General features: G+C 44.8%; 119 protein-coding genes, 1 pseudogene and 1 riboswitch (2 of these 121 running past the window's edge). Of the genes and pseudogenes, 69 read left to right on the top strand and 51 right to left on the bottom strand.

Going from position 1 to position 115,343, the window contains the following annotated elements; translation table 11 throughout:
* The 3 genes in view from glmU to ubiA are tightly spaced (at most 27 nt apart) and all read left to right on the top strand, a layout consistent with a single transcriptional unit that may run on beyond the window.
* Window positions 1-299, top strand: partial view of a bifunctional UDP-N-acetylglucosamine diphosphorylase/glucosamine-1-phosphate N-acetyltransferase GlmU gene (gene glmU / locus BM293_RS06105; RefSeq protein WP_093447598.1) — the 3' end only. It extends 1,075 nt beyond the left edge of the window; the window shows 299 of its 1,374 coding nt (coding positions 1,076-1,374); its start codon lies off the left edge, out of view; the stop codon is at window positions 297-299.
* Window positions 300-326: 27 nt separating this feature from the next.
* Window positions 327-572 (top strand): hypothetical protein, encoded by a 246-nt coding sequence (locus BM293_RS06100; protein ID WP_093447596.1) that lies wholly within the window; start codon window positions 327-329, stop codon window positions 570-572.
* Window positions 565-1,431 (top strand): 4-hydroxybenzoate octaprenyltransferase, encoded by an 867-nt coding sequence (gene ubiA, locus BM293_RS06095; protein WP_255360084.1) that lies wholly within the window; start codon window positions 565-567, stop codon window positions 1,429-1,431. Before BM293_RS06100 ends, ubiA begins: the two co-directional genes overlap by 8 nt.
* Here the strand turns inward: ubiA and BM293_RS06090 are convergent.
* The 9 genes from BM293_RS06090 to thiC form a co-directional block, all read right to left on the bottom strand.
* Window positions 1,428-2,012 (bottom strand): YceI family protein, encoded by a 585-nt coding sequence (locus BM293_RS06090; protein ID WP_093447594.1) that lies wholly within the window; start codon window positions 2,010-2,012, stop codon window positions 1,428-1,430. The two genes, ubiA and BM293_RS06090, sit on opposite strands and share 4 nt — an antisense overlap.
* A 19-nt stretch (window positions 2,013-2,031) precedes the next feature.
* On the bottom strand, window positions 2,032-2,598 hold the full coding sequence (locus BM293_RS06085) for a cytochrome b (RefSeq protein WP_093447592.1): 567 nt from the start codon (window positions 2,596-2,598) through the stop codon (window positions 2,032-2,034).
* A 161-nt stretch (window positions 2,599-2,759) separates the two neighbouring features.
* The gene (gene tpx / locus BM293_RS06080) at window positions 2,760-3,263 is read right to left on the bottom strand and encodes a thiol peroxidase (protein ID WP_093447590.1); all 504 of its coding nucleotides are present in this window, start codon (window positions 3,261-3,263) and stop codon (window positions 2,760-2,762) included.
* 33 nt (window positions 3,264-3,296) lie between these two features.
* Window positions 3,297-3,536, bottom strand: coding sequence for a hypothetical protein (locus tag BM293_RS06075; RefSeq protein WP_093447588.1), 240 nt, complete (start codon window positions 3,534-3,536; stop codon window positions 3,297-3,299).
* Complete coding sequence (locus BM293_RS06070) at window positions 3,526-4,158, bottom strand: AAA family ATPase (RefSeq protein ID WP_093447586.1); 633 nt, start codon at window positions 4,156-4,158, stop codon at window positions 3,526-3,528. Before BM293_RS06070 ends, BM293_RS06075 begins: the two co-directional genes overlap by 11 nt.
* A gap of 83 nt (window positions 4,159-4,241) precedes the next feature.
* Window positions 4,242-5,036, bottom strand: a complete 795-nt coding sequence (locus tag BM293_RS06065) for a thiazole synthase (RefSeq protein WP_093447585.1) — start codon at window positions 5,034-5,036, stop codon at window positions 4,242-4,244.
* A 4-nt stretch (window positions 5,037-5,040) separates the two neighbouring features.
* Complete coding sequence (gene thiS / locus BM293_RS06060; RefSeq protein ID WP_093447583.1) at window positions 5,041-5,235, bottom strand: sulfur carrier protein ThiS; 195 nt, start codon at window positions 5,233-5,235, stop codon at window positions 5,041-5,043.
* A 203-nt stretch (window positions 5,236-5,438) separates the two neighbouring features.
* Window positions 5,439-6,491: an FAD-dependent oxidoreductase gene (locus tag BM293_RS06055; RefSeq protein ID WP_093447582.1), complete on the bottom strand. Its 1,053-nt coding sequence runs from the start codon at window positions 6,489-6,491 to the stop codon at window positions 5,439-5,441.
* Window positions 6,492-6,495: 4 nt separating this feature from the next.
* Window positions 6,496-8,373 (bottom strand): phosphomethylpyrimidine synthase ThiC, encoded by a 1,878-nt coding sequence (gene thiC / locus BM293_RS06050; protein ID WP_093447580.1) that lies wholly within the window; start codon window positions 8,371-8,373, stop codon window positions 6,496-6,498.
* Between the two features lie 234 nt (window positions 8,374-8,607).
* Window positions 8,608-8,709: riboswitch (TPP riboswitch) on the bottom strand.
* 145 nt (window positions 8,710-8,854) lie between these two features.
* On the opposite strand from thiC, the gene BM293_RS06045 reads away from it, so the two are divergent.
* From BM293_RS06045 to trmA, 8 genes are read left to right on the top strand one after another with little or no spacing between them, the layout of a single operon-like run.
* On the top strand, window positions 8,855-9,247 hold the full coding sequence (locus BM293_RS06045; RefSeq protein WP_093447578.1) for a DUF3365 domain-containing protein: 393 nt from the start codon (window positions 8,855-8,857) through the stop codon (window positions 9,245-9,247).
* 9 nt (window positions 9,248-9,256) lie between these two features.
* Window positions 9,257-11,509: an ATP-binding protein gene (locus tag BM293_RS06040; RefSeq protein ID WP_093447577.1), complete on the top strand. Its 2,253-nt coding sequence runs from the start codon at window positions 9,257-9,259 to the stop codon at window positions 11,507-11,509.
* On the top strand, window positions 11,506-15,636 hold the full coding sequence (locus BM293_RS06035) for a response regulator (protein ID WP_093447575.1): 4,131 nt from the start codon (window positions 11,506-11,508) through the stop codon (window positions 15,634-15,636). The genes BM293_RS06040 and BM293_RS06035 overlap by 4 nt, the downstream gene beginning before the upstream one ends.
* A 49-nt stretch (window positions 15,637-15,685) precedes the next feature.
* Window positions 15,686-16,105: a type 2 periplasmic-binding domain-containing protein gene (locus BM293_RS06030; protein ID WP_234968920.1), complete on the top strand. Its 420-nt coding sequence runs from the start codon at window positions 15,686-15,688 to the stop codon at window positions 16,103-16,105.
* Window positions 16,098-19,553, top strand: a complete 3,456-nt coding sequence (locus tag BM293_RS06025) for a response regulator (RefSeq protein WP_093447572.1) — start codon at window positions 16,098-16,100, stop codon at window positions 19,551-19,553. The genes BM293_RS06030 and BM293_RS06025 overlap by 8 nt, the downstream gene beginning before the upstream one ends.
* A gap of 3 nt (window positions 19,554-19,556) precedes the next feature.
* Window positions 19,557-20,636 (top strand): response regulator, encoded by a 1,080-nt coding sequence (locus tag BM293_RS06020; protein ID WP_093447571.1) that lies wholly within the window; start codon window positions 19,557-19,559, stop codon window positions 20,634-20,636.
* 18 nt (window positions 20,637-20,654) lie between these two features.
* Window positions 20,655-24,773 (top strand): response regulator, encoded by a 4,119-nt coding sequence (locus BM293_RS06015; RefSeq protein ID WP_093447569.1) that lies wholly within the window; start codon window positions 20,655-20,657, stop codon window positions 24,771-24,773.
* A gap of 40 nt (window positions 24,774-24,813) precedes the next feature.
* Entirely contained in the window at window positions 24,814-25,911 is a 1,098-nt protein-coding gene (gene trmA / locus BM293_RS06010; RefSeq protein ID WP_093447568.1) for a tRNA (uridine(54)-C5)-methyltransferase TrmA, read from the top strand.
* Here trmA and BM293_RS06005 read toward each other — a convergent pair.
* On the bottom strand, window positions 25,897-28,266 hold the full coding sequence (locus BM293_RS06005) for an EAL domain-containing protein (protein WP_093447566.1): 2,370 nt from the start codon (window positions 28,264-28,266) through the stop codon (window positions 25,897-25,899). The genes trmA and BM293_RS06005 overlap by 15 nt on opposite strands.
* Window positions 28,267-28,269: 3 nt before the next feature.
* Window positions 28,270-29,172, bottom strand: coding sequence for a sulfurtransferase (locus tag BM293_RS06000; protein ID WP_093447565.1), 903 nt, complete (start codon window positions 29,170-29,172; stop codon window positions 28,270-28,272).
* Window positions 29,173-29,320: 148 nt separating this feature from the next.
* Here BM293_RS06000 and BM293_RS05995 point away from each other — a divergent pair, with 148 nt between their 5' ends.
* The 4 genes from BM293_RS05995 to BM293_RS05980 all read left to right on the top strand — a co-directional run bounded on the left by BM293_RS05995 (window position 29,321) and on the right by BM293_RS05980 (window position 34,581).
* On the top strand, window positions 29,321-30,085 hold the full coding sequence (locus BM293_RS05995; protein ID WP_093447563.1) for a tRNA 2-thiocytidine biosynthesis TtcA family protein: 765 nt from the start codon (window positions 29,321-29,323) through the stop codon (window positions 30,083-30,085).
* A complete protein-coding gene (locus BM293_RS05990; protein ID WP_093447561.1) occupies window positions 30,078-30,986 on the top strand; it encodes a lysophospholipid acyltransferase family protein in 909 nt (302 codons plus the stop codon). The genes BM293_RS05995 and BM293_RS05990 overlap by 8 nt, the downstream gene beginning before the upstream one ends.
* Before the next feature lie 102 nt (window positions 30,987-31,088).
* Window positions 31,089-31,757, top strand: coding sequence for a hypothetical protein (locus tag BM293_RS05985; RefSeq protein WP_093447559.1), 669 nt, complete (start codon window positions 31,089-31,091; stop codon window positions 31,755-31,757).
* Between the two features lie 220 nt (window positions 31,758-31,977).
* Complete coding sequence (locus BM293_RS05980; RefSeq protein ID WP_234968919.1) at window positions 31,978-34,581, top strand: diguanylate cyclase; 2,604 nt, start codon at window positions 31,978-31,980, stop codon at window positions 34,579-34,581.
* Here the strand turns inward: BM293_RS05980 and polA are convergent.
* The 6 genes from polA to trmB all read right to left on the bottom strand — a co-directional run bounded on the left by polA (window position 34,578) and on the right by trmB (window position 40,699).
* The gene (gene polA / locus BM293_RS05975) at window positions 34,578-37,397 is read right to left on the bottom strand and encodes a DNA polymerase I (protein ID WP_093447555.1); all 2,820 of its coding nucleotides are present in this window, start codon (window positions 37,395-37,397) and stop codon (window positions 34,578-34,580) included. The genes BM293_RS05980 and polA overlap by 4 nt on opposite strands.
* A 42-nt stretch (window positions 37,398-37,439) precedes the next feature.
* Window positions 37,440-37,805: a type II toxin-antitoxin system VapC family toxin gene (locus tag BM293_RS05970; RefSeq protein ID WP_093447553.1), complete on the bottom strand. Its 366-nt coding sequence runs from the start codon at window positions 37,803-37,805 to the stop codon at window positions 37,440-37,442.
* Window positions 37,802-38,026, bottom strand: coding sequence for a hypothetical protein (locus BM293_RS05965; RefSeq protein ID WP_093447551.1), 225 nt, complete (start codon window positions 38,024-38,026; stop codon window positions 37,802-37,804). Before BM293_RS05965 ends, BM293_RS05970 begins: the two co-directional genes overlap by 4 nt.
* An 86-nt stretch (window positions 38,027-38,112) precedes the next feature.
* The gene (locus BM293_RS05960) at window positions 38,113-39,339 is read right to left on the bottom strand and encodes a sensor histidine kinase (RefSeq protein ID WP_234968918.1); all 1,227 of its coding nucleotides are present in this window, start codon (window positions 39,337-39,339) and stop codon (window positions 38,113-38,115) included.
* A 47-nt stretch (window positions 39,340-39,386) separates the two neighbouring features.
* Window positions 39,387-39,926, bottom strand: coding sequence for a heme NO-binding domain-containing protein (locus BM293_RS05955; protein ID WP_093447547.1), 540 nt, complete (start codon window positions 39,924-39,926; stop codon window positions 39,387-39,389).
* Between the two features lie 62 nt (window positions 39,927-39,988).
* Window positions 39,989-40,699, bottom strand: coding sequence for a tRNA (guanosine(46)-N7)-methyltransferase TrmB (gene trmB / locus BM293_RS05950; RefSeq protein ID WP_093447545.1), 711 nt, complete (start codon window positions 40,697-40,699; stop codon window positions 39,989-39,991).
* An 80-nt stretch (window positions 40,700-40,779) separates the two neighbouring features.
* Between trmB and mutY the strand changes: the two genes are divergently transcribed.
* Both mutY and BM293_RS05940 read left to right on the top strand, forming a co-directional pair.
* Window positions 40,780-41,922 (top strand): A/G-specific adenine glycosylase, encoded by a 1,143-nt coding sequence (mutY, locus tag BM293_RS05945; protein WP_093447543.1) that lies wholly within the window; start codon window positions 40,780-40,782, stop codon window positions 41,920-41,922.
* Window positions 41,923-41,937: 15 nt separating this feature from the next.
* Window positions 41,938-42,207: an oxidative damage protection protein gene (locus tag BM293_RS05940; RefSeq protein ID WP_006460141.1), complete on the top strand. Its 270-nt coding sequence runs from the start codon at window positions 41,938-41,940 to the stop codon at window positions 42,205-42,207.
* A 62-nt stretch (window positions 42,208-42,269) separates the two neighbouring features.
* On the opposite strand, the gene hemE is transcribed toward BM293_RS05940, so the two are convergent.
* From hemE to trxA, 5 genes are all read right to left on the bottom strand, one after another.
* Window positions 42,270-43,337: a uroporphyrinogen decarboxylase gene (hemE, locus tag BM293_RS05935; protein ID WP_093447541.1), complete on the bottom strand. Its 1,068-nt coding sequence runs from the start codon at window positions 43,335-43,337 to the stop codon at window positions 42,270-42,272.
* Window positions 43,338-43,394: 57 nt separating this feature from the next.
* On the bottom strand, window positions 43,395-44,213 hold the full coding sequence (locus BM293_RS05930; protein WP_093447539.1) for a thermonuclease family protein: 819 nt from the start codon (window positions 44,211-44,213) through the stop codon (window positions 43,395-43,397).
* Between the two features lie 127 nt (window positions 44,214-44,340).
* Window positions 44,341-44,592 carry a type B 50S ribosomal protein L31 gene (locus tag BM293_RS05925; protein ID WP_006460144.1) on the bottom strand — a complete coding sequence of 84 codons (252 nt, stop codon included), beginning with the start codon at window positions 44,590-44,592 and terminating at the stop codon, window positions 44,341-44,343.
* An 88-nt stretch (window positions 44,593-44,680) separates the two neighbouring features.
* Complete coding sequence (gene rho, locus BM293_RS05920; RefSeq protein ID WP_093447537.1) at window positions 44,681-45,937, bottom strand: transcription termination factor Rho; 1,257 nt, start codon at window positions 45,935-45,937, stop codon at window positions 44,681-44,683.
* 111 nt (window positions 45,938-46,048) lie between these two features.
* On the bottom strand, window positions 46,049-46,375 hold the full coding sequence (gene trxA / locus BM293_RS05915) for a thioredoxin TrxA (RefSeq protein ID WP_093447536.1): 327 nt from the start codon (window positions 46,373-46,375) through the stop codon (window positions 46,049-46,051).
* 300 nt (window positions 46,376-46,675) lie between these two features.
* Here trxA and uvrD point away from each other — a divergent pair, with 300 nt between their 5' ends.
* From uvrD to BM293_RS05895, 4 genes are all read left to right on the top strand, one after another.
* Window positions 46,676-48,859 carry a DNA helicase II gene (uvrD, locus tag BM293_RS05910; protein WP_093447534.1) on the top strand — a complete coding sequence of 728 codons (2,184 nt, stop codon included), beginning with the start codon at window positions 46,676-46,678 and terminating at the stop codon, window positions 48,857-48,859.
* An 80-nt stretch (window positions 48,860-48,939) separates the two neighbouring features.
* Entirely contained in the window at window positions 48,940-49,734 is a 795-nt protein-coding gene (locus tag BM293_RS05905) for an HAD-IIB family hydrolase (RefSeq protein ID WP_093447533.1), read from the top strand.
* On the top strand, window positions 49,731-50,942 hold the full coding sequence (locus BM293_RS05900) for a glycosyltransferase family protein (RefSeq protein ID WP_093447531.1): 1,212 nt from the start codon (window positions 49,731-49,733) through the stop codon (window positions 50,940-50,942). Before BM293_RS05905 ends, BM293_RS05900 begins: the two co-directional genes overlap by 4 nt.
* 15 nt (window positions 50,943-50,957) lie before the next feature.
* On the top strand, window positions 50,958-52,784 hold the full coding sequence (locus tag BM293_RS05895) for a sugar phosphorylase (protein ID WP_093447529.1): 1,827 nt from the start codon (window positions 50,958-50,960) through the stop codon (window positions 52,782-52,784).
* A 6-nt stretch (window positions 52,785-52,790) separates the two neighbouring features.
* Here the strand turns inward: BM293_RS05895 and BM293_RS05890 are convergent, their stop codons facing one another.
* Window positions 52,791-53,951, bottom strand: coding sequence for a glycerate kinase (locus BM293_RS05890; protein WP_093447528.1), 1,161 nt, complete (start codon window positions 53,949-53,951; stop codon window positions 52,791-52,793).
* A gap of 53 nt (window positions 53,952-54,004) precedes the next feature.
* Window positions 54,005-54,691 (bottom strand): ComF family protein, encoded by a 687-nt coding sequence (locus tag BM293_RS05885; protein WP_093447526.1) that lies wholly within the window; start codon window positions 54,689-54,691, stop codon window positions 54,005-54,007.
* Window positions 54,692-54,748: 57 nt separating this feature from the next.
* Between BM293_RS05885 and bioB the strand changes: the two genes are divergently transcribed.
* Window positions 54,749-55,756 (top strand): biotin synthase BioB, encoded by a 1,008-nt coding sequence (gene bioB, locus BM293_RS05880; RefSeq protein WP_093447525.1) that lies wholly within the window; start codon window positions 54,749-54,751, stop codon window positions 55,754-55,756.
* An 11-nt stretch (window positions 55,757-55,767) separates the two neighbouring features.
* A complete protein-coding gene (gene bioF / locus BM293_RS05875) occupies window positions 55,768-56,925 on the top strand; it encodes an 8-amino-7-oxononanoate synthase (RefSeq protein WP_093447523.1) in 1,158 nt (385 codons plus the stop codon).
* On the opposite strand, the gene BM293_RS05870 is transcribed toward bioF, so the two are convergent.
* Both BM293_RS05870 and BM293_RS05865 read right to left on the bottom strand, forming a co-directional pair.
* Window positions 56,912-57,406, bottom strand: a complete 495-nt coding sequence (locus BM293_RS05870; protein ID WP_093447522.1) for a DsrE family protein — start codon at window positions 57,404-57,406, stop codon at window positions 56,912-56,914. The genes bioF and BM293_RS05870 overlap by 14 nt on opposite strands.
* Window positions 57,407-57,509: 103 nt before the next feature.
* On the bottom strand, window positions 57,510-57,719 hold the full coding sequence (locus tag BM293_RS05865; RefSeq protein ID WP_006460156.1) for a cold-shock protein: 210 nt from the start codon (window positions 57,717-57,719) through the stop codon (window positions 57,510-57,512).
* Between the two features lie 203 nt (window positions 57,720-57,922).
* On the opposite strand from BM293_RS05865, the gene BM293_RS05860 reads away from it, so the two are divergent.
* From BM293_RS05860 to BM293_RS05760, 21 genes are all read left to right on the top strand, one after another.
* The gene (locus BM293_RS05860) at window positions 57,923-58,717 is read left to right on the top strand and encodes an alpha/beta fold hydrolase (protein WP_093447520.1); all 795 of its coding nucleotides are present in this window, start codon (window positions 57,923-57,925) and stop codon (window positions 58,715-58,717) included.
* Window positions 58,683-59,660: a malonyl-ACP O-methyltransferase BioC gene (gene bioC, locus BM293_RS05855; protein ID WP_234968917.1), complete on the top strand. Its 978-nt coding sequence runs from the start codon at window positions 58,683-58,685 to the stop codon at window positions 59,658-59,660. Before BM293_RS05860 ends, bioC begins: the two co-directional genes overlap by 35 nt.
* Before the next feature lie 50 nt (window positions 59,661-59,710).
* Window positions 59,711-60,082, top strand: coding sequence for a SirB2 family protein (locus BM293_RS05850; protein WP_093447516.1), 372 nt, complete (start codon window positions 59,711-59,713; stop codon window positions 60,080-60,082).
* 185 nt (window positions 60,083-60,267) lie between these two features.
* The gene (locus tag BM293_RS05845; RefSeq protein ID WP_093447515.1) at window positions 60,268-61,680 is read left to right on the top strand and encodes a form I ribulose bisphosphate carboxylase large subunit; all 1,413 of its coding nucleotides are present in this window, start codon (window positions 60,268-60,270) and stop codon (window positions 61,678-61,680) included.
* A 35-nt stretch (window positions 61,681-61,715) separates the two neighbouring features.
* A complete protein-coding gene (locus BM293_RS05840) occupies window positions 61,716-62,060 on the top strand; it encodes a ribulose bisphosphate carboxylase small subunit (protein WP_093447513.1) in 345 nt (114 codons plus the stop codon).
* A gap of 33 nt (window positions 62,061-62,093) precedes the next feature.
* Window positions 62,094-64,253, top strand: coding sequence for a CsoS2 family carboxysome shell protein (locus BM293_RS05835; RefSeq protein ID WP_093447511.1), 2,160 nt, complete (start codon window positions 62,094-62,096; stop codon window positions 64,251-64,253).
* Between the two features lie 3 nt (window positions 64,254-64,256).
* Window positions 64,257-65,009 carry a hypothetical protein gene (locus tag BM293_RS05830; protein ID WP_093447510.1) on the top strand — a complete coding sequence of 251 codons (753 nt, stop codon included), beginning with the start codon at window positions 64,257-64,259 and terminating at the stop codon, window positions 65,007-65,009.
* Window positions 65,010-65,029: 20 nt separating this feature from the next.
* The gene (locus BM293_RS05825; protein ID WP_093447508.1) at window positions 65,030-65,278 is read left to right on the top strand and encodes a carboxysome peptide A; all 249 of its coding nucleotides are present in this window, start codon (window positions 65,030-65,032) and stop codon (window positions 65,276-65,278) included.
* Window positions 65,278-65,538, top strand: a complete 261-nt coding sequence (locus BM293_RS05820; RefSeq protein WP_093447506.1) for a carboxysome peptide B — start codon at window positions 65,278-65,280, stop codon at window positions 65,536-65,538. The genes BM293_RS05825 and BM293_RS05820 overlap by 1 nt, the downstream gene beginning before the upstream one ends.
* Before the next feature lie 117 nt (window positions 65,539-65,655).
* On the top strand, window positions 65,656-65,955 hold the full coding sequence (locus BM293_RS05815; RefSeq protein ID WP_093447505.1) for a BMC domain-containing protein: 300 nt from the start codon (window positions 65,656-65,658) through the stop codon (window positions 65,953-65,955).
* Between the two features lie 72 nt (window positions 65,956-66,027).
* Window positions 66,028-66,336, top strand: coding sequence for a BMC domain-containing protein (locus BM293_RS05810; protein ID WP_093447503.1), 309 nt, complete (start codon window positions 66,028-66,030; stop codon window positions 66,334-66,336).
* A 48-nt stretch (window positions 66,337-66,384) separates the two neighbouring features.
* Complete coding sequence (locus tag BM293_RS05805; protein ID WP_093447502.1) at window positions 66,385-66,927, top strand: ferritin-like domain-containing protein; 543 nt, start codon at window positions 66,385-66,387, stop codon at window positions 66,925-66,927.
* Window positions 66,924-67,169, top strand: coding sequence for a hypothetical protein (locus BM293_RS05800; protein ID WP_093447500.1), 246 nt, complete (start codon window positions 66,924-66,926; stop codon window positions 67,167-67,169). Before BM293_RS05805 ends, BM293_RS05800 begins: the two co-directional genes overlap by 4 nt.
* A 218-nt stretch (window positions 67,170-67,387) precedes the next feature.
* The gene (locus BM293_RS05795) at window positions 67,388-68,707 is read left to right on the top strand and encodes a SulP family inorganic anion transporter (RefSeq protein ID WP_093447886.1); all 1,320 of its coding nucleotides are present in this window, start codon (window positions 67,388-67,390) and stop codon (window positions 68,705-68,707) included.
* A gap of 127 nt (window positions 68,708-68,834) precedes the next feature.
* The gene (locus BM293_RS05790; protein ID WP_093447498.1) at window positions 68,835-69,815 is read left to right on the top strand and encodes a sodium-dependent bicarbonate transport family permease; all 981 of its coding nucleotides are present in this window, start codon (window positions 68,835-68,837) and stop codon (window positions 69,813-69,815) included.
* A gap of 103 nt (window positions 69,816-69,918) precedes the next feature.
* A complete protein-coding gene (locus tag BM293_RS05785) occupies window positions 69,919-70,155 on the top strand; it encodes a P-II family nitrogen regulator (protein WP_234968915.1) in 237 nt (78 codons plus the stop codon).
* 23 nt (window positions 70,156-70,178) lie between these two features.
* Window positions 70,179-71,165, top strand: coding sequence for a LysR family transcriptional regulator (locus BM293_RS05780; RefSeq protein WP_093447495.1), 987 nt, complete (start codon window positions 70,179-70,181; stop codon window positions 71,163-71,165).
* 66 nt (window positions 71,166-71,231) lie between these two features.
* Window positions 71,232-71,780 carry an SgcJ/EcaC family oxidoreductase gene (locus BM293_RS05775; RefSeq protein WP_093447494.1) on the top strand — a complete coding sequence of 183 codons (549 nt, stop codon included), beginning with the start codon at window positions 71,232-71,234 and terminating at the stop codon, window positions 71,778-71,780.
* Between the two features lie 4 nt (window positions 71,781-71,784).
* Window positions 71,785-72,495, top strand: a complete 711-nt coding sequence (rdgB, locus tag BM293_RS05770; RefSeq protein ID WP_093447492.1) for an RdgB/HAM1 family non-canonical purine NTP pyrophosphatase — start codon at window positions 71,785-71,787, stop codon at window positions 72,493-72,495.
* Between the two features lie 18 nt (window positions 72,496-72,513).
* Window positions 72,514-73,140 (top strand): BMC domain-containing protein, encoded by a 627-nt coding sequence (locus BM293_RS05765; protein WP_093447491.1) that lies wholly within the window; start codon window positions 72,514-72,516, stop codon window positions 73,138-73,140.
* A 26-nt stretch (window positions 73,141-73,166) separates the two neighbouring features.
* A complete protein-coding gene (locus BM293_RS05760; RefSeq protein ID WP_093447489.1) occupies window positions 73,167-73,709 on the top strand; it encodes an SgcJ/EcaC family oxidoreductase in 543 nt (180 codons plus the stop codon).
* A gap of 76 nt (window positions 73,710-73,785) precedes the next feature.
* On the opposite strand, the gene BM293_RS05755 is transcribed toward BM293_RS05760, so the two are convergent.
* On the bottom strand, window positions 73,786-75,027 hold the full coding sequence (locus BM293_RS05755; RefSeq protein ID WP_093447488.1) for an ammonium transporter: 1,242 nt from the start codon (window positions 75,025-75,027) through the stop codon (window positions 73,786-73,788).
* Between the two features lie 34 nt (window positions 75,028-75,061).
* Entirely contained in the window at window positions 75,062-75,400 is a 339-nt protein-coding gene (locus BM293_RS05750; protein ID WP_093447486.1) for a P-II family nitrogen regulator, read from the bottom strand.
* Between the two features lie 384 nt (window positions 75,401-75,784).
* Between BM293_RS05750 and glnE the strand changes: the two genes are divergently transcribed.
* On the top strand, window positions 75,785-78,541 hold the full coding sequence (gene glnE, locus BM293_RS05745) for a bifunctional [glutamate--ammonia ligase]-adenylyl-L-tyrosine phosphorylase/[glutamate--ammonia-ligase] adenylyltransferase (protein WP_093447485.1): 2,757 nt from the start codon (window positions 75,785-75,787) through the stop codon (window positions 78,539-78,541).
* Window positions 78,542-78,562: 21 nt separating this feature from the next.
* Here glnE and BM293_RS05740 read toward each other — a convergent pair whose 3' ends face one another.
* The 5 genes from BM293_RS05740 to BM293_RS05720 form a co-directional block, all read right to left on the bottom strand.
* On the bottom strand, window positions 78,563-80,197 hold the full coding sequence (locus BM293_RS05740) for an alpha/beta fold hydrolase (RefSeq protein WP_093447483.1): 1,635 nt from the start codon (window positions 80,195-80,197) through the stop codon (window positions 78,563-78,565).
* A gap of 159 nt (window positions 80,198-80,356) precedes the next feature.
* Window positions 80,357-81,289 carry an Rpn family recombination-promoting nuclease/putative transposase gene (locus tag BM293_RS05735; protein WP_093447482.1) on the bottom strand — a complete coding sequence of 311 codons (933 nt, stop codon included), beginning with the start codon at window positions 81,287-81,289 and terminating at the stop codon, window positions 80,357-80,359.
* Window positions 81,290-81,519: 230 nt separating this feature from the next.
* Complete coding sequence (locus BM293_RS05730; RefSeq protein ID WP_093447480.1) at window positions 81,520-81,822, bottom strand: type II toxin-antitoxin system RelE/ParE family toxin; 303 nt, start codon at window positions 81,820-81,822, stop codon at window positions 81,520-81,522.
* Window positions 81,812-82,039: a type II toxin-antitoxin system ParD family antitoxin gene (locus BM293_RS05725; RefSeq protein ID WP_234968914.1), complete on the bottom strand. Its 228-nt coding sequence runs from the start codon at window positions 82,037-82,039 to the stop codon at window positions 81,812-81,814. Before BM293_RS05725 ends, BM293_RS05730 begins: the two co-directional genes overlap by 11 nt.
* A 62-nt stretch (window positions 82,040-82,101) precedes the next feature.
* Window positions 82,102-82,497, bottom strand: coding sequence for a transcriptional regulator (locus BM293_RS05720; RefSeq protein ID WP_093447477.1), 396 nt, complete (start codon window positions 82,495-82,497; stop codon window positions 82,102-82,104).
* A gap of 416 nt (window positions 82,498-82,913) precedes the next feature.
* On the opposite strand from BM293_RS05720, the gene BM293_RS05715 reads away from it, so the two are divergent.
* The 6 genes from BM293_RS05715 to BM293_RS05690 all read left to right on the top strand — a co-directional run bounded on the left by BM293_RS05715 (window position 82,914) and on the right by BM293_RS05690 (window position 86,047).
* Window positions 82,914-83,894: an MBOAT family O-acyltransferase gene (locus BM293_RS05715; RefSeq protein WP_159428464.1), complete on the top strand. Its 981-nt coding sequence runs from the start codon at window positions 82,914-82,916 to the stop codon at window positions 83,892-83,894.
* Window positions 83,881-84,780, top strand: coding sequence for a hypothetical protein (locus BM293_RS05710; RefSeq protein ID WP_093447474.1), 900 nt, complete (start codon window positions 83,881-83,883; stop codon window positions 84,778-84,780). The genes BM293_RS05715 and BM293_RS05710 overlap by 14 nt, the downstream gene beginning before the upstream one ends.
* Window positions 84,781-84,946: 166 nt before the next feature.
* On the top strand, window positions 84,947-85,156 hold the full coding sequence (locus tag BM293_RS05705; RefSeq protein WP_093447473.1) for a type II toxin-antitoxin system RelB family antitoxin: 210 nt from the start codon (window positions 84,947-84,949) through the stop codon (window positions 85,154-85,156).
* Window positions 85,146-85,421 carry a type II toxin-antitoxin system RelE family toxin gene (locus BM293_RS05700; protein ID WP_093447471.1) on the top strand — a complete coding sequence of 92 codons (276 nt, stop codon included), beginning with the start codon at window positions 85,146-85,148 and terminating at the stop codon, window positions 85,419-85,421. The genes BM293_RS05705 and BM293_RS05700 overlap by 11 nt, the downstream gene beginning before the upstream one ends.
* Window positions 85,422-85,545: 124 nt before the next feature.
* A complete protein-coding gene (locus tag BM293_RS05695; RefSeq protein WP_093447470.1) occupies window positions 85,546-85,815 on the top strand; it encodes a type II toxin-antitoxin system RelB/DinJ family antitoxin in 270 nt (89 codons plus the stop codon).
* Entirely contained in the window at window positions 85,799-86,047 is a 249-nt protein-coding gene (locus BM293_RS05690) for a type II toxin-antitoxin system YafQ family toxin (protein ID WP_234968913.1), read from the top strand. The genes BM293_RS05695 and BM293_RS05690 overlap by 17 nt, the downstream gene beginning before the upstream one ends.
* 170 nt (window positions 86,048-86,217) lie before the next feature.
* On the opposite strand, the gene BM293_RS05685 is transcribed toward BM293_RS05690, so the two are convergent.
* From BM293_RS05685 to BM293_RS05675, 3 genes are all read right to left on the bottom strand, one after another.
* Window positions 86,218-86,643: a type II toxin-antitoxin system VapC family toxin gene (locus BM293_RS05685; protein ID WP_093447468.1), complete on the bottom strand. Its 426-nt coding sequence runs from the start codon at window positions 86,641-86,643 to the stop codon at window positions 86,218-86,220.
* Window positions 86,640-86,894, bottom strand: coding sequence for a ribbon-helix-helix domain-containing protein (locus BM293_RS05680; protein WP_093447467.1), 255 nt, complete (start codon window positions 86,892-86,894; stop codon window positions 86,640-86,642). Before BM293_RS05680 ends, BM293_RS05685 begins: the two co-directional genes overlap by 4 nt.
* A gap of 117 nt (window positions 86,895-87,011) precedes the next feature.
* Window positions 87,012-87,392 (bottom strand): zinc ribbon-containing protein, encoded by a 381-nt coding sequence (locus tag BM293_RS05675; RefSeq protein ID WP_093447465.1) that lies wholly within the window; start codon window positions 87,390-87,392, stop codon window positions 87,012-87,014.
* 75 nt (window positions 87,393-87,467) lie between these two features.
* Between BM293_RS05675 and leuS the strand changes: the two genes are divergently transcribed.
* From leuS to holA, 3 genes are read left to right on the top strand one after another with little or no spacing between them, the layout of a single operon-like run.
* A complete protein-coding gene (gene leuS, locus BM293_RS05670) occupies window positions 87,468-89,960 on the top strand; it encodes a leucine--tRNA ligase (protein ID WP_369793718.1) in 2,493 nt (830 codons plus the stop codon).
* Between the two features lie 6 nt (window positions 89,961-89,966).
* Complete coding sequence (gene lptE, locus BM293_RS05665) at window positions 89,967-90,491, top strand: LPS-assembly lipoprotein LptE (RefSeq protein ID WP_093447462.1); 525 nt, start codon at window positions 89,967-89,969, stop codon at window positions 90,489-90,491.
* The gene (holA, locus tag BM293_RS05660; protein WP_093447461.1) at window positions 90,491-91,507 is read left to right on the top strand and encodes a DNA polymerase III subunit delta; all 1,017 of its coding nucleotides are present in this window, start codon (window positions 90,491-90,493) and stop codon (window positions 91,505-91,507) included. The genes lptE and holA overlap by 1 nt, the downstream gene beginning before the upstream one ends.
* Before the next feature lie 62 nt (window positions 91,508-91,569).
* Here holA and BM293_RS05655 read toward each other — a convergent pair whose 3' ends face one another.
* Window positions 91,570-91,749 (bottom strand): type II toxin-antitoxin system Phd/YefM family antitoxin, encoded by a 180-nt coding sequence (locus BM293_RS05655; RefSeq protein WP_159428463.1) that lies wholly within the window; start codon window positions 91,747-91,749, stop codon window positions 91,570-91,572.
* A 409-nt stretch (window positions 91,750-92,158) separates the two neighbouring features.
* Here BM293_RS05655 and BM293_RS10245 point away from each other — a divergent pair, with 409 nt between their 5' ends.
* The 4 genes and pseudogenes from BM293_RS10245 (at window position 92,159) to BM293_RS05635 (ending at window position 96,176) form a co-directional block, all read left to right on the top strand.
* Window positions 92,159-92,329 carry a hypothetical protein gene (locus tag BM293_RS10245; RefSeq protein ID WP_159428462.1) on the top strand — a complete coding sequence of 57 codons (171 nt, stop codon included), beginning with the start codon at window positions 92,159-92,161 and terminating at the stop codon, window positions 92,327-92,329.
* Window positions 92,330-92,359: 30 nt separating this feature from the next.
* A pseudogene (locus tag BM293_RS05645) lies at window positions 92,360-92,875 on the top strand (outer membrane protein); the annotation flags it as partial.
* 361 nt (window positions 92,876-93,236) lie between these two features.
* Complete coding sequence (locus BM293_RS05640) at window positions 93,237-94,802, top strand: ATP-binding protein (RefSeq protein ID WP_093447885.1); 1,566 nt, start codon at window positions 93,237-93,239, stop codon at window positions 94,800-94,802.
* Between the two features lie 120 nt (window positions 94,803-94,922).
* On the top strand, window positions 94,923-96,176 hold the full coding sequence (locus BM293_RS05635) for a glutamate-5-semialdehyde dehydrogenase (RefSeq protein ID WP_093447456.1): 1,254 nt from the start codon (window positions 94,923-94,925) through the stop codon (window positions 96,174-96,176).
* A gap of 3 nt (window positions 96,177-96,179) precedes the next feature.
* On the opposite strand, the gene BM293_RS05630 is transcribed toward BM293_RS05635, so the two are convergent.
* Together BM293_RS05630 and BM293_RS05625 are read right to left on the bottom strand one after the other, a co-directional pair.
* A complete protein-coding gene (locus BM293_RS05630) occupies window positions 96,180-96,809 on the bottom strand; it encodes a DNA-J related domain-containing protein (RefSeq protein WP_093447455.1) in 630 nt (209 codons plus the stop codon).
* Entirely contained in the window at window positions 96,799-97,254 is a 456-nt protein-coding gene (locus BM293_RS05625; protein ID WP_093447453.1) for a methylated-DNA--[protein]-cysteine S-methyltransferase, read from the bottom strand. The genes BM293_RS05630 and BM293_RS05625 overlap by 11 nt, the downstream gene beginning before the upstream one ends.
* Before the next feature lie 67 nt (window positions 97,255-97,321).
* Between BM293_RS05625 and BM293_RS05620 the strand changes: the two genes are divergently transcribed.
* The 5 genes from BM293_RS05620 to rpsT all read left to right on the top strand — a co-directional run bounded on the left by BM293_RS05620 (window position 97,322) and on the right by rpsT (window position 100,653).
* Window positions 97,322-98,680 (top strand): ethylbenzene dehydrogenase-related protein, encoded by a 1,359-nt coding sequence (locus tag BM293_RS05620; protein ID WP_200770599.1) that lies wholly within the window; start codon window positions 97,322-97,324, stop codon window positions 98,678-98,680.
* A 21-nt stretch (window positions 98,681-98,701) separates the two neighbouring features.
* A complete protein-coding gene (nadD, locus tag BM293_RS05615) occupies window positions 98,702-99,382 on the top strand; it encodes a nicotinate-nucleotide adenylyltransferase (protein WP_093447451.1) in 681 nt (226 codons plus the stop codon).
* Between the two features lie 2 nt (window positions 99,383-99,384).
* On the top strand, window positions 99,385-99,747 hold the full coding sequence (gene rsfS, locus BM293_RS05610) for a ribosome silencing factor (protein WP_093447449.1): 363 nt from the start codon (window positions 99,385-99,387) through the stop codon (window positions 99,745-99,747).
* Between the two features lie 2 nt (window positions 99,748-99,749).
* Window positions 99,750-100,220 carry a 23S rRNA (pseudouridine(1915)-N(3))-methyltransferase RlmH gene (gene rlmH / locus BM293_RS05605; protein ID WP_093447447.1) on the top strand — a complete coding sequence of 157 codons (471 nt, stop codon included), beginning with the start codon at window positions 99,750-99,752 and terminating at the stop codon, window positions 100,218-100,220.
* Between the two features lie 169 nt (window positions 100,221-100,389).
* Window positions 100,390-100,653 carry a 30S ribosomal protein S20 gene (gene rpsT / locus BM293_RS05600; RefSeq protein ID WP_093447882.1) on the top strand — a complete coding sequence of 88 codons (264 nt, stop codon included), beginning with the start codon at window positions 100,390-100,392 and terminating at the stop codon, window positions 100,651-100,653.
* 72 nt (window positions 100,654-100,725) lie between these two features.
* Here rpsT and rpoH read toward each other — a convergent pair whose 3' ends face one another.
* From rpoH to hisB, 12 genes are all read right to left on the bottom strand, one after another.
* On the bottom strand, window positions 100,726-101,583 hold the full coding sequence (gene rpoH, locus BM293_RS05595) for an RNA polymerase sigma factor RpoH (protein ID WP_093447880.1): 858 nt from the start codon (window positions 101,581-101,583) through the stop codon (window positions 100,726-100,728).
* 64 nt (window positions 101,584-101,647) lie between these two features.
* Window positions 101,648-102,346 carry a zinc metallopeptidase gene (locus BM293_RS05590; RefSeq protein ID WP_093447445.1) on the bottom strand — a complete coding sequence of 233 codons (699 nt, stop codon included), beginning with the start codon at window positions 102,344-102,346 and terminating at the stop codon, window positions 101,648-101,650.
* Window positions 102,347-102,349: 3 nt separating this feature from the next.
* A complete protein-coding gene (locus tag BM293_RS05585) occupies window positions 102,350-104,041 on the bottom strand; it encodes a thioredoxin domain-containing protein (protein WP_234968912.1) in 1,692 nt (563 codons plus the stop codon).
* A 1-nt stretch (window position 104,042) separates the two neighbouring features.
* Window positions 104,043-105,062 (bottom strand): twin-arginine translocase subunit TatC, encoded by a 1,020-nt coding sequence (gene tatC, locus BM293_RS05580; protein WP_093447443.1) that lies wholly within the window; start codon window positions 105,060-105,062, stop codon window positions 104,043-104,045.
* A 6-nt stretch (window positions 105,063-105,068) separates the two neighbouring features.
* Window positions 105,069-105,512, bottom strand: a complete 444-nt coding sequence (gene tatB, locus BM293_RS05575) for a Sec-independent protein translocase protein TatB (protein ID WP_093447441.1) — start codon at window positions 105,510-105,512, stop codon at window positions 105,069-105,071.
* A gap of 49 nt (window positions 105,513-105,561) precedes the next feature.
* Window positions 105,562-105,819 (bottom strand): Sec-independent protein translocase subunit TatA, encoded by a 258-nt coding sequence (locus BM293_RS05570; protein ID WP_093447440.1) that lies wholly within the window; start codon window positions 105,817-105,819, stop codon window positions 105,562-105,564.
* Between the two features lie 58 nt (window positions 105,820-105,877).
* Window positions 105,878-106,198, bottom strand: a complete 321-nt coding sequence (locus tag BM293_RS05565) for a histidine triad nucleotide-binding protein (protein ID WP_093447438.1) — start codon at window positions 106,196-106,198, stop codon at window positions 105,878-105,880.
* A gap of 16 nt (window positions 106,199-106,214) precedes the next feature.
* Complete coding sequence (locus BM293_RS05560; RefSeq protein WP_093447436.1) at window positions 106,215-106,538, bottom strand: phosphoribosyl-ATP diphosphatase; 324 nt, start codon at window positions 106,536-106,538, stop codon at window positions 106,215-106,217.
* Window positions 106,535-107,308, bottom strand: a complete 774-nt coding sequence (gene hisF, locus BM293_RS05555; protein ID WP_093447435.1) for an imidazole glycerol phosphate synthase subunit HisF — start codon at window positions 107,306-107,308, stop codon at window positions 106,535-106,537. The genes BM293_RS05560 and hisF overlap by 4 nt, the downstream gene beginning before the upstream one ends.
* Window positions 107,309-108,055, bottom strand: coding sequence for a 1-(5-phosphoribosyl)-5-[(5-phosphoribosylamino)methylideneamino]imidazole-4-carboxamide isomerase (gene hisA / locus BM293_RS05550; protein ID WP_093447433.1), 747 nt, complete (start codon window positions 108,053-108,055; stop codon window positions 107,309-107,311). It abuts the gene before it with no gap.
* A gap of 49 nt (window positions 108,056-108,104) precedes the next feature.
* Window positions 108,105-108,746: an imidazole glycerol phosphate synthase subunit HisH gene (gene hisH, locus BM293_RS05545; protein ID WP_093447431.1), complete on the bottom strand. Its 642-nt coding sequence runs from the start codon at window positions 108,744-108,746 to the stop codon at window positions 108,105-108,107.
* 5 nt (window positions 108,747-108,751) lie between these two features.
* Window positions 108,752-109,345 carry an imidazoleglycerol-phosphate dehydratase HisB gene (gene hisB, locus BM293_RS05540; RefSeq protein WP_093447429.1) on the bottom strand — a complete coding sequence of 198 codons (594 nt, stop codon included), beginning with the start codon at window positions 109,343-109,345 and terminating at the stop codon, window positions 108,752-108,754.
* 376 nt (window positions 109,346-109,721) lie between these two features.
* On the opposite strand from hisB, the gene ccoN reads away from it, so the two are divergent.
* The 6 genes from ccoN to BM293_RS05510 form a co-directional block, all read left to right on the top strand.
* Window positions 109,722-111,167, top strand: a complete 1,446-nt coding sequence (gene ccoN, locus BM293_RS05535; protein WP_093447428.1) for a cytochrome-c oxidase, cbb3-type subunit I — start codon at window positions 109,722-109,724, stop codon at window positions 111,165-111,167.
* A gap of 65 nt (window positions 111,168-111,232) precedes the next feature.
* Window positions 111,233-112,087, top strand: coding sequence for a cytochrome-c oxidase, cbb3-type subunit II (gene ccoO / locus BM293_RS05530; RefSeq protein WP_093447426.1), 855 nt, complete (start codon window positions 111,233-111,235; stop codon window positions 112,085-112,087).
* Window positions 112,080-112,262: a CcoQ/FixQ family Cbb3-type cytochrome c oxidase assembly chaperone gene (locus BM293_RS05525; RefSeq protein WP_093447424.1), complete on the top strand. Its 183-nt coding sequence runs from the start codon at window positions 112,080-112,082 to the stop codon at window positions 112,260-112,262. The genes ccoO and BM293_RS05525 overlap by 8 nt, the downstream gene beginning before the upstream one ends.
* 21 nt (window positions 112,263-112,283) lie before the next feature.
* Entirely contained in the window at window positions 112,284-113,210 is a 927-nt protein-coding gene (ccoP, locus tag BM293_RS05520; protein WP_093447423.1) for a cytochrome-c oxidase, cbb3-type subunit III, read from the top strand.
* A gap of 260 nt (window positions 113,211-113,470) precedes the next feature.
* Complete coding sequence (gene ccoG / locus BM293_RS05515) at window positions 113,471-114,934, top strand: cytochrome c oxidase accessory protein CcoG (RefSeq protein WP_093447421.1); 1,464 nt, start codon at window positions 113,471-113,473, stop codon at window positions 114,932-114,934.
* A gap of 34 nt (window positions 114,935-114,968) precedes the next feature.
* Window positions 114,969-115,343: the 5' portion of a FixH family protein gene (locus BM293_RS05510; protein ID WP_093447419.1), read on the top strand. 144 nt of this gene lie beyond the right edge of the window; only the first 375 of its 519 coding nucleotides appear in the window; the start codon lies at window positions 114,969-114,971; its stop codon lies off the right edge, out of view.

Raw genomic sequence — 115,343 nt, 5'->3', positions numbered from 1 at the left:
AAGTAAATCATCTAAGCTATATTGGTGATACGGTCATGGGCGAAGAGTGTAATATCGGTGCCGGCACCATTACCTGTAACTACGATGGTGTAAATAAGCATCAAACCCTTATTGGTGACCGAGTCTTTGTAGGCTCGGATACCCAGTTGGTCGCCCCCGTCACTATCGGTGATGATGCCACCATTGGGGCCGGTTCAACCATTACTAAGTCGGCTATTTCGTCGGAGCTAACACTCAGTCGTAGTAAGCAGGTAACAATCAAAGGTTGGCAAAAACCTACTAAGCAAGCTAAATCCTAATCACCAGAGCACATAAATGGAGGTGCTATGACACAAGCAGACTATGATCAGTTGAACGATTGGTTACCAACCCAAGGTTGGGAGCGCATTGAGTTTGATGGTGGGCAAAGTCACTTAATGGGCTGGACAGTTCGGTCGGTTTGGGTTCGTGATAAGGCAAAAATTACTCTGCATCATAGTGAGCGTTACAACGAGGTTACCTTTGAAGCAGAAGCCAATCCTCTTGGATTAGCCTGGTTGCGAGAGCATGGCTGGGGGCATATTTTTGAGTAGTAGCCTGTTGAACGCCAAGATTTGGCCCTATATCCAGTTAATGCGCCTAGACAAGCCCGTTGGGATTTATCTAGTATTGTGGCCGGCGTTGTGGGCACTATGGTTGGCAGCGGAAGGCATACCACCAGGGCTGGTATTGTTGGTTTTTATATTAGGCGCTATTGTGATGCGTTCTGCCGGTTGTGTTATCAATGATTATGCTGATCGTCATTGGGATGGTGCTGTGGCGCGTACTGCGCAGCGACCGCTGGCTAGGTGTGTAATCACACCTAGGGCGGCGTTGATACTCTTTGCGGGCTTGTGTTTAGTCGGTTTTGGCCTGGTACTGCTGCTTAATACTTTAACTATTCTCTTGTCGGTGGGGGCGTTGGTTTTAGCAACGTTATACCCCTTTACCAAACGTTTCACCCATTGGCCGCAGATGTTTTTAGGCGCCGCCTTTGCTTGGGCGGTACCGATGGGGTACGCTGCGATATTGGGGACCGTTCCTTACCAGGCCTGGTTAGTCTTTGCGATTACCTTGGTTTGGACGTTAATCTATGACACCTTTTATGCTATTACCGATCGTGAGGATGATTTGAAAGTCGGCATTAAATCGACCGCTATTTTATTTGGACGTTATGATTTGCTGGTGATAGGCTTGTTGCAAAGTGTTATGCTGCTATTGCTAGTTTGGTTAGGGATCTGGATTCAGCTGGGTTGGGCATTTTGGTTGAGTTTACTTTTTGTTGCCGGCTTATTTGCTTGGCAATTATGGCAAAGCCGACAGCGTGATTCACAGGCCTGCTTTAAAGCATTCAAGCAAAATCACTGGGTCGGTTTGGCCATTCTAGTCGGATTAATAATTGACTATTATTAATCTCGTTTAATTCCTTCAACATGCAGGTCTAAATAGACGGTTGATGAGGTTGGGCCTAAATCCATTTTAAAATTAAAATCGGCCATTTTAAATTCTGCGCGTCCTTCAAAGCCAGCCCGATGTCCACCCCAAGGGTCAGTCCCTTCACCAATTTTGTTAGCCACAATTTCAATCGGTTTTGTTACGCCATTTAAGGTGAAGTCCCCTTTAATTAATTTAGTGCCATCCGGCTGATTAATTACGCTGGTGCTGACAAACTTGGCTTCTGGATAGCGGCTAACATTTAAAAAGTCATCACTGCGAAGATGGCGATCACGCTCCGCATGATTTGAGTTAACGCTACGCGTATTAATTGTTACCTCGACTTTTTCATTGGCAGGGTTGTTCTCATCATGAATAAAGTATCCCTCAAAACTATCAAAGCGTCCTGTTAACCAGCTAAAACCTAAGTGATTGACCTTGAAATTAATGGCAGCGTGCATGCCAGGAGTATCAATGTCATAGGTTGTAGGGTTAGCCAAAGTCCAGGGGCTTACTACCAATAAACTGGTAGCCAATGCGAGGTTTTTAAGTTTAGTCATGGTATTGCTCCTTAAAAAATCAGTTGTGTTGTTTTTGTTTAACAAAAGGTAACATGCGAGAAAGCGTGTTATCCCGGTCAATAAATTGATGCTTAAGTGCACCAAGAAAATGAAGTCCCGCCAAGGCCATTAAGCTCCAAGCAAGTACTTCGTGAAGGTCTCCTGCAATGTCTTCCTGGTATCTGATACCAAAATCAATAGCAGGTAGGCTAAACCAATTAAAAACATGAAGGGGTTGACCATTCGCAGTGGTGATCATGTAACCACTAATACCTAAAGCTAAAACCAAAAGATAAAATAGACTATGAATGAGACCTGCTAGCCATTTCTCCCAGCTACGATGCGATGATAAGGGGATAACTTTTGGGTTAACTGCCTTCCATGCGAGTCTGATCATCATTGCTGTGACGACTAGTACCCCAATACTGCGATGCAGATCAGGCGCTGAACGATAATAAGGGCTGAAGTAATTAAGGTTGACCATCCACAAGCCAAGAGCAAACAGAGCAATAATGGCGATTGCAAGCGTCCAATGTAAAACTTGTTGAACAATGCCGTAGTGGTGTGATTGATTTGCCCAGTTCATCGCTACTCCTTAATGTAGAATCAAGTTTACGCCTAGCGATGTAAAGAAAAAATAGCTGTTTTGACAAAATACTTTTTCTATTTGGAAATTATTTTATTTAGACAATAAAACCCCCGAATGCTATTTAAGCTATTCAGGGGTTGGATGGGCGGATAGTTGAATTAAACGAGCGATTTTAGCGCGTTAAGAGCCGCATCATAATTAGGCTCTTGGGCAATTTCTGGTACCAGCTCGGTATAGGCAACCTTACCTTGAGCATCAATAACCACGACCGCACGAGCTAGCAGGCCTGCTAAGGGGCCATCCATAATGGTTAAGCCATAGGCTACACCAAACTGGCTGTTGCGAAAACTCGATAGTGTTTTAACCTTATCGAGTCCATCAGCACCGCAAAAACGTTGCTGAGCGAAGGGCAAGTCGGCAGATATACACCAGATTTCAGCATGACCAACTTGGCTTGCCAAAGCATTAAACTGGCGTACTGACGCGGCACAAACACCGGTATCGATGCTAGGGAAAATATTCAGGAGCAAGGGGGTGCCAGCTGTCATGCAGGTGTCGCTTAAATCGCTTGCTACCAAACAAAAATCAACAGCGGTGCTGCCCACTTCGGGGAGTACGCCACAGGTATGGATTGGGTTGCCTTTTAAGGTGATTTCAGCCATATCTTACTCCTGTTATTTAGGGTGTTAGGTTTATTAGTCAGGCCATACACGACGAGCTGGAATAATACGACGTGGTTCTTCCTCTTTTTTGGGCGCAGGCTTGCTTGGCGCTTTTGGTGCTGGTTTAGCAGCGGGTTTTGTTGCAGCGGTATCTCTAGCCTCAGTTTCTGGAACGATTACTTCTTCTGGTGTTTCAGTTTTCGCCGCAGCTGTTTTTGCTGGCGTTTTGCGCGCTGTAGTTTGACGCGTGCGTGGTGTGCGTTTAGTGACCATGGAGTTCCTCCCATAACTGATTAATTTCAAATTTAGCTTTGTCATTGTCCATTTCTACCACGCCCTTACCCAGGCCCATGGCATCTCGATAGACTTTACGATCTCTTATTATACTGCTTAATAGCTGAATGTCTTGATAATCGCTGATATAGTCCTGCGCTTCTTCAATTTCACGAATTGAAGGATTGGTCGGCGCAAGGGTTAAAATAGCATTAACCTGCAGGTTTGGGTTGTAATCTTTAGACAGTTGAATCACTTCTTGTAATTGTGGCAATACATCTAAATCAGGCTGCGAAGGGCGAAAAGGAATTAGTAATCTGTCGACTGCCGTTAAACCAGTACGCAATTCGCGACCATCTTGACCCGCTGAATCAACAATCACATATTCATAGCGTTTGCCTAGATCTTTCACTGTATCACGAATATTATCGAAAACTTGAACATGATTGACCCGCGCAAGCTCGGTTTCATTGCGATCGAGTACCCAGTTTGATGAGGTTGCTTGACGGTCGGCATCAATGATAATGACATCTTTACCTAGATTAGCTAGCAGGGCAGCAAGGTTGACGCTGACGGTACTTTTACCACAGCCGCCTTTAATGTTGCCGATTTGAATGATCATAAAGACCTCTTTAAACAAGATTAATGTGGACTAATTTCAATAAATTAAATTGATTTTAACCGAAATGTGTTAGGTTGGCGTAATTAATCTTGATGCCAAAATGGGGTGCCGAGTGTGGGAGTAGAGGCGCTGGCGAATTCGCGTTGTGGCATGACACCGGCCTCGTAACCGCATCGTCCGGCATTCATCGCGTGCTTAAAGGCCTGTGCCATTTTGACCGGATCATCGGCAAGCGCCACCGCTGAGTTGAGCAATACACCGTCAAAGCCCATTTCTAACGCCTGTGCCGCGTGTGAGGGTTTGCCGATACCGGCATCGACAATTAAGGTGGTACTGGGCAAGCGTTGGCGAATCAGTTCCATATTGTAGGGGTTCATGATGCCTTTGCCGGAACCAATCGGTGACGCCCAGGGCATGACAATCCGGCAACCGACATCCACCAATTTTTGGCACAAAACCAGGTCATCACTGGCATAAGGAAAGACTTCAAAACCCTCTTCAATTAAGGCCTGCGCCGCTTTGACCAGATCAAATGGATCGGGCTGTAGCGTATAGTCATCGCCAATGACTTCGAGCTTAATCCAGTTTGTGCCAAAAATTTCACGTGCCATCTGGGCGGTGGTAATTGCTTCTTTAGCATTACGGCAGCCAGCTGTGTTCGGCAGAATATGACAACCCAGTGATTGAATAAGGTGCCAAAACGCTTGCCCACTTTGATCGCCAGGATTTTGGCGGCGAATCGACACCGTTACCACTTGGCTACCACTGGATTGAATTGCTTGGCGCATAATGTCTGGTGACGGATAAAGTGCCGAACCGATCAATAAACGACTGTTGATTTCCTTGTCCGCGAGTAACCAGGCCTGGTTGTTGTTCATTTTTTTAACCTCCTTGCATGGGCGCGACAATCTCGATGCGGTCGTTTTCCTGAATTGTCGTGTTGGCGTATTGGCTTTTGGGCACAAAGTTTTCATTTAAGGCCAAGGCGAATGCACCTTCAATTTTTAACTCCATCACCAGGCCTGCTAGATTGTTGGCTATAGTGTCTCTTGGTTCACCATTTATGATGACAATCATTTTTTAATCCAATTTTAATAGCGTGATACAGGGTTGCGCGTAGCCTTGTGTGCTAGCGACGCCTCTTTTTGCGTAGCAAAAAGCCGAAGGAGCAAGTACACAAAGCGAAAGCGCGATTAAGCTGGCTTCGCTAAGTCTCGACTACCCGATTCTTCCAAAGTCGCTGCAGAAACAATTCAAAACTCAACATTCAAAATTGAGCATTAAAAACTAAGCATTAAAAAGCGCCCCAGTGCTTTTTCAATTATCGCGGGCGAAAATAAATAGCCGTGGCGATACAAACCATTAATTCGCGTCAGGCCGTCGAGCTGTTCAATGCGCGGTAAATTATCACCCAATGCCGGACGGCAATTGGTCAGTTGATTGACAATTCGCGCCTCGGCAAAGCCAGGATGTACACTATAGACCGCCGACAGCAATTCCAAACTGGAGCGTACCGACATCGGGCTGCGGTCTTCGCTTTCGATTTCGCTCGCACCGATCACATAACGCCTATTGGCGCGCGGCACAATATAAATGCGATAGCGCGGGTGCATTAACCGCACCGGACGGCTGAGCTGAACCTCGGGCGCATCCAGCCAAAACACCTCGCCGCGCACCCCGCGCAAATCTTTAATATCCGTTTTCGCACCTAAACCGCGACAATCAAACACCCAGTCGAACGCCTGCTCATCAATCAGCCGAGATGACAGCTGCTTAACCTCGGTATTTTCACGCCATGCCACCAAAGGATGGTTTTTCAGCAGCGCTTCGCTTTGCGTAAAAAACTGGGTGGAATCCACTTGGCCTTCTTGTGGCAACCACCAGGCCTGGTGATGATGCGCCAGCTCGGGTTCAAGCTCGCTAATACGCTGATTATTAAGCGGTTCAACCTGAAAACCTTCAGGCAATTTATGCAATAGTTGACGCATAAAATGTTGCAAGTCCGCGCGGTCATTTTGATGCGCTAAAATCAGGCTACCGCGTTGTTGCAAATCGACCGGATAACCTTGCGCCGCCATCCAGTCCACCAGGCCTGGCCAGAGTTCAATCGAGCGCATGCCAAGTTGAAAAAGTTCCGCATCCATTAGTTCCAATTCGGCATAGGGCGCGAGCATGCCGGCGGCAGTGTAGCCCGCCGCGTTCGGCACAGTGTCGGCCTTGTCGCGCTCAAACAGCGTGACCTGAATGCCGCGCTGAATTAAATTCAACGCCAACACCCGACCCACCAGGCCTGCACCTGCAATGCCTACGGTCTTCAAACCGTCCAAGTTCATAGCTTTAAGCCAGCTTTTGGATTTTATCAACCGGCACCGAGATTTCACTGCCGAGTTCTTTAAAGGTTTTGGCTTGTTCAGCCATGCCGGCCTCCAACGCCGCCTTTTCATCGACGCCCATTTGGTCGGCGTAATCGCGCACTTCTTGGCTGATTTTCATCGAACAGAACTTCGGCCCACACATGGAGCAGAAATGCGCCACTTTGGCCGAATCACGCGGCAGGGTTTCATCGTGATAGGCCATCGCACGTTCCGGGTCAAGACCGATATTAAACTGATCCATCCAACGGAATTCAAAACGTGCTTTACTCATCGCATCATCACGGTGACGCGCACCCGGGTGACCCTTGGCGACATCGGCGGCATGGGCGGCGATTTTATACGCCATTAAGCCTTCTTTAACGTCCTCACGGTTTGGCAAGCCCAAATGTTCTTTCGGCGTGACATAACACAGCATCGCCGTGCCGTACCAACCGATCATCGCCGCGCCTATGCCCGAGGTGATATGGTCATAACCCGGTGCAATATCGGTGGTCAACGGGCCGAGCGTATAAAACGGCGCTTCGTGACAGAGCTTGAGTTGCAAATCCATGTTCTCTTTAATCTTGTGCATCGGTACATGGCCCGGGCCTTCGATAATGGTTTGCACATCGTGTTTCCACGCGATTTTGGTCAGCTCCCCGAGCGTTTGCAGCTCGGATAACTGCGCTTCGTCATTGGCATCGGCAATCGAACCCGGACGTAAACCGTCACCGAGCGAGAAGCTGACATCATAGGCTTTCATGATTTCGCAGATGTCTTCAAAATGGGTGTAAAGGAAGTTTTCTTTATGGTGCGCCAAACACCATTTCGCCATAATCGAGCCGCCGCGCGATACGATGCCGGTCACACGTTTAGCGGTCATCGGCACATAACGCAACAATACGCCCGCATGGATGGTGAAATAGTCCACGCCTTGTTCGGCTTGCTCAATCAAAGTGTCGCGGTAGACTTCCCAGGTCAGGTCTTCGGCAATGCCATTGACCTTTTCCAGCGCTTGATACAAAGGCACGGTGCCAATCGGCACCGGCGAATTGCGGATAATCCAATCGCGGGTGGCATGAATGTTTTTGCCGGTGGATAAATCCATCACTGTGTCGCCGCCCCAACGGGTTGACCACACCATTTTTTCGACTTCTTCGGCAATCGACGAGGTGATCGCCGAGTTACCGATATTGGCGTTTATTTTGACCAAAAAGTTACGGCCAATAATCATCGGTTCGGATTCCGGGTGGTTGATATTGCACGGAATCACCGCACGCCCAGCCGCAACTTCATCACGCACAAATTCCGGGGTAATCAACTCCGGCAAATTTGCGCCAAAGCTTTCACCTTTTAGCCGTGCTTCGCGTTCCGCATCAATCACGTCTTGGCGACGTTGGTTTTCACGAATGGCGATAAACTCCATTTCCGGCGTGATAATGCCTTGGCGCGCGTAGTGCATTTGGGTCACGTTTTTGCCTGTTTTAGCGCGTAGCGGGGTTCTTCTCAAGCCTTGCTCCGCGGCCAATAGTTCGGCAGGTACATCGGTTTCGCGCTTATAACCGTTATCAACCGCTTTAAGCTGACGACCTTCATATTCTTCAACATCACCCCGCGCCGCAATCCAGGCCTGGCGAATCGCCGGTAAACCTTGAGTTAAATCAATGTCAGCAGTCGGATCGGTATAAGGGCCGGAGGTATCGTAAACCGTCAGGGTTTCGCCATTGGTCAGTTCGATTTCGCGCATCGGCACGCGGATGTCGGCGTGGATTTCGCCGGGAATATAGATTTTTTTCGACGCCGGAAACGGATTGCGGGTGATTTCGCTGTGTTCAGCGGTGTATTTAGTGTTTTGAGTCATGTTTTTCTCCGATTTCCTACTCGCGAACAACAGGGGGTAAATAGCGCTTTCGCCTTGTGCCTCGACTCCTTCGGCTTTTTGCTGCGCAAAAAGGGGCGTCGCTGGAGCACAAAGGCTACGCGCTAAACAAGGTGTTCTTGAGATTAAAATTTAAAGGCAGAAAAACAGCGTGAAAAGTCGGTTTGGATCACCGGAGGCATTCAGAAACGGCGGGAGGACTAGAATAAAACACGCCGATTAAATGATTCTCTTCCCTACGCTGGTTCTAACCAGTTCAAGTTCAGCGGGTTAGGTCTAAGACCTTCTCAGCGCAAACGCGCACCCCGAGAGATGAATCAATACTAATCTAACCAATGTGCGACGTCAAGTAATCAATAAAAGGACGTGCTATGTTTAAGAAATAAAGCAGATTGGCTGCAAGAGGTAAATATAGTCGTGATATTATAGATGTGTTTATTTTTGGGTGTTTTTGGAGTGTTGGATGCGAAAACTTTTTGATAGGGCTCTAGACTATGCTTTACATCTTATCGCACTAGCTCTTCTTTTAGGTATTACGCTTATTTTTTGGTGGCATTACGATCGTTCGCAAAATCAAATTCAGCAAAGTGCAATCTTAGAGGCACAAGATTTTTCACAATCCGTAGCCCAATTTAGAAATTTTTATGCGAATACCATTGTTCCGGCTGCGGCCATGCATGAAGGCATGATCGTAACCCATGATTATCAAAACATACCAGGTTCAATACCATTACCAGCAACCTTCGCAATAGACTTTGGCGATCTACTGTCATCAAATTCTAATTATAGTGTTCGCTTGTTCAGTGATATGCCATTTGAGTGGCGGGAGAATGCTGGTATTTGTGACAATTTTTAGCAAGAAGCGATGGAGTATTTACGCCATAACCCCAATGATTCGTTTAGTCGCTTTGAGAGAGTTAACGGCGAAAAGATGCTGCGTTTTGCGGTTGCTGATGTTTTACAAACTTCATGTGTTGCCTGTCATAACAGTTATCCAGGTACACCTAAAACGACATGGCAATTAGGCGATGTGCGCGGTGTATTAGAGGTTGCTAGGCCAGTATCCACTTTTCAGACTGATGCACATGCTCAAGCATGGCAAACATTTTCTGCGATGTTTGTATTAGCTATGTTGTCACTCGGTACTTTGGGTCTTGTTTTAAGACGCAATAGAGTTGCTGTAAACCAGGCGATAGTTGAGCAGCAGAAAACTTTGAGCATTATGAACTCGGTGGTTGATGCCATTATTGTGACCGATGAAAAAGGTAAGGTAGTTGAAGCGAATAACGCTATCCGAGATGTGTTGGGGTATTTGCCTAGCGAGCTGATAGGCAAAAATATTAAGGTTATTGTCCCCGAGCCTCACCATTCATTGCATGATGATTATATGAAAAATTATTTGGTTAGGGGTGAAGCAAAAGTAATTGGTTTAACGCGTCATTTAACAGCTGTCAAAGCGTCGGGCGAAGTTGTGCCAATAGACCTTGCAGTAAGTGAGGTGGTGTTCGCCGGTAAACGGCGTTTTACCGGCGTTATACGTGATGTCAGTGAGCGCAGAAAAGCACAAGAAGCTATCGAAAATGCGCGCGATCAAGCCTTGGAGTCGGCCAGGTTAAAGTCAGAGTTTTTAGCCAATATGAGCCATGAAATTCGTACTCCTATGAATGGAGTGATTGGCATGACGGGACTATTATTATCAACACCGCTAACACCCGAGCAAAAGGAATTGACATTAACGGTTAAAGATAGCTCAGAATCTTTGTTAAGTATCATTAATGATATTTTAGATTTTTCGAAGATTGAGGCTGGCAAACTTGAAGTATCCTTTGAATCAGTCAAGATAGTGCACTTGCTTGATAGCGTTATTGACATGGTAGGCGCCTCTGCGCAACAAAAAAACCTTGACATAGGCTATTTTGTGGCACCTTCTATCCCAGAAACTATTCAAACGGATCCTGTTAGATTAAGACAAGTGTTAATTAACTTATTAGGGAATGCCGTGAAGTTTACTAGCGACGGTTATGTTTTTCTTAATGTGACTTATACTGTCGAAGATAGCATTCGTTTTGAAATTGTTGACACGGGTGTGGGGATATCGGAAGCAGGGCAAAACAAATTATTTGGTGCATTTTCTCAGGTTGATAGTTCGTCAACACGTAATTTTGGTGGCACTGGCCTAGGGCTGGCTATTTCGCGTCAATTGGTTGAGCTTATGGGCGGAACGATTGGCGTAACGAGTGTTGTGGGGCAAGGTTCCACTTTTTATTTTTCGATTCCTCATCGAGCTGAGGGTTCGCAACCTTGTTTGCGGCCGATGAAAGAAACCAAAAATCTAGCCTGGGTTAGAACCAATAATGCGCTAGCTGAACGTTACAGAGCCTTATTTGAGAAATTAAATATTCAAGTGCGTTTTTATGATTTGATGTCATTGAATGAAGCGAATGTTGCTAATGATACGGTTATTTGGATTGATCTTGATGATTTGCTAAAAGTCTATGATCGTCCGTTGAGCTTGTTAAATGATATTGCGGTTGAATACTCACAAGTCACCCTGATGGTCACGCATAAGCAAGCCTCTAATTGGCGCAAACCTTTATCTAAGACTAATATAAAGATGCGGATAAAGCCGATTAAATTTGAACAGTTAACCCATTGGCTGACCTCGTTTTCGAACGGCGCCAGTATTGCCGAGTCTAAAGCGACGAGGCCCATCATGTCTGAGATTGCTGGCAAGGCTAAAATTCTATTGGTAGAAGATAACTTAATTAATCAAAAGTTAGCTATAGCTTTGCTAAAGGAGTTGGGTTTAACAGCTACATTAGCCGTTAATGGTCAAGATGCACTTGATAAACTTGCAGAGGAGTCTTTTAACTTAGTTTTAATGGATTGTCAGATGCCTGTTAAAGATGGTTTTGAGGCAACAAAGGACTTGAGGGCTTCGACAAGCGTTAATGCTAAAACACCAGTAATTGCAATGACCGCCAATGCCATGCAGGGCGATGAAGAACGTTGTTATGCTGCAGGTATGGATGACTATATTTCAAAGCCAGTTAATCCCGATGTGCTGGCTGAAAAATTAATAAAGTGGTTGGCTAGTGAAAGCAAGGAAGGCGAATGAGATTTAAAAAAACGACTATGAATCGTATTTTTTCCATTCGATTTACTTGGTTATTTGTGTTGATCACAGTGATTACGTTGACTCTATTGGGTGTAAGGTATTATTTCAATTATCAAGCAATTGTTAATGATCAGCGCCTTATCCAAACCTTTCATCAAGCACTATTAAAAGAAACGCGTGCGCGTCTCTTTCAGCTGGAGGCGGTGGCAGATGACCGATTACTAGGACAAGAGCTGCTTGCAGCTTATCATCCAAGTAAGTTGCCTGATTTAACGGCCACTACAGATGTAGCCTATCAGATGTTTTCTAATTCATTAGATGGGAACGCCTATAAAGAAGACTGGCAAAGAGCGTGGCAAGAAATAAGTTTTTATCGGCAGAATGATGTTACCTGTCATACTCAGGACGAGTGCAGCTTTATTGCTGAGAATCTTAATAATGCGTTTATTTCAATTCAAAATAAGCTATTGACTCGTGCAGATTTTCGTTTCAGACAAATTCCCTTTATTGATGCAAAGCTTGTTCAGTTAACGCAACTGCAAAGCCACATTAATCGCTGGTATGTGGTTTCGGAGCACTTAGCTTATAGTGCATTTATGATGGCTGTTAGTCCAAGTGATATGTGGCAGGAGAGTATCGAAACAAACTTAACTCGTTGGCAAACTCACCAAGGCTTGATGCAGGACCTAGTTCAATATGAGTATAACGAGGCGGTCAATAAATGGGTAGATCAGTGGCGTATACAGCAAACGCAGATGGCGTTTCAAGTGGATGCTGTGCTAGGAAATCGAGGTTCAGTTAGCTCAGATGATTTAATCATCCGGCAACTTAACCGCTATCAAAATTTACACGGGCAGTTGTTAGAGCTGGTGGTGTTGAACCGAACTAATATGATGACCGGTTTACGAGCTAGTATGATTAAAAACGTCGCGCTCTTTGGTGTATTGTTCGTGTTCTTAATCTTTTTGATCTTGGTTTTATTGTTGCAAGCACGCATTAACCGACAAGACCAATTAAAAAAACAGGACGAAGATCAGGCTTTTCTCGAATCAGGTGAAGTAGCCACCTTATTATTGGATCAAACTGGGCGGGTCGTAAAATTCAATAAAGTGGCACAAAGCTACCTTAATCTTGATGACAGCGCAACGGGCCAGTTAATTACGCGTTGGATGCCAAGCTTTGATGAACAAGCACGCCAACTCGCTTTAGATTCTTATCAAGTCAGTTTTACCGATGGCTTGGGTAATCAGGTTGAGTATATAACTCAGTTACAGGAGTATAGAGGTAAAACGAGTTTACTTAATCTTTTGAAGCTAAAAAAACCGACAGATACTTTGCTGTCACAGCAAATGCAGGATCAAATCAATGTCATTAAGAGTGCATTTAGCTTAGTCAGTCGCGCTTTTAAGCATTCGCAAGCTGACCAGGCTGACCTTCAGCATTGGCTCGATGACGCTATTCAGTCAATAGACGTTGAGAGCGTTTGGTTGGTTGAGTTGGATCAACAGCAGGATGTAAATTACACATTAATGGCTAGTGCGATCTCTGCAGAGACAGAATTAACTACAAGTCAAATTGATAGTGGCATAAGACAGATACTTGCAGGTAGTTGGTTCAATTCGCATTTAAAAAACAATCGTATTCTGCTGTCCAATAATATAAAACGGGATCCGCGCTGGGCAGAGTTATCTGAACAATTTCCAGCTCTGCAAAATCTGTTGTGCTTTCCACTGGTTGAAAACAATAAACTCCTAGGCTTGCTAGGCTTTTGCAATCAGAAATATGGTTTTAACGAACAGTGGATCATGGCCAATAGCGTGATGCAAGAAACCGCCCTGCTGATGCTAGGCTGTGAGCAACAACAAGTCGTTTTAGATCAAGATGCTCCTGAGGAGTCAACTCTTGCCAAGTCAGCCGTTCGAAGCATAACCCATCAAGCAGACTTCTTGGCCAATATGAGTCACGAGATACGTACGCCAATGAATGGGATTTTGGGTATGACGCATCTGGCACTTAAAACTAACCTAGATGCACAACAGCAAGATTATATTCACAAGATAAAGCGCTCTGCTTCCCATCTGCTTAGCATATTGAATGATATCTTGGATATATCCAAAATTGAATCAGGTAACTTATCAATTGAATCGATACCTATATGGGTAGAAGAGGTGATTGAAGACGCACTGGTATCTGTGCAAACGCAAGCGCAAGATAAAAGATTAGAGTTAATTGTTTACATAGATCAAGCCATCAATCATTGCGCGCAGCCTTCCCTTAAAGGTGATCCGGTTAGAATCAGTCAAATATTGATAAACCTGCTTAGCAATGCGGTTAAATTTACGGCCTCAGGTTATGTGGAAATTCAAGTAGACTTGATGCAACAAGAGCCATCGCAATGGTGGGTTCTATTCAAGGTCAGCGATACGGGCAAAGGGATGACACCTAGCCAGTTGTCACAGTTGTTCGAATCCTACAACCAGACTGACGACTCGGTTGCGCGCAACTATGGCGGAACCGGATTAGGTTTAGCTATTTCAAAACGACTTGCCCAACAAATGGGAGGCGATCTCACGGTATCATCAGTAGTTAATCAGGGTAGTCAATTTTCCCTAACGCTGCCCCTAGTTTTAGACGCCGTGCCAACGAATAAAGTATGCCCACAATGGCAAGAGCAAATAATTATTGTTGATGATAACCCTGTCGCGCTAAAACAATTACAAGCCTTAGTCGTAGGCTTTGGTTTTACTTGTCACAGTTTTAACTCTGCATCGGCGCTGCTGGCTGAAATTGACCAGTTTGATCCGAGACAAGTAACGAAGATACTTGTTGATTATGTTATGCCAGAAATCGACGGTGTTGAGCTAATAGAGCAAATCATAGCGCATAACCCAGCTTGGCAATCACGCTGCGTATTGGCTTCTTTTTATGAACTGGATCGGTTACAGCAGATTGCAAGAGATAAAAATATTCTGCAAGTGATTCACAAGCCCATTATGCCAAGTACATTTGTGGCATTATTTTCTAATGAAACGACTGACCATGACTCTGCGCCGAAGCATGCGCGCGATCTTGTGCCCAATTTAAGTACCAAAAAAATATTGTTAGTTGAAGATAATCTATTAAATCAACAAATTGCATTAGAGCTGCTTAAGCCCACACTAATTGATGTAACCTTGGCTGAAAATGGTGAACAAGCTGTTAATTTTGTCTGTCACGCAGGTCTAAAGTTCGACTTGGTGCTCATGGATGTTCAGATGCCCATTATGAATGGCATTGAAGCGACTAAACAAATCAGAGGGCAGTTCGCTAAAGCAGAGCTGCCCATTATTGCCATGACGGCTCATGTAATGAGTGAAGAAGTGGCTGCTTTTGCTGAAGTGGGTATGAATGACCATCTTGCCAAACCGATTTTACCAGACGTGCTTTATGCGCTATTAGCAAGTTATCTAGCCGAGACTAAAGATCAAAATCAAGCTTTATTAACGCACTATGAACAGGATAAACAAGCAATGCCAAATTTAGATACCATCCCTGGAACAGACTTTGCGAGTGCGCGTGCAATGATGCCGCCTACACCAGGGTTTTTTGAAAATATTCTGAAGGATGTTGTGCATACTTATCAAGATGCGCCGGATTTGCTTATGACGATGCTCACAGCGAATCAGCTTGACGAGGCGTTACGCTATGTTCATACCTTTAAGGGGCTATCTGCTTCTGTGGGCTTGGTGGAGTTAAGTAAGTTATTAGGCCAGGGAGAGGATCTGTTGCTGAATCAAACTTGGCCGTCGAATGACTACTTTGATCAGCTAAAGCAACTGCATATTGTGTTGTGGCAACAATTAGCCTTGGCACTAGACTGTGCAGAACAAACGCAAGTGAACCCATCTAGTGAAAATGTTTCTGTAGAAAACCTAACCGATCAGCAAGCTAGCCAGATGGTCGCTAAGTTGCAAACATTGTTAAGTGATTTTGACGCTGCTGCAGTAGACTTCTGGTTTGATAATCATGCACTTTTTAGCTCGGTTATTGAGGCCAAAGACATCGCGTCACTCGATGCTGCAATTAAGGACTTCGATTTTGATCAAGCGGTGCTGCTACTAAGTCAGCTCAAATTTGACCCCGCGTAAAGGTAGGTTGATGATAACGGTTAGCAATCTTATTAAGCATATTCCTTTGATGATATTGTGGATAGTCATGGTCACCATGACTTCGTTAGTTAATGCTAAGGAGCGAAGTTGGGTATTAATAGTTAATAAAGCTGACGTCGAATCATTATCTGCTACAGAACTGGCGCGCATTTATCAAATGAGGCAACAGGTATGGCCATCTGGGCAGACTATCTCGGTATACAGGCTACCAAGTGGTCATCCAGTGCATAAGACGTTTGTGATGGAGGCATTAAAGATGCCATCAGAACAACTAGATCAAACCTGGAGCCGATTGATTTTTAGTGGTCGTGGCTCGCCTCCTGAATTGGTCAGAACAGAGGAAGAAATGGTGAGAGCCGTACTATCTACCCCCGGTGCAGTCGGCTATGCTCGTTATGAACTAGTGAGGGGTATGCCATCAAGCTTCATTCGAGATCTTCATGACTAGTAAGTTGAATTCATTGAATTTACTTACCGGTATTGCCATTGCCATTATGGTTATTGCATCTAGCTTTTGGATTGTAAATAACATTAATCAGCTTAACCAACAACAGCAACAATTCCAAAACTTGGTCACAACCCCGACTATTCTTAGCTTACATGATGCGATTAATTTAGAGCTACAACTGACCCTGTATTATTACCATGATCAAGCAAGCCGCAGTCGCTTAGAAGCTGCGCAGGAGCAGGTTAATCAATATTATCTACCCGTTGCCAAATTAGAGTGGTATCAATCCACTGACAGTGTTTATCAAGATGTGCTGTATTTTCGTCAAGCAGTCCAAAACTGTACGCTTGATGCGCAATGTGATTGGAATCAAGTGCTGCCATTAGTGCTGGTGCTTGAGGAATTACAAAGACAGGTTTACTACTATCATACTTTTCAAGTTGAACAGCTGGTTGAGCTAGGGGTAAGCAATGATATTAAAGTACTTAGCCAGATTATTCGTTGGCACAGCTATTTATCAAGTTTAGTGAGTCATATTAATTTGGTTCAAATAGAGGGCAAAAATCCTCACCTCCAGGCAAAAATAGATGGTTTGAATGGGCTGCTTGCAGAAAATGCATTATCCGTAGTGCCATTAAAAACGTCGAAATCTTCTGAAGAATTTGCAAGGCAGCTATTAGAATTAGCTGATCACTTTGAACCAGTTGTGACTTATTCTCGTCGCTTAATGCAAAATGAACCGAATTTAGAGCCGCTAGAATTTGCCGTATTGCAGGCACCTTTAAATACAGCATGGCGTATCAGGGATAGTCTACTAGCAAATATTATTAACCAAGCGAATCAAACAATTGCACATACAAAATTAAAGTTAGTGATAGCTTTTGTAATCGTGTTGGTCACTCTTTTTCTATTGATCTATGCGATTCTTGTTATTCGGCAGAAGGCGTTGTTACCGCTTAAGCAAAACGAAGCTATTTTGGCAAGTGCACCTGTTGGGGTGCTCCAAATAGATGAATCGGGTCGAATAGAAAAAATTAACTACAAGATGACGGAGTTATTTGGTTATTCAGCGCAGGAGCTAGTTGGGCAATCTATTGCTAAGTTGTTAGTGCCAAGTTATCGAGTCATTATTTTCAATGCCATGCAGGCTTACCTTAAAGGTGCCGCACCACAGTTTATTGGTCGTCAAACGGAGGTATTGGCGCTAAACAGTGAGCAACAGGTCATTCATGTTGAGGTTTCAGTGTCTGATGTCCAACAAACTAATAAACGGTTTTTCATTATTCTGGTAACAGACCTGACTGAGCGCAAGCGTTTGGCGATTCATGCTGAGCGGCAACACCGATTACAAGTGAGTTTACGTAGCGCTTTTGAAAAGAGTGCAATTAATATTTGGGATCAAGATTATTGGCAGTCTCTGCTAAAAGAAGTGCTATCGTTATTAGACCTCAATGCGGTATTTATTGCCCAAAAACATGATCAGGGTGTCGTATTAATTGCCTGCCATGGTCAGGGCATAGCAGGCATAACGCCAATTGGTAGTTTAATTTGGCAAGACCTTGACCAGTGGATTAATCAGATTGAGCCATCCGATATCAACCTATTGTTTGATGACGTGTATCCCGTGCTCGACCAACACAGTGCCCATATATACCCCATTGAAGTAAATGAGCAGTGCATTGGCTATTTAGGGATTACTGGCGTCTCTTTGAATCTTGAGGATGTTGAACCAGAAATAGCCGTGTTACGAGAAGCGTTATCGGTACTTATTCAGCGACGAATCAAAGAAAAAGAACGTCAAACGCTGTTACAAAACTTAGAACAAAAAACCGCAACAGCGATGGCGGCTAAGCAAAAAGCCGAACAGGCGGCGCAGGCTAAATCACTATTTTTAGCCAATATGAGTCATGAGATTAGAACGCCGATGAATGCTGTAATTGGGATGGGCCAGCTTTTAGGTGACACGGAATTAACGGATCGTCAGCAAGATTATTTAAATAAGCTTATGCGCTCGAGTCGAGCATTGTTGGGGGTGATTAATGACATTTTAGATTTTTCTAAAATGGATTCAGGTCACCTGTCTTTAGAGATGAATTGGTTTAATCTTGAAGAGTTGACAGTTGATATTGTGTCGGTTTTGGCCGCTTCATCGCGCAATAAACAAATTGAAATAGGCTTAAATTTTGATACTTCTAGACTAACTAACCAGGCCTGCTGGGTTAAAGGGGATGCACTTAGGTTGCAACAGGTGCTTAATAATTTATTGTCGAATGCAATTAAATTTACTGAACAAGGGTATGTTTTACTAGAGGTGAAGGCCTATGCTGACCAAGGCCAAGATTTGCGTGTAGATTTTAGCGTAATTGATAGTGGTATTGGTATGACGGCTGTCACACAGTCGCGTTTATTTAATGAGTTTATGCAGGCCGACGAGAGTACCACACGAAAGTATGGTGGCACGGGCTTAGGGTTGGCGATTGCACAGCGTTTAGTTAATCTAATGGGCGGAAAGATAGATGTGTCCAGTCAATTGGGACAAGGCAGTTCTTTTAGATTCTCACTGTGTATGCCATGGCAGCAAAATAAGGAACGTCTTACTTTAGAATTCACGCCCACGCCACTTAGGATTATGGTTGTAGAGGATCATAAAATTGCGCGCAATATTATAAGCGCCTATTTAAACCAGCTAAATACCTATATAACTGAAGCAGAGTCGTCTAACCAGGCGATTGAAGTGCTTAGAACCGATCATGCTCTAGACTGGCTTTTGCTGGACTGGCATCTGCAAAATGATACAGCCTTAACCTTGTTAGAGTGGTTAAATGAGCATGTACCTAATCTTTTAGCTAAAACTTGGGTTGTTTCAACACTAAAAACACAGCAGATTGAGCAGGCGATGGCTAGGTTTAATTTAGCCGGTTTTATTGACAAGCCGTTGTCTCCATCACAACTGTTTAAACATCTGTCAGTGTTAAAAGAGCATCAAGCGGCCGTTGCAGATGTCCAAGTAGCCACTAAAGATAGCTTGACTGATTTTAGTAAACTGCGCATTCTAGTTGTGGAAGATAATAAACTGAATCAGCAAATACTTTTGGAATATCTAAAGCGCCTAGATATCCAAACGGCATTAGCTGAAAATGGCCAGCAAGCAGTGGACTTTATTTTTGATCCGCAGCGAGATAGGGTTGATGCGGTGTTGATGGACCTGCAAATGCCGGTGATGGGTGGTCACCAAGCTACTGAAGTGATTCGTGCTGCCAACCAATACGACCAAATACCGATTATTGCCGTCACCGCACACGCGATGACCGAAGAAATAGACAAATCCTACCAAATGGGTATGGATGATTACATGACGAAACCGATTGATCGTAACCAACTGGAAAGTATTTTGCAGAAAATTGCCCATAGCCAGTACCCACGACAACAAATAATGACAAGGCAGTAAATTATGTCGCAATCAAAGCCAACTATCTTATGTGTTGACGACACACCCGCAAATTTAATGTTACTCAAAGCGCTGCTTGAAGAGGATTATGACGTCAAGTTAGTCAACTCAGGCGTTAAAGCGCTCACGCTACTAGAAAGGGTATCGGTTGATTTGATCTTGTTAGACGTGATGATGCCGGAAATGGATGGTTACGAAGTCTGTAAGAGACTTAAAAAAGACCCCAATAGACAGGCTATACCAGTTTTGTTTCTGACTGCACTGACAAAACCTGAAGATGAAAAAAAGGCCTTACAGGCCGGTGGTAACGACTTTATTACCAAGCCGATTAACCCTGATGTGCTGTTAGCTAGGATTTATACCCATTTACAACTCAAGTTGTTTCATGACAGCTTGTCAATGCAAAAAGACCGCTTAGAAGAGGATTTGCAACAGCGTTTAAGTGATATTTATAACTTACAAGATGCCAGTCTGGCGGTAATGATTTCACTGGCTGAGTTTCGTGATGAAGACACCGGTATGCACATCAAGCGTACCCAAAAATTTGTGCAACTTATAGCTCAGCAAGCTCAAAATAACTTGCCACATTTACGCCTTACTGATCAAGAAATTGACCTGATTACGCGCTGTGCTCCCTTACATGATATTGGCAAAATTAGTATTCCAGATCATATTTTATTAAAACCAGGCAAGTTAACGGATGAAGAATTTGAAATCATGAAAACCCATGCTCAGCGTGGTCATGACATTCTCGCCTCGGCGGCTAAGTCAATGGGAAGCTATGGTGGTTATTTAGACATGGCCAAGTCGATTGCAATAAGCCATCATGAAAAATGGGATGGTAGTGGCTATCCTAATGGGCTCGCAGGTACTGATATTCCTTTGGCCGGTCGATTAATGGCGCTTGCAGATGTTTATGATGCACTGCGTTCATCTCGCCCCTACAAAAAAGGGTTTGATCATCAACAAGCTATAGCGATTATGCAAGATATGAGTGAAAAACATTTTGATCCAGAGTTATTCGCATGCTTTTTACGAATCGAAGCTCAGATTGCGGAGATAAGCCAAAGCCTAGCCGATTGATTAAGGGGATTTATTTTTATGAAAGACGGCATTCGCACGCTCAGTTTACAATTAGCAACGGTATTTGCTATTACTTTAGCGATCGTTATTGCGATGCTTGTCTATGCCGTTATGTTGATCAAAGAACAACAAGACTATCAGAAAAAGTTAGCTAGTTTGCCGGTTGTGATTGATTATGGTTTTGCTATTACCCAAGAGGCACGACGTGGCTACGTATGGAGCCAGATTCCTCGTTTTGTAACTCAAGAAGAGTTAGATGCGATGGCAGCAGACACTCACCGATTCACGCAGCTAGTTTTTTCAACAGCCTTATTTACGGATGCAGAAGCCGATAGTGATTATTTAAAGCGTTTAGTCCATGAGTTCGAGCAAACTCGTCTAGCGCTCTACGCCTGTAATGATCCAGTATCCTGTTACCAGTTGGGTGAACAGCTTAAAGTCAGAGGTACCAATCTTCATGCCCATCTTGTAGGCTCCATCAGTAATTTATTCTTCCAAACCCCAATTTATGAGTCGCAAGTCACTGATCATATGGCGCTTATGCGCATTTATTTAAACTATCGCCAAGCCTTATCTAACGTATTAAGTACTATCCGGGTGATTGATGGTACTGGCTATGAGCAGGTAGGTGCATTAAGAACTCGTATTAATGAAGCTGACTTGCAGTTTAATAAACTCGATGCATTGATAAGTGTGCACCAGGATAGTTTTTCGGCCGAGCTATTAGGGCAGCTTCATGAGGATCGTATGGCATATCGGCAGTTAAAGGCTGATTATGTTTATCCGATGCTAAATCGCAGTTATATAGCCAATTCGGATATTGATTTTGGTCCCGATGTATCTAGACCTTTTTATGCACAGTTGAATAACACCTTACACTTGATTGACCAAGGGTTAAACGTTCAATATCAGCAAATTATGTTAGCCAAAACCTTTAATCGAATCGTGCTGATTTTGGGCGCGGTCATTTTACTGATTATTTTATTTGTATTTGGGCGGGGTATTCGTCGCCAAGCTTTTATACCACTTCATCAAAATGAAGCGATCCTAAATGCGGCGGCAGTAGGTATTATTCAGATTAATTTAAAGGCCGAAATTATTCGTTTAAACCCGGCAGCCTTACGAATTTTTGGTTATTCAGCGGAGGAGTTGTTAGGGCAAAATGTGAAAAAATTAATGCCCGCTATGTATGCTGATGAACATGATGTGTTTGTGCAAAACTATGTTGAAACCGGCAAAAGCCGTTTAATGCTTAGTGGGCGCGAGTTAGTTGCCTTAAACAAGTCGGGAGAAGCCTTTCCGATTCATTTAGTGGTCAGTCGTATTGATTCGGGTGATGATTTAAGTTTCATTGGTATTGTAACAGATCTCCGCGAACGTGAAGCCAGTCGCAAAGAGGCCGAAACTCGTAGTATGCTGTTGAGTGCTTTGAAAACAGCGACAGAGGATTTTGTCGGTTTGAATGAGCAGACTGAAAGGGTTTGGGATGATCTATTACAAAGTGTCTTAAAAATTACCCATAGTGAGCAGGGCTTTATTGGTGAGGTGCTGTTTCAAGAAGATGGTAAGCGCTGCCTAAAAATTCATGTAATCACCAACATTGCCTGGGACGAGCCGTCCTATCAACTTTATGAGAGATTGAAAAACCAAGATATGTTGTTGTGTAGTGATAACACCATGATTGGGGCGGTTATGTATCAAGAACAAATTATCATTAGTAATGATGTTCAAAATGATCCGCGCGGTGGAAACACACCGCCAGGTCATCCGCCTTTGCGAAAGTATATGGGGGTGCCGATTTTTCAAGGGGGTGAGCTGATTGGGGTTTATGGTATTGCCAACAGTGATGCAGACTACACCACTGAATTAGCGGAGTTTTTGCAACCCTTTAATAATACTTGTGGCGTGATGATTGCCAGTTTGCAACAAGCGGCTGAGCAGCGCGAGTTATTGCAAAAATTAGAAGTTGAAAAACGAAATGCTGAAGAGGCTTCGACTATTAAGACGCACTTTTTAGCTAATATGAGTCATGAAATTCGTACGCCAATGAATGCTATTTTGGGCATGTCGCATTTGGCATTAAAAACAAACTTAGACGATAAACAGCGCGACTATATTGAAAAGATTAAGCGTTCTGCCAATGGGTTATTGGCGATTATCGATGATATTTTGGATTTCTCCAAGATTGAAGCGGGCAAGTTAGAGCTTGATGAGACGCAATTAAATATTGAACAACTCGTTCAAGACTCACTGTTGCCCGTCCAAGTAGTTGCGCGTGCTAAGCGATTAGAATTAATTGTGGCTATTGCACCTGAATTAACTACTGCGCTTCATTTAGGGCTAATCGGTGATGCGTCACGTATAAAACAAGTGCTGATTAATTTGCTTAATAATGCCGTGAAATTTACTGAGCAAGGTTATGTCAGCTTAGCCGTGAGCTTTGATCAGGCTAAATCAAAATTGGTGTTTAAGGTTGAAGATACTGGCATTGGGATGACTGATGCGCAAATGCGTAAGTTATTTAAAGAGTTTTCTCAAGCGGATGCCAGTACCACGCGTAAATATGGCGGTACCGGTTTAGGTTTGGCAATTTCGAGAAATTTAGCACGTTTAATGAACGGTGATGTGACAGTTGCTAGCGAGTTTGGTAAGGGCAGTCAGTTCGTGTTTAGCGTTGGGGTAGCCCAAAGTTCAGCTGTACAACCTTTGGCCTATCCAAAATTAGACCAGAATGCATTAATTGTTGATGATCACCCACTCGCAGGACAACAGGTGGCAAGTCAACTGGCGCTATTTGGTATTGAGTCAAGACTAGAGACTACGGCTGAGGCGGCTTTGGCATGGTTATCGAGCACTCAAGCTGTGCCAGACTGGATTTTTATCGATTGGCAAATGCCCGATAAAAATGGGTTGTGGTTACTCAATGAAATCAAACAACATGTTCCTATTTTACTTAATCGTTGTGTGTTGATGTCTTTTTATGATGTGAACGAGTTGAATGACTTGGCGCAGGGTGTCGATATTGAACGGGCCATAATGAAGCCCGTTTTTGCCGAGAAGCTTTATAAGTTACTCAGTGGCGTTGCGCTAAACACTTATGAAACCTTATCCGAAGGCTATCCTGATTTAAGTGGTAAACGAATTTTACTGGTTGAAGACAATCCCATTAATCAACAAATTGCGACAGAGCTGTTGCAAGAAACGCATGCTGATATAACCTGCGCTGATAACGGTCAAATTGCCGTGTCATTTGTTGTGGATCAGCAACAGGCGTACGATTTAATCTTAATGGATATTCAAATGCCCGTTCTTGATGGCTTAAATGCAGCACGAATGATGCGTGCGGCAGGGATTACCACCCCGATTATTGCCATGACAGCTCATGCCCTTGAAGAGGAAAGACAGCGCTGTTTAGAAGTGGGGATGAATTCTCATCTATCTAAACCCATTGATCCCGCAGGCTTTTACAAGGCCCTTGCCAACTGGTTACAGGTGACAGCGGTGATACTGCCTAGCCCGTCCGTTGATCATGCGGCGATGTTTGAGCTTCCCAACATAAAAGGATTAGATATCGCTGTGCTGCAACGTAATTTGGGTGCGAAGCCTGGTTTAATAATGGCGTCCTTGTGTGATTTTGCAGCACGCTATCAGCAGAGCCTGGTTGAGTTAGCAAACAGCTTAGCGGGTTCAGAATGGGAGGATGCATTAATCAATGCGCATACTCTGAAGGGCATCATGTTAACTTTTGGTCTGGCTGAAATGGCGGCTAAGTTGGCCGATATTGAAGCAAGGTTACAAAATCAGCAGTATGAGGCTATTGAGGGTTTAGTAGATGATGAATTTATTGCATCCTATCAGACGTTGATTAGTCAGCTTGAAGACTACTGTAAACTGCAGCCGACTGAGCAAGCGCCATCGGTGAGCCTGAACCAAGTGGCACTTGATGAAGCCGAATGGCAGAATATCTTAACAAGGTTTAAATCATTACTTGAAGACTTCAGTGGTTCAGCGCATGATCATTTCAATGAGCATAAGCACTATTTTTCACACTATTTAACCCCAGAATCTGTGCAACAAATAGCAACCATGCTCGATGATTTTGACTATGACAAGGTATTAGACCTCTTGCCCGACTGAGCAGGTATAATAGCGGTTTTAGCTAATTTGAGGACAAGCAGTGCTTTGTCAGGTTTCTCCACACGATTACCCAGCCCAGCTCGACGAAAAACGCCAGCGTTTAGCGAGTTTGATTCCTGTGCTTGAGGGCTCATTAAGCGTCTTTGCATCCCCCGCATCACACTATCGCCAACGTGCTGAATTTCGAATTTGGCATACGCCCGAGCGTTTGTTCTATGCCATGTTTGATCCGGCGAATCCGAAGCAGCCAGTTGAAATTGAGGCTTGTCCTATGGCTTGCGAAGCGATTGATCAGCTGATGCAGCCACTATTAGCGCTGATTAGCCAAAATGAAGTTTTGAAAAACGGGTTGTTTGAAATCGATTTTTTAGCCACCTTAAGCGGTGAAATGCTGGTCACGCTTATTTATCGTAAAAAAATTGACGAGCAGGCCTGGTTAGTTGCCGCACAAGGTTTGCGTGAAAAATTGCCGATTAACCATATTATTGGGCGCAGTCGCAAACAAAAAATTCTGTTGGATCAGGATTTTGTGATGGAGCGTTTAGCGGCGGATAACCAGGCCTGGTTGTTCCAACAAATTGAAAATAGCTTTACGCAACCAAACGCTAAAATGGCACAGAATATGATCGCTTGGGCGCGTGAACAAAGCCGCAACATTGTGGCCGATCAGCCGAGCGATTTACTAGAGCTTTACTGTGGTAATGGCCATTTTTCGATTGCCTTGGCCGATATTTATTCGCGCGTCTTAGCTACCGAAATTTCTAAAACCTCCGTTAAATCGGCCAAGTTCAATCTAGCGCAAAATGGCATAGAAAACGTCACGGTGGTTAAAATGGCGGCTGAAGAGGTCTCTCAGGCTATGGCAGGTCAAGCGTTTAATCGCATGGCCGAAGTCGATTTAAACCTTTATCACTTTAGCACCATTTTCGTCGATCCACCGCGTTCTGGCTTAGACGATTTAACACGCAGTATGGTTGCCGGCTATGACAATATTTTATATATCTCCTGTAATCCAGACACCTTAGCACGTGATTTAAACGAACTATTGAAGACCCATCAGTTACAAGCGTCGGCCTTATTTGATCAGTTTCCCTACAGTCACCATATTGAATCAGGGGTGTGGTTAACTAAGCAGTAGTTGTTCAAATTCTGTAATAGGAACCGGGCGACCAAAAAAATAACCTTGGTAGCACACACAGCCTAATTCAGCCAGTCGTTCTTTTTGAGCCTGGGTTTCAACACCTTCTGCAATGATATCAAAGTCATAGGCTTTACCCAGCGAGATGATAGTCGATACAATCGCTTCGTCACCGCAATGAGGATCAAGTAGATTAGCCACAAAGGATTGGTCAATCTTAATTTGACTAAAAGGCAGTTTTTGCAGATAACGCAAAGAGGAATAACCTGTGCCAAAGTCATCTAAGGATAAGCGGACGCCTAACCGTGATAGCTGGGTCATAATATCGATCATTTTATCCAAATCATGGGCAACCAATGTCTCGGTTAATTCTAGCTTGAGTTTGCGTGCATCCAGCCCATAAGCCTTAATCGTTTCTGCAACTTCGGTGACAAAGTTTTTGGCATAAAACTGTTTTGAGCTTACGTTTACGGCAAGTGTCAAATGCGCTGTTAACGGGTTGGTTTGCCATTTCGCAAGTTGTTCGCAGGCGGTTTTTACTACCCAATGACCTAGCGGTAAAATGAGGTCTGAGTTTTCTGCAATCGGAATAAATTCATAGGGTGGGATCAACCCTCTATAGGGGTCGCGCCAGCGAATTAAGGCTTCTGCACCAACCAGCCCTAAGCTTTGATGATATTGGGGTTGTAAATGTAATTCAAAGCACTTTGATTTGAGCGCAATTTTAATTTGATTGTAAAGCTCTATAGAGGCGAGCGCCTGCTGTTCCGCTTGCGGATCAAAGAAGATGATGGATTGATCCTCGGTTGTTTTGGCTTGATGCAAAGCCGCATCGGCTTGTTGAATCATCAGTTCTGCAGTGGTGGATTGTTTGGTCAGGTGATAGCTAATACCGACAGAACCTTTGGGATGCAAGGTTTGGTCGCTAATCTGAAATGGCTTGGCAATAAACGCTAAGATTTGCTCGGCCTCTTGTTCCAGTTGGAAAATGAGCTGCTGTTCATGGAGTGCGGGGAGTTGCAACACTATAGCAAATTCATCTCCGCCCATTCTTGCGAGGAGTGTGGCATCATAAAAGGCAGCCCTAAGCCGATTGGCTAGCTCAACCAACAGCTGATCACCCGTTGCGTGCCCAAATACATCATTCACTTTTTTAAAATCATCAATATCAAAGCATAACAGCGCTAGCGTATGTTGCTGGTCATCAAGTAGTTTGTCCAAGTTTTCAACAAGCTGGTTGCGATTGGCTAAGCCTGTGACCTGGTCAAAACTGACTAGGGCTTTTATTTGTTCTTTAGCCTCATGTTGTTGGGTGATGTCATTAAAAACGGCCACAAAATGAGTAAGCTGATTTTGGTCGTCATAAGCAGGTTGAATGGTTAAAGCTTCTAAAAATAGCTCACCGTTTTTTCGGCGGTTCCACATTTCGCCTTGCCAATGATGTTGTTGTGCAAGTTGTTGCTCAACCTGGTCATAAAAATCAGGGTCATGTTTGTCACTATGAAAAATATTGGGTGCTTTACCAATCACTTCTTCAGCCCCGTACCCGGTTAGTTCACAAAAAGCATGATTAACGCGCAAAATTTTATGTTGCGTATCGGTAATCATAATGGCATTGGGTGTTTCAAATGCCACCGCAGCGAGTTGGAGTTCCGTATGGTCTTGTTGAATTCTGGCAAGCATGGTGTTCACTTCGTCATAGAGAGTTTTAAACTCATTGATTTCAGTGGTGTGGATGCGCTGATCAAGTTGTTTGCCGCTGATAATCTTGGCTAAAAAACGCACAAGCTTTATAACTGGTCCGCTGAAACGCTTTTCTAACCAAAGCGCCATGAAAAAAGAAAAACTCAGCGCTAGAAAGATAGTGAAAATGATGAAGTGCAGGTCTTGAGCAATACGTGACCAGATGGTCTGTGATTGGAAAGCCATAAAGGCCTGACCCAGCTCCAGGCCCTGATAGCTGATGGGCATAATAAAGCGCTTTAGGCCATCGCGTTGATTGAGTGAGTTTGTGAGCTCTGCTAGGTCGATGAGTGTTTCACGAGCAACTTGATTCGCGTGATATTGATTAATGGCTAGACCTTCATTGTTAAACAGCACGCTGTGATCAAGTTGTTTAAACGAGGAAAGTTTGTTGTTAATGTCAGCAGCCACTTCAAGTCGATCAACCAAAATGAGTTGGGCAAATTCTTGGCTGAGCAATTGAGCAATAGCTTCAGCTTGTTGTTGCGCATCACGTTGTTGATTTACCTGAAACCAAGCAATAAATATTAAATAACCAAGTATAAAACTGCTTGCAACACAGCCCATAATAATAAGGATCAGTTTTTGGCGAAGGCTGCGAGTTCGAAACATAATTTATGGGCTTGGTGCGTTAATCGGTAATCTTGGGTTATTGCCCCATTCAAGCCAAGAACCCTCATAAACCGCAGCTTGGTAGCCCAGCGCATTCAACACCACGTAATTTAAAGCGGCAGAAGCACCATCATTACAATACAGAATGATATTTTGCATTTTGGGAACATCAGCATAGTGTGAGGCGAGTTGGTCGAGGGACAGCAATTGGTTACTGAGGGTCGGTTCGAGGGTATTATCAATGGCAGGAAAGTTTAATGCTTTAGTAATATGACCTTTGCGGTCAGCTAAGCTTACTAACCCCATATATTGAGCGGGAGGCCGCGAATCAATGATGGTTGATTGAGCATGTTGAATGGCAACGAGTGTATCCAAGTAGGTCTTGATGCGTTGCGTATCAACTTTGGTTACAAATTGTCTGGTGGTAGGTGTGCTTGGTCCATTCACAATGGCAAAGAGATCATCAGGCCAATGTCCATAGCTTACATTGAGCAAGCTGGCTTCAGCATGCCCAAGGGTATGCAAAATCCAGACTAGTCTAGCGGCCCATTGGAATCCACCTTCTCCAATTACCACCACCTTTTTACTCGCATCAACGCCTATATTCGATATTAGGGCTTGAAGTTCTGATAATGGGGGGAGGTAGAGTTTGTCATCGAATAGTTTTGTTGCTGGCAGGTTAACTGACCCGGCTAGATGTTCTGCTTCGAATTGATTGGCATCGCGCACATCAATAATAAGCAGTTCAGGGTGGTGAATATTATCAGCTAACCAGTTGGCATCGACAATGGGGTTGAGTGTTAAGGCTGTACTAGGCGCGGAGACCAGCATCAACAGCCATAAGACAACTATTTTTAAATGTGTGAGTGGCTGGTGCGCTATCTTGTATAAATGAAGTCGGTCCATAGCCGCCTCCTAAAGAGAGTAGTTAGAATCTATACTAGCGCAAAAATAACTGATTTGCAGTGGCCAAGGTGCAAATTATTGAGTATCGGCAAAAGATTTTTGCACGCAGCTTGTTTATACTGTTCCTCTTTTACGCTAATCCTGTGCTATGAAAATCAAACCCCCTAAAAAAATTCTTCAACCGGTTGGTCGCGCTATCGCCCAATACAAAATGTTGCGCGACGGTGATCGTGTGCTGTTAGGCCTATCAGGGGGCAAAGACTCCCTTGCGCTGTTAATTGTTTTGAAACATTTACAACGTCATGCGCCCATTAAATTTGAGCTAGCCGCCTGTACGATTGACCCTGAAATTCCGGGGTTTGACCCGTCGCCGCTGAAAACGTTTTTAGCCGAGCTTGAGGTGCCTTATTTTTATGAATCGGAAGATTTGGTCGCGCTGGCTAATCAGTATATGAAAGGCGATTCATTTTGCAGTTTTTGTTCCCGTCACAAGCGCGGTAAGCTCTATACCGTTTGTCGGCGCGAGGGTTATAACGTGTTGGCTTTGGCACAGCACCTTGATGATTTGGCGGAAAGTTTTGTCATGTCGGCGTTTAATGCCGGTCAGTTGCGCACCATGAAGGCACACTATCTTAACAATGAACAAGATATTCGGATTATCCGCCCGTTTGTGCGGGTGCGCGAAAATCAAACCCGTGACTTTGCCTTGTCAGCAGGCCTGCCTGTGATACCCGATAATTGCCCCGCTTGCTTTGCTAAGCCGCAAGCAAGGCAGCATTTCAAGCAATTGTTGCTAGCCGAAGAGCAGCGCAATAAACATCTTTATGCCAATTTATGGACCGCCATGCAGCCGCTGATTAGCGATGACAATCATGCCGGTTTAGCAGGCCTGGTGGAGGATCTAGATGAGTAAAACATTGGCGTCGAGTGATCAACACCCGATTGCGGGTGCCCTCTTTAAAGGCTTAATTTGGTTTTTTTCTAAACTGCCATTAGGCTTTAATCGTCGTCTGGGACAGGGGCTGGGCTGGCTATTATGGCGGGTGCCTAATCAGGCTAAACGTATTACCTTGATCAATTTAGCGATTGCCTATCCTGACCAAGAACAGGCCTGGCGCGAGCAATTAGCTAAACAAAGTTTAGTCGAGTTGGGTAAAACTGTTACGGAGTTGGGGCCATTATGGTTGTGGCCAAAAGAGCAGCTGCTTCCTTTGGTTAAAGAGGTGCGCGGTTTAGATTTACTCGAAGCAGGCCTGGCAGAGCAACGAGGCGTGATAGTGTTATCGCCGCATTTAGGCGCATGGGAATTGATGGGCTGGTATTGGTCGGTTAGTTATGGCATTACCAGCTTGTATCGTCCGCCGCGTATGGCTTCAATTGAAACCTTTATGCGTGCCGTGCGCGAACGTGGCGGTGCCCATTTAGTGCCGACCGATATGAGTGGGGTTAAAGCCTTGCGCCGAGCGTTAAAAGCACAGCAGATTGTTGGTATTTTGCCTGATCAAGATCCGGGTGCGAGCGGTGGGGTGATTGCGCCGTTTTTTAACCAAGCGGCGAATACGATGTTATTGGTCGCTAAGTTGGCTCAAAAAGCCCAGTGCCCGGTTTTTTATACTTTTGCAGAGCGTTTGCCTGCTGCTGAAGGCTATCGTATTCATGTTATCCCGGCAAGTGAACAAGTGAGTGATAGTGATGATTTAGTCGCAGCGAGCGCCCTTAATCAAGGTGTTGAGCAGGCATTGAGTCTGTGTCCAGCGCAATATCAGTGGTCTTATAAACGCTATAAGAATGTGCCAAAGCAAAAACTTTATTGATATGGTTATAAGAAAAAATATAACTTTCATGATTTCAACACAATTAATGACTAGCGCTTGAAGTAATATGTCAATGATTTTTTATCATATAAGGAGTGTTTAATGCGCAAGTCAATTTTAGGTGCAATGATTGTCGGTTATATGGGTATGGGTTCAATGGCAGCTTATGCCGATGCTAAACAACCTTTAACGGCAGGCGAGGCTCAAACAATTCGTGTAATGGCTGGTGCCACCATTGGTCAAGCCTTACAGGGTGCGATGAATGTTAATAATTTAGGTATCATCAGCAATCGTTCACGTGTTTGTGGCACATTAGTTGGTGGTATTGGTGGTGGCTACTTAACGAAGAAAGGTGACGCGGGTTTAGTCTATGAGTCTGTTGCTACAGATGAAGATATTAAAGCAGCTGTGGCGCGTATTATGGATCAAGAAGCCGTTTATTTAGCATTTGGTGGTGAGTTCCAGCGTGATGATAACGTTGCGATGCTTGAGCGTACTTTGGTTGCTCTAGCTGATGCAAACTACAAAGGTACGATTGTATTCCATGCAACAACATGGGCACAGAAACAACCTGAAGAAGTTATCAAAAACAATGCAAAAGTAGCGACCTATTTGGCTGGTTCAAGTGTGGCAGCGATTACTCTCGATATACCAAATTCACAAGCCGCTATGCAAAAAGTGACCGTTTCTGGAACGGATGCAGCGCTCGAAGAGTTAGGACGCGTCTATTTACGTGACGATTTAGTGGCATTATTCCGCAGGGCTTTCTAATGGTCTGTTGGCGTAGCTAAACCAGTTAAAACTAGCGATTCTTGTCTAAAAGCCCGTACTTTAACTAAATTTGCGTACGGGCTTTTTATTTGTATTGCCTTGTGAAAAACAAGCTTTAGGTACATAATTAATCTAAGCACAATATTTTTTGTAGTATGATTTTATGCCTATTAAGCTCTTAGTTTTCATTGCATTAGCTAGCCTGTTGTTAGGTGCTAGATTGTCTTGGGCAGAGCAAAAGCAGGCTGTTACCCCAGTAACAGTGCAAGTGAATTGGCATCATCAATATCAGTTTGCAGGTTTTTATGCTGCTATTGCGCAAGGTTATTATCGTGACGTTGGGTTGGACGTAACCATAAAAGGCTGGCACCCTGAACTGAATGTTGTTGATGAAGTTGTGTCTGGTCGAGCAACATTTGGTACGGCTTATTCCAGTGCTGTTGCAGACTATATCAATGGGGCGCCAATCTCAGCTGTGATGGCCTCTTTTCAGTTTTCCCCAATGGTACTTTTATCAAAAGAGCCGATTACTGATCTTAGTCAGTTAAGTGGTAAAACGCTTTCTCATTACAACAATCTACAAATACTGACCTTAATTAACCGGGCGGAAACCTATCTTTCAGAGGCCGTGGTAACAGTGCCGCCTTCTGGCAATCTTGATGATTTTTTAACAGGGCGCATTGCGTTGTATGGTGCTTACGAGACCAATGAGCCCTATCAGCTTCAGGAAAAAAACATTGCATACTACCTGTTGAAGCCGGCCGATTTTGGCGTCAACACTATGGAAGACATAGTAATTGTCTCGCAAAGCTTCGCTGCAAAAAAACCTGATTTGGTTGAAGCGTTTCGGCAAGCGACCATTGCGGGCTGGCGTTATGCTATAGACAATCAAGCTGAAATTGTGAACTATATCATGCGCAATTATCCTGTCGTTAAAAGCGAGCAAGCGCTCATGTTTGAGGCGCAAGCGACTACAAAATATGTGCGCGCAGGTCGTACACCTATTGGTGCTATTGATCATAGTCGTGTCTTGGCTACTGCGGCACAGTCTCGGGATATTGGCTTAATCTCCCATGAACTATTTGATCAGTTCAAGCCAAAAGAGTTTGTGTTTAAACGAACGGGATTAGGGTCGCTAACCGAACAAGAACGTGCGTTTTTGGTACAAAATCCAGTGATTCGAATTGGGAATGATATTAATTGGCCACCTTTTGAGTATATTAACCATAAAGGCCAATATTCGGGGATGGTTGCGGAATACTTTAAGCTATTTGAGCAGCGTTTAGGTGTGAGGTTTGAGCCGGTAAAATACAAGAAATGGTCCGAAGTGATTCAAGGCATACAAGAAGGGCAAGTTGATATACTTTCGGCGGCCACTCCCACGCCTGAGCGTCAAAGCTATCTAAACTTTACCGATAGTTTTTTATCTTTTCCGATGGTTTTAGCCGGAAACCCTGATACCTTGCTTATTAACAACTATCAAGAACTTGAGGGGCAGACGGTTGCGGTGGTACAAGACTATTGGCCACATGAATACCTAAGAAATAACCATCCTAATGTGAATTTATATCTTGTTGATAGTGTGCTGGAAGGCTTGCAAGCCGTGATTACGGGCAAAGCCTTGGTATTTTCAGATAGCCTTGCGGTTATTAACTATATTAGCCGAGAGCATGGCATAACGGATATACAAATTGTTGGTCAATCAGATCAGCGATTTAGTTTGGCAATGGGGATCCCAAAAGATAATCCTATTCTGCTGAGTATTATGCAAAAAGCACTGGATGACATTACGCTTGCAGAAACCAATCAGATTTATTCACAATGGGTTAATCTCGGTGTTGTAACTCGTTTAGATAGTCGGCAACTACAACAGATTGCCATTTATGCTTTGCTTGTTCTACTGTTGTTAATAGCTTGGATTGTGTTTTATCGAATGCAAAAACAGCAGTTAAAAACCTATGTATCGCAAGTTAATGAATTAACCTATGCTAGCTATATTGATCCTAAAACTTATAAAACGCTTTGGGCGAGTAATAGTTACATACAATTAACCGGATACTGCTCAGCAGAGCTTGCCGAGCTATCCATCCTTGATCTAATGCGTGATGAGATGTCTGATGATGAACTTGCTATGATTGTAAACAAGGTTATGCAAGGGGATAGTTGGACGGGTGAAATAGAGGGTAAATCTAAGCAGGGCGAGTCCTATTGGGTTGATTTAACCCTGAGTCCGCAGCGAAATCTGTTTGGAAAAGTGGAAAAAGTTTTAGCAACGCGCGTTAATATTACTGATAAAAAGCGTTTAGAAGCCCAGTCTACAGAAGATGAATTAACTGGTTTGTATAACCGGCGTTATTTATTACAGCTTTTTGACAGTGAAGTGAGTCGCCTCAAACGGCTCAATCACTCGCTGTGTTTTGCATTATTTGATTTAGATTATTTTAAATTGATTAACGATACCTATGGTCATGAGCAGGGTGATCAGGTATTACAACAAGTTGCAAGTATCGCGCAAGAGCACTTCAGTCGTGCAAATGATTATGTATTTCGATTTGGCGGTGAAGAGTTTTTGATTATGACGTCTAATTTAACTCGAGAGGAGTTTAGTCTGCAACTTGAGCGGTTTCGAGAAGCCGTGTTTGCCCAGCAGATCGCCAATGACGCAGTTGAATTGAAATATTTAACCTTGTCTATTGGTGCAGGTTTTTGGGCTTCAGAGAGTATTAGCGCCTTTAAAGATGTGTACCGAGACTTGGATGATGCGTTATATCAAGCCAAAAACCTCGGACGTAATAAACTCGTTATGGTTAGCAAGGATATCTAGTGCGCTTGATCCCAGTTATCACCCTGGCCGATTTCGACAATGAGCGGCACGCTGAGTGACATTGCACTTTCCATAATGCGTTTGATCTCCGGTTTGGCCTGTTCAAGTTGCTCGGTTTTGACTTCAAACACCAATTCATCGTGTACCTGCATCAGCATCCGAATATCTAAATCACTGTGTTCAATCCATTGATCTAAGCGAATCATTGCTTTTTTAATAATATCCGCCGCCGTGCCTTGCATCGGCGCGTTGATCGCGGTGCGTTCGGCATGTTGTTTGCGCGGTCCGCGTGTTTTAATGTCCGGCAGATAAAAACGCCGTCCGGCCAGGGTTTCGACATAGCCATAATATTCGGCATCGGCCTTGGTGGTGTTCATATAGGTTTTCACGCCGGGATAACGATCAAAATAACGGTCGATATAGGCCTGCGCCAGCCCACGGTCTATGCCAAGTTGATTAGCGAGTCCAAATGCCGACATGCCATAAATCAGCCCGAAATTCACCGCTTTGGCACTGCGACGTTGTTCGGGTGTGACCTCGTCTAACGGCATGTCAAAAATTTCAGCAGCGGTCGCTTGGTGAATATCGCGCCCTTCGGCAAAGGCTTGCACCAGGCCTGGGTCTTCACTCAGATGCGCCATAATGCGCAATTCGATTTGTGAATAGTCGGCGGCCAGCAGTTGATAACCCGACCTGGCGATAAACGCCTGGCGAATGCGACGTCCTTCGGCGGTGCGAATCGGAATGTTCTGCAAATTCGGTTCGGTGGACGATAAGCGCCCGGTCGAGGCCACCGCTTGTTGGTAAGAGGTGTGTACTCGCCCGGTGTCGGGGTGGATTTGCTTGGGTAGCGCATCGGTGTAGGTGGATTTGAGTTTGGCTAGGCTGCGGTGTTGAGTAATCACTTTGGGCAGTTCATGGCCTTGTTCTGCCAGCTCCGCCAACACAGGTTCGGCGGTCGAAGGCACGCCTTTTGGCGTTTTTTTGATCACTGGTAGCCCCAACTGCTCGAATAGAATTTCTTGCAGTTGCTTGGGTGAGCCGAGGTTAAATTCTTGTCCGGCAAGGCGGTAGGCTTCTTCTTCTAACAGATTGATTTTTTCCGCCAGTTCGCCGCTTTGAATTTTCAGCAGGTCTTTGTCGATTAACATGCCGTGGCGTTCCATTTTTGCCAATACCGGCAAAAGTGGCATTTCTATGTCGTTTAAAACCGGTACCAGACCTGGTATTTCGGTCAGTTGCGGATAAAGGGTTTGATGCAATTGCAGGGTAATGTCGGCATCTTCCGCAGCATAGGGCGCGGCCTGGTCGAGTTCAATCTGGTTAAAGGTTTTTTGCGCCTTGCCTTTGCCGGCAATGTCTTCAAATTTAATCGTGGTTTTGTGCAAATAGTGTTGCGCCAAGTCGTCCATATTGTGGCGGGTCGCCACTGAATTAAGCACATAGGATTCAAGCATGGTATCAAACGCGATACCGCGTAATTGAATGCCGTGATTAGCGAGGATATGCCAATCGTATTTGAGATTTTGGCCGATTTTCTGCGGTGTGTCAGACTCCAGCAGCGGTTTAAGTTTGGCGAGGCTGGCCTCAAAATCGAGTTGAGTCGGTGCGCCGTCATAATCATGTTTCAGCGGCAAATAGGCGGCTTCGATTTTGCCGTTTTGTTCTAGCGCAAAACTCAGCCCGACCAATTGCGCTTGCATGGGTTCAAGCGCGGTGGTTTCAGTATCCAGCGCAAACAGTTCGGCTTGTTGGAGCTTGTTGAGCCAGTTGTCGAGGCTGGCCGCGTCAAGAATCGTTTGATAGTCGGCTGATTCAAAGGTTTGGGTTGGCCTAGTGCTTGTTACCAGGCCCGTCGTGCCCTCGGGGTATGGCGATGCTGTATTGTCAATGGTTGCCGCGCTTTTCGGCGCAGGTTTGGCATGGTGATTGACCTGTTTACTAAACGGCAATTGACCGTCTTCCAATTGTTTCAGCCAGTTTTTAAACTCATATTCGGCAAACAGGGTTTTCAGCGTTTCAATATCGGCTTCATCGCGTTTTAAATCCGGCAGATTAATTGGCAACTTACAATCGGTGCGAATGGTGGTTAAGGTGCGCGACAAGGGCAAATGCGGAATATGTTCACGCAGGGTTTCGCCTATTTTGCCTTTGATGTCATCGGCATGGGCAATCAAGTTATCCATCGTGTCGTAAGCGGTGAGCCATTTCACTGCGGTTTTCGGTCCGCACTTGGGAATGCCCGGAATATTGTCCGAGCTATCGCCCATTAGCGCCAGATAATCAATAATTTGATCGGGGCGAATGCCAAACTTTTCCACCACCTTGTCGGGTGTCATCAGGGTATTGTTCATGGTGTTAATCAGGGTGATATGTTCATTCACCAATTGCGCCATGTCTTTGTCGCCGGTTGAAATCAACGCATCGCGCTGGGCTTGGGTGGCCTGCACCGCCAGCGTGCCGATCACGTCATCGGCTTCTACGCCTTCAATCACCAGCAACGGCAAACCCAGGGCTTTGACAATCTGATGAATCGGCTCGATTTGCACCCGCAATTCATCCGGCATCGGTGGGCGATGGGCTTTGTATTCGGGATACAAATCGTTACGGAAGGTTTTGCCCTTGGCGTCAAACACCACCGCCATAAATTCCGGTTGATAGGTTTCTAATAGCTTGCCAATCATATTGGTGACGCCATAAATCGCGCCGGTGGGGTGACCGTCTTTATTGGTCAAAGGCGGCAACGCATGAAACGCGCGGAATAAATAAGACGAACCATCAACAAGAATAATCGGAGCAGAATCGGTATGCGACATGGGGAAACCTTAATAACGAAGTCTATAAATGAAAGAGTGATTTTAGATGATAACCAGGCCTGGTATAAAGCGAAAATCTTTTAAATTGTAGGTGAACAATGGCAATGCGTGCTCAAGACAGGTTGCGGCAATTAGCGCATCGGGTATATCGAGTGCATGGCTTTTAGCAAAACCGGCAATTAGCTCAAGGGATCGTTCGCTGCTGGTTTGATCTAAATGGATGAGCTTAAATTTTTCTAGGAATGCCTGAAGTTTTATTAACTCTTTTTTATCGCGTGCGCCGTAAAGCAGTTCCATCGCACTGATGCTACTGATTGCAAAACCTACGTTCAGTTGTTGCAGTTTATTAAGTGTTTCACGATTATTTTTTAAAATCTCGATTAATACATTGGTATCAAGACAAATCATCGCCACGCCTGTTCACGCAAGGCGTCTTGACTAATGTCGCGATCTTGCCACATGCCCGCAAATTCTGAAAAATCAGGTGCTTCGCTCGCGTTTTTGGCTTTAGCTAAATCTTTCGCCAATACGTCACGAATATAGCCTGATATAGAGGTGTTTGCTTGCTTGGCTTGTTGTTTCAGCGCTTCAAAAAACGCCTCTTCAAAATAAATTTGGGTTCGATGCATGGCTTAAACTCATGTGTTTACATACATTACTAATATACATTATTGATTTGCTTGAAACAACCAAGTCTGTTGGTTAAGTATAACAATTAGCTAGCGGTTTGGGGCAGTAGGTTGAGGACTTTGTCATAGTCAAAATTTTCAAGCGATGTCTGGATTTGTTGCACTTGATCTGGAGAAAGGTAGTGTTCAAAGTAATGCTTTTGTTGTGTAAATTCATCCAATGCAGAGGCACTAAAGTCGTTTAATAACGCCTTAAAATGGGTGAGAATATGGTGCCATGTCTGTTCTTCAAACATCACCATTTGACGGGTCGGTTGAGTCACATCAACTTGTTCAATCGCTTGAGTTGGTTGTGAATTGAATGCGGCTGTTAGCTGACCTTCGCTGTTTAATGGCGTTGCCTGTTTTTTGTAATCGACTTTAGCGGTAAAGTGAAAGTGACTGCCGTTACCAAGTTGACTGGTAACCGTAATATCGCCTTGCATACAACGGGCAAGACGTCGTGATATAGCCAAGCCTATGCCGGTACCGCCATATTTGCGAGTCGTGCTAGCATCGGCTTGCGAAAACTCAGTAAAGAGTTTTTGTATTTGATCATCGCTGATTCCAATCCCGCTGTCTTTAACATCAAATACTAACATGCTGGTTTTGGCATTAAAGCCAACCTGGAATTTGATGTGTCCTTGTTCAGTAAATTTGAATGCATTGTCAAGAAGATTACTGAGAACTCGTCTAATTTTAGCGGAATCACCAACCAACAAGAAATCATGAGGTTGGGACAGTTCGGGTGCTATGTCTATAAAGATTTCAATGCCTTTGCCGAGTGCTAATTTGTTTACAGGTAACGTGACCTCTTGTATGAGCTGTGTGATGTTAAATGGTGCCTCATTGACTTCAACTTGACCCGCATCCAGCCTTGAGAAGTCAAGAATGTCATCAATAATTTTAAGTAAGTCATCGGCGGAGTGTTGGATATTTTGAATATAGTCACGTTGTTTGTTGTTAAGTGGGGTCTTGAGTGCAAGGTGCGACATGCCAAGGATAGTGTTCATAGGTGTGCGTATTTCGTGACTCATATTGGCCAAAAACTCACTCTTTACCTGCACAGCTGCTTCGGCTTGTTGTAGTGCCAAACGTAGGTCTTGAGTCGCTTCAAGTACAGCTTTTTCGAGATTGTCTGCTTGCTGTTTAAGGCTAAGGTTGGATTGATATAGCGCAAGACTTTTTTCTTCCAAAAGCTGTTCAGCTTCTTTGCGCGCTTTTTTTTCACGCTCTAGTCGTTTTAGAAGGCGGCTTTCACGTTCAGTAGTCATGAGTGGGGTACTTTCGCTAGACATATACTGAACCCAAGCTTGATGCCTTATACATTAATTCGACTCACGCTAAAACGAGTTAGGCCTTCGTTGATGTCTTCGCGATTGACTACAAGCGTATCGCCAAAAAAGCTCCCACAGCCTTTGATTAGCCCTTCTGCAAGATCAGCAAAGTGTCTCGGAGATTGGTAATCCATGGTTAGACAGTTTGGGGTAGTAAAGGTACATTTAAATTTGGGTAATTGCGCGTCAGGGTAAAGCTTAATAACCTCGGCATGAATGATATCTTCGATGCCAGCTAAAAAGGTTAGTGAGTCATCAATACCGACTAAGAATTGTTTATGACTACTAGCGAACTTACTAAACACGTGTTCGCCAAACACTTTGACTAGGTCATCTGCTGGTATGTCTGTGCGTTTAGATAAGGCTATGACCATGTTAACTAATTCTTGATGATCATAAGTGCCAACAGCGGTATAAGCGGCACCTGAGGGTGGGTTGGTGTCGTCTATGATGTCATCAACCATATCCGCTGAGAATTTTTCTTCCACCATGTCTAAAAATTCGGTAAATACCATGCCTTTCATTATTGGCTCCAAATTTGGTTTGTTTAAACAAATACTAGCACGAACTTTCTGACCTAGTAGTGTTATCTTTTTTGTTTAATAAAGATCAAATCCCAAACGCCATGTCCTAAACGATGGCCGCGTTGTTCGAATTTGGTGAGCGGGCGGTAGTCGGGGCGGGGCATATACTGACCTTCTCCGGCGGCGTTGGTGTAGTCGGGGGCGGCGGACATGACTTCCATCATGTGCAGGGCGTAATCCTCCCAGTCGGTTGCCATGTGAAACTCGCCGCCGCTTTTGAGGTGTTGTGCCAGTTTGGCGGCAAATTCCGCTTGTAGGATGCGGCGTTTTTTATGGCGCGCTTTATGCCAAGGATCGGGGAAAAACAAGTACACGCCCGCCAGACTGTCTAGCGGAATGCGCTTGTCTAACACTTCAATCGCGTCGTGGTTAAAAATCCGAATATTGGTTAAACCCTGTTCTTCAATCAGTTTGCACAAGGCGCCAACACCGGGGCGATGCACTTCGATACCGATATAGTTACGATCCGGATTATCCGCCGCCATTTGCGCCAAACTGGTGCCCATACCAAAACCGATTTCAACATAGGTGGGCGCATCGCGGCCAAACAGCTGGGTTAAATCAAGCAGGTCACCGTCCGGCTCTAAGCCATAGTGAGGCCAAATGCGTTCTAACGCGCCTTGTTGAGCTTTGGACATGCGACCTTGGCGCAACACAAAGCTTTTAATACGACGGCTGAATGAAGGTGAATTTTCGGTGGTCTGCTCGGTCATCCCGCGATACTCTACTGTTCTTTTAAAAGTTTGATAGTATAGCCGATTCAGGATTGACTCACCACGAAGGATCGCCCCGCTTGACGCAGCAAAAACAAACACAAAATCGACCGTTTTCCGAAAGACTCTTAGCTTGGTTTGATGAACATGGTCGTCATGATTTGCCGTGGCATCAGCCGCGCACGGCGTATCATGTATGGGTGTCGGAAATTATGCTGCAACAAACCCAGGTGCAAACGGTCATTCCGTATTATCAGCGCTTTATGCAGCGTTTCCCAGATATAACCACGCTAGCATCCGCTACTCAGGATGAGGTATTGGCGCATTGGTCTGGACTGGGGTATTACGCACGTGGGCGCAATTTGCATCAAGCGGCACAGTTGATTGTGGCGCAGCATCATGGCGAGTTTCCACAAGATTATGATGCGATTCTGGCTTTGCCAGGCATTGGGCGTTCGACGGCCGGGGCAATTTTGGCGCAAGCCTTTGCCCAGCCCTATGCCATATTAGATGGTAATGTTAAAAGGGTGTTAAGTCGTTACTATGCGATAGAGGGCTGGCCGGGAGAAAAGAAAATTGAGCAACAGCTTTGGCAGCAGGCCGAAGCCTTGTTAGCGGCCGTGCCTAGTTCGCGACTAGCCGACTATACGCAAGCGCAAATGGATTTAGGCGCCACACTTTGTACCCGTTCCAAACCGCGATGTGATCAGTGCCCTATTCAGCAAGATTGCCAGGCCTGGCAATTAGGTGAGGTTAACCGCTTCCCAACATCTAAACCGAAAAAAGCCTTGCCGACCAAGCAGGCCTGCTGCTGGATTTTACGCAATAGTCTGGGTCAAGTCTGGTTACAACCGCGTCCAGCCTCCGGTATTTGGGGCGGTTTATTCAGCCTGCCAGAGACACCGCTTGCGCAGGTTGGTGGATTAGAGTTTGAGATGTTGGAGAAGTTTGAGTCGTCGGTTCAGTCTTTGATAGAATGGCCTAGTCTTAAACATAGCTTTAGTCATTATCATTTAATGATTTATCCGTTAGAAGTGACGTTGAACGATCAAGCAAGTATAGCGCCGGTACAGATAAATGAGGCGCCGCCGCCTTATGCCGACGTGCTGGTCACATCGGGGCGGTGGTTTGATGTGGCCGAGGCGCTAACTTTGGGCCTGCCAGCACCCATTAGGCAGATCATCGAACAACTACAAGTGGGTAAAGCTGAACAGTTAATTTAATTAAGGGGATAAACGATGGCTAGAAGAGTGCAGTGTGTTAAGTTAAAGCAAGAAATGGATGGATTGGATTTTGCGCCATTTCCAGGTGAGCTAGGTCAAAAGGTGTTTGACAATGTATCAAAAGAGGCGTGGAAACAGTGGTTGGGTCAGCAAACAATTTTGATTAACGAATATCGCTTGTCGAGCTTGGATCCTAAAGCACGTAGTTTTTTACAAGAAGAAATGCAAAAGTTTTTGTTTAGTGATCAAGAAGTAGAATTGCCAAAAGAGTTTAATCCCGTTTAAACTGATTTAATCAGCCAGGCCTGCGAGCTGCAGGCCTGCTAATAGCCTAGGTATTAATTAAGTTAAGCCTGATGATAGGCTGGGCTTAATGACACCACGGCTTCAATGAAGGCACGGGCATGTTCTGGATCCACTTCGGGATGAATGCCGTGACCCAAGTTAAACACGTGACCCGAGCCATGACCATACTGTGACAAGATGCTGGCGACTTCTTCGCGAATGCGCGCAGGTGAAGCATAGAGCATGCTTGGATCCATATTACCTTGCAGGGCAATGCGATCTCCCACACGGCGACGCGCATCGTGAATATCGGTCGTCCAATCTAAGCCTAATGCATCCGCACCAGTATCGGCTAAGGCTTCAAGCCATTGACCGCCACCTTTGGTAAATAGAATCACTGGAATTTTTTCGCCATTATGTTCACGCTTTAAGCCAGCAACAATTTTAGCCATATAGTTGAGCGAGAATTCTTTGTAATCGCGTGGTGTTAACACACCGCCCCAAGTGTCAAATACTTGCACGGCTTGCGCACCAGCCTCAATTTGGGCATTTAAGTAAGCAATCACCGAGTCAGCCAATACGTCCAAAATATGGTGTAGGGTCGCTGGTTGATCGTACATCATGGCTTTGACTTTAGAGAAGGTTTTGCTAGAGCCGCCTTCAACCATATAGGTAGCCAGTGTCCAAGGGCTGCCAGAAAAACCAATTAACGGCACACGGCCATTAAGCGCTTTGCGAATGGTGCTGACGGCATTCATCACATAACCTAAATCTGAGCCCATATCTGGCACAAATAATTTCTTCGCATCGGCCATGCTACGCACGGGCTTGTCAAAAATCGGGCCTTCACCTTGTGCAAACCGAAGTTCTAGCCCCATTGCATCGGGGATCGTAAGAATGTCGGAAAAAAGAATAGCCGCATCGAGAGGGAAGCGCTCTAAAGGTTGCAGGGTCACTTCGCAAGCTAGTTCTGCGTTGCGGCATAGATCCATAAACGATCCAGCTTCTGCGCGAGTAGCACGATATTCTGGTAGGTAGCGACCTGCTTGGCGCATCATCCATACCGGGGTCTGATCTACCGGTTGACGGAGTAGCGCGCGAAGAAAACGATCATTTTGCAATCCGGACATGGGGGAGGCCTTTATAAAAATTCAAAAGCGACATTTTAGCCTTAATTGCCGCTGGTGTCACGGTAAGACTGTTTCATGGGTGTTGAGCCGATTAATCATATTGGGGTGCTCTACCGTCATAAACAAGCCGCCCTGAAAAGCAAAACCGTTACCTCGTACCTCAATCATTTGTCCCTCAAGTGCTTTGATGTCGTCCCAATTAAAATTTGACCAGGCGTCGCGCGGAATTCGAATACCTGTTGTGTCCAAGTTGATCTGCCATGGGCGACGCCATCGCCGGGTTACACTGACCACTTCGCCACGTATTATTCGAAAGCCATTATCCATATCGCTTAGTTGGTTGCTTTGGGCAAGCGGAAACTTTAATTCGGGTGAATTTTGATGTAATGCCCAAAGCCCTCTTTCAGCAGTGCGCGCTTGGCGTTCTTGGTTAAATAAGCAGGCCTGGTAACGAAGGTTTGGAGGTTGTGCCACGGCTAACGCCATGCCTTCAGCTGCCATAATGCCTGCTAGCAGCTGTCCATTGGGTAAAAATACATGGGCTTGCATACGTCCAAAGGCATCTTGTACTTGTTGATCAAAAACAATACCGACTTCTAGGTTATGAAGGGCAAGAAAGTGATTCAGGGTACGTTGTGCTTGCTGAGAGAGGGGTTGTGGTGGGTCGGTACGATGGTTGGGGTTGCCCATGGCGGGTGCTTGAATGCCAATCAAACTTATTTGGCGATTGTTGACCAATAGCATGTCGCCAGATAGGGCGATTTGTGCTTGAGTCCAAGTGATTTCATCATTTGGGTTGAGCTGGCATAGTTCAGCACGAGCCAGGCTGCTCAAGGCGATACAATAGGCAAAAATGATTGCAGTAACGATTTTCATAGTGTCATTTTAGGGGTATCTAGTTAATTAAAACAAGATAGCACGTCTAAAAGAAAACACAGTATAAAAATAAAAAAACCGGCAGGCTGATGCACAGCACGGCCGGTTTTTTGAGATAAAGATTCGCTTAGCGGCGAAGTGAACCGTATTTTTGACGGAACTTCTCAACGCGACCTTCGGTATCAACCAAGGTTTGTTTGCCAGTGTAGAAAGGGTGCGAAGCACTTGAAACTTCTACACGCACTAAAGGGTAATCTTTACCGTCTAGGGTGATGGTATCACCAGAAGTTTTGATGGTTGAACGTGTTTTAAACGTTTCACCGGTTGAAATGTCTTGGAAGACCACTTCGTTGTATTCTGGATGAATGTCTGCTTTCATAGTGACGGTCCAAATTAAAATGTGGATAAAAATTTCGAAGGCGTGATTTTAACAGAAAGTTTTGTTATTTCAAGCCTTCGAATGCTTTTTAGCGTTTCATGGATGTAAATAGTTGCGCATTGGTTTTACTGACCTTCATTTGATCAATCAAAGTTTCAATGGCTTCAACTTCATTCATGGTGTGTAAGAAGCGACGCAAAATCCAAATGTTTTGCAGCTCTTCGGGGGTGGTAAGCAATTCTTCTTTGCGAGTACCTGATTTAGTCAAGTTGATCGCAGGGAAGGTGCGTTTTTCGGCGATAGTGCGCGAAAGGTGTAGCTCCATGTTACCGGTACCTTTGAACTCTTCAAAGATAACTTCGTCCATTTTAGAGCCAGTATCGACTAAAGCGGTGGCAATAATGGTCAAAGACCCGCCTTCTTCAATATTACGTGCGGCACCAAAAAAACGCTTAGGACGGTGTAGCGCATTGGCATCGACACCCCCGGTGAGGATTTTTCCTGACGCAGGCACGACGGTGTTGTAAGCACGAGCCAGACGGGTAATGGAGTCGAGCAGAATGACCACGTCCGTTTTGTGTTCAACCAGGCGTTTGGCTTTTTCGATAACCATTTCAGCAACTTGAACATGACGGGTTGCCGGCTCGTCAAAGGTGGAGGCAATCACTTCACCTTTAACGGTGCGTTGCATTTCGGTTACTTCTTCAGGACGTTCATCAATAAGTAAAACGATTAAGTAGCATTCTGGGTAGTTTTCGGCAATCGATTGAGCCATGCTTTGCAGAATGACAGTTTTACCTGACTTGGGAGGGGCAACAATCAAACCACGCTGTCCTTTACCAATCGGTGATGCTAAATCGATGATACGCGGTGTAATATCTTCGGTGCTGCCATTGCCAATTTCCATGTTGAGACGGTTTTCAGCGTGGAGCGGGGTTAAGTTTTCGAAAGCGATTTTTTTGCGGGCAACTTCAGGGTCTTCAAAATTGATCTTGTCCACTTTTAAAAGTGCAAAATAGCGTTCGCTATCTTTTGGCGGACGAATTTTACCCTGTACGGTATCACCGGTTCGCAAGCCAAAGCGGCGAATTTGAGAAGGCGACACATAAAGGTCATCTGGACCGGCGAGGTAGGAACCGTCACCCGAGCGCAAGAAGCCAAATCCGTCGGGTAAAATTTCTAGCACGCCTTCACCAAAAATGTCTTCACCCTTTTGGGCATGACCTTTCAAAATGGCAAAAATGATGTCTTGTTTGCGTTGACGAGCAAGGTTATCCAGCCCCATCTCGTTTGCCATATCAAGTAACGATGCGGCGGATAGCTTTTTTAGATCTGTTAGATTCATAATCAGTTGATATCACATGTAAGTGTTGAATTGAAGTGAGTAATAAGGCGGTTGTTTCTGTTTAGGAATTGAGAAAGGAGGAAGGGCCTTTTGGGCCCAATACTGTCTAACTTATAGGTTATTGTCTAAGAAGGTGCATAGTTGTGACTTAGATAGTGCGCCTACTTGCGTCGCATCCACTTCACCATTCTTAAATAACATTAAGGTTGGAATGCCACGCACGCCATATTGTGGTGGGGTAGATGGGTTTTCATCAATATTCAGTTTAACAACTTTAACTTTACCAGCGTAGTCTGCTGCAATTTCTTCAAGGATAGGGGTGATCATCTTGCAAGGGCCGCACCATTCTGCCCAAAAATCTACAAGCACAGGTAAACTTGAACTTAGTACTTCCGCTTCAAAATTGGCATCTGAGGTTACAAAAATTTTGTCACTCATAAGGTAACTCCTTATTATTATTTTATTAGGGTACGACAACCCTAAATAATTTCGTTTTAGGGAAAAGAGGCGTTCGTACGGAATATCGCAGATTGCTCGTGGTTAAAAACCATTCCACCAATATGGAATTTTGAACAGGGGATCTGGTTAGTTTGAAACTAATACTAGTTATTATTACACCATTGATTTAAGTCATGCAAGCAATTTTACGAAAAAATGTAAATTGCGGAGTTTTTTTCACTTTTAGTTCAATTTCGCCTAGCATAGTAGCCATTTTAGTCGGTTGAGTAGAGACGTGTTATGGATGTCAGTTACATTTTAGATGGCTTGAATGATGCACAGCGTCAGGCGGTTACCCTAGAGTCGGGTCATGGTTTAGTTTTAGCCGGCGCAGGTTCGGGTAAAACGCGCGTATTGGTACATCGGATCGCTTGGTTGGTCGAAGTGATGGGCGTGAGTCCCTATAATGTGTTGGCGGTCACTTTTACAAATAAAGCGGCGCGTGAGATGCGTGGACGGATGGAAGCGTTGATGGGGCCCGCTGCTAAAAGTGTCACGATGGGGACCTTTCACGGCATCGCTTATCAATTATTGCGTCAACATTACCAAGCAGCAGGCCTGCCGCAAGCCTTTCAGATTTTAGACAGTGATGATCAAAAGCGCCTGGTCAAACGGCTTTTAAAAGCAATGAATCTTGATGAAACGCAATGGCCGGTTAAGCAGGTGGTGGGCTTTATTAATGGTGAAAAAGAAGAAGGTCGTCGATCCAAGCACGTTGATGTTGGACACAATCCGTATTTAAAAACCTTGGTTGCCGTTTATCAAGCCTATGAGCAACAGTGTCAGCAAGCAGGCCTAGTTGATTTCGCCGAGCTGTTACTTCGCGCGCATGAGTTGTGGTTACGTGCCCCTGAGGTGCTCGCGTTTTATCAACAGCGCTATCAACATATTCTGGTGGATGAATTTCAGGATACAAATAGTTTGCAATATGCTTGGTTGCGCGTGTTGGCTGGCGGGCGAGGGCGATTATTTGTGGTTGGAGACGATGATCAATCCATTTATGGTTGGCGGGGGGCCAAGGTCGAAAATATACGGTTGTTTGAACAGCAATTTGCCGATGTGACGTTGGTTAGATTGGAGCAGAACTATCGCTCGACCAATCGTATTTTGCAGGCTGCCAATCAGCTTATTGCCCATAATACCGAACGGCTGGGTAAAAACCTTTGGAGTGATGGCGAGCCCGGTGAGCCGATTTTGATTTATGAAGCCTTTAATGACTTGGATGAGTGCCAATATGTGCTTGAGCAAATCCAGGCCTGGTTGCGAGAAGGTGGCGCGCGCGAAGAAGTTGCCATTTTATATCGCTCTAATGCGCAGTCACGAGTGTTTGAGCAGGGTTTATTACAGGCCGAGATGCCTTATCGCATTTATGGCGGGTTGCGTTTTTATGATCGTGCTGAGATTAAAGATGTGTTGGCCTATTTGCGATTGGTGATGAATTCGGCTGACGATGCGGCGTTTGAGCGTGTCTATAATTTACCGACTCGTGGATTAGGGGATAAGACCATGCAGCAGGTGCGTGATATTGCGCGAGACCAGGCCTGCTCAATGTGGGCGGCTAGTGAATGGTTGTTGGATCATGGCGGCTTAACGGCACGAGCCAAAGGCGCTTTACGAGGCTTTTTAAATTTAATTACCGAATTGGCGAGTTTGCAACCGAGTTTGGCGCTGGCGGATTTTGTTTTGCAGGTGATGCAGGATTCTGGTTTGCAGGCGCATTTTGAAAAAGATCGTTCCGAGCAAGGTCAGTCACGATTAGAAAACTTGGATGAATTAGTCAACGCAGCGGCGAGTTTTGAAAAACGCCAAGACTTACAAGCTGATGGCGAATCTGATAATAGTTTGCTTAATTTCTTAGCTCAGGCTACGCTAGAAGCGGGTGATAATCAAGCCAGTGCAGGGGAATCGGCGATTCAGTTGATGACGCTCCATGCGGCCAAAGGATTGGAGTTTCCGTTGGTCTTTATGGTGGGGATGGAGGAAGGCTTGTTTCCATCCCAGTCTTCTCAAGATGATCCGGCGCGACTTGAAGAAGAGCGCCGCTTAGCCTATGTGGGGATTACGCGTGCTGAGCGCCGGTTATTTATGTGTGCGGCCCAGCGCCGACGTTTGCATGGCAATGAAATTTATAGCCAACCTTCGCGCTTTTTAAGGGAGTTACCCGATGACGCCGTGCAATGGGTGCGAATGAAATCAGCCGTGCAGTCCACGCGAAGCTGGGCGGCAGATGCCTCGACGGCAGCGAAGGCGCAACAGAATGATACGGGCTTGCGTTTAGGCCAAGCGGTATTCCATCAAAAGTTTGGACCGGGTGTGGTGATGGCGACTGAAGGCAGTGGCGATCATGCACGTATTCAGGTTTCCTTTAAACAGGCGGGGGTCAAGTGGTTGGTGATGGCTTATGCGAATTTGACCCCTGTTTAAGCGTTTACTCTGTCGATTTGGTGATCTCGAAAAAGTGTGGTTTAATAAAATTAACTTATTACTAAACGCGGGAGATCACCATGACGGACTGGTTGATCACGACGGATTTAGACGGTACGCTGCTCAATCATCACAGTTATGATGCCACGGGAATCCCCGAGATAATCGAGCGGCTGCAACATAATGCCATTCCTGTTATCCTCAATTCTTCTAAAACCCTGTCAGAGCTGACCGCTTGGCGTCATCAATTAAACTTATTGTCACCGGTGATTGCTGAAAATGGCGGGGTTATGGCAGGTGATCAGATAAATTTGTGTGGTAAGGCCGTGGTGGATTACCTGCCTATGTTGCATGCTTGGCGTGCCCAGCAACATGCGCCCTCATTTGCCGGATTTAGTGACTGGACAATAGACGAGGTTGTGGATGCAACTGGCTTGTCGTTAGCCGAAGCAGCTTTAGCAAAAGATCGACTGGTAACCGAGCCAATAAAATGGTTAGGGACTGATAGTCTATTTACGGAGTTTAAAAGCTATCTAGCGCAACTCGGTTTGCAGTGTGTGGCTGGCGGGCGTTTTTACCATGTTATGGGACGTCATTCTAAAGCGACCGCGCTTGCCGCATTGCGATTGGATGTAAGTGGTTGGTTGCCCAATTATCAATTTAAACAAGACTACCAAATATTAGCGCTGGGTGATGGTGACAATGACCGTGCCATGTTGATGGCCGCTGATGTCGCTGTAGTGATGCCCAAACCCGATGGTTCTTATCTCAAGCTTGCGACCAGGCCTGGTCAGCAAGTCATTTATAGTGCACTACCCGCACCAGCTGGCTGGATTCAATGTGTTGAGCAGCTACTTTTTAAGGAGACAGTATGAGTGATTTTTTCCAAAACGGCACGGTGACAACTTTTCATAACTTGACCGATCGATCCGTTGAAGAATTAGAGCAAGACTTAATGCAATATAGTCAGGCACGTCCAATGAGTCTAATACTGCCTTCGCTTTTTAGCGAGTTATCCGGTACAGCGTTAAGTGAAATTGTTGATCAATTATCGCAAGTGCCCTACTTAACAGAAATAGTTATTGGTCTTGATCGTGCGAATCAGCAGGAGTTTGAGTATGCTAAGCGGTTTTTCTCGCGTTTACCTCAACCGCATAAAATCCTATGGAATGATGGTCCCAATATTCAGGCGGCGATGCAGCCGTTGATTGATTTAGGTTTGGCGCCGCAAGAGCCTGGAAAAGGTAAAAATGTGTGGGGTTGTTTTGGGTATGTGTTGGCTTCTCAGCGTGCGCAGGTTGTTGCGCTGCATGACTGTGACATATTAACCTACGATCGCAGTATGTTAGCGCGCTTGTTTTATCCGGTGGCGCATCCGACGTTTAATTTTGTTTTTTCAAAAGGCTATTATGCTCGTCATGCCGACGGCAAGCTCAATGGGCGGGTCGCGCGTCTATTGGTCACGCCGTTATTGCGTGCACTTGAAACCGTGCTTGGGCCGGATGACTTATTGGCCTATTTAGATTCGTTTCGTTATCCTCTAGCAGGCGAATTTGCCTTGGAGGTCAATGCACTCCGTGATGTGCGCATCCCCAGTGATTGGGGTTTGGAGATTGGCATTCTAGCCGAAATTCGCCGTAACTTTTCCAACCGCCGCGTGTGTCAGGTAGAGGTATCAGATCGTTATGATCATAAGCATCAGCAGGTATCCTTTGATGATGCCAACGCTGGCTTGTCGCGGATGAGTCAGGATATAGCTAAATCTTTGTATCGCAAATTAGCAACCAGTGGTCATCAATTTTCGCGGGCAACACTGCGTTCGGTGCGTGCTGTTTATTATCGTACTGCGCTTGATCAGCTCGAATCCTATGCGTTTGATGCCGAAATGAATGGCTTAAGCTTGGATCGACATGAAGAAGAGCGGGTTGTTGAGTTGTTTGCCGACAATATCATTAGTGCAGGTGACGATTTTATTAACATGGCCGATGACCAGCCGGTAGTACCCAATTGGAACCGCGTTATTAGCGCACGTCCTAGTATTTTACAAGAGTTACGTGAAGCGGTTGAACGTGATAATGCCTAGTTGCAGGAGTCTAAAATGTCTACAGCAGATTTAACCTTAACGCAGATATTAACGCGATTAGAGCGGTTATATTCTGCTGAGAAAGCGCAGGATTGTTATCAAAAACTCTGTGAGGCTATGACAGCGAGCAGGGACAAGCTAGCGCAAAAGCAGGGGCGTCATGCGCCTGCTGCCCCGACTCATTCTAGCATTTGGTCACAGGATGATGTAGTGCTGATTACCTATGGGGATAGTATCTATGATCATGATGCGGGTGTGCCTTTAAGTGTGCTAAATGAGTTTCTTGCACAACATGTGCAAGATGCCATTAGTCATGTGCATTTGTTGCCGTTTTTTCCTTACAGCTCGGATGATGGTTTTTCAGTGATTGATTATTTGCAAGTCGATCCCGATTTAGGGGATTGGCAGGATGTTGCGGCATTGCATCAGCACTATAAACTGATGTTTGATTATGTGCTGAATCATGTATCGCGAGAAAGTCTCTGGTTTACTGACTTTAAGGCAAATGTGGCGCCTTTTAATGAGTTTTTTATTGAGGTGGATCCCAAAACCGATGTGTCGATGGTGGTGCGGCCACGTAATACGCCATTGCTGGTGCCGGCTTACACCCATGCTGGGCGTAAATGGGTGTGGGCGACCTTTAGTGCTGATCAAATTGATTTGAATTTTGCCAACCCGGCGGTGTTGCTTAAAATGCTAGAGGTATTGTTGTTTTATATTGAGCAGGGTGCCGAGATTGTCCGTTTAGATGCGGTGGCGTTTTTATGGAAAATATTGGGTACGCCGTCTATTCATTTACCGCAAACCCATGAAGTGGTGAAGTTGATTCGTGATGTAATGGCTTGGGTGAGTCCAAACAGTTTGGTGTTGACTGAAACCAATGTGCCGCATCAAGAAAATGTGTCTTATTTTGGCGAGGGGGATGAGGCGCATTTAGTCTATCAATTTAGCCTTGCTCCACTGGTGTTGCATGCGCTCTATCGTGGCGATGGTCAATATTTGACCGCTTGGGCGCAAGATTTAGCCGCTCCACCACCAGGGTGTAATTATTTGAATTTTACGGCTTCGCATGATGGCATAGGCTTGCGTCCAGTTGAGGGCTTATTGCCGGATCGAGAAATTGAAGATTTGATTGCTGGGATGCATCGTCAAGGCGGCTATGTGTCGATGCGCAGCCGCCCAGATGGCTCACAGTCGCCTTATGAGATTAATATCTCGTTGTTCAGCGCCTTTCGAGAAACTTGTCATGGTTTGGGGCCAGATCAATGGCAGGTTGATCGTTTTATATGTTCGCAATTAATCATGCTGAGTCTGCAAGGGATTCCTGCGCTTTATATTCACAGTTTGTTAGCAACCGTTAATGACCAAGAGGGGGTAGAAAGAACCGGTCGAACTCGATCGATTAACCGGCGCAAATGGGCCAAGCCCTATCTAGAGGCACTTTTGGCCAGAGAGCATTCGCCAAATGCAAAGGTGTTAAAGCGCTTGGTGGCGGTGTTAAAACGACGCAAAAAACATCGCGCCTTTCATCCAGATACCAACCAGCAGGTGTTAAACCTTGGCCCGGCGTTTTTTGCACTTTGGCGCGGGTTGGGTGAGCTTAAATTTCCGTTGCTGGCGGTGTTTAATTTAACCAATGATTTTCAGACCTTTGATTTAGCGGCCTGTTTGCTGTCTACCGAGGGTTTTGAGTCTCAGGATCAGCACTGGGTAAACTTATTAGATCAACAAGTTTATGACCAGGATGATACAACAATCATGTTGGCACCTTATCAGGTGTTATGGTTGATGCCAGGGCAGCTTGAGGATGTCAACCCGCTATGGGCGATGCATACGGATTAGCAGCCTTCAGCGGCCTGCTGGGGTATAAAATAGCTTAAGTGTTGAGTAGAGCCGATCTGCAAGCCAAGTAGGCGCCTGTTGCATGGCGCTGGCTTCATTAACCAGGCCTGGTATTAGGCTAAACACACCGATAAACTCGTCTAATTCTTGGGGTGGCACAGCCAGTTGGCCGCAAAGGGCTAGGGTGGGTACCTGGTACTGCTTGGCCAGTTGCGCCACACGAATCGGTAGCTTGCCATGACGTGTTTGCGCGTCTAATTTCCCTTCACCGGTAATCACTAAGTCAATCGGTTGGTTGTATTGATTGGGTTGGTTGGGTTGCTCAAAAATCTGCTGCAATTGACTGGCTTGGGCTAACAAATCAAAGCCGTTTGCAGTTTGTGCGCCTAGTACACCGATAAAGCCTCCGGCCATGCCGCCTGCTGCGCCGGCACCAGGCCTGGTCAGTATCTCGCGACTAAATTGTTGCTGTATAACGTCAGCCAAACGGGTTAAACCTTGCTCTAGGATTTCTAAGTGGGTGGTTTGCAATCCTTTTTGTGGCCCGTAAATAGCCGTTGCTCCACTGGGTCCGGTGAGGGGGTTGGTCACGTCACAAGCGAGTTGCCAGTTAATTGCTTGCAATGAGGCAGGGATATCGCCAATCGCTTCCAGCTGATTTAAGCCAGCTCCACCGAGTGGAATGGCCTGGCCTTGTTGGTTTAAAAACTCAATACCTAATGCCTGCATGGCACCCACGCCACCATCGTTGGTGGCGCTGCCGCCTAAGCCTAAGATAATCGTTTTGGCACCCCGTTCGAGCGCGGCTTTAATCACCAGGCCTGTACCAAAACTACTGGTAAGCATCGGGTTGCGTTCTGCTGGTGTGAGCAAAGGCAGGCCAGAGGCTTGTGCCATTTCTACAATCGCGGTTCGGGTGCTGGCTTGCCAAGCATACTGCGCTGTGATGGCGCGACCCAATGGGTCTAGGCTATCGATCTCGATGGCTTGCGCTAAGCCGGCGTAACAAAAGGCGTCAATAAAACCTTCGCCGCCATCTGACAATGGTCGGGTAATCACCTCAATGTGAGGCCAGTGTTGTTGAATCACTTCCTCACTAATTCGGCAAAATTCAACGGCTGATAATGAGCCTTTAAAACTATCTGGCGCAATAAGGATACGAGGCATTGGCAACTCCCTAGTCATCGTTCAAACCATACTAGCATAGCTAAGTGAATGATTTAACGTGTTTTGGCCAGTGCCCAGGCATGGATTTCAAGGGTTGGGTGCGCGGCTTTAAGCGACTGCGCGGCGGCTTGTAAGGTTGCGCCGGTAGTAATGACATCATCAATGAGGGCTACACGGTGTAATTTTAGCAGGCCTGCTTCAACCTTTGGGTTAATGGCAAAGGCGTGGCTGAGATTATGCTGACGCTGCGTGCGACCGAGTCGTGTTTGGCTCGTAGTGGCTTGGGGGCGAATGAGCCCCTGATAAATCGGGATGCCGAGGTCCTTGCTTAAAATGCGCGCGATTTCATAGGCTTGATTATAGCCTCGTTGTGCAAGACGGCTGGGATGCAGGGGAATGGGTACCAGTGCATCGACTGGATTGAGCTGAAGTTGTTGTTGGATTAGGGTGGCAAATAGTCGACTTAAATGCAGCTGTTGGTGATATTTAAATTGATGGACCAGCTGGCGCAGTTCGCCTCTAAAAGCAAAGGCAATATGGGTTTGCTCGATTAAGCGAGGTGATGCCTGCTGACAGCTTCGACAAATTTTACCTTGCGGGCTGTGAGTCCCACAGCAAGGGCAGGCATCGCCATAACGTTGCCACTGTTGCACAAATTTGGGGTCTAGATCTAGGTGGTCTGTAGGGGCGCTTGTGACTACGCAGCAAGGTGGGAATAACCATTTCTCTAACCAATGCATCGGCATCTCCAGTTGCTTGGGCTATAATAAGGCTTTATTTTTTGTGCAGGTGTCGCAATGCAGCAAGTTGATACGCTCCGTCATGATTGGTCTGTCGCAGAGATTCGTGCCATTATGGCGCAACCTTTTCATGATTTAATGTTCCAGGCTCACGGCATTCATCGTACGTATTTTAACCCAGCCGAGGTGCAGGTAAGTACGTTGGTGAATATTAAATCCGGCGGATGTGCCGAAGACTGTGCTTACTGTTCGCAAAGCGCGCGTTATGACACCGGTTTAGAAAAGCAAAAAATGCTGGCGGTGCAAGAGGTTTTAGATAAAGCCATGCAGGCGAAAGCCCAAGGCGCTACGCGTTTGTGTATGGGTGCGGCCTGGAGGAATCCCAATAAAAAAGATTTTCCTGTGGTGCTTGAAATGGTGAAGGTCGTGCGAGATCTAGGCATGGAAACCTGTATGACCTTGGGTATGCTTGATGATGAGCAGGTTCAGCAGCTTAAGGAAGCCGGTTTGGATTATTACAACCATAATTTGGATACCTCTGAAGCCTATTACCCACAAGTGATTACTACGCGCTCGTTTCAGGATCGTTTAGATACGATTGATAAGGTGCGTGACGCAGGGATTAATGTTTGTTCTGGCGGGATTATTGGCATGGGTGAGGCGCAGCAAGATCGTGCCGAGTTATTAAAAACCTTTGCCAACATGAGTCATCACCCTGACTCGGTGCCGATTAATTTACTGGTGCCGATTGAGGGCACACCGCTCGCCGAGATGCGTGACAAAACGGATCCATTTGATTTTATTAGAGTGATTGCAACGGCTCGAATCTTGATGCCTAAGTCCTATGTGCGTTTGTCTGCGGGACGGATGTCGTTAAATGAGCAAGCCCAGGCCTGGTGCTTTTTTGCCGGTGCTAACTCCATTTTTTATGGTGATAAGTTGCTCACGACAGATAATCCCGAAGCGGACCATGATCATCAGTTGTTCAAAAAGTTGGGCATAAATGTCCATTTAACCGCGAAAGCTGAGCTTGCTGGTGACACTGTGGCGGCTCAGTCGGCTTAGTTGCGCCTGGGATGAAAGGCTCAATCAAGCAACGCTTTCAGTCACGTTTAGCTGAGCGTCAATCTCAAGCACTGTATCGCCAGCGTCCGCTGGTTTCATCACCCCAAGCGGTCACCATGACCATTAATGGCCAAGCCTATATTAATTTTTGTTCCAATGATTATTTAGGTTTGGCTAGTCATCCGAAGATTAAAGACGTGGTTTGCAAAGATCAGGCTGCAGGCTGGGGCTCAGGCGCTGCGCATCTGGTAACCGGTCATCATCATTATCATCATCAGCTTGAGCAGGCGTTAGCGAGCTGGTTGGGAACTGAGCGTGCCTTGTTATTCTCAACCGGTTATATGGCTAATTTAGCGGTGCAACAAACCTTGTTGCAGTCGGGTGATGTCATTATTGCGGATAAATTGAATCATGCCTCCCTAATTGATGGAGCATTAGCCTCATCAGCCGATTTTAAACGTTACCCGCATTTAGATTATGCGGCATTATCGCGTCGTCTTGCTGGCACGGAACAGCAATCACTGATTGTGACGGATAGCGTATTTAGCATGGATGGGGACTTAGCAGATATTGCGCACTTAACTCAGTTAGCTGATCAGCACCAGGCCTGGTTGCTGGTTGATGATGCGCATGCGATGGGTGTATTAGGCGCGCAAGGGCGTGGTAGTTTTAGTCATTTTGGCGTGACGCCCGCGGCAGATCATATTTTGATGGGTACGTTTGGTAAAGCGTTTGGGACCAGTGGGGCGTTTGTGGCCGGTAGTGAAGTTTTGATTGAGAGTTTAATTCAGTTTGCTAGACCCTTTATCTATACTACGGCGATGTCGCCCCTTAATGCCTTGGCAACCTTGACAGCACTAGAACTGGTGCAAGAAGGTGATCAGCTTAGAGCAAGGCTGAATGCGAATATTACCCAGCTCAGACAGGGGTTAAATGAGTTAAGGCTGCCCATGCTAGAATCAGCAAGTGCTATTCAGCCCGTGTTGTGTCGAGATGCCGCTCAGGCAGTGAGCTGGAGCGAGCAACTTAAAACAGCCGGATTCTGGGTGGCGGCAATTCGTCCACCTACGGTGGCGCAAGCACGCTTACGTATTACGCTCAGTGCTAGTCATCAGCCCGATCAAATTGCGGGCTTGATTGAAGGTTTTGCGCAGCTTACCAAGCAATAAACGCGAAGCCATTGGATTGTAATTCCATCAAAGCTGATGCCCCTACTTCAACATATTCCGCAAATGGGCGCATGTCTTCATGTTGCCAACCTATAGAATTCATCGTGTTGCCACAGGCAATCCAACGCACATTGTAGTCATTGGCAAAGCTTGCTACACGCTCATAGATCAGCGGATCCACTTCACGCTGGGGTTCTTTAGCTAAAACGTGAATGCCAGGACCAATCACCACGACAGCAATTTCGACATCATCATCGTACATTCTCAGCATGGCTTGAATAGAGTTTAGAATTGACGTTTGGTAATCATTATCAGCTTGGTTAAACATATAGACCACTTTATGCGTGGCGGGATCACCTGGAAAACGATCTTGTGAGGGGCCTTGGATTTCAGGTACGGGTTTAAGGTTTTGAGCTTGAGCGGGCATCACGAATCCAAGCGCAACAATGATTGGTAGAACAAGGCGGGTGAGTTTAGACATGGTATGCTCCTGATATTTTTATAATTTGTAGATATAAAAAAACCGTGCTGTTAAAAACGACACGGTTTCGATTGCATTAACACAAAGTTTAGTGCAATTGGATTTACAGTGCGGTAACGTTATCCGCTTGTAAACCTTTATCACTTTCAGTGATGTTGAACGTAACAGCTTGACCTTCAACTAAAGTTCTACGGCCACTACCATTGATTGCGCGGAAATGGACAAATACATCTGGACCATTTTCTTGTGCTAGGAAACCGAAACCTTTTTCATCGTTAAACCATTTAACGGTGCCTGTAACTAAATCTGACATAACTACCTCAAAATACATAAAAATCATCATCGAATTTGATGACGTAAGTTAATCCTACCATAGTATTTTTCTAAAAGAATACTTAGTTTTCAAAACTAGGGTCTTTTTTAGGTTTTTTTTGCTTAAAACTTGTTTTTTGCAAATTTAATGGCAAAGTTTGCTTAAATTATAATCACCATAATATTAAAAGGCAGGCTGCTCTAATGAATACTGACGTGCAAAAACCCAATTTAGTGCTTATACATGGATGGGGTGCCGATAACAACGTCTGGCAAACTTGGGCAGAACAAACGCTGGGTGCTAGCATGGCATTGCATTTTATTGAGTTACCCGGATTTGGACAGCAGCCTGAAATTGATCTGGCCTTAACTGCTTCGGTTGAAAAAGTGAACCAGGCCTGGTTAGCGAGTTTAGTCGAGCGACTGCCCAATGAGCCGACATGGGTGCTGGGTTGGTCTTTGGGCGGATTGATGGCGCAACAGTTGTTATTAAGACATCCAGAACGTGTTCTAGGTATCATTAACCTTGCATCAACACCCTGTTTTCAACAAGGGCAAGGCTGGCGTTACGGAGTAGCACCGTCTTTAATGCTGGGTTTTATTCAAGCATTGCAAGAAGATGGCAAGGCATTGTTGAATACCTTTTATGCACTGCAGTGTCAGGGTGGAGACAAGGCGCGTTTGTTTACTCGTCAGTTACGTCAACAATATTTAGGACGTGCACTGCCCAGTTTTAAAGGACTTTATCAGGGGCTTCAGTTGCTACAGTCACTAGACCTGCGCGGCAAAATGCGCCACAATAAGCGGCCTTGTTTATGGTTGCTTGGCGAAAAAGATCCGCTTGTTCCGGCAGCAGGCCTGCTAGACTGGGTAACACGCGAACAGGCGGGGTCAGCTAGAATTATCAATGGTGCGGCGCATATTCCATTCTTGTCGCATCCAGATTTAACCAGCCAAAGTATTATTGAATTTATTCACACTGAGAATCGAGTTGATTAATCGCCAACATGTAAAGCATCACTTCTCTAGAGCGGCCAGTACTTATGATGAGGCTGCTGTTATTCAGCGCCAAGTTGCCAAGGACATGGCTGAACGTACATTGTTGTTGAAAAGTTCAAAAGAAAATGTTCTGGAGTTGGGCTGCGGTACGGGACTACTAACCGAACAGTTGTGTCAGCATTACCCAGATGCCAAGATTACCGCGGTAGATTTATCTGCACAAATGCTGTTGCAGAGTAAATTACGATTAGCGACCAAATCAGCCAAGTGGCGGTTTTGGTCAGTTCCGAGATTGCCAGTTGAATGGGTGCAAGCGGATGCCTATAGCTTACCATTTGCCGATGCATCATTTGATATGCTTGTAAGTAACTTTATGCTGCAATGGTGTGAAGACTTAGATAAGGTGTTTACAGAGATGCGCAGAGTAATTCGTCCGGGTGGCGCATTAATGTTTAGTACCTTTGGTCCGGATACTTTAAAGGAGTTGCGCCAGGCCTGGTTGAGTGTTGAGGGCGAGTCGGCACATCGACGTTTTAATGATTTCATCGATATGCATGATATAGGTGATGCGTTAATTCGTAATGGGTTTGGTCAGCCAGTCATGGATGTAGATCTGTTGCAGCTTGTTTATGACAAGCCAATCAATGTTCTAAAAGACTTAAAGTTACTGGGCGCGACCAATGCAGCAGCGACAGAAAGCCAGTCTTCGGGCTTATTGGGGCGTAAAACCTTAAGTAAAGTGTTGGCGGCCTATGAGGCAGAAACAAGCCATCTGGGTCAAGTGGCGGCAAGCTTTGAAGTAGTGCAAGGCCACGCTTGGGCCGTACAGGAAATTATGAAAGGGCCAAACAGGGATAAATCAGGCGTTGTGAATATAACCCTTGATGAGTTGGCAGTGGAGTTAAAAAATCGTCGCAATCAAGGCGGCGAAAGTTCGTTGTAAGTTTGAGTTTATAAACGTAAAAATATTTATTTATCATTAGGGGGTGTGTTGTGTATGCAAGTTTATTGTTATTACATAAGTTAGCTGTATTAACGAGTATCAGTGTGTTTTTTATACGTGGTCTTGGTGTGATCTATAATCGTGAATGGGTGACGAGAAAGCCAGTCAAAATCGTGCCGCATGTTATTGATACGCTACTGATCCTAAGTGCGGTTGGAATTGTACTGATGACGCCATTTGCATTTTCGGATCCATGGATACTCATCAAGCTGGTAGGCGTGTTGATTTACGTGGGTCTGAGTGTCATGGTGTTTAAAGTGGCCAAATCTCGAGTTCAGCAAGGGATGTTTTGGATAGTTAATCTAGCATTATTGTTCTTGTTGGTTGCAGTAGCAGTAGAGAAGCAAGCCTGGCCGTTTTAGGACTGTGTGTTGGATGAAATTAAGGCACAAAGTTTGCACAAATCATAAAAAAATATTATTAAAAAGTATCGTTCATTGATAATTATCTATGCAAAGCATTAGATTTTCCAATTAGTCATTATGGTTTAAGGTAATTATTATGTCCGGTGAGTTCGTAACAACCTTTAATTTGAGGTGATAGTAGTATGGCAAATCAAACATTTAATGCTGGTGTTCAGGATTATAAACTGACCTATTGGACGCCAGATTATACTCCGCTTGACACTGACCTTTTGGCGTGTTTCAAAGTTATCCCACAAGCGGGTGTTCCACGTGAAGAAGCAGCAGCAGCTGTAGCGGCAGAATCATCAACTGGTACCTGGACAACTGTTTGGACTGACTTGTTGACTGATATGGAGTTCTACAAGGGTCGTTGTTACAGAATTGAAGACGTTCCTGGTAACAAAGATGCGTTCTATGCATTTATCGCTTATCCATTAGACTTATTCGAAGAAGGTTCAGTTGTAAACGTACTTACTTCATTAGTTGGAAACGTATTCGGCTTTAAAGCGGTTCGTTCATTACGTCTAGAAGATATTCGCTTCCCTGTTGCATTTATCAAAACCTGTGGTGGCCCACCAAGTGGTATCCAGGTAGAGCGTGATAAGTTGAACAAATATGGTCGTCCAATGTTGGGTTGTACCATCAAGCCAAAACTAGGTTTGTCAGCTAAGAACTACGGTCGTGCAGTATATGAGTGTTTGCGTGGCGGTTTGGACTTAACTAAAGACGATGAAAACATCAACTCACAGCCATTCCAGCGTTGGAGAGATCGTTTTTCATTTGTTGCTGATGCAATCAACAAAGCAGAAGCTGAAACTGGCGAAGTTAAGGGTCACTACCTAAACGTAACCGCTGCAACTTGTGAAGACATGATGGAACGTGCGGAATACGCTAAAGAGCTTGGCGTACGTATCGTTATGCATGACTTCTTAACAGGTGGTTTCACTGCTAACACTTCATTAGCTAACTGGTGTCGTAAGAACGGTATGTTGTTACATATCCACCGTGCAATGCACGCTGTAATCGACCGTAACCCTAACCACGGTATCCATTTCCGTGTGCTAGCTAAGTGTCTACGTTTGTCTGGTGGTGATCATTTACACACCGGTACTGTTGTTGGTAAATTGGAAGGTGATCGTGCCTCTACATTAGGTTTCGTTGACCAGTTGCGTGAAGCATTTGTTCCAGAAGATCGTTCTCGTGGTGTATTCTTCGATCAAGACTGGGGTTCAATGCCAGGCGTATTCGCAGTTGCTTCAGGTGGTATCCACGTATGGCACATGCCAGCATTGGTTACAATCTTTGGTGATGACTCAGTTCTTCAGTTCGGTGGTGGTACGCAAGGTCACCCAGGTGGTAACGCAGCCGGTGCAGCAGCTAACCGTGTTGCTTTGGAAGCCTGTGTTAAAGCACGTAACGAAGGTCGTGATCTAGAGCGTGAAGGTGGTGACATTCTTCGTGATGCAGCACGTCATAGCCCAGAGCTAGCGGTTGCACTAGAAACTTGGAAAGAAATCAAGTTTGAATTTGACACTGTTGATAAGCTTGACGCTTAATTTCAAACTTGCCCATTTAGTTTAAGGAGAATTCTATGTCAGTAATGAGTTCAGGTGATTTCCGTACTACACGCACCTATGAAACTTTCTCGTTCTTGCCACCATTAAGCCAAGACGAAATCTACGATCAGATCGTTTACATTATTAACCAAGGTTGGACGCCGGCTTTAGAGCATGAAGCACCAGAGCAAGCATCTGAGCATTATTGGGGTATGTGGAAGCTACCATTTTTCGGTATGCGTAACCCTGATCAAGTTCTTGCTGAGCTTGAAGAGTGTCGTCGTGCGTATCCAGACCACCTAATCCGTATGGTTGGTTATGACAATTACACCCAGTGTAAAGGACATGAATTTGTTGTTTATCGTCCACGCGGTCTGTAATCCATAAATCAGCCAACTCTTAGGAGGCTATGCATGAGTTCAAACACACAAGGGCTTTCTGGCCGTGATCTTGCAAAAGCACGTCGCCAAGCTCAAACGAAGGGCAAGGGAACACCAATTGTTCCCAAAGCTCATCAGCCTATTGTGAATACCTCTGCATCTGTCAAGAGTTCGGAGCCTGTGCGCAGTGAATCATTTGCTGCGCCAGCACGTTCAAGAAATACTGTTGCAACTGCTACTCCTGTTGTTAACGAGGGTAGAAAGGCAGCAGTAGAACGCCGTAAACAGCTTGTCAAAGGCAGTGGATATAAGGCTAAATCACAGCCAACTCGTCAGCCAAGACAAAAGCGTCCTGTTGAGCCTATTACTTCTGAAGCTAGCGCACCGGTTCAAGCAGCAACTGCTGTAAGTACTGAGCGTACTCGCAAGGAAGTAAAAGCTAAATCAACAAACGTTAAGACCATGGGTAGTGTTATGCCTAAAGGTCGATTGGTTGCACGTACTTACCGTAAAGCGCAGTCTGAAGGTAAGGCTGCACTTAAAGCTAAGCTATCCGGCTCTAGTTCGGTATCAAGTATTGCCAAGATGGCAAATCCAGATGCCAATGGTCGTCAGATTGCTCGTGAAGTGAGACATCAGCGTTGTACGCAAGGTAAAACATCATCTGGTGTGTGCCGTCCAACGGGAAAGGTTTCACGTAAGCCTGCAACATCTGAGCCTTATCCTGCAAAAGTGGGGTTTTCTCAGACTGGCTATGATCAGACAGTAAGCGGGACCATGGTTTCTGATACCAACAAAATGACTGGATCAGAGTCAGGTGCATGTCGTGTTATCAGTGGTACAGAGTATACCAGCCCTGATGAATTTCAGGCCAAGTGTAGCTTTAAGCCTGAAGCTAACCCTCGTAAAGTATCAGTGACATCGACCGCTTCAGGGCGTCATGTTAGTGGAACCGAAGTTGGATTGTCTGAAAAGGTTACTGGCACTGAGCCTGGTCAATGTCGTGGTGTAACGGGTACTGAGTATCTACCTGCTGATCAAGGTGAGATGTTTTGTGGCAGTAAGCCAGAGGCAGGACCTGTAAAAGTGAGTCAGTCACGTACCGTGAAGAATCAGACCATTTCTGGTCCATCCATGCAGGCTCGCGAAGCTATGACAGGTCTTGAGCCAGGCGCAGAACGTTCTATAACTGGAAGTCAGTATCTGTCATACACAGCTACTCCTTCAAAGGAACCATCACGTCAGGCAAGACCAAGCATTATGTCAGTACCAACCAAGGTGGATGTTTCAGAAACCTCGTCTGGTAATCAAGTATCTGGCACTAATGTAAATTTTTATAAACCTGTTACAGGTGATGAGGCTGGCTTTTGTAAAGATGTGTCAGGCAATGAATATCAATCCAATGACGTGCGAGTCGCACGCTGTGGTGATAGTCTTCAGCAGGGCGCTAGAAAAGTAGTTGAATCTAAAACATTTGTAGGGCAGAGAATCACTGGTGACCGTGCAGGCCTTGGCGGTAAAGTTACTGGTGCTGGGGCGGGTCGCTGCAAAAGTGTAACAGGTTCTAATTATCAAAGCCTTGATGCAGCTGAAGAGTGTGATTTACCAATTGAAAAGGTAAAGCCGGACTATATGAACCGTCCAGGTGTTGTGCCTAAGCCAACCACAGGTACCCAACCAGGTCCAATGGGTTTAACTGGCGCACAACAAGGTGTTTGTAGTAGTGTAAGTGGTACGCCTTATCAAGGTGTAGATCAAACCTCAGCCATGTGTCAAAACAGTGTTGCTTCTGTGCCAGGAGAATCTGACTTTCCAGTTTTGATGAACCCGGCGAGTATGCAAGCAATTTCACAACCTATGATGATGCCAATGACCGCACCATCAGTTGCTAGTCCAGGCGCTGAAATTACTGAGGATTTATCTTCAAAAATTACAGGCGATGGGGCCGATCGTGGCTTTTCTATCACAGGCGATTCATGGGGACGTGCAAGTAGTGTAACCGGTACAGAAGGCCGCTGGGCTAAAGGTCGCAATGTGAGTATGAAGGGCAATGGATCAAAATCCCTTAATCTAGCAAGAGACTTCAGGCCAGAAACAAATCCAAAGGTAGCCGAATCCAGTCCGATTACGGGCTCGTCAGGTAATACCAAACAGGGCGCTAGTGTTACTGTTTCAGGTGGCGCAAGAGCCTAAGCTATGCAAAATGGTGTTGTTAGAGCCCCAAACGGGCGTGTGATAACAAATGATTATATTGCCGAGCAATATAATCACCATCATTTAATGACAAATACTGGTAGCCAAACGTATGCTAAGGATAAGTCATCGTTTGTGCTTCCAGCGTTTGCTCCAGTTTTACTGGATTATAATGCTGAAACTTTGGCAGCTTACGTTGATGATTTGTTTGCAGCAAAATCTGATCCATGTTTTATTGAAATAGCTAAAAATCAGTTATTGAGAAAATTTAATCATCTTCCAACAGAGAACTGGTTAAAGGGTCTCAATTTAAAGACTAAAACGAACTGGGATGTGTATTATTATTATTTGATCCTATCCCTTTTAGCTTTTTCAAAAGAATATGGCCCAGTCCATTTAGCTAATCTTAATTTTAAGATGCATGATGAACTAAGTGGCACGGATACACGTAAACTTAATGGCTTAAGATCAGCTGTGGGAATTTATACAAATCCTGATGCAGCATTATTAGCAAGCCTAACTTTTACTAGTGGAAAAGCTAGTTCAAGTTTTACCTTGTGTGGTCATGGGTTTGAGTTACAACTTGGGTTGGATCATATTTCAAACCTAGTTGTGAAAGCGGATAGCAAGTTAAGTTTGATGCTTGTAAGATTATATTTAAATGAAGTGTTATATAAGAATAATATTCGATTGAAGGCGGGTGATACCGTTTTGTTAGGCATTATTTTGTATATGGCAGTTATTACATTGTCATAAAAGATTGGGGTATTTGGCTAGTGAAGATATTTCAAGTTGATAGAGCCATAGTGTCTACCAATCGTATAGCAACTATGGATCATAAACCCTTACTAATAGTTAGGGAGAAGGTTGGTGGTACACCAATGGTAGCAGTCGATGCTGTTGGCTGTAAACCTGGTGATTGGGTGCTTTGTGTGGGTAGTTCTGCTGCTCGTGATGCAACAGGCACTAAAGCCTATCCAAGTGACCTCACTATTGTTGGTATTATTGATAAGTGGGAAGGTTGATGGAAATCCATCAGGTTACTCATCAATTAATACTTACCAGTAGGCTTGATGATTTAGGGCATCTGCCCGTAAAAGTATTAAAAAGTGTTTCTGGCGGTACATCCGCTGCACTTGACCCTATTGGATGCAAAGTTGGTGAATGGGTTTTTACCATCGCTAATTCTGCTGCTAGAACGGCATCTGGTGATGATCGTTACTTAACAGATTTAACAATCAGTGGCATTATTGATAATTGGCCACAGGATGTTGATAAGGATTAATCTCTTCCTCGAAGGGGTTTAATGATAATGGGTAAAAACTCTGGTTTTTACAGAATTTTTAACAGTTACGAACTCAAATTAGATAATTGTTAAATTTTTTTATTTTAGGAGAAAGTTATGTCAACTGAATATGGTATCGCACTAGGTATGATCGAAACTCGTGGTCTTGTTCCTGCAATTGAAGCAGCTGACGCAATGACTAAAGCAGCAGAAGTTCGTTTAGTATCGCGTGATTTTGTTGGTGGTGGTTATGTAACTGTTATGGTTCGTGGCGAAACTGGTGCTGTAAACGCAGCAGTTCGTGCTGGTGCTGATGCTTGTGAACGTGTTGGTGATGGCCTAGTTGCTGCTCACATTATTGCTCGCCCACACAAGGAAGTTGAGCCAGTTCTAAACTCAACCTTACAGCAAGCTTAATAGTACATTGAATTTAACCCTGTTACGAACTCAAATATTAACAGTGATTAAAATCAGAATGGAGTTGAAATAATGAGCAATGAATACGGTATTGCCTTAGGCATGATCGAGACACGTGGTCTTGTTCCTGCAATTGAAGCAGCAGACGCTATGACTAAAGCGGCAGAAGTGCGTTTAATCACCCGTGAATTTGTTGGTGGTGGTTATGTAACAGTAATGGTTCGTGGCGAGACTGGTGCAGTTAATGCTGCGGTTCGTGCTGGTGCGGACGCGTGTGAGCGTGTTGGTGATGGCTTGGTAGCTGCACACATTATTGCACGTCCTCACAAAGAAGTTGAACCTGTATTGGTTGCTGGTGTTAACCCAGCTTCGCGTCTTTAATTAAGTGTTTTTTGGAGGCACATTGTGCCTCTGAATTAGGAGTCATTAATGCCTTATCGTACTAACAGCAGAAGTGTAATGGCGGGTGTAGGTCAGCTTACTCGTCGTGAATTACGCAGCGCTAATGGCATGAATCCTCAAATACTTGGTTTTCTGGGGCGTGCAATGAGCTTAGAGTTTTCTGCTGCACAGCAGTATCTAGCTCACGCAGCACTTTCTCAGAAACGGTCTGAAGATGCATTTGCCGAACAGTTTGTTCAGTTAGCAAATGAAGAACTTCGCCATGCTTCTGAACTTACTGAGCGCATGGTAGATCATGGAGCTTTGCCAGCAGGTTCTATTCTTACTCCATCTAAGCCGTCATTTGACGTTATAGAAGCTTTGTCTATTTGTGAGTTGCACGAGGTGCAGCTAATAAACTTGTACGAACAAGCTTATAATTTCAGTGCTAATTTAGGTGCTATTCAGGATGCTGAACTTTTTGGTCGTCTATATGAGGAAGAGCAGGATCAGTTGATGAGAATTCGTCAATGGTCTGCTGACTACATGGCGCAGTCTAGAAATCAGCAAATGAATAGAGGATTTCTATGAGTGGAAGTTGGCGTGAAAACAAAAACTCTACAACATTAGAAGTGAAGTTCTTATTTGAGAATTACAACGCATTGCGTGATTTTTTAGATGATGTTGCGACCATTACTGAAGATGCGGGTATCTACCCCAATATTAGTTTTGGTCGTGATTTTGCTAGTTTAATTATATATTCCCTTGGTGAAACTCTATCGGAAGATGAATATAAGCTAGCAGAAGATATACAAGGTGTTTATAAAAAATAGCTTTAGAGCTCTAAAGTTATTTATGAAGGGCTGGTTATCCAGCCTTTTTTTTTAGGTAGGGAAGTGCGTTTAAAAGACGAATCTTCACTCATTTATTATATGATGGTTTTTCATTAGTCTGTTGCAGCCAAAAGCTTTGATTAATGTCGTTTCAGTTGAAGTTAGGTTCTTATTTTGTATTTAAGGATCGTTACAACCCTAAACGAAAGAAGTTTTTTATGTCAAACACAGAAAATAAAAATTTACAGCAGGATGTTAAATGTGAACAAGCATCCTGTGCAGCTTATCAAAAACAATATGTAACCCGTGATGTTCAAGCTGGAATTATCACCGCTGCGATGGCGATTCCACTTTCAATTGGTATCGCTATTATGTCTGACTATCCTATTCAGGTTGGTCTCGCAACTGTTGCCTTTGCTTCTTTTATTGGTTGGATGTTTGCGTGGTTCAGGCCAGGAAACTTTATAGGTGCACCTGGTATTGCGGCGGGTCTGGCACCTATTCTTGCAATGGGTGTTTCTATATTTGGCATATCAAATATGGCGTTCATAATCTTTCTAACCGCAACTTTTCAGGCGATAATATGGAAGTTTAATTGGCAGCGTTATATATTGCAGCTAGTGCCTACTTATTTAGTTGAAGGCTTGCTTGCTGGTATTGGTTTAAAAATTGTCTTAGCCTTTCTGGTTTTCACCTACGAAGTTCCGGGAGCTCTTGATGCGTCGGATACTTTTTTTACATCTGAGAGAATTATAATCATTGTATTGTCCTTGATTGGTGCAGGTCTATTTTTGGCGTTATTTAAATACTTCAAGGATCGACAACCAGCAGTACCTTACTTTGTGTTAATTATTTTCGGTATTGTTGCTTCACTATTATTACCTGTCTCAATGCTTGAAGTTGAGGATGCAGATATTACGTTAGCGCTACCTGTGCCAGATTTTAATTCAATCAGTCTATGGGCTTATGCGATAGGTTTTGCATTGATGCTGGCTATTATTGATGTGATCGAACAAGTCATGAGTAATGCCGCGATTGAAAAAATTGATCCCTTAAAACGTAAATGTAATAGTAACAATAGTTTATTGGCTATTTGGGTTGCTAATATGGGTTCCAGTTTCTTTGGCGGTATGACCAACTTGGATGGTTTGGCAAAAAGCTCTACTAATCGCCTTGCCGGTGCTTACACCAAGTTCTCGGTATTAATTATTGCTTTAGTGATTACCTTCTTTGCTATAAATATTCAGTACTTGGAATTTTTGCCCAAATTTGCCCTCGGGATTATTATGATTTTTGTGGGTATTAAAATGATATTAGGGCTACTCCATGTTGCACACTTTGGTCGTTATGCGACTTTGCTTGCCATTCTTTGTGGGCTGCTAGTCTACTGGGTTGGTATTTTTGAAGGATTACTTATTGCTCTGGCAATCCATGCATTTATAAATTTTGTTATTTTTAAGGAGCGAGATAATATTGGCACCCATGATATTGTTAGGAACTATCTCAAAAAGTTTAAGGATGAAGAGGGTTTAAATTAGTTTTAAGTGTATGTGTTCTTATTCTTTGTATAGATTTTGGTCTATGCAAAGGATTATAAATTTCGATTTAAATTTTATTTATTTCTAACCTATTATAGGCATTCAATTTAATTTAGGAGTGTCTATCATGGGTTTAGATGCCATCTTGATTCCAGCTATTCTCTTTTTTGCATTGGGTGTCTTTGCCAAGGTCATTAAGTCTGATCTGAAGTTTCCAGACGGCTTGGGTAAAGGGCTTTCAATATATCTATTGATTGCGATAGGCTTAAAAGGGGGTGTCGAACTTGCTAATGCTGAAATTGGTTTAGCATTCAAATCAATATTTTGGGCGATGGTGTTAGGTTTTTTAACGCCCATGATTGGTTATATGATTTTACGTTTCAGGGATCGTATCGACCGGTTTAACGCTGCCGCCATTACTGCACATTATGGTTCGGTAAGCGCGGGGACATTTTTAGCTGCAATTGCGTTTTTGGATGTATCTGGTATTGAGTATGAGACCTATCCCATTGTTATGATGGTGGTCATGGAAGCCCCTGCTATCATAATTGGTTTATTGCTTGCCGCTATGGCAAGAAGAAAGCTTCAGGCAGTTGGTGATGAGGCTGTGGCTACACCTTGGAAGTCCTTGCTTCACGAGGCGACTACGAATGGTAGTGTAGTGTTATTGTTGGGTGCCCTGGTAATTGGTGCAATTTCAAGTCCAGAAGCGATGGAGAAGGTTTATCCTTTTTCACATGGTATTTTTATGGGTGTCTTGTGCTTGTTCTTGCTGGATTTAGGTATGGAAGCAGCTCGACGAATGAAGGCATTTAAACAGGTTGGCATTCCGCTTGTGGCATTTGGTATAATCATGCCGTTAATTGGTGGTTTGATTGGTATTTTTGTTGGTGCAACCATGCTTGGCTTTAGTGCTGGTGGTACGTTGTTGGTGGCTATATTAGCGGCCAGTGCTTCCTACATTGCGGTGCCGCCAGCCATGAGAATGGGGGTGCCAGAGGCTAACCCATCTTATTACCTAACACTCGCCCTAGGTGTTACCTTCCCATTCAACGTGCTAGTAGGCATTCCATTGTTCTACAGCTTGTCGGTTTGGTATATTGGTTAGGCAAAGTAGAGAGAGCCTTATGGATAATTTATGCAATCAAAAGCTCGTTCAAATTATTACGTCAAATATTTTGGAAACGCGTTTAAAAAAGATTTTTAAGAAATTGAACATTTCTAGTTATACCAACTTAAGCGTAAATGGTCAGGGTGATACTGGTTTACAGTCTGGGCATTTTGATGCAGATAGCAATGTTATGTTCATGGTGATGTTGCCAGAAGCTAAATTTGAGTCACTCATCAATGAGCTGAATCAGGATATTCGCAAGGGCTACCATCATTTTGTGTTTAGTTTGAATGCTGAGCTACATTCACCGTTTAAGTGTCGTTCGGAAGATAGCTAGATGATAGTATTAGGCCAGCTAATGTGAGCACGAGTCCTGAAAGCAACATAATTACGCATCATTATTTGATTCGTCATTTAACTTTGCGTCAAATTCAGGTTTTTGAAGCTGTTGCCCGTCTGGCTAGTTTTACGCGTGCTGCCGAGGAGCTGCATTTAACGCAGCCGACTGTGTCAGCACAGGTAAAGAGCTTTCAGGAGTCAATTGACACCCCACTTTACGAACAACTAGGACGTAATATCTTTCTTACCGAAGTGGGTGAAGAAGTCGCAATTGCTTGTCGTGAAGTTATCGACGTGTTAGCCAACCTTGAAATGCGATTACATGATTTTAAAGGCATGCGCAAAGGGCGACTGCGAATCGCCGTTGTGACTACGGCTAAGTATTTTTTGCCTTTGGCTTTGGGTGAGTTTTCAAAAGCTTACCCTAACATAGATTTGAGTTTTACGGTTTGTAATCGTGAAACTATCCTCAACCGAATTGCCGATAACTTGGATGATATGTATATCATGGGTCAGAAGCCGCCAAGCTCATTGGATGCGGTAGTGATTCCGTTTGCACCCAACCCGTTAGTTTTTATTGCGCATCGAGATCACCCGTTGGTTGGGAAAAAAAATATTTCATTGGCACGAATAGCTGAAGAACCCATTCTCATGCGTGAGTTTGGTTCAGGTATTCGTTCAGCAGTAGAAGAAAGATTTAATGAACAGCAGCTTCGAATTAATGAGCGCCTCACCTTGGAAAGCACGGAAACAATTAAACATGCAGTATTTGGTGGTTTAGGTATTTCAGTGGTACCAAAACATTCGTTATACCTTGAAGGGGTTGAGGGACCTTTGGCCATATTGGATGTTCAGGGGTTTCCGTTGGAAAAAGAATTAAATATTGTTTATCCAAGTGGAAAATCCATGTCGATATTATCAAGCAAGTTTTTAGATTTTTTATTGGAAAAAGGTGCCGAGTACTTCCAGACCAGTGTTGACTCGGCAGATGGAGCTGTAACTTACTAAACAGTCTTTAACAAATTTTGTTAAACTTGTGCCCTATTTTGGGTGCTATATTGGAATATAAATTATATGCAATCGAATTCTTATCAAATTACCGGTACATCCGGAATCGACCATTCACAAGCGGGTGGAGTGAGTTTAAGTAACTCATTGCGTACACCTTATCAGGCTATTACTGGTTCGGGTGTTTCGCGTCGGCCTATCGATACGCCCGTTTCAGCAGAAAGCTGTTACTGTGAACCTGCTGATGAAAAGCTGGCAGCAAACTTGTTTGATAAATGGAATACCGCATTGCAAAGTGGTAAAGCCTCTAATGTTGCAGACTTATATGCTGACGATGCCATTTTGTTGCCAACCGTGTCCAACGTTCCTCGTACCTCTCGCAATGAAATTATTGATTATTTTGATCATTTTCTAGAAAAAAATCCGTTCGGTATTATTAAGCAGCGTAATGTAAAGAAAGGTTGTAATAAATTGACGGATGCAGGTGTGTATGTTTTTAAACTAACCACTAATGGTCAGGTACAAGAAGTAAACGCCCGTTACACTTTCGTTTATGAGCATAGAAATGGTGGTTGGAAAATTATTCACCATCATTCTTCCATGATGCCCGAGTAAACCAGTGCCGCGTCTTCGTAGTCAACCCTCCCGTCCTAAGCCAGTTGCTTACAGTCGCAATCGTGCGATTGTTCGCAAGGCCTGTGCTAGCCTTGATAATGCTTCAGCCAATCAGAATAGTAAGTTAGAGGTGGTGCTTGCAACGGGTAATGCCAATAAGGCGGCTGAGGTCATACCTCACGTTACTGATATTTCGTTGGTATTGCAGTCGGCGTTTTCAGTATCGTCCATTGAAGAGACAGGGCATACGTTGCTAGAAAACGCGATTTTGAAGGCGCGTCATGCTTGTGAGCAAACGGGATTGCCTGCCATAGGTGATGATTCTGGTTTGTTTGTTGCAGAACTAGGTCAGTTACCAGGATTATATTCAGCGCGTTTTGCCGGTGAAGGGGCTTCGGATAAACAAAATTGTGAAAAGCTACTGACTTTAGCTGCGTCGCTTAAAGGTGAACAGCGCAGAGCGAGCTATATTTCGACTGTGGTGTTTATGCGCCATGCGGCTGACCCTTTACCCATTACGGTCACACGAGAGTGGTCTGGCTATTTAAGTGAAAGTTTAGATGGTCAAAATGGCTATGGATACGATGCTATTTTTTATGTGCCTGAGTTTGGTATGACGGCAGCACAGTTAACCGATGATCAAAAATTAACCTTAAGTAATCGTCTTGAAGCCTTTAAAGCGCTTGTACCACAGATTATCAAGCAGAGACGATAAAAGGCATCCATAAAACTTATGATTAAGCTTAGAACCTACATTTTTATAAATTCGTTACAGCCGCAGATTGCATCCTACATGGGGACAGCCTCTCAGGGTTTTTTGCCTGTACCAGGTGATGCCTGTCTGTGGATGGAAGTTGCGCCGGGTATGGCTGTGCACCGTCTTACGGATATCGCGCTAAAAGGTTCTAATGTTCATCTAGGTCAACAGATTGTTGAGCGTTCATACGGTTCAATGTTCCTTCATCACCGTGATCAAAGTGATGTACTTGAGTCTGGGCAAAAGGTGCTTGATTATTTGCAAACTGATGAGTCTTCGCGTCAAAAGTGCCACATTATGTGGAATGAAATTATTCGTGCTATTACGCCTGACCATGCTGTATTGATCAACCGTGATAATCGTCGTGGTTCAATGATTTTGCCAGGGCAGAGTATGTATATTTTAGAAACTGAGCCCGCTGGTTATATCGTGTATGCGGCAAATGAAGCTGAAAAAGCGTCGAACATTACCCTTATAGAAGCGCGAGCGGTGGGCGCATACGGTCGCTTGATTATGGCGGGCCGAGAGGCTGATATAAATGTTGCCGCTGAAGCGGCGACCAAAGCCATTCAAAATCTAACAGGTCAGGATGTGCGTGTTTAACTATTTGCGCAAAGGGAAGGTTTGCTATGGCAAATAATCGTATTACAGGCACGACAGGCATCGATTATATGCGCCATTCTGGCGTCAGTCTGGACAATTCTTTGCGTCATGTGACGCCGCCACGTTTGCCTAGTGTACAGCAACCGTTTGATATCCCTCCTGTTGGGCGTGAAGTGAATTATTGTGCGCCAGTCGATGAGGCATTGGCTGAACAATTATTTACAGCTTGGAATGATGCATTGGCATCGGGTAATGCGCGCAGTGTTGCAGCGCTTTATTCTGATGATGCGGTATTGCTGCCAACTGTATCAAACCTGCCGCGTTCAGGCTTGGCTGAGATCGAAGCTTATTTTAAGCATTTCTTGCTGAAGCAGCCTAGGGCAACGGTGTTGCAGCGTATTGTAAGAAAGGGTTGCAATAAATTAACTGATGCGGGTGTTTATCAGTTTGAGGTAAGTCATGATGGGTCTAGAAGGAAGTTAGTTAAAGCGCGCTATACTTTTGTTTACGCATTTTATGCTGGACGCTGGAAGATTTTGCATCACCACTCTTCGGTTATGCCGCAGTAGTTTTGATTTGATACTAATTTAGTTATAAAAAAACCCATCAATTTGATGGGTTTTTTGTAGGCTAAGGTTAAGTAAATTATTTGTTATCAAACTCTGGATAGGCTTCCATGCCACATTCAGACTTGTCTAAACCTTCGTACTCTTGCTCTTCAGTGACGCGTACGCCCATGATCGCTTTGATTACAAACCAGGTTAGTAAGCTAGCAAGGAATACCCAGCTGAAGATAACCACGATACCGATTAACTGAGACACAATGCTCGCATCGCCATTGCTGAATACGACCGCGATAAGACCCCAGATACCTACCACACCGTGTACTGAAATCGCACCAACTGGGTCGTCGATTTTGAATTTCTTATCCAAGGCTAGGATAGCGAAGACTACAATCGCACCACCAATGAAACCAACAATCGCTGCACCTAGTGGTGATGGTTCTAAAGGTTCAGCCGTAATAGATACCAGGCCTGCTAACGCACCGTTTAAGATCATGGTTAAGTCAACTTTACCGAATAGGATCTTAGAAACCACCATGGCGCCGATCACACCTGCTGCTGCAGCTAAGTTCGTGTTTACGAATACCGCGGCTACAGCGTTTGCATCTTCAACAGTGGTGATTTGTAACTGTGAGCCACCGTTAAAGCCGAACCAACCCAACCATAGGATAAAGGTACCCAGTGCGGCTAGTGGCATGTTTGCACCTGGAATCGCGCGGACTTCACCGTTAGGGCCATATTTACCTTTACGTGCGCCAAGAACCAATACACCTGCTAGAGCAGCAGCGGCACCGGCCATGTGAACAATACCAGAACCTGCGAAGTCAGAGAAACCTAACTCGTCAAGGAAACCTTCACCCCAAGTCCAGTAACCTTGTACTGGGTAGATGACTGCAGTCAATACCACTGCGAACGCGAAGAAAGACATCAGCTTCATACGTTCTGCAACCGCACCAGACACGATTGACATCGCTGTGGCAACGAATACCACTTGGAAGAAGAAGTCAGCTAGGTTTGAATAGTAAGCTTCACCGGCTACAACTTCTTCAAGCGTGTTGTCACCACCTAATAAAAAGCTTAGGCTTGGGATGATGCTGTTAACACCTTCACCGTACATAATGTTGTAACCAACAATCATATACATTAATGATGCGATGGAGAAAAGACCAATGTTTTTGGCCAGGATTTCAGTCGTGTTTTTGCTACGCACTAGACCGGCTTCTAGCATAGTAAAGCCTGCCGCCATCCACATAACCAATGCACCGGCCATGAGGAAGTAAAAGGTATCGAGTGCATAACTGACTTCGATGACTTGTTGTTCCATAATAAAATTCCTTCTGCTAATTTAGTATTGGGCGTTACAGCGCAACATCGCCAGACTCTTCGGTACGAATCCGAACAGCTTGCTCAATTGGCATTACAAAGATTTTGCCATCCCCAATTTTCCCAGTTCGGGCGGCATTGCCGATTGCCTCGATAGCGCTGTCAACTTTGTCATCAGCCACCCCAATTTCTAGGCGAACCTTTGGTAAAAATTCAATCGCGTATTCAGCGCCACGATAAATTTCAGTGTGACCCTTTTGGCGACCAAAACCTTTGGCCTCTGTTACAGTCATCCCGTGAACATCGATGTCATGAAGTGCTTCACGCACATCATCGAGTTTGAAGGGTTTGATAATTGCCACTATAAGTTTCATACTTAGTAACCTCTAAAAAACATTTCTAACGCGGTCTCTAGTTGTTTTTGATCAAAACCGGTTAAAAATGGAGTTAAAAAAAAGATCTCGTTGCAAATAAAGCTTATGATGTGCCTGATTATAAAAAATACAATTAAAACATTGGTTTAGTTTAATATTTTAGGTTTTTAAAATGTTTTTATGGGTTAGGAGGGGTAAATATTAATATTTTGGTGCATACTTCATTAAATTTGGTGCAATTTGGTTCTGGGTTGGTATCAGGGAGCTTATAATGGCAATGCTCGAAATTGCTATAAAGAAGCAATTGTTTAAATATTGGCGCCCGGCGAAACCGGCCCAACTCGTTTATACTGGTATCAGAAATCGGCTTAATAAGGAGTTCGCATGTCGCTATTGCCTGATTGTTCTTATCCTGAGGCGCTCACAAATCCTCACCTTCTCCAGCCCTGGAGTGAATACTTAACCCGCGAACTGGCGCGTGTGCCCAGCTTAGCTGAGCGCGATTATCAGCAGGCCTGGCAACCGGGGCAGGTTAAAGACTATTGTTTGGAACGGTTGTCGCAAGTTGCAACGGATGCTGAGCTAGTCAAGGTGTTGCGCGAATTGCGCCGAGAAATTATGGTCAGTATTGCGGTTCGTGATTTAGCCGGGGCAGCTAGCCTAACCGAAAGCTTGCGTAGCTTGTCCGAACTGGCCGACGGGCTGGTTGGCGGTGCATTGGCTTATTGGGAGCCGGTTTTTGAGCAAAAATTTGGCCAGCCAATGGGACGCGATTCGGGCATGCCACAAAAAATGGTCATTATTGGCATGGGCAAGCTGGGCGGGCATGAGCTTAATTTTTCATCTGACATCGATTTGATTTTTGTTTTTCCCGAAGCCGGCAGTACCAATGGCACGCGACAAATCTCTAATGACCAGTTTTTTAGCAAGCTCGGTCAAGCCTTAAACAAATCGCTGACTGAAATGACCGAAGATGGCATTGTGTATCGAGTCGATATGCGGTTGCGACCCTTTGGTGATGCGGGTCCGCTAGCTATAAGTTTTGCTGGCATGGAACATTATTATGAAGCGCATGGTCGCGCTTGGGAGCGCTATGCCTTGGTTAAGGCGCGAGCGATTGCCGGTCCTGAAGACACTGCTGAAGAGTTGTTTGATATCTTGCGCCCGTTTGTGTATCGCCGCTATGTGGATTACACCGCGATGGATTCGTTGCGTGATTTAAAACGCATGATTATGGCCGAAGTACGCAAAAAAGGCATGGAATCGAATGTTAAGCTCGGTCGCGGCGGTATACGCGAAATCGAGTTTATCGTGCAGGCGTTTCAATTGGTACATGGCGGGCGTGATCTACATTTACAAGGCCGCCAGTTGCTGCCTACTTTGCAGTATTTAGCGGCTCAAGACTATATTGCCCCACAGGATGCCGATGATTTAGCGAAGGCTTATACCTTTTTGCGCTTTACTGAAAACCGTCTGCAGGCCTGGAATGATCAACAAACCCATGATTTACCCGAATCACCGCATCAGCAGTTGATGCTCGCGCAAGCAATGGGCTTTGTGGATTATGCTGCCTTTTTAGACGTGTTGAATGGGCACCGTAACCTAGTACAGCAGCATTTTGATGACGTGTTTGCCGATGAAGCGGATGTATGCGATTTGACTGATGCACTAGCACAGGCTTGGAAGGGGCCTTTGGAAGATGATGCGTTGATTATCCTAACGCAGTTTGGCTTCAGGCACCCTGGCGATATTTTGAATTTATTACGCCAGTTTAAAAAGACTCGCGCCTTGAGTCACATGAGTGGCGAAGCGACCACCCGCTTAGAGCAAGTGATGCCGTTGATATTAAAAGCGCTATCCGAGCGCGAACAGCAAGAAGTGGCGTTGCAACGGGTATTAGCGGTAATAGAGGCGGTGGTGCGCCGCAGTGTGTATTTGGTGTTGCTTAAAGAAAATCCACAGGCACTTGCCCATTTATTAATTTTGTGCGAGGTGAGTCCGTGGTTAACTGAAATGTTGGTGAAATATCCGGCATTGATGGATCAGTTGTTGGATTTACGTAGTTTGTATCGTCCGCTAACCCTTGATGAATTACTCATGGAAGCAACCGAGCTGCATCGACTTTATAGTGATGACGAAGAAGCGTTTATGTTGCAACTACGTCATTGGCGACATGCTCAGGTTTTTAAAGTAGCAGCAGCGGATGTGACCGGTCAGTTACCGGTGATGAAGGTGAGTGATTATTTAACTTGGATTGCGCAGGCTATTCTTCAGGTAAGTCATGATTATGCTTGGCAACATTTAACCGCTAAGCATGGCTTGCCAGCAGGGTGCGAGGCGTCGCCGTTGATGATAATTGGCTATGGCAAACTCGGCGGTATCGAGTTGGGTTATGGTTCAGATTTAGATATCGTGTTTTTGTATCATGGTATTGAAGCAACGGGGCGTACCAATGGTGCGCGTTCATTGGAGCACGGGCCGTTTATGACCCGTTTGTGTCAGAAAATTATTTCTGTGCTTACAACCATGATGCCAGCAGGGCAGTTATATGAGGTTGATACTCGGTTGCGCCCTAACGGTGCCAGCGGCATGATGGTGTCGAGTTTAGATAGCTTTGCCCAGTATCAACGCGATAAAGCCTGGAATTGGGAGCATCAAGCATTAATACGTGCACGCGCGCTGGTTGGGCAGACCCAAAACTGTGCGGCCTTTGAACGCTTTCGGCAAACGTTTTTAACCCAGGCGCGTGAAAGTCAATTGGTGCGCGACGAGGTGGTGGCGATGCGCAAAAAAATGCGTGAAGCCTTGGATAAATCCGATGCACATTGGTTGGACTTAAAGCATGGCGTGGGGGCGATTGTTGATATTGAGTTTATGGTGCAGTATTGGGTGTTGGCTTATGCATCACGCTACCCGAGTTTGGTTGAGTACTCGGATAATATGCGTATTTTAGATGCACTTAAGACTGTAGACCTTCTTCCAGATACGCAGGTGCAAGCCTTGCAGGATCACTATCGTCGTTACCGAAGTGCTTACCATCGCTTGGCGCTGCAAAAGGACGGCAGTATGGTGGAGCGCAAGCCTTATCAGCAGGCCTGCGACGAAGTCAGCGCTATTTGGCAAAGGGTGATGGAGGCTTAGTGGCTTGAAGACGCAAGCCTGCTATTTTTCTTCCAAGATGAGTTGAGTACGTAGCTCACCGCGAAACCAATAGTCGATACTCAATGAGTCTTCTGTTTGTTCAAGATATACACCCGTCTGTTGCGGTGGGCTCATGCTGGTCGCAACGAGTGGTAAGTTTGGCCAACTCACCGAGAGTTTGACATGAAGTGGATAGAATCCATCTAAAAATCGGCGCATAAATGGCCCTCGCTCAATCACATAGTCGTGGTCGCGCTGAATTAGCGCTTGGGTGTCAGCCTCAACGCAAATACTGGCGCCAGGTTGGATACCGTTTAGCTGTACACTGGGGCCTTCCACCCATGCCATTTCAATGCCATGATCTGATAGGATTTCAATGTTTGCAGTGTTATCTGGGTTGTACACTATTTGAAGGCTTTGAACAGGGTCTAGGTTGTAGTGACACTGTGTTAGCTTACCCCAGCCGTCTGTTAATGCTGTGCTTGCTAACGCTATGTGGTTGGTCATGTAATAATCTTCGTCAAGATTAAAAGGCTCGCTAAAACGGACATTGCGTTGAGTCGCATCAAGGGCTTTTACCAGCTCATCTAAACCACTGTCATCTAATAACCAAGCACGTTCAGCTGCGGTTAAGTCGCTGTAATCGTCTTCAGGCGGTGGATTGGTGAGTGCTTGATCGAGCGCGGCATAAAAGGCAGTTGGCTGCTCTTCCCAAGGAAAGTGATTGCATTGCTCAAGCAGTTGGTAAGACAGCTTGGGGAACCAGGCCTGGTAGCCGGTTAGCGCGCCTGGCATTAAAATATCTTCTCGACAACCAATCCATTCAATCGCTCGGCGTTTGGCAATGTCGGTCATCTGGGCTAGGTCGAGCGGTTGTTGGCGATAGGACTGCCATACCGCGTGATTAACGGCTAGTTCAAAGTCATGGTGGTCGAACAGCTGGGCATAAGTAAGCCCTTGCTCGAGGTGATAAAAGTATGTGGGCAGAACTTGGGTAAGCTGTCGCTCCACAATAGCTTGTTCACTTAAACTGGCAGGCGCATAATTTTCAAAAGGATCATCAGGTTCGGCGGCTAAATTCCATTTGCGTTGTTTAGCATCAATTTGTTGGGTCAGGTTGTCAAGTGCGCTGAGTTCAGGGTCGACTGGATTCAGCAAAATTAATCGTTGCACACGCGTGGGATTCTGCTGAGCATAAAGCTGTGCCATTAGGGCGCCCCAAGAATGGCCAATCAAAATAAACTGGCCTGGGTTTTCATGGCGACGTAAATGCTCAAGATCCTCTAGCCATTGTTCGAGTAACGCATCCGGTTTATCATCATGATGCTTGTTGCTGCCAATACCACGCATATCCATCAATAACACGCGAAAATCCTGGCTGAGATATTCTTGGATTGGTGTCAGGTTCCAGCTGCTAAAGCCTGGGCCGCCACCCAGTAATAAAATGGTGTGGTGGCCATCGCCAAGTGCTTGATACTGTAAAGGTCTGTCGTCTGTCTCAAAAAATAATGCTTCGCTGATAAAGCCGCGTTCGGGTTCGGCTTGTTGCAGCAGGCCTGCTGACAGGGTATTGGCCATCGAGGGTGCGCTCATCAAGCCCAAGCTTAACCCCAAAAAGCCTGCCAAACCTGTTAAAACTGCGCGAGCGTGCGACATAGCAAACAACCTTTAACCATAATGAACAATAGTTATAGTGTCGTATAAGTCTGGCGATTTATTGTGCAAGTTTTTCGATATTAGGCAAGAGTAGGTGCGGCGATAGCAAAACGCCCATCGCTGCGGCGTTGTTGGTTTTGGGGTGCAAGAGATATTGGATTAAGATTTTGTATCCTGCTTATTGATATACGCCACCAAGTCATCCAGCGGCACTTTTAATTTCAAAGCCACGTCCTTAACAGAAAGCCCAAAATCTTTAATCATGGTGTGTGCGGCTTCCAGCTTAGCTTGTTGCATCCCTTCCTGCATCCCTTTTTGTATGCCTTTTTGTATGCCTCTTTCAAGATACAATTGCTCCAACGAATTGATGTATTGCATATCCTTCTCCTGTTCGATTTCATCGACATTTTGTTCAAATTCTATCACAAGTTCTTTAGGCAGCGTAATCATCCAATCGATCAGGTTGAAGAGGATGAGAATTTGTTGCTTGTCATAACCGCGCTCATAAAGCTGGCGAATCAAGGTCACTTTTGCTACAAGGCGTTGCATGGGGTCTTTAAGTAATTTGGCATCAATCTGCGCCAGAATAATCAAGCCAAATACATTGTCGTCATTCAGCAAGGCTTGGCGCTGAGGTAAAAAATCCAGCAACTTGATTATCGGGTAGGTAAATGTGATTTCACAGCCAAACATAGCAAATTGGTAACGGTTTTCTCGGTAGTCTTTGCGGGTATCGGTTAGGATCGCTAAACTGATTACATCTTTTTTGTAACGCTGGCGAATGCGGCTGTTGTAGTCGAACATCCTTTTTGCAAAGCCATCTTCCGGTTCACCCTGCACTTCGATATGAATCAGTAACCATTTTTCTTCACCGTTGGTGAGTTTGACCTTGACCAGTTTATCGGCATAGGTGCGACCGCGTTCGGCTTTAGCGAGAATCTTTTGTAGTTCTTTGTCTAAAAACACAATTGGCTGAGTCCAATCTATCGCCCGGTGAATGTCAGCACATAACATCGCGATTGCTTCTTTAAAATATAGCTCTAGCGCCTCTTTCCAAGGGCTGTCGTGGTCTTGATTATTTTGGATTGCCATCTATGAGCCCCGTTATTATTAGTAAGTATTTTAACGTGATTTAAGTAGGTTTGGCAAATCGTGGTGAGTTTGCCTATATGAATTCCCACTACATTTCGCTGAGGCTATCTTTGTTATCAGTCAATGTTTGGCGGTTGAATGCGCAAAGGCGAACACGATTTCGCCGACGATTTTTCGCTTTTCCAGCGGCAGGTTCATAAAGCTTACAACCGCACCAGGCCTGGTAGTTATTATTCCGGCGCGGAAACAAGATGCCGCTCAATATCCATCTGTTGGTGTAGGGTGCGGATAATCGTAATAGATGTAGTCGTAGGTTTAAAAAAGATAACATGCGAACCGGCTTGTATTTTGCGGTAACCTGTTCGAACAAAATCGATATGCTGTGAAGCGTTATAATTGGATTTTAAACTTTCAATGGTTTGCCAAATGTTGCGAATGTACGTTTCAGCTTGCGCAGTACCCCATTGTTGGCAGGTATAGTTCCAAATATCGCTTAAATCGTCATGTGCTTTAGGCTTAAGTTCAATCCTCATTGCGCGGTTTGTTTTTGTTATGGATAAACGCCTCTAAATCAAACACGCGCGCTTCACCGGATTTTTCACCCTCGATTAACGCTTGGCGTAACGCCGCCATTTTTTGATGATCTTGCCGAATCAGGTCACGAACATAATCTGATGCATTGGCATAAAGACCTGACTGAACCGACTCTTCAACCCAGTTTTTCATTTGATCCGGTAACGAAATATTCATGGTCGCCATCATTTTCTCCAATAATATTCAACATTTTACATTATGGCAATCTTTGTCATAAGTCAAGATTTGGCGGTTGAATGCGCAAAGGCGAACACGATTTCGCCGACGATTTTGCGCTTATCCGGCGGCAGGCTCATAAAACTTTCCACCACCTGGCGTTCTTGCGGGGTCATATTCGCATCCCAGCGTTTGCGCTGTTGTTGCACCGAACCGGACAACTTCTCCCCAAAGCGCAACCAATGCGGATCGACATTCAGCCATTCGGCTAGGACTTGGAGGCGGTCTTGGGTGGGAACAGCTTCGCCATGTAACCAGCGACGTGCTGCTTGGAAGGAAATAGAGTTACCCCAATAGCGCTGATTAAACTCGCGTTCAATTACGATTGGTCTGAGTTCATAGCCATTATTGAGCATAGCTTCTTTAAGGCGTTCACTAAACATTTGGGCTTCATTCATGTAACAGAAAGTTAAATGAAAACGCCATACTTAATTAACTAGTGGTTAACTTAATTAAACTAACTAGTTAATTTTTGTTAAACTTCAGGTTTTTTTAAGAACTAAGTAGTATGAAGCATTTACCTGCGCAGTTTGTAACTCAATCTTTCATTTTGAGTTCGGTTTTTATAGGGCTTATTTATCTCTACGCTAGCCAGCTAGGTTTGACATCTTCCGTATCCAGTAGTTTTGAAGTGGTTTCAAAAATCGCAATACCAGTGATAGTGTCAGCGTTTATTTTTGCCATTTGGTTGTTAACAAAAAGCCCATGGTTGGTTTACGGATTATTTTTTAGCATATCGTTCACCTCTTTATTTGGCTTTACAGAAACACTTACCGGGTCTCATGCGACGTCAACAAATTTGATTTTTTATGGCTTGGCTTTTTATACGGCCTATTTTGCTTATCACATTCAACGTAACAATCTAACTGGCAATAACATATTGATTGGCGCTAACCCTCTTTTATTGGTTACAGGCCCAATCAGCACTTTCTTTAAGTCACACGCACATAAGCAGTTTAGAAAGCGGCTGGCTTACTACTTGCCATTTATTGTGATTGGTATTTTCTTATTTAAGGTGATTGCAACGCCTTTAACTGAATTCTTTAGCATGATCGAGCTTACCGATCTGGCAAGTGCGTTAACTTTCGCTGTGATATTTGAATTGTTTGTTTATGCAAACTTTGCTGGACTGTCGCTTATGATCTATGGGCTGTTTGGTATCGCTGGGGTGAAGATACCATTGAATTTCAGACAGCCATTTTCTGCACGCAATCTGATTGATTTTTGGAAAGGCTGGCATGTCAGCTTATCGATTGTATTAAAAGCGGTGTTTTATGAACCCGTTAAACGTAAGTTGAACTTTTCGCGATTTAGCACTCAGCTAGCAATTTTAGTCGTTTTCCTTGCATCCGCTTTTTGGCATGGCGTCACGTTTAACTTTTTGATTTGGGGATTGTTGCATGGCTTGCTTTTTGTCTTAACTCTTTATTTGTTAAAACGAAAAAAGGTGCTATTCATGGTGCCGGTTTTGTTGGTCATGGGTGTGGTTATTGGCCGAATGGTATTTGCTGATTCAGATACTGCCCGGCTAATCGAAAAACTGATGTTTTCTTGGGATGCAAATACAGAGGTATTAACGCACATGTTAAGTGTTCCAAAGGCGGCTTTGATTGCATTGTTTTTGGGGTTGATGCTGATGTTTGTTGAGTTTGCTTTTTTGCGTAATCGTCATGTCGCAAAGCGCAACTATAAGTTTCTTAGAGTGCCGTTTTCTCAAATGGTAATGATAGGGCTGTTTGTACTATTAGTGTCTACAAGTGTGGGGTTGGATTATGCCGTTTATGGCCAGCGTTAATAAGCTTTCGCTTTATATTGGGATCCCTATCATAATCGTAATTTATGTTGCATATTTGTTTTATGTAAATTTAGGAAGTGATAATGCTTCACAGCAACGAATAATTGATCAACATTATGAAAATCTAATAAATACTACTCCTCAAGCTCTTGTTCTTGGGGGATCTAATGCAATTTTTGGTCTGTCAGCTCAAATGTTAAGCAAAGAAACAGGTCTACATTTTCTGAATTTTTCATTAAGGAGTGAAGGATTTAATAATCAAAATTATAGGGAATACATTTCAAGTTTGAATTCTTTAGATGCAGACTCTGTAGAGGTGGTTGTTTATTCCTCTATCCAGTTCTCAAGAGAACTGGATAGAGATTTGGTAAGAAGTAATTTTAATATTTTCGGTGAGAGCGCTGATGTTCAATTAATACCAAATAAAACCTTTTCACGTTTTATGATCGAATCTGTAAAGTCTGTTATTGAGCATAGAAAATTGGTTTTTGATGAGCCTGAGTTTTATATGATCAATAATTATGGTGATCTTATTCATTCGTCTGTTAATTGTGATTACAGTCGAGCAGGTAGACGCTTTGAAAGCCTTTCAGTTGAGTTTCAAGTTGAAAAGGTGAAGGATCAGGTCGAGTTTTTGAAGTTAACGTTTCCTAAAGCACAAATTTTATTTGTCTTTCCAGCTGAGCATTATCTCGACCAGGGGGCAATGATTGAAAATTTTTCACTCGTCATTTCTAAGTTACCGAGTTATCAAAATGTAGCCTTCATTGTTGATAAAACAGAACTGTCAGCGTCAGAGATTTGCGATACAGAGCATCATCCAAATGAAATAGGGAGGCTTAAAAGAACAGCATCTATTTTAAAAGAGCTGCAGGCCTTGCATTGATATTTGGTGCCGATTTTTGAGCAGGTGTTCCGCGATCAATTAGCCAAAGACTAACCCGGGCCTAATTCCCGCCAAAACCCATTTGCTCACCACCAGGCCTGGTGGGTTGACAGATTTAGGGCTTAGTGTATTATGTGTAATACATGTATTGCATAGGAGGCATGTTATGTTAACCGTCAGATTAGATACTGAAATGGAAAACTTTCTTAATGCTTTGGCTGAGCAAACCCAGCGTCCTAAAAGTTTTTTTGTGAAAAATGCATTAGAAAACTATAAAGAAGATATGCAGGATTGGTTGGAGGCACAGACTCGTAGCAATTCGCAAGATCGAAACCTGATAAGCATCGAAGAACTGGAAAAAGCGCTTGGGCACTGAACAAAACTATCAGTTGGTTTTTGATGACAAGGTGATTAAAGACCTGAAAAAAATTGATCAGGCCTGGCAGCGTAAAATTCTAGAGGCGCTTAAAACCAAGTTAGTGGTGAATCCTTTTATAGGCAAAAAACTCGTCGGTGACTTGTCGCCCTATTATCGTTTTCGTGTGGGTAACTATCGCGTGATTTATGAAGTCATTGAGCAGCGTGTTGTGATTAATGTCGTCAAAATTCGTCATCGCAAAGAGGTTTATTCTAAAAGTTAATGCCCCTAATTCCCGCCAAAACCCGATTTGCTCGCCACCAGGCCTGGTGGATTTATTATGTTGAACTTGTTTGTGTATCACAATTTGTATACAATTATTCTCATTGATAACAGGAGCTTTTGCCATGAGTACAAAGGTTTTACATATTCGTTTGGATGAAGCGATTAAAAATGAGGCGTCAGATACCTTAGCTTCTATGGGGTTGTCCTTATCGGAGGCGGTGCGTGTTTTTTTAACTCAAGTCGTAGCGCAAAAACAAATTCCGTTTGAAATTAAAGCACCGAATGCCCTTACTCTAGCGACGATGGCGGAGGCAGATAGTATAGTGAAAACTAAACGCAGTCGTTTTGAATCTGCAGATGAATTAATGAATGCGCTTGAACAGCAAAGCTAAATCCAAACAGGCCTCACTTCCTCGGCAGGCCGACTTTACAAGGCAGTTCTTAAAAGATTGGGAGCGTCTTGTCCACTCTGGTCGTTATGATATGTCCAAGCTCAAAGGCGTAATGCTGAGTTTAATTGCTAACGATGCGCCGCTTGATCCAATCTTTCGCGATCACGAATTGGTCGGGAACTGGAAAGGGTTTCGTGAGTGTCATATTGGGGGTGATTTTTTACTGATTTAAAAACTTGATAAAACGCTAAAAGTGCAAACCCTTATCTTTACTCGCGTTGGCACTCACGCCGAGCTTTTTGATTAAACCGCACTTTCAGACCTCAACCGCTTGCTCACCACCAGGCCTGGTGGATTGTTGTTTGGGTTTGGGTTTGGCGTTTTAAGTGCGTCAGCCGTTTTTTAATTCAGTGGGTTCAACAGGTTTTCAAATGGATGGTGGGATTTCCAGCGATAGGTGTGAAAGTCGCGCGCATCGGTGGTTAAAATTCTACCGTGTCCTAAATGATCCGCCAGCATGACCAGCGACGCATCGGCTAAATCCATGGGTAAGTCGGCATATTTTTTCATCGCTTGGATAATGCGTTTTGGATGGTGTATTTGGTCTAAATGATAAAGCTGAAACGCGCCTTGGGCATAGCTGTTCATAAACCCAATAACTGCCTGTTGCCCGGAACGCTTTAAAAGAAGATGGCAGGTTTCGGTTAGAACTGGGTAGGTGGTGATTAATCGCTCGTTAAGTTGTTTTAGTTTTTGCTGAGCCAGTGCGTGATACTGGTCGTTTGGGCTAAATAAGGCGACCCAAAATCCGGTATCGGCGATAATCATAGCTTGTCGCTCCAATCCAATTCCGCTTTGTAGTTCGCTGAAAAATCGGCATCGGCAGATAGGGCATTGAGCAAACCATTTTGCGCAAAAATCTGTAACGCACGTTCACCTTCCGTCGTGGCAGCTGTGGTTTCCGATTCAAATAATCGCTCCAATGCCAATTTGACCACATCGGTTTTGGTTCGGTGGGTTTGGTTGGCAAATTGCACTAATTGTTGTTCGAGGTCGTTAGGTAGGCGCAAACTAATCATGTTTTTATTCCTCATCTAGCTGTATGACGCTATTGTATTACATGGGTTTGCAATAAACAACCTGCATCAATTCTTCTTGGCGCGTTATATTAAAACGCCGAGTGGCTCACAGTTTAGTTAGTCTTTGTTCATGGCCGCTTGCAAGCGTAGTTTGAGGTGGTGAATGTGGCTGGGATCAGCCAGCGATAAGGCTTTTTCCGACAAGATGCCTTCAATCAATGGCCAATCATTTTCAACAAACGCATCGAGCCCTTGGCCACTGTCTTCCAAATACTCTGCAGCTTGTTCGATATCACGTTGCAGGATGTCTTGCACTTCATGCAGTTCATGCTCGGTGAGTACCGCTAATTCAGAACCCAATTCTTTAGCATTTTGCTGCAGATGGTCCAGCTGTTCACCTAGCCAATGCAAGCTAGTCTCTTCTGCCGATTTCATATTGATTAAAAGCTGGTCTGTTAAGCGGTTATAAGCCGCTTGTAATTTATCTGATAGTGACATCACTGTCTCCTTAGGGTTGAGATTGTTTTGTTATAATGGCGCCAATATTTTAATCATACCGCAAAGAATTTAGGAATGGGAATCATGAGTGCACCCGCAAGCGATAATGCGCAAACTTATCAACCACAAACATTAGAGGCCGCTATTCAGCAGGTTTGGCAAGAGCAAAAAGTGTTTGAAGTCACCGAAGACCCAAGCAAGGAAAAATATTATTGCTTGTCAATGTTTCCTTATCCGAGCGGGCGTTTGCACATGGGGCATGTGCGCAACTATACCATTGGCGATGTGATCTCGCGTTATCAGCGCATGTTGGGCAAAAACGTCTTGCAGCCAATGGGCTTTGATGCGTTTGGTTTGCCGGCGGAAAATGCTGCGATGCAAAACAAGGTCGCACCAGCGGCTTGGACGTATGACAATATGGATTACATGCGTAACCAGTTGCAGCAGTTGGGCTTGGGTTACGACTGGTCACGCGAAGTGGCGACCTGTTCACCGGATTATTACCGTTGGGAACAATGGTTGTTTACCAAGCTCTATGAAAAAGGCTTGGTATATCGCAAGCTGTCAGTGGTGAATTGGGATCCGGTTGATCAAACCGTATTAGCCAACGAGCAGGTGATTGACGGCAAGGGTTGGCGTTCCGGTGCGCCGGTTGAGCGTAAAGAAATCGCGCAGTGGTTTTTAAAAATCACCGATTATGCCGATGAGTTGTTGCAAGATTTAGATCAGTTGGAAGGTTGGCCGGAGCAGGTCAAAACCATGCAACGCAACTGGATTGGCAAATCAACCGGGATGGAAATCGAGTTCCCGCTTGAAGGTCAAAATGAAACCTTAAAAGTCTATACCACGCGCCCGGATACCCTGATGGGCGTGTCTTATGTGGCGGTGGCGGCCGATCATCCTTTGGCCAAACAAGCCTCGGTGATGAATGAACCTTTGGCGCAATTTATTGAGGAATGTTCGCATATCTCGACCGCCGAAGCTGACATGGAAACCATGGAAAAAAAAGGCGTTGATACCGGTTTGCGTGTTCGCCACCCGATCAGCAATGAAATCGTGCCGGTTTGGGCAGCGAACTTTGTGCTGATGGGGTACGGCACCGGTGCGGTGATGGCGGTGCCTGCGCATGACCAGCGCGACTATGAATTTGCGCAAAAATACAGTCTGCCGATTACGCCGGTGATTCGCCCACAGGATGCGGAGTCGGTCGATGTGTCCGAACAGGCCTATACCGAACGCGGTGTGTTATTTAATTCCGGCGCACTGGATGGCTTGGACTTTAATGGTGCGATGGACAAACTCGCTGAGTTATTGGGTGCAACAGGTTTGGGGCGCAAGCAAACCAATTTCCGTTTGCGTGACTGGGGAATTTCGCGCCAGCGTTATTGGGGTTGCCCGATTCCAATGATTTATTGTGCTGAGTGCGGCCCGGTGCCGGTGCCTGAACAAGACTTGCCGGTGCGCTTGCCGGAAGATGTGGTGCCGGATGGCGCGGGTTCGCCTTTGGCTAAATTGCACTCGTTCCAAAACTGTACCTGCCCGAAATGCGGTGGAGCGGCCAAGCGCGAAGCCGACACTTTTGATACCTTCTTTGAATCCTCGTGGTATTACGCGCGTTATGCCTGTGCCGATAATGGTCAGGCGATGCTGGATGAACGCGCCAACTATTGGTTGCCGGTGGATCAATATATCGGCGGGATTGAACACGCGATTTTGCATTTATTGTACGCGCGTTTCTTCCACAAGCTGATGCGTGATGTCGGGTTGGTCAATTCGGATGAACCGTTTAAAAACCTGCTGACCCAAGGCATGGTATTGATGAACGGTGCCAAGATGTCGAAATCAAAAGGCAATACCGTTGACCCGCAAGGCTTGATTGAAAAATACGGTGCCGACACGGTGCGTTTGTTTATTATGTTTGCCGCGCCGCCGGAGCAGAGTTTGGAATGGTCGGATTCGGGGGTTGAGGGTGCACACCGTTTCCTAAACCGTGTCTGGCGTTTGGTGCATCAGCATGTTGAACAATCACCAGGCCTGGTGGCCTGCCAGTCGAATGACGGACTAAACAAAGAGCAAAAAGCCTTACGTTTGAAGTTGCATGAAACCCTGCAAAAAGTATCGGATGATATCGGTCGCCGTTTGCAGTTTAACACTGCGATTGCGGCTTGTATGGAGCTGTTGAACGCCTTGGCGAAGTTTGAAGACGACAGCGAGCAAGGGCGCGCCCTGATGCAAGAAGCCTTAGAGTTATTAGTCTTGATGCTCTCGCCGATGGTGCCGCATATAACTCAGGTTTTATGGCAGCAACTCGGCAAACCAGGCCTGGTGCTGGATGTCAGCTGGCCGAAAGTCGACGACAGTGCCTTAGTGCAGGATGAAATTGAACTGATGGTGCAGGTCAATGGCAAATTGCGCGGCAAAATTGCCGTGGCGAAGGATGCCCCAAAAGATGCGATTTTAGCCGCCGCCAAAGCCGAAGAATCGGTAGTCAAGTTTATTGACGGCAAAGAACTGGTGAAAGAAATTTTGGTGCCGGGGCGTTTGGTCAATTTCGTGGTAAAAGGTTAGACTGCGATGATCTTGTCACGTCGAGCATGGTTAGCAGGCCTGGTCACCGGTTCGGTTGCTGCTTTGTCCGGGTGTGGTTTTCGATTGCGTGGCACCGGTGGTTTTGGTGGGCAGCTTAATTTGTCAGCCATTTATATTACGGGCAACAGTCCAGCGGGTTTGTTAGCCGCGCTCAATCAACAGCTTGATGCCGCAGGGGTTGAGCGAGTGAGCAGTTTGGCGCAAGCCCCTTATCACTTGGAATTAGGCCGTTATGAAACACGAACCAGTACCAGCTCGCGCAATCAAGCGGGTGAGGTCATTGGTGAGTTGATCCGCATGACCCAAGCAATTCGTTTGCATGATGTCGCTAATGAGCAATTATTACTAGACACCCAAGTGATGGTGATGCGTGATGTGCAAGTGGATCCTGCCGCCAGTTTAGCGGCGGAGCGTGAACGGCGTGAGTTACAAGAACCCATGTGGCAAGAGTTGGCGCGTAACATTTTAGATCGTGTTAGTCGCCAACTCCCATCAGAGCCGGCGCGCTAATGCTATTGGCGCCGGCCTTCCTTAAACAACTTCATCAAGGCTATTGGCGCTATCCGTCGATTATGCTGGTGTATGGCGAGGAGCCGTTGTATGTGCGGCGGGTCACCGATGCGTTGCGCCAGTATTTTAAAGCCCAGGGTTTTTTGCAACGCGACCGTTATGATGTCGATGCGCAATTTGACTGGCAAGGCTTGGCGATGGAAACCCAAACCGGGTCGTTATTTGCGGATCAACGCTTAATAGAGCTGGCCCTGTCAAGTGGCAATCCGGGCACGCCAGGCAGTCAATTTGTGTTGAACTGGTGTAAGCAACCGCCGCAAGATTGCGTATTGGTTATCTATTGTGAACGTTTAGAAAGTCGTCAAGTTAAGGCCAAATGGGCACAAGCCATTGAATCAGCAGGCCTGGTGGTGCAAGCCAAACCACTGGCGCAGCAGGAGTTGGTGCGTTGGTGTCAGCAAGAAGCCATCTCTCATCAGTTGCAATTAACCCCCGATGCGGCCGCTTTATTAGCCGAGCGGGTAGAGGGTAATATGCTCGCTGCCGAGCAAGAATTGATTAAGTTGAGCTTGCGTTATCCAGCTAGTGCCGGAGAGGGACGTGTTAAGCAGTTTACCGATGCCGATATTGCCGCGCAGGTGGTCGATCAGGCGCACTATCAGTTATTTGCTTTGAGCAGTCTGTTATTAAATGGTGAGGCAAAGCAGGCGTTACATGTCTTGCACCGTTTGCAACAAGAGGGCACGGAAGCGCCTATCGTGTTGTGGTTGTTTACTAAAGAGTTACGCACGCTGATTGAACTGGCACAGGCAAGCAATGTTAATTTAGCGATGAAAGAACAGCGGATTTGGGCCAGCAAGCAAGCCGAATATCGTCAAGCCTTATCGCGGCATCCCCTCAAAATTTGGCATCGACTGTTGTTAGATGCCTATCAAATAGATCGCCAAGTCAAAGGGCTACAACTGGGTGACCCTTGGTTGGGTCTGGCCGATTTAGCGATGAAAATCGCGCGTTAGGGTTTGAACCACCGAGAAATAACGGGTCATTGCGAGGCCGAAGGCCGTGGCAATCTAATCTCCTAAGGGCCAAGTTTGACACCTTGCTGGAACTGCTGTTGGTATTTTTCATAGGGAATCAGCACCGCGACTTTTTCATGATTGCGGCCAAACTCAACAATGTATTCCTCACCTTTTGTTTTAACTTCAGCCAAAATGCTAGTTAAGTTGGCTTTAAATTCAGCGACGTGTAATGAGTGCATTTTGCGTGTCCTTAGTAAATCATATTGGTTTACCATAACTTTTGTTGACAACTTGTCAAGATGGCCGTGTTGTTGAGCAGGCCTGATCAAACAGACATTCGATAGGTCGATTTAATGCTTGTGCGAGAAGTGCAACTTCAATATCTGTGATGCGGCGCACTTTCGATTCTATTTTAGCCAGCGTACCTCGTGAAATATCCTAGCCAATTAAATTGCAGCGTGCGGCAAATTGATATTGGGTTAACCCTTGCTCCTCCCTAAGTTTACGAATTGTGTTGCCAATTAAATTCATGTCTTGCTCCGTTATCGGAGCTTGATTTGCTAATGAAAAAAGCCTATATTTGCACCGCTATCGGAGCAAAAGGTTTTTTGCTTTGATTTAATTGCAAATCTAATCAAGGAATGAAGAATGAAAAAAACATTAATTGCTGCTTTAACTACAGTTTTTGTGTCTGGTAACGCACTAGCTGCATCACCTTTTGATGGTTTATATGGTGGTTTATCAGTTGATAGCCTTAATACTACAAGTGAAACAACTGGAACGATTGTTGAAGTTTTCGGAGGAGAAGACTCTTCATAATCGTTAAAGCTCAAACAAAAATCTGATGGTGGAACACCTGTCGGTTTGTTAGTAGGTTATGGTCAAACTTTTGATCGTTTTTATTTTGGTGGCGAGTTCAACTATCGAAACTCTCTTGGTGATACAAAAAGAAGCAGAGATATAGCTGATGAAGGTCGCTTTACTGCGGAAACTCAACTTGGTCAGTCATTATCTTTATCGTTGATGCCTGGTTACCTAGCGATGGATAACCTATTGGTTTATGCAAGATTTAGCTATGGTTTAACAGAGGCTGAAACTAAGTTTGGTTTCCGTGAGCAGGATGGCCTTTTTAATCAAAAATTTGAGTATAGTGGTAATGTTACAACAATAGGGTTTGGCATTGGCGCAGAATATGCGTTAACAAACAATATTTCAGTTCGTGGGGAGTGGATGAGTTTAAGCAGCTCAAACTTTGATACCACAGGCATACTTTTCGATGATGGTACAGACCGTTTTGGAATAAAAGCAAAAACTGATAATATCTCTACATCTGGTGTAGAGTTAAGTTTGCTATACCGTTTCTAAGCAACAGGCATTCTTCGGAAAGTTTTGGAATGCTGTCGAAGCCCTATCAAAAATAGGGCTTTTTAATTCTGTCTAAAAACCCTTGTCCTGTTTTTAACCTATTGAGGTGGATAATATTCTGCGCATAAAACCCATCAATTAGCGCGCACAAATCTAATCTTGCTCATCAGACATTTTAAATCAGGTTTTAAACTCAACCTATGCATTGTCTGCCAAGCTAGCACTGCATGCCTCAACTTTTGCTCTTACTTCAGCCAAAATGTGTGTTAGGTTAGTAATGTTTTTATCGCTTCGATTTTTTGAACTAGCAAATGTATTGAGTTTGCTATACTGGTCTTATAGCTTTATCCTAAGAATGAACATGACACTGAAAAAACTCCCCATTGGTATTCAAACCTTTAGCGAAATTCGTGAAGATAATTACGTTTATATCGATAAGACGGGGTTGGCGTATGAGTTGCTCCAAAGCTACAAGTATGTGTTTTTAAGCCGCCCGCGTCGTTTTGGTAAATCGCTGTTTTTGGATACACTGCGTAATATTTTTGAAGGCAATAAACACTTCTTTGCAGGCCTGGCGATTGAGAATCAATGGGATTGGGATGTTCGTTATCCGGTGATTCGGGTGAGCTTTGCTTCCGGTAAAATTGAGAGTCGTGAACAACTGGATCACAGGCTATTGCGTATTCTGAAACAAAACCAACAAGAACTGGATATTGACTGTGAAGAACCCGACAGTGTCGCCGGTTGTTTTGAAGAACTCATCCGCAAAGCCCACGCCAAATACAACCAAAAAGTCGTGATACTGGTTGATGAATACGACAAGCCGATACTCGACAACATTACCAACACCGAAATCGCAAAAGAAATCCGCGACGGCCTGGTCAACTTCTACAGCGTGATCAAAGGCAGTGACGAGTTTTTACGCTTTGCGTTTTTAACCGGGGTCAGCAAGTTTACTAAAACCTCGATATTTAGTGGCTTAAACAATATCACCGACATCTCACTCGATGAGGAATTTGGGGATATCTGTGGTTACAGCCAGCATGACATCGACACAACTTTTATACCGTATCTAGAAGGCGTTGATAGGGAAAAGCTCAAGGAATGGTACAACGGCTACAACTTCCTTGGTAGCAAAATGTATAACCCATTCGACATTCTAAAATTCATCGCCAAAAACCACAAATACGCGAATTACTGGTTTGAAAGCGGCACACCGACTTTTTTAATCGAACTGATTAAAAAACAACACTATTTCCTGCCCAGTCTGACCAACTTACGCGTCGATGAAAAACTGCTCAACAGTTTTGATATTGATAACTTGGACTTAGAAGTGATCCTTTATCAAAGCGGGTATCTCACCATTGATCGAGTGCAAACGCTGGGCGTAAAAACCTACTATTACCTTAAACTGCCCAATCTTGAAGTTAAAGCGTCACTCACGGACTCTATCTTAAAGCTGTTCAACAACAGCCCAAGCAACCAAGCGGATATTCAAGTTAATATCCACATGGCGCTGCTCGAAAATAATATGGACAGTTTCAAACAAGCGCTTAGCAGCATGTTTGCGAGCATTCCCTACAACAACTACACCCACAACGTCATTCAAAACTATGAAGGCTTTTACGCCAGCGTCGTCTATGTGTATTTGCAAAGCCTTGGATTAAGCATTATTGGTGAAGACGTCACCAACCAGGGCCGAATTGACCTGACGATTCTGATGGATCAGGCGATTTATATCATGGAGTTCAAAGTCGATCACCCGAATAAACCCAGCGCCAACGCCTTGCAACAAATCAAAGACAAACGCTATGCCGATAAATACTTGGACGCGCAAAAACCCATCTACCTAATCGGCATCCACTTTAACGCCGAGCAAAAGAACATCGCCCAGTTTGAATGGGAACAACTGAGCCTTAACTCTTAAAACCCTCGGAAAGCAGATGTTTGGCAAGCTTTATTAATAAGGCTAAAATGACGAGATGGGTAACTTAGTCAGATAAACAAATGCAGATAAAAAAGCAGATTAAACATAAAAGAGATGGCGATGAATATTAAAGACTATATGCAAAATTTAGGGCAGGCGGCGCGTGCGGCGTCTCGGGTGTTGGTGACAGCGACCACCGAACAAAAAAATTATGCCTTATTGGCGATGGCGGCGCAGTTGCAAGCGCAAGCCGAATTTTTGAAAACGGAAAACGCCAAGGATTTAGCAGCAGGCAAAGCCAATGGTTTGGATGCGGCGATGCTGGATCGTTTGGCGATTACCGATCAAGGCGTGGTGCAGATGGCAGAAGGGCTGCGTCAAATAGCAGGCCTGGTCGATCCGATTGGTGAAATCACCGATTTGCGTTATCGTCCGTCCGGCATTCAAGTCGGCAAAATGCGGGTGCCGCTGGGTGTAGTGGGGATTATTTATGAATCGCGCCCGAATGTGACCATTGATGCGGCGGCGCTGTGTTTAAAATCCGGCAATGCTGCGATTTTGCGTGGTGGTTCGGAAGCGGCGCACTCAAACCGTGCCTTGGCGGCCTGTATTCAGGCCGGATTAGAGCAAGCAGGCCTGCCAAAAGCCTCGGTGCAAGTGGTTGAAACCACCGACCGTGAAGCGGTAGGTGAGTTGATTGCGATGCCCAAATATGTCGATGTCATTATCCCGCGTGGCGGCAAGGGGCTGATTGCCCGAATTAGCGAACATGCGCGTGTGCCGGTGATTAAACATTTGGATGGCATTTGCCATGTGTATATTGATGATGATGCCGATAAAGACAAGGCGATTAAGGTGGCGTTGAATGCCAAAACACACCGTTATGGCGTGTGTAATGCAATGGAAACCCTATTGGTCGCCGAATCACGGGCGGCTGACGTTTTGCCTGAGTTAGCCAAACTCTATCAAGAAAAAGGCGTCGAATTGCGTGGTTGTGAAAAAACCTGTGCCTTGATTGAGGCCAAGCGGGCGACTGAGGACGATTGGCAAACCGAATATTTGGCACCAGTGTTGTCGATTCGCATGGTAGCGGATATGCCGATGGCGATTGAGCACATTGCTCAATACAGTTCGGCGCACACGGAATCGATTATTACCGAAAACTATACCAAGGCGCGTCAGTTTATGGCGCAGGTCGATTCGAGTTCGGTGATGGTCAATGCCTCAACCCGTTTTGCCGATGGTTTTGAATATGGCTTGGGTGCGGAAATTGGTATTAGTACGGATAAATTCCATGCGCGTGGTCCGGTCGGGCTAGAGGGACTGACGTCACAGAAGTATATCGTGCTGGGTGATGGCCATATCCGCCAATAAGCTTTAGGTTTTTTTGTAACCTAAGCTTTTTCGTAAAGTCTCTGCTGCTTGGCTGATCTGTCGAAATCGTTCACTGTCACCGCCCTTGTCGGGGTGGTGAATTTGGCTTAATCGGCGATAGTGTCGATTAACCTGTTCAAGTGTTATGGTCTCTTCTGTAATTTCAAGCCAGCCTTTCGCTTGTTGGATCTGTGTTGTGTCCGGCGACTGAGCGAGACTGCGCCAAAAACTGTCCAGCAGTTCAATCACATCGTCCGTTTGTGTTTGCCGATAGTGTTCAATATCCAAATAATAACGCCGCAACGGGTCATCCTGTTGTGGGTGGTCTGATTGCGTGTCGTGGCTATGCGGCTTGTGATGGGGCGGTTGCGGCTGAAATTGAATCTTTAAACAATCAATAAGCAGCCAACCGTGACCTTGTTGATACCAGGCCTGCTGTTGTCGATAGAGCAGGTGAAACAGTAAAAAATGCGCCTGAAATAGCGCCAGCGGTTCCAGGCTTGGCTGAAAGGCTTCATAACCCTGTTCAGCGAGTGCTTTAAGCAGTTGGTGTTCAGCAATGCCGTCAGGGTGTTGTTGCAGTAGATTCAACAGGTCATCAAGCAACTGAGGGTCAAATTGGTCAGTTTGCATGGGTTGCTTCCCAATCCAGCAGTTGTTGTTTTTTGGCTAAACCCCAGGCATAACCACCGAGCTCGCCGTTGCTGCGAATGACACGATGGCAAGGAATAAACCAAGCAATCGGATTGGCGGCGATTGCATTCGCCACTGCGCGTACGGCTTGCGGTCGCCCTAGCTGGTTAGCAAGCTGTTGGTAGCTGCGAGTTTGGCCGAGCGGAATCTGTTGCAAGGCTTGCCATACACTAAGTTGGAAATCAGTGCCTTTGGGTGCCAAAGTTCCCGGCAGCACACCGGTATTTATTGCGTCTAACCAGGCCTGGTGGGCCTTGAGCTGTGGCCAATCATCCGTATCTATAAACGGGCTGAAACCGACTCTGACCAGTTGATGGCCTTGGGTTGCCAGAAATATTTGGCCGAGCGAGCTGGGCGCGCTACTGATTATCCAGTTGTGTGTCATCAAATCTGCTCATGAACGATAGGCTGAATTATAATAGGGTTTGATTAGGTTGAACAGGAGAGTAAGGGTGACGACAAACCGGATAATCCTTCAATGGATTTTAGCGCTTACCGCAGCAAGTGGTTTGCTTTTAGCGACATCGATACAGGCACAGCCACCAGTCAAGGTTGATCCATCCAAAAATGTTTATATCCCTCACGCTGAAGATCGTGTCGCTACCTTGCGCGTTGGTGCGGTGTATAACCAGCAAGATATTCAAATACGTTATGAATTTATCACCGACAACCCAAGTTGGTATCACCAGTATTGGATTTATGAAGGCGGTGAGTGGGTCAGATATGGCAGTGGTGCTTTGGGTCCCGATCAGCACGGTCTTTATGAAGATCGAATTTCTATGATGCTTGACGATGGCTCCGTAGATGGTTTTGATCGTTATGGCGGTTATATGACGGTGCATGATGGTGTGCGTACCTTGAGTAGTGCCGCGAGTCGTGATGAGGTGCGAGCGCATCCAGTTTTAGGCCGCGAGATGGGGCGCTCGGATATTCGTAAGTATTTGCCGTCCACTCGTGATGCGCAAGGGGATGAATTATCTTGGCATAAGCTCAAGGATTCGGCAGAATTGGACGCGATGCGTCAGCGCGGCGAATTTTTAGATTTGTGGCAATGGCGTGCGCATCGCAGTCATCCAGTGGGCTATGCCGATAATAATTATGTGTTGCATTATCGCCTCAATAGTGAAGGCAGAGGGGCTTTTACTACCAATTGGGATGCCGATAATCAACAGCCTGCTTGGATGTATAACCCTGAGATAACAGGTATCACGCATTTAGAGCGCGAGCGTTTGTTGGCTAGGGAGTATAGTCAGCAAGATTGGTATTATCTATCGGAAGCGATTGCCAAGCCGTTTGACCCAGACCATGAATGGCAGGAAGGGGATGTGTTACCACAGCGATTTTTGCGTGAACCGTCCGGCAGTCGCGGAGCTATTCGTGCGTCAGGGGGTTATCAAGAGGGCGCTTGGCGCATTCAATTAACGCGTTCTTTAGATAGTCCGAATGTATTGGACAGTAAAACACTGCGCCACGGTGAAAGCTATAATGTCGCGTTTGCGGTGCACACCAATGCATCGGGCGCGCGTTGGCACTTGGTATCCTTGCCACAAACCTTGGGGTTAGGTATAGAGCAGGCCGATATTGTGGCACAGAAGGTGGACGGTGATCTGAATGCAGCAGAGGTGGTTTGGACTGAGTTGAAAGTTTTTTATCCCGGACAAACCACTTGGAAGTGGTTACATAGTGACGGCCATCCGGGAAAAACGGCGGTAGAAAGTGGTGCCATTGGCGTTAGACATATTCATTCAGCCGACGATATGATTGATTTGTCTGTTGAAGTAGAAAAACAGCGAATTGCCACACCAAATTGATCGAATAATGAGGGAGTGCGGGTGGTAACAACTAGGCCTAGTGAACAACACATTAAGCAAGTCGATAAACACGACTTGGAATGGATCGGCATATTCGGAGGTACCTTTGACCCGATTCATTATGGGCATTTACGACCCGCTTTGGATGTGCTGCAACAGTTAAACTTAACGCGCATTCATTTTGTTCCCTGCTATCAGCCGGTGCATCGTGGGACGCCGCAGGCCTCATCGGCGCAGCGAGCGCAAATGGTTAAATTGGCCTTGGCCGATTATCCACAGTGTGTATTTGATTCGATTGAGCTAGATCGTCAAGGGCCGTCCTATATGGTCGATACCTTGGCCAGTCTTAAACAGCGTTTGCCACAAGCAGGCCTGGTGCTCATTATGGGAATGGATGCGTTTGCTAAATTTATGCACTGGCATCAGTGGCAAACTATTTTAACCTTAGCCAATATTGCGGTGATGCATCGTCCAGGTGAGTTGATGCTACAAACTGAGGCAATAGCAGGCCTGCTTGCGCAGCATCAAGTGACACACTTATCTAAACCAGCTGGACAGGTTATTGATGTGGCAGTGACGCAATTGGATTTGAGCGCAACGCAAATCCGTGATTTAATCAAACACAATGAGACAACGGATTCACTTGTACCCAAAGCGGTACAAGATTTTATTGATACTAATAGGCTTTATCAAAAAGGATAGCTATGGAATTAAACGCAGCAATTGAGCTGGTAACCAAAACATTGGACGATGGCAAAGCCCGTGATGTGCAGGTGATTGATGTGACTGGCTTAGCGAGTTTTACCGATTGTATGGTGGTAGCAACCGGTACATCAACAACCCATGTTAAAGCCTTGGGCAGCATGGTAGAACAAGCATTTAAAGATGCGAATGATCCGTGCCTAGGTGCAGAAAGTGGCCCACAGCCCGAATGGATGTTGGTAGATCATGGCAATATTGTTATTCATGTAATGACTGAACAAGCGCGTGCTTATTATTCTTTAGAGAAGCTCTGGCAGGTTAAGGATGATGCGCCTGAGGGCGCGGTAAAACCATCTGACGCTTAGTTATGATCATTCATTTGATTTGTGTGGGTCAAAAAATGCCCAAGTGGGTACAAGAGGCCTATCAAGATTATGCTAAACGCCTACCTAAAAGCTGTAGTCTGAATTTAATTGAATTGCCGATGGCGGTGCGTGGCAAAACCGGTTCGGTAAGTCAATACAAACAGGAAGAAGCCAAGCGTATTGTGGCGGCCCTGCCCAAAAATACGCGCTTAATCGTTTTGGACGAAAAAGGCGCGCAACCTACCACGTTAAAATTAGCCGACAAATTGGCTGACTGGTTAGGTGGTGGGCAAGATGTAGCACTTGTAGTTGGTGGGCCGGATGGTTTAGATGAATCGATTCGTGCGCAGGCTAACTGGATGTGGAGCTTGTCTAATTTAACCTTGCCACACCCTCTGGTAAGAGTGATGTTAGCGGAGCAGTTATATCGTGCTTGGTCTGTACTTCAGAATCATCCTTATCATCGTGAATAGTTAGTTGCTAGTAATGTGAATATTTTTGATTGTCTCTTGACCTCGTCTATGATAAGGGTATAATCACGCAATCCTTTCAAACCCTATGGTATTTTTCTGGCTGAGTTGTGAATCTGACAACTTGATAAACCCAGGTACTTTAGATTTTTACCGATTTTTGGAGATTATTGTGGCCAATTCAGCACAAGCAGCAAAACGCGCAAAGCAAGCCGAAGTTCGACGTTTACGTAACGCATCACAGCGTTCAGACATGCGCACGGCGATTAAAAAAGTATTAGCAGCGATTAATAGTGGCGACAAAGCGCAAGCAACGGCGTTATTTGTTTCAGCGCAGTCTAAATTAGACAAAATGGCGCGTAAAGGCATTATTGAAAAAAATAAAGCCGCTCGTTCTAAGAGCCGTCTTAATTCGCGTATCAAAGCCTTAGCTTAATTTGATACGTAAATTTTGATACAAAAAAGCCAGCATTTCGCTGGCTTTTTTGTATTTGGTTAAATGAAATGCTTAGGCAGGTAAACTTTGAATGGCCTGCTTCATTTTTTTCATAGCTTGTACCTCAATCTGACGAATACGCTCCATAGATACCTGATAGCGTTCGGCTAGTTCTTTTAATCCAAGCTTAGAGTCACTAAGCCAACGGGCTTGGATAATGTCACGACTCCGCTCATCTAGCGCAGCTAGTGCTTGTTGCATAGCTTGTTGGTGAAATGAAGATTCACTTTCTTGCATCAGTGACTCCTCAGGCGTCGGGCTCTGGCTAATCAGCACAGGAGACAGGTAACCTTCGGATTCTTCCTCGTCTTGGCTCATATCTACTTGCATGTCTTTGCCATACAATCGACTGTCCATTTCGAGTACATCGGCTCGGGTAACACCAAGCTGTTCGGCAACTTCGTCGGCTTCTTTATCAGTAAACCAGGTTAACGCGTTTTTAGCGCCACGTAGTTTAAAAAATAGTTTACGTTGCGCCTTAGTCGTTGCTGTTTTGACAATACGCCAGTTTTTAATCACAAACTCATTAATTTCGGCTTTGATCCAATGGACTGCGAAGGTCATGAGTCGTACATTCTCTTCAGGATTAAAGCGTTTAACGGCTTTCATTAAACCTATGTTTCCCTCTTGTATTAAGTCACTCATAGGTAGGCCATAGCCTTGGTAACTCCGAGCAATAGGTACGACAAAGCGTAATGATGCCAAAATGAGTTGGCGTGCGGCTTCAAGGTCTTTGTGATAATAAAGTTTTTCGGCCAATCCTTTTTCTTCCTGAGCACTTAAAACAGGGAGTGCTTTAACTGATTTGATGTAAGATTCTAGGTTCTGGCCAGGACTAAGTTGTTGAATTGTAAGTGCAGTACTCGTCATATCTACAACCTCCATAATAAAATTTAATCCTTATAAAAATAGCATGATTCGGTTTTTTTTGCAATTAGCGTCGCCAGCCGCTAAACCAACGCCAGAGATTGAAGAGACTGGATAAACTGGCGCTGACGTAGGTGAAAGCGCAGGCGGTAAGGATATGTCGTGCAGAGCGCATGTCTCTGGCATTAAGATACTGTCCTTCTTTTAAGATGGGTAGAGCCCGTTTATAGCTGGCATCCAATTCCACAGGAAGCGTATTCAAGTGAATGAGCACAGGAATACCCATAGCGATAAAACCGGCTGCAAAAGTAATTAAGCCAATCATGGGCGTGTGTAACAGTGGGATTAATATCGGGGTAGCGATGAGTGCGGCACCACTGAATTTTTGTAGCCATTGAGCGCGCATCACCATGTCAGTGCGTTGTAGAAGTGGCTCATATTGCTCATGATGCTGAAGCGCGTGTCCAAACTCATGTGCTGCCGTTACGATAGCCGTTAACGAATTGCTATGATAATTTTGATGAGATAGGTGAATGCTATGAGTGGTAGGATCGTAATGGTCACCTTGAGTGCTATTTTCTGGCAGGCAGTGAATCGTGACTTCGCTTGTTTTATATTTGTTGATGAGGTGCTCGGTAAATGTTTTGGCATCTCCAGGCAGATCAGGATGGGGTTGGCTGTGTTTTTTTAATACGGCCCGTGTCCAAAGCTGAGGCAGAAAACTAATGGTTGCCAGAATAATAACAGCAATGATTATTAGGCCCATGAATTATTCGCAATGATAGCGTAAATAGCTGGCGTATTGCCAAGGCTGAAAGTCAGCAGAAATGGCAATTTTCGGTTCTGCGCAGCGCATAATAGCTGTACTTGATGGGGTGGCGAGATCGATGAGGTCAAAATAACGACTCTGCCCTGGCAACAAGGCTTGTGTACTGGTATGCCACTGATCATTTATAAAGAACTGCTGTTTAGCTAGTATGCGAAGCTTGGTCGCTTGATCTGCCCAATAGACATCATTTAAATAGTGAGCCATATCTTCAAACGCGCTAATAACATAAGCAAAATCTTCAAGAGTAGCTTTTTCAACTAATTGCCCGGTATTATTTAAAGCCCTCGGTGGTTCTGCAAGAGACAGTAAATGGTTAAGTCTATGAGCTAGGCTAATCATCTGATGTTTAAAGTGTGGGTTTTGGGTGGTCAGGTAGCCATGTAAATAGCTGCGAATAAGTAAGCCATTCCAGCTAAGCAGTTGCTTGTCATCTGTAATAGCAGGACGCGATGCTAAGGCTTGTTGAATGTCCGGCCAGTGCGTTGAGTCGATGGGTTTAGGCAGCCAGCCCAACTCAAACGGGGGTACGCCATCGAGTTGCCATGCTGAGTTGACAATTTCAAAGAGATGGCTGTCTAATTGCTCAATCAGTTGGTTTCGAGACCAGATGTAGCGTGCACCATCAATGCCTCTTTCATCAATAGCCGACTGACTCGATTGAGCTAAACCTGTTATGGGTGAAAGTAGCTCATTCTCTACATAATTAAGTGTGTCAATCGCTGTGGATATAAAGTCTGCGCGATCAAATTTTGCCCCGGCAATAAAAAACAATTCAGCCAGTTGTGCATTATCATACAGCATCTTTTCAAAATGAGGCTCTTGCCAATTAGGGTCAACCGTATAGCGAAAAAATCCCTGATGGATATGATCTCGTAAATGCTCAGTTTGCATTTGGTCTAGTGTCGTTTTTATCCAATCTATTGTGTCATGATCAAGGTTTTGCTGTTTTAAAGTGCTCAGTAATAGTGGGCTGTGTGGAAATTTTTGGGTCTGATTTATTCCTCCCTCAAAGCTATCCATAATGTTTAACAATTGGCTAGCGATGTCAGATTCTAATTGCGCTCTAGAAATTAATGTTTCATTTGCTTGTGTGTTTGGACGACTCAGGGTGCGTATTCGGTCAGCATCTTCACGCCACCAATGGTTTAGGTGTAAGAGAGTTTGCAGTAGTGTATCGCGAGGCTGATAAACAAAGCCGCTAAACAACTGTCCTTCCGGGGTCAAAATACCGTGAAGTGGCCAGCCAGCAGATCCGGTGGCTGCTCGTAAGCGGTTAAGTAGATAGTCATCTAGATCAGGTAAAAGCTCTCGATCGATCTTAACAGAGATAAAATGTTGGTTAAGCAGTTCAGCAATAAGTGGGTCTTGGTAGTTTTCTTCATGCATTACATGGCACCAATGACATGCAAAATAGCCAGAAGAAATAAAAATCGGCTTTTGTTGTTCTTGTGCAAGTTGCATGGCTTCTGGGCCCCACAACTGCCAGTTAATGGGGTCATTCGCATGCAATGCAATGTATGCTGATGGGTGGCTGTGAAGAGGGCTGTCAAGAGCAAGAACGGCAGGACTTGGGAGCCATAATAAGCTTACAACGAATGCTAGCTTAGCGGCCAACCGGCTAAGCCAAGTCATTCTAGTTGGTTGGACGCTTTGGCTCCTGCTCATCATCACTAGGCTTGTCCTTTGGATTATTTGATTTTTCCTGACTAGGCTGTTCCCTTAGAGCGGCCATTTCTTGTTCAATCTTATCAAATTCGTTATCAAAATCGAAATCCTCATCGCTAGAATTACTAGTTTGTTCTGCAAAGCCGCGATCGAACTTTTGAGCCGACCCTTGGTAACTTTTAGTGCTTGGTTCATGTTCATAGCTAGAGGTTGCGGCAGCTGTGTCCTCTTCATGGTCTTTATCTAGCCCTTTACGCTTCAGGATAATCGTACCAATGATGATCCCAAGTTCATATAAGAGCCAAACAGGCACAGCCAGTAACGTTTGCGAGATAATATCAGGCGGTGTGAGTAGCATCCCTAGTACAAAGGCTGCAACAATGACGTAAGGTCTGGCATGTGACATAGTTTTAGGTTTAACCATACCTGTTAGGATAAGTAATACTGTGATTACAGGTACTTCAAAGGCTAATCCAAATGCAAAGAACATCTTGATAACAAAATCAAGATAGAGTGCGATATCGGTTGCTATCGTTACACCATCAGGCGCTGTTTGGGATAGGAAGCCAAATACCAGTGGGAAAACGACAAAATAAGAAAATGCGCCGCCTGCGTAAAATAAAAATGAACTAAAAAACAGTACAGGTCCAATCAGTTGTTTTTCATGGCTGTACAAGGCGGGTGCGATAAAGCTCCATAGTTGATAAAGCAAAAAAGGCATCGCTATGTAAATGGCTAAAACAAGGCTTAATTTGAAAGGTGTTAAAAAGGGAGATGCAACACCTACGGCAATCATGCTGGTGTTATCGGGTAGATAACGCGTAAGTGGCTCAGCAATAAAGGTGTAAATATCGTTCGCAAATGGAAACAGAATAAGAAACATGACAGCAACTGCAATCACCGATTTGGTGACAGCGTTTCTAAGTTCAAGCAAGTGCTGAACGAGTGTCATTTCTTGATCATTAGGCGGTAAAGCGCTCTGTTTCATCGGATGTTATTCTCTTTCGGTCTTATTTTGCCGAGTCGAAGGGGAGGTTGAGTCAGCCGCTGTTTCTGTGGGTACATCATCAGTAGACTCAAGTTGTTTGCTCGCATGTTCACGTTGAGCAGCCGATGGTGGTTCAGTTAATGACTTGGCATCGAAGGGTCGTTGTAAATCATCAAAGTTGACTTGATCTTTTATGTCATCAAAACCTGTCATTAGGTCTTTGCGTATATGATCAAAATTCTTTTTTTCTTCTTTGAGGTCAACGGCCTGCTGCAATTCGCGCACAGTTTCTTTTAAATCAGAGTCTTCTTTAACCGAGTTTATAAAATTGCGCGCTTTAGCGATCATTTGGCCGGCTTTACGCGCAACCTCCGGCATGCGCTCAGGACCGACCACCAGTAGTGTGATAACGAGGATGACAGCAATTTCTAAAAAACCCATATCAAACATGGTGTTTAGTCCCTAGTCGGTTGCAATGTAAACAAGACGCGATTAAGTGTTAAGCTTTTGGCTTAGTGTCACTGTTCTCTTTTTCAGTCGCTTGAACATCATAAACATTCTGATCTTTTTGATCTTCAGCTAAGGTTTTTTGTTCTGAGTCGTCTTTAGACTTTTTATCGTCATCTTCAGCTACAGCTTTTTTAAAGCCTTTAATAGCACCACCAAGGTCTGTGCCGACATTTTTAAGACGTTTTGCGCCAAAAATGACTAAAACGATGGCGAGAATAATCAATAGTTGCCAAATACTAATGCCCATAGTGCACTCCAAAAATTAGCGGGTTGGGTTAAAGGGTGAATAATAGCAAACTTGTATACTAGTTACCAAGTAAATGTATGTGGATATGAAAAACCTCTTGTCCGCCAGTCTCGCCAGTATGAATGACGGTCTTAAAACCATCCAGGTTTTGCGATTGGGCAAGCTGCGGCATTAATAGCATCATGTGTCCCATCAAGTCCTTATCTTCAGGCGTTAGATCAAAGAGGGTTGCAATAGGCTTTTTAGGGATAACCAGTAGGTGTACGCGCGCCCGGGGGTTAATGTCCTTTATCACAATACATTTGTCGTCTTCATAAACGATGTCAGCGGGCAGTTCACGGTTTATGATACGGGTAAAAACGCTCTGTTCTGATGTCATCTTCTGTTCCTGTTGTCTAGTCGGTTGATTGACGTTGTGCTTTTTCGGTATGGCCTGATACACCGAAGCGCCGTTCAAGCTCGTTAAGCACTTCGTTGCTACTCAGACCTTGATAAGATAATAATATGAGGGTATGAAACCACAGGTCTGCAATTTCGTAAACAAGGTGCTGATTATCACCGTCCTTCGCCGCCATAGCGGTTTCAAGTGATTCTTCAGCTATTTTTTTTAATATTTTTTCAAGGCCTTTGTCATAGAGACTGGCTACATAAGACGAGTCAGGGTCTTGTTTTTTTCGGGCCTCAAGCTCTTGATCTAAGCGCGATAGAATCGTGTTCATAGTCTAACCTCAACACCGGCATCCTGCATGGCTTGTTTGGCTTCAGCAATGGTGTGCTGTCCAAAGTGAAAAATACTCGCTGCTAGGACGGCTTGTGCATGTCCATCCACAACACCCTCTACCAGGTCATTAAGCTGTCCCACACCGCCAGAGGCAATCACAGGTACCGTGACATTATCTGCAATGGTGCGAGTCAACTCAAGATCAAAGCCACTTTTGGTGCCATCCTTGTCCATACTGGTGACTAAGAGTTCTCCGGCTCCAAATTCCACCATTTTTTGTGCCCACAATATGGCATCAATCCCTGTGGCCTTGCGTCCGCCGTGGGTAAAGATTTCCCAGCGTAACGGTTCATGCTCATGGCTAACGCGCTTTGCATCAATCGCAACGACGATACACTGTGAGCCGAAGCGGTCGGCTGCTTCTTTTACAAACTCAGGGCGGTGAATAGCTGCAGTGTTAATGGATACTTTGTCGGCACCGGCATTAAGAAGGCGACGAATGTCTTCAACACTTCTTACGCCGCCACCAACGGTAAGAGGGATAAAAACCTGGCTAGCAACTTGAGCCACGGTGTCAATAAGCGTGTCGCGCTGATCAGAGCTCGCGGTGATATCTAGGAAGGTAATTTCATCTGCACCTTGTTGGTCATAGCGCTTAGCAACCTCTACAGGATCACCAGCATCTCGGATATCGACAAATTGTACGCCTTTAACGACGCGACCATTGGCAACATCTAGGCAAGGTATGATGCGTTTAGCTAAGCCCATTTAATATTTTGCTCCAGCAAGTTCATCGGCAAGATTTTGGCCTTCTGCAAAATCAAGACTGCCTTCATAAATAGCACGTCCTGTAATGGCGCCCATTACACCGTCTTGCCCTAAGGGTGCAAGTGCTTTTATGTCATCAAGGTTGGTAATGCCGCCTGAAGCGATAATAGGTGTCGAAGTGACTTGCGCTAACTGGTGTGTTGCGTGGATATTTACCCCTTGCATCATGCCATCGCGACCAATATCGGTATAGATAATCGCCGCAATACCATCTTGCTCAAATCGCTTGGCAAGGTCAATGACTTGGTGGTCGGTGACTTCGGCCCAGCCATTAATTGCGACTCGGCCTTCTTTGGCATCAAGCCCGACCATGATGTGACCAGGGAAGGCCTTGCAAGCTTGCGCAACAAAGTTAGGATTATGCACAGCCTGGGTACCAATAATGCAGGTCTCCACCCCGGCGCTCAAATAGGCTTCAATTGTTTTAAGGTCACGAATGCCGCCGCCAATTTGGATTGGCAGTGCCGGAAACGCTTGCGTTACCTCAAGTACGGCTTGGCGATTAATGGGGGTGCCCTCAAACGCACCATTAAGATCGACCATGTGGAGTCGGCGTGCCCCTTGTTGCACCCAGCGATCAGCCATGGCGGTAATATCGCTAGAAAAAACCGTTGCGTCCTCCATGACACCTTGTCTCAGGCGAACGCATTGGCCGTCTTTTAAATCTATAGCGGGAATAAGTAGCATTGAGGTTTTAATCCTAGTTGTTTCGCAAAATTAAATTATGGGTGCCATTTTATGCCGATTCAATAGGCCAGGTCATAAAGTTTTTGAACAATTGCAAGCCAGCTTGTGCACTTTTCTCTGGATGGGCTTGAATCGCAAATAGTTGACCTTCGGCTAGGCAGCTAGCAAATGTTAGGTTGGCATACTCAGTTGTGCCTTGAATCATTTGGGGGTTGGTCGGGGAAACATAGTAGCTGTGAACAAAGTAGAAACGACTGTCCTGCGGAATTTTATGCCACATGGGGTGGTCATGATGCTGATGAATTTGATTCCAACCCATGTGCGGAATTTTAGCCTCAGGAGAAGACTGGAATTTCTCGACAGTGCCTTCAATACGGTTAAGGCAGTCAACGCCGTTGTTTTCATTAGAATGGCTCATGAGTACTTGTAGCCCCATGCAAATGCCTAGAAAGGGTTTGGACTGGGCTGCCTGCAACAGTGCATCATTCAGGTTGTGTTCTTTTATAGCCTGCATACAGGCTTTTGCAGCGCCCTGTCCTGGAAAGATAATAGCATCTGCATTGGTAATGTCGGACGCATTTTGGGATATTTTGATGTGACAGCCGCTTGGGGCGACATGCTCTGCTGCTTTGGTTACCGAGCGAAGATTTCCCATGCCGTAATCGACGACAACGATAAGTTTATTGTTCATTGGTATTATAGCGCCCCTTTTGTTGAAGGGAGTTGGTCCTGCATTCTGTGGTCTTGTGATAGAGCCATGCGCAGGGCACGTCCAAAGGCCTTAAATATAGTTTCAACTTGGTGGTGGGCGTTTTTACCATAAAGGTTTTCGATATGAAGCGTAACCCGTGCATTGTTGGCAAAAGCCAGAAAGAATTCCTCGACAAGTTGTGTATCAAACTGTCCAATTTTTTCCCGGCTGAATTGTGCGTTAAACACCAGGCCTGGTCTTCCAGAGAGATCGATGACGACTCGAGATAGTGCTTCATCAAGGGGTACATAGGCGTGACCATAGCGTACAATACCTTTTTTGTCGCCAACGGCATTGAATAAGGCTTGGCCAAGTGCGATGCCAATATCTTCAACGGTGTGGTGGTCATCAATATGCAGGTCACCATCTGCTTGGATATCGAGATCAATTAATCCATGGCGGGAAATTTGATCAAGCATGTGCTCGAAAAAAGGCACGCCAGTATTAAAGTTGGCTGTCCCCTTGCCATCAAGGTTGATAGAGAGCTTGATTTTAGTTTCAAGTGTATTCCTTGTTACTTGAGCTGTACGAGATGCCATCGTCTATCCTTAAAATTTTACCCAGTTAGAAAAATTTTTTATGATAGCGAAAAACCACTTGTTTTGCATAAAATTAATCTAAAACCATATAAAAACTAAGGAAATAGTCTGTCTGATGCAAGGGGATGGTCGAGGGTTGATGTTTGTAATGATTAAGAACTATGGTTTTTAATGCTGGGTCATAAATATTTTTTAATTGTGCATGTAGCTATGATTATAAGATAATCTGCAAGAATTTATAAATGTCTAGAGCAATTAGTTTTTAGGCTTGTAGTAAGTTGAATGTGACGAGACTGTTTTCGGCACACACCATTGAGCTGCAAGTAATGAGGCTAAGTACTCAAAACGTATTATTAAACTAAGGGGAATCCAAGAAATGGATACAGCAATAGCTAAACCTAAGTATGACGATAATGTAGTCAAGTATTTGACTGTCATGGCCGTTGTATTTTTGGTACTCGGTACCTCCATGGGTACTATGGCAGCGGCACAGCTTGCTTGGCCGGCTTTAAACTTCGATATAGCTGAAATCACGTTTGCACGTCTTCGTGTAATGCACACCAATACTGTTATTTTTGCGTTTGGTGGTATGACGTTGATGGCGACGGCTTTCTACACAGTACAGCGTACTAATGGTGTGAAGCTTTTCAGTAACGGAATGGCATGGACGATGTCCATCCTGTTTACAATTGGTCTATTACTGGGTGTGATTTCTTTATCTATGGGTATGACTCAAGGTAAGGAATACCATGAGCTAATTTGGCCATTAGATATTGCAGTTGCAATTGTATGGTTAATGTTTACCTTCAACTTCATCATGACCATTGCATCACGTAACAAACAAACCCATTCTCATGTTTACGTGTCTAACTGGTTCTTCATGGGTATGATGATCATGATCACTTACCTATATGTAGTAAACGGCTTAGCGATTCCTGTATCTCTATTTACCTCTTATTCAATCTTTAGTGGTGTTCAAGATGCCATGATTCAATGGTGGTGGGGTCACAATGCAGTTGGTTTCTTCCTAACGGCTGGTTTCTTGGCCATTATGTATTATTTCGTGCCTAAGCAAGCACAGCGTCCTATTTATTCATACCGTCTATCAGTTATCCACTTTTGGGCCTTGATGTTTGGTTATGTATGGTTAGGTGCTCACCATCTTCAATATACTGCATTACCAGACTGGACAGGCTCATTGGGTGCAGCCATTTCTTTGGCAATGATTATCCCATCTTGGGGTGGTGCACTTAACGGTATGCTAACGCTTTCTGGTGCATGGGATCGCCTACGTACTGATTACATTTTACGTTTCTTAATTATGGCATTGGCTTTCTACGCGATGGCAACCTTTGAAGGCCCAGTAATGTCATCAAAAACAGTAAATGCGCTTTCTCATTACACTGACTGGACTATTGGTCACGTTCACTCAGGTGCATTAGGCTGGGTAGCGATGGTATCGATTGGGGCTATTTACCACATGGTAATGAAGCTCTGGAATACCGAAATGTATTCTATGAAACTGATTAACTTCCATTTCTGGTTGGCAACAATCGGAACCGTTCTGTATATCGTTGCTATGTGGGTATCTGGCATTATGCAAGGTCTAATGTGGCGTGCATACGATGAGTACGGGATGTTGGCCTACTCATTCGTTGAGTCTGTAGCGGCTATGCATCCATACTATGTCATGCGTACTATGGGTGGTGTATTGTTCACGTCAGGTGCAGTATTAATGTTATTCAATATTGTGATGACAATTAGAATGGCTAAAGCTCGTCAAACATCTGGCAGCCAAAATGTGGCTTCAGCAACAGCGTAATTAATAGTGTAATTTCGCCACCAGTTTATGGTGGCGGTAATGAATTGAGTTGAGGAGAAGAACTCATGGCAAGAGGTGTCGGTGGTGAAGATAAACCCAAGAACCTACAAGACCGATTTGAGCGTAATATCTTTGCATTAATGATTGCAACAGCGCTAGCTGTATCAATAGCAGGTATTGTTCAGATCGTTCCATTGTTTTACTTAAAATCAGCAGTTGACTATACGGAACGTGTTGACCAGTATGGCAACCTGAAAAATGAAAGATTCCCTGAGCTAGTTTGGCAGCGTGAGTTCGTGATGGACGATAATGGCCGCGTTGTATTAGCACCAGGCAGTGAAAATAAACGTCTTATCTATAAGAGAGAAGACGGTAGTTGGGGTTCTGATTGGAATCCTGGTGATGGTGTACGTCCATACACGCCTTTGGAGTTGGCGGGCCGTGATATCTATATCCGTGAAGGATGCTATATTTGTCACTCACAAATGATTCGCCCATTCCGTGATGAGCGTGAGCGTTATGGTCACTTTTCATTGGCGACAGAATCTATCTATGATCATCCATTCCAATGGGGATCTAAGCGTACGGGTCCTGATTTAGCGCGTGTTGGTGGTAAGTACTCAGATGAATGGCATGTAATGCATCTTATTCGCCCTAAAGATTTGATTCCTGAGTCAATCATGCCAGCTTATCCTTGGTTGGCGGAAAATAGCATTGAAGATTATTTTTTTGGTATGACCCGTGATATGCAAGCTCGTTTGCGTGCAATGCGTCGCATCGGTGTGCCATATACTGATGATGAAATAGACATGGCTCAAGAACATGTTCGTGGTAAAACTGAAATGGATGCTATTGTTGCTTACATGCAAGTGCTTGGCACCATGGTAAGACTTGACGACGATAAGGTTTACCGTGAGTAGTTTGCAAAGTTACTTTAGTACTGACTGGTCAGCGATGACCGGTCACGACTGGGCAGGCTTAATTGTTACAGTGGTAATCTTTTTTGGCTTGGCCTATGCCTTTTGGTGGGCACTACGTCCAAGTAAGAAAAAAGAATTAGAAGAACAAAAGTTTAAAGTATTAGACGACGATTGATTTATTCTGAGGAGAATAAGGATGACACAACATAATCCATGGCCAGAAGAAGGGAATACTGGACACATTTGGGATGATGACATCCGTGAGTTGGATAATCCACCGCCGCTCTGGTGGATGCTAGCATTTTACGCGGGTTTTATATTTATAGTATTTTACTTGATCTATTACCCAGCCATTCCTTTGGCAAACTCTCACACCAAGGGGGTTGCAGGTTGGACGGCTATTGAAGAATACAAGGGTGACTTTCAGGTTCTGAATGATTGGCGTGAACGTACATTTGCAGCAGAAGAAGAGCAATTGCGTGCATTAGATGTCACTGAGATCATTGAGGATGATCACTTGCGTGCTTATGCAATCAATACGTCTCGTGTTTTGTTTACGGATTATTGTATGGCTTGCCATGGTGCAGAAGGGTCCGGTAACCCTAACTTTCCTATTCTGGCGAATGATGATTGGTTATGGGGTGGTTCTGTAACTAACATTAAAAATGCGATGGTCAATGGCCTTATGGGCAACATGCCTGCAAGAGGTATGATGGGCAATTTATCTGACGAAGAAGTTGTTGAGGTTGCTAAATATTCAATCGCCCTTTCAGAAGGGAATGCTGACGCTGAGCAGTTCAATGTTGGTCGTGACCTTTATAACGGCAAAGGCATGTGTATGGCGTGTCATGGACCTGCTGGTGCGCCTCTTGCCCCTAATGGTTCGGCAAATTTAGCTAACAACATTAACCGATTCCAAGGCGTACCAGATAACCTTCAAGCTAGCCGTTTAGAATCCTACATCTATACAATTAAGTATGGTGTAAATGTTCGTGATGGTGCTGATTTCCTTGAGAATACTCGCCGTGCCGAGATGCCATCATTTGCAGAACGCTTACCTGATGCTGATGTTAACATCAAGCGTTTAGCGGTATATGTCCACTCACTAGGTGGTGGCCAATAATTTAACTTCTCTACATTTGGAGTTCGTTATGAATGAGTTAAACAATGATTGGGTGCTATGGGCATCCATCCTTAGCGTTATCATTTCGTTAGTCGCGTTTCTTGCTTTTGGCTGGAAAATGTTCAAACGACTTGATAATAATTCTGAGAAATAAAATTGGGCCGTCAGGCCCATTTTTGTTAATGGCTATAGATAAAAATTTTTGTATGTCTTGTTTAATGATTAACCTTTACAATGATCCAAAAAGTAGAGGTTGAATAATGTCCGAACATAATAAAGAAGCTTATCGTCCCAATATTCATACGGGTTCCATGTTAGATGACGTTAAGGTGCAATCAAAAACACTTGATGATATTGGTGTTGAAATTCTGCCGGTTCATGCTGGTGGTACCATTCACGCTAAGCGTATTCCTGGACGCTTTCGCACCCTTAAGTGGATCGCCGCATCATTTTGGTTGTTGTTATTTTTCGGTCCTTACCTAAGATGGGATGGCCGTCAAGCCGTTCTGTGGGATATCGGCAGTCGTCAATTTCATATCTTTGGTATTACCGTTCTGCCCCAAGATATCTGGTTGCTAGCGATGATACTGCTGTTTTTTGCATTGTTTTTAGCTGCCGCAACCGCTATCGCAGGTCGGGTTTGGTGTGGTTTTTTCTGTTTTCATACTGTCTGGGTTGATATTTTCACTTGGTTGGAAGAGAAGTTGGAAGGAAAACCAGCTAAGCGCATCAAGATGGACGCAGCACCGTTTAGTATGCAAAAGCTTAAAGTTAAGCTGCCAAAACATTTGATTTGGTTGTTTATTGCGTTTATGACTGGATTCAGTTTTGTTGCCTACTTTACTGATGCGTTTGATTTATGGTTAAGACTTTTTTATTTCCAACTTGGCCATTATGAATTTGCGATAATTGCAGTTTTAACCCTATTGACCTATCTCATTGCTGGGTTTATGCGTGAACAGGTTTGTATGGGTTTTTGTCCCTATTCTCGCATTCAGGGTGCGATGACTGATACCGAGACAGTACTGCCAACTTATGACCGTGATCGTGGCGAGCCACGTGGACGTCAAAGACGGGTTAAGCCAGGTGAGGAGGCTGAACCACTTGGTGATTGTATTGACTGTCGCATGTGTGTTGATGTCTGTCCAACTGGGGTAGACATTCGTTTAGGCCAGCAGTTTGGCTGTATAACATGTGGTTTATGTATTGATGCCTGTGACGAGATCATGACCAAGGTGAATAAGCCAAAGGGACTAATTCGTTATGCGGCTTTGAACGAGTTTGCTGGTAAGGCTCTGCCGCCGATTTGGCGCCGTCCACGTGTTGTAGTTTATTCGTCAATTATGGGTATCGCTGCTGCTGCATTGCTGTGGGGGCTCATGAATATGTCTGCTATGGATGTTACGGTATTGAAAGCCCGAGCACCGCTCTTTGTGCAGATGTCAGATGGCTCGATTCAAAATCGTTATGAAGTTAAAATAGTGAATAAGACAAATGATATTATGCGTGCGGAAATTGAAGTTTTTGGTCACGATAAGATTTTGGCTTTGCCTGATAGGGTTGCAGAAATAGTGCCTGGGAATGTCGCAACGGTGGGTTTACTCATACGCATTCCCCAGGAATCAATAAGCGAGGTATCAACACCTATCACAGTCAGGGTAACAGACCTGAATAACCCTGATACGGTTGTTAAGTACCAATCGGTCTTCCATGGACCTGGTTAGCAGTATTAAAAAATAAATTAAACGAGTAGTAGTAATGGCACAGAAAATTGATAAACGTGACTGGAGTAAGCCTTGGAAAAATCCCATTGTTCTTATGTGGTTTGGAGTGTTGCTTGCGGTATTAATGACTAACTTTTTTATGGTTGGTATGGCAATTTCGACAGCACCAGGCCTGGTCATTGACAATGCATACGAGCGTGGTCAAAATCACGCGGCTATAATGGCTCATCGGCAAAAGATGGAACAGATGGGTTGGCAGTTGCAGGTTGATATGCCGGTACTGACTGCAGGCAAGCGTGAAAGAGTTACGTTAAATATTCTTGACCGTGACAATCAACATTTTGATGTTGATTCTGCCACGCTTTATTTTTATCGACCATCCGATCGTAACCTTGACGGAGAAATGGTA

It is taken from the genome of Thiomicrospira sp. ALE5 (assembly GCF_900112445.1).
GTDB lineage: Bacteria > Pseudomonadota > Gammaproteobacteria > Thiomicrospirales > Thiomicrospiraceae > Thiomicrospira.
The sequence above is the reverse complement of the archived record's forward strand: the minus strand, read 5'-3'. Positions and strand labels throughout refer to the sequence as shown.

Coding starts and splice junctions, on each gene's coding strand:
- BM293_RS05740 (WP_093447483.1), bottom strand. CDS start 80,197: ATGTCGCACGCTCGCGCAGTTTTAACAGGTTTGGCAGGCTTTTTGGGG.
- uvrD (WP_093447534.1), top strand. CDS start 46,676: ATGGATGTCAGTTACATTTTAGATGGCTTGAATGATGCACAGCGTCAG.
- BM293_RS05685 (WP_093447468.1), bottom strand. CDS start 86,643: ATGATTATCGCCGATACCGGATTTTGGGTCGCCTTATTTAGCCCAAAC.
- BM293_RS06025 (WP_093447572.1), top strand. CDS start 16,098: ATGACTAGTAAGTTGAATTCATTGAATTTACTTACCGGTATTGCCATT.
- BM293_RS05800 (WP_093447500.1), top strand. CDS start 66,924: ATGAGTGGAAGTTGGCGTGAAAACAAAAACTCTACAACATTAGAAGTG.
- BM293_RS05890 (WP_093447528.1), bottom strand. CDS start 53,951: ATGCCTCGTATCCTTATTGCGCCAGATAGTTTTAAAGGCTCATTATCA.
- BM293_RS05795 (WP_093447886.1), top strand. CDS start 67,388: ATGTCAAACACAGAAAATAAAAATTTACAGCAGGATGTTAAATGTGAA.
- BM293_RS05695 (WP_093447470.1), top strand. CDS start 85,546: ATGAGTACAAAGGTTTTACATATTCGTTTGGATGAAGCGATTAAAAAT.
- BM293_RS05765 (WP_093447491.1), top strand. CDS start 72,514: ATGATTAAGCTTAGAACCTACATTTTTATAAATTCGTTACAGCCGCAG.
- BM293_RS05900 (WP_093447531.1), top strand. CDS start 49,731: ATGAGTGATTTTTTCCAAAACGGCACGGTGACAACTTTTCATAACTTG.
- BM293_RS06000 (WP_093447565.1), bottom strand. CDS start 29,172: ATGGACCGACTTCATTTATACAAGATAGCGCACCAGCCACTCACACAT.
- BM293_RS05870 (WP_093447522.1), bottom strand. CDS start 57,406: ATGTCTAAACTCACCCGCCTTGTTCTACCAATCATTGTTGCGCTTGGA.
- BM293_RS05710 (WP_093447474.1), top strand. CDS start 83,881: ATGGCCAGCGTTAATAAGCTTTCGCTTTATATTGGGATCCCTATCATA.
- BM293_RS05565 (WP_093447438.1), bottom strand. CDS start 106,198: ATGACATCAGAACAGAGCGTTTTTACCCGTATCATAAACCGTGAACTG.
- BM293_RS05885 (WP_093447526.1), bottom strand. CDS start 54,691: ATGCATTGGTTAGAGAAATGGTTATTCCCACCTTGCTGCGTAGTCACA.
- BM293_RS05680 (WP_093447467.1), bottom strand. CDS start 86,894: ATGATTAGTTTGCGCCTACCTAACGACCTCGAACAACAATTAGTGCAA.
- BM293_RS05985 (WP_093447559.1), top strand. CDS start 31,089: ATGCGCAAGTCAATTTTAGGTGCAATGATTGTCGGTTATATGGGTATG.
- thiS (WP_093447583.1), bottom strand. CDS start 5,235: ATGATTGTCATCATAAATGGTGAACCAAGAGACACTATAGCCAACAAT.
- BM293_RS05860 (WP_093447520.1), top strand. CDS start 57,923: ATGAATACTGACGTGCAAAAACCCAATTTAGTGCTTATACATGGATGG.
- BM293_RS05750 (WP_093447486.1), bottom strand. CDS start 75,400: ATGAAACTTATAGTGGCAATTATCAAACCCTTCAAACTCGATGATGTG.
- hisF (WP_093447435.1), bottom strand. CDS start 107,308: ATGGGCTTAGCTAAACGCATCATACCTTGCCTAGATGTTGCCAATGGT.
- BM293_RS05590 (WP_093447445.1), bottom strand. CDS start 102,346: ATGGGCCTAATAATCATTGCTGTTATTATTCTGGCAACCATTAGTTTT.
- BM293_RS05830 (WP_093447510.1), top strand. CDS start 64,257: ATGCAAAATGGTGTTGTTAGAGCCCCAAACGGGCGTGTGATAACAAAT.
- holA (WP_093447461.1), top strand. CDS start 90,491: ATGCTATTGGCGCCGGCCTTCCTTAAACAACTTCATCAAGGCTATTGG.
- BM293_RS06020 (WP_093447571.1), top strand. CDS start 19,557: ATGTCGCAATCAAAGCCAACTATCTTATGTGTTGACGACACACCCGCA.
- BM293_RS05625 (WP_093447453.1), bottom strand. CDS start 97,254: ATGACACACAACTGGATAATCAGTAGCGCGCCCAGCTCGCTCGGCCAA.
- rsfS (WP_093447449.1), top strand. CDS start 99,385: ATGGAATTAAACGCAGCAATTGAGCTGGTAACCAAAACATTGGACGAT.
- ccoP (WP_093447423.1), top strand. CDS start 112,284: ATGACACAACATAATCCATGGCCAGAAGAAGGGAATACTGGACACATT.
- BM293_RS05655 (WP_159428463.1), bottom strand. CDS start 91,749: ATGCACTCATTACACGTCGCTGAATTTAAAGCCAACTTAACTAGCATT.
- BM293_RS05995 (WP_093447563.1), top strand. CDS start 29,321: ATGAAAATCAAACCCCCTAAAAAAATTCTTCAACCGGTTGGTCGCGCT.
- leuS (WP_369793718.1), top strand. CDS start 87,468: ATGGGAATCATGAGTGCACCCGCAAGCGATAATGCGCAAACTTATCAA.
- BM293_RS06015 (WP_093447569.1), top strand. CDS start 20,655: ATGAAAGACGGCATTCGCACGCTCAGTTTACAATTAGCAACGGTATTT.
- BM293_RS06070 (WP_093447586.1), bottom strand. CDS start 4,158: ATGATCATTCAAATCGGCAACATTAAAGGCGGCTGTGGTAAAAGTACC.
- BM293_RS05815 (WP_093447505.1), top strand. CDS start 65,656: ATGTCAACTGAATATGGTATCGCACTAGGTATGATCGAAACTCGTGGT.
- BM293_RS06075 (WP_093447588.1), bottom strand. CDS start 3,536: ATGGTCACTAAACGCACACCACGCACGCGTCAAACTACAGCGCGCAAA.
- BM293_RS05970 (WP_093447553.1), bottom strand. CDS start 37,805: ATGATTTGTCTTGATACCAATGTATTAATCGAGATTTTAAAAAATAAT.
- BM293_RS06030 (WP_234968920.1), top strand. CDS start 15,686: ATGATATTGTGGATAGTCATGGTCACCATGACTTCGTTAGTTAATGCT.
- BM293_RS05775 (WP_093447494.1), top strand. CDS start 71,232: ATGCAATCGAATTCTTATCAAATTACCGGTACATCCGGAATCGACCAT.
- BM293_RS10245 (WP_159428462.1), top strand. CDS start 92,159: ATGAAAAAAACATTAATTGCTGCTTTAACTACAGTTTTTGTGTCTGGT.
- BM293_RS06035 (WP_093447575.1), top strand. CDS start 11,506: ATGAGATTTAAAAAAACGACTATGAATCGTATTTTTTCCATTCGATTT.
- rlmH (WP_093447447.1), top strand. CDS start 99,750: ATGATCATTCATTTGATTTGTGTGGGTCAAAAAATGCCCAAGTGGGTA.
- BM293_RS06090 (WP_093447594.1), bottom strand. CDS start 2,012: ATGACTAAACTTAAAAACCTCGCATTGGCTACCAGTTTATTGGTAGTA.
- glnE (WP_093447485.1), top strand. CDS start 75,785: ATGTCGCTATTGCCTGATTGTTCTTATCCTGAGGCGCTCACAAATCCT.
- BM293_RS05705 (WP_093447473.1), top strand. CDS start 84,947: ATGTTAACCGTCAGATTAGATACTGAAATGGAAAACTTTCTTAATGCT.
- BM293_RS05570 (WP_093447440.1), bottom strand. CDS start 105,819: ATGGGCATTAGTATTTGGCAACTATTGATTATTCTCGCCATCGTTTTA.
- trxA (WP_093447536.1), bottom strand. CDS start 46,375: ATGAGTGACAAAATTTTTGTAACCTCAGATGCCAATTTTGAAGCGGAA.
- BM293_RS05840 (WP_093447513.1), top strand. CDS start 61,716: ATGTCAGTAATGAGTTCAGGTGATTTCCGTACTACACGCACCTATGAA.
- ccoN (WP_093447428.1), top strand. CDS start 109,722: ATGGATACAGCAATAGCTAAACCTAAGTATGACGATAATGTAGTCAAG.
- tatC (WP_093447443.1), bottom strand. CDS start 105,062: ATGAAACAGAGCGCTTTACCGCCTAATGATCAAGAAATGACACTCGTT.
- BM293_RS05820 (WP_093447506.1), top strand. CDS start 65,278: ATGGAAATCCATCAGGTTACTCATCAATTAATACTTACCAGTAGGCTT.
- BM293_RS05965 (WP_093447551.1), bottom strand. CDS start 38,026: ATGCATCGAACCCAAATTTATTTTGAAGAGGCGTTTTTTGAAGCGCTG.
- BM293_RS05760 (WP_093447489.1), top strand. CDS start 73,167: ATGGCAAATAATCGTATTACAGGCACGACAGGCATCGATTATATGCGC.
- BM293_RS05805 (WP_093447502.1), top strand. CDS start 66,385: ATGCCTTATCGTACTAACAGCAGAAGTGTAATGGCGGGTGTAGGTCAG.
- BM293_RS06065 (WP_093447585.1), bottom strand. CDS start 5,036: ATGAACAACAACCAGGCCTGGTTACTCGCGGACAAGGAAATCAACAGT.
- hisH (WP_093447431.1), bottom strand. CDS start 108,746: ATGAACAATAAACTTATCGTTGTCGTCGATTACGGCATGGGAAATCTT.
- BM293_RS05790 (WP_093447498.1), top strand. CDS start 68,835: ATGGGTTTAGATGCCATCTTGATTCCAGCTATTCTCTTTTTTGCATTG.
- BM293_RS05810 (WP_093447503.1), top strand. CDS start 66,028: ATGAGCAATGAATACGGTATTGCCTTAGGCATGATCGAGACACGTGGT.
- BM293_RS06085 (WP_093447592.1), bottom strand. CDS start 2,598: ATGAACTGGGCAAATCAATCACACCACTACGGCATTGTTCAACAAGTT.
- thiC (WP_093447580.1), bottom strand. CDS start 8,373: ATGACTCAAAACACTAAATACACCGCTGAACACAGCGAAATCACCCGC.
- BM293_RS05865 (WP_006460156.1), bottom strand. CDS start 57,719: ATGTCAGATTTAGTTACAGGCACCGTTAAATGGTTTAACGATGAAAAA.
- tatB (WP_093447441.1), bottom strand. CDS start 105,512: ATGTTTGATATGGGTTTTTTAGAAATTGCTGTCATCCTCGTTATCACA.
- BM293_RS05640 (WP_093447885.1), top strand. CDS start 93,237: ATGACACTGAAAAAACTCCCCATTGGTATTCAAACCTTTAGCGAAATT.
- lptE (WP_093447462.1), top strand. CDS start 89,967: ATGATCTTGTCACGTCGAGCATGGTTAGCAGGCCTGGTCACCGGTTCG.
- BM293_RS05845 (WP_093447515.1), top strand. CDS start 60,268: ATGGCAAATCAAACATTTAATGCTGGTGTTCAGGATTATAAACTGACC.
- BM293_RS05585 (WP_234968912.1), bottom strand. CDS start 104,041: ATGACTTGGCTTAGCCGGTTGGCCGCTAAGCTAGCATTCGTTGTAAGC.
- BM293_RS06040 (WP_093447577.1), top strand. CDS start 9,257: ATGGAGTATTTACGCCATAACCCCAATGATTCGTTTAGTCGCTTTGAG.
- BM293_RS05755 (WP_093447488.1), bottom strand. CDS start 75,027: ATGGAACAACAAGTCATCGAAGTCAGTTATGCACTCGATACCTTTTAC.
- hisB (WP_093447429.1), bottom strand. CDS start 109,345: ATGGCATCTCGTACAGCTCAAGTAACAAGGAATACACTTGAAACTAAA.
- hemE (WP_093447541.1), bottom strand. CDS start 43,337: ATGTCCGGATTGCAAAATGATCGTTTTCTTCGCGCGCTACTCCGTCAA.
- BM293_RS05630 (WP_093447455.1), bottom strand. CDS start 96,809: ATGCAAACTGACCAATTTGACCCTCAGTTGCTTGATGACCTGTTGAAT.
- ccoO (WP_093447426.1), top strand. CDS start 111,233: ATGGCAAGAGGTGTCGGTGGTGAAGATAAACCCAAGAACCTACAAGAC.
- tpx (WP_093447590.1), bottom strand. CDS start 3,263: ATGGCTGAAATCACCTTAAAAGGCAACCCAATCCATACCTGTGGCGTA.
- BM293_RS05895 (WP_093447529.1), top strand. CDS start 50,958: ATGTCTACAGCAGATTTAACCTTAACGCAGATATTAACGCGATTAGAG.
- BM293_RS06005 (WP_093447566.1), bottom strand. CDS start 28,266: ATGTTTCGAACTCGCAGCCTTCGCCAAAAACTGATCCTTATTATTATG.
- BM293_RS05730 (WP_093447480.1), bottom strand. CDS start 81,822: ATGAGGATTGAACTTAAGCCTAAAGCACATGACGATTTAAGCGATATT.
- BM293_RS06100 (WP_093447596.1), top strand. CDS start 327: ATGACACAAGCAGACTATGATCAGTTGAACGATTGGTTACCAACCCAA.
- BM293_RS05560 (WP_093447436.1), bottom strand. CDS start 106,538: ATGAACACGATTCTATCGCGCTTAGATCAAGAGCTTGAGGCCCGAAAA.
- BM293_RS05635 (WP_093447456.1), top strand. CDS start 94,923: ATGAATATTAAAGACTATATGCAAAATTTAGGGCAGGCGGCGCGTGCG.
- BM293_RS05675 (WP_093447465.1), bottom strand. CDS start 87,392: ATGTCACTATCAGATAAATTACAAGCGGCTTATAACCGCTTAACAGAC.
- trmB (WP_093447545.1), bottom strand. CDS start 40,699: ATGACCGAGCAGACCACCGAAAATTCACCTTCATTCAGCCGTCGTATT.
- BM293_RS05835 (WP_093447511.1), top strand. CDS start 62,094: ATGAGTTCAAACACACAAGGGCTTTCTGGCCGTGATCTTGCAAAAGCA.
- BM293_RS05720 (WP_093447477.1), bottom strand. CDS start 82,497: ATGAATGAAGCCCAAATGTTTAGTGAACGCCTTAAAGAAGCTATGCTC.
- BM293_RS06045 (WP_093447578.1), top strand. CDS start 8,855: ATGCGAAAACTTTTTGATAGGGCTCTAGACTATGCTTTACATCTTATC.
- hisA (WP_093447433.1), bottom strand. CDS start 108,055: ATGCTACTTATTCCCGCTATAGATTTAAAAGACGGCCAATGCGTTCGC.
- bioF (WP_093447523.1), top strand. CDS start 55,768: ATGAAAGGCTCAATCAAGCAACGCTTTCAGTCACGTTTAGCTGAGCGT.
- BM293_RS05955 (WP_093447547.1), bottom strand. CDS start 39,926: ATGAAAGGCATGGTATTTACCGAATTTTTAGACATGGTGGAAGAAAAA.
- bioB (WP_093447525.1), top strand. CDS start 54,749: ATGCAGCAAGTTGATACGCTCCGTCATGATTGGTCTGTCGCAGAGATT.
- BM293_RS05925 (WP_006460144.1), bottom strand. CDS start 44,592: ATGAAAGCAGACATTCATCCAGAATACAACGAAGTGGTCTTCCAAGAC.
- polA (WP_093447555.1), bottom strand. CDS start 37,397: ATGTCGCATACCGATTCTGCTCCGATTATTCTTGTTGATGGTTCGTCT.
- BM293_RS05960 (WP_234968918.1), bottom strand. CDS start 39,339: ATGACTACTGAACGTGAAAGCCGCCTTCTAAAACGACTAGAGCGTGAA.
- BM293_RS05930 (WP_093447539.1), bottom strand. CDS start 44,213: ATGAAAATCGTTACTGCAATCATTTTTGCCTATTGTATCGCCTTGAGC.
- BM293_RS05990 (WP_093447561.1), top strand. CDS start 30,078: ATGAGTAAAACATTGGCGTCGAGTGATCAACACCCGATTGCGGGTGCC.
- ccoG (WP_093447421.1), top strand. CDS start 113,471: ATGTCCGAACATAATAAAGAAGCTTATCGTCCCAATATTCATACGGGT.
- BM293_RS05905 (WP_093447533.1), top strand. CDS start 48,940: ATGACGGACTGGTTGATCACGACGGATTTAGACGGTACGCTGCTCAAT.
- BM293_RS05940 (WP_006460141.1), top strand. CDS start 41,938: ATGGCTAGAAGAGTGCAGTGTGTTAAGTTAAAGCAAGAAATGGATGGA.
- rho (WP_093447537.1), bottom strand. CDS start 45,937: ATGAATCTAACAGATCTAAAAAAGCTATCCGCCGCATCGTTACTTGAT.
- BM293_RS05735 (WP_093447482.1), bottom strand. CDS start 81,289: ATGGCAATCCAAAATAATCAAGACCACGACAGCCCTTGGAAAGAGGCG.
- BM293_RS05725 (WP_234968914.1), bottom strand. CDS start 82,039: ATGAATATTTCGTTACCGGATCAAATGAAAAACTGGGTTGAAGAGTCG.
- rpoH (WP_093447880.1), bottom strand. CDS start 101,583: ATGACGAGTACTGCACTTACAATTCAACAACTTAGTCCTGGCCAGAAC.
- BM293_RS06055 (WP_093447582.1), bottom strand. CDS start 6,491: ATGAACTTGGACGGTTTGAAGACCGTAGGCATTGCAGGTGCAGGCCTG.